Origin of the sequence: Mesorhizobium sp. B2-4-2 (genome assembly GCF_006442845.1) — a bacterium.
In the GTDB taxonomy this organism is placed as follows: Bacteria; Pseudomonadota; Alphaproteobacteria; order Rhizobiales; family Rhizobiaceae; genus Mesorhizobium.
The window spans coordinates 225,456-336,980 of sequence record NZ_VFVM01000006.1; the positions used below are offsets into that span (position 1 = coordinate 225,456).

105 protein-coding genes and 2 other RNA genes (2 of these 107 running past the window's edge) are annotated in these 111,525 nt (G+C 63.7%); 39 read left to right on the plus strand and 68 right to left on the minus strand.

Features of this window, described 5'->3' with window-relative positions:
- A protein-coding gene (locus tag FJ942_RS16125) for a DUF4424 domain-containing protein (RefSeq protein ID WP_140898194.1) crosses the window boundary here: on the minus strand, positions 1-204 show its beginning. 807 nt of this gene lie to the left of the window's left edge; only the first 204 of its 1,011 coding nucleotides appear in the window; it begins with the start codon at positions 202-204; its stop codon lies off the left edge, out of view.
- Positions 205-328: 124 nt separating this feature from the next.
- Here FJ942_RS16125 and cobF point away from each other — a divergent pair, with 124 nt between their 5' ends.
- Complete coding sequence (cobF, locus tag FJ942_RS16130) at positions 329-1,093, plus strand: precorrin-6A synthase (deacetylating) (protein WP_140495330.1); 765 nt, start codon at positions 329-331, stop codon at positions 1,091-1,093.
- Between the two features lie 103 nt (positions 1,094-1,196).
- Here the strand turns inward: cobF and FJ942_RS16135 are convergent, their stop codons facing one another.
- The 6 genes from FJ942_RS16135 to FJ942_RS16160 all read right to left on the minus strand — a co-directional run bounded on the left by FJ942_RS16135 (position 1,197) and on the right by FJ942_RS16160 (position 6,394).
- Positions 1,197-1,538, minus strand: a complete 342-nt coding sequence (locus FJ942_RS16135) for a winged helix-turn-helix domain-containing protein (RefSeq protein ID WP_140495328.1) — start codon at positions 1,536-1,538, stop codon at positions 1,197-1,199.
- 91 nt (positions 1,539-1,629) lie between these two features.
- On the minus strand, positions 1,630-2,742 hold the full coding sequence (gene modC, locus FJ942_RS16140; RefSeq protein ID WP_140898196.1) for a molybdenum ABC transporter ATP-binding protein: 1,113 nt from the start codon (positions 2,740-2,742) through the stop codon (positions 1,630-1,632).
- On the minus strand, positions 2,739-3,443 hold the full coding sequence (gene modB, locus FJ942_RS16145) for a molybdate ABC transporter permease subunit (protein ID WP_140495324.1): 705 nt from the start codon (positions 3,441-3,443) through the stop codon (positions 2,739-2,741). Before modB ends, modC begins: the two co-directional genes overlap by 4 nt.
- A 15-nt stretch (positions 3,444-3,458) precedes the next feature.
- Positions 3,459-4,253, minus strand: coding sequence for a molybdate ABC transporter substrate-binding protein (modA, locus tag FJ942_RS16150; RefSeq protein ID WP_140898197.1), 795 nt, complete (start codon positions 4,251-4,253; stop codon positions 3,459-3,461).
- A 731-nt stretch (positions 4,254-4,984) separates the two neighbouring features.
- Positions 4,985-5,779, minus strand: a complete 795-nt coding sequence (locus FJ942_RS16155; protein ID WP_140557590.1) for a thymidylate synthase — start codon at positions 5,777-5,779, stop codon at positions 4,985-4,987.
- Between the two features lie 303 nt (positions 5,780-6,082).
- The gene (locus FJ942_RS16160; RefSeq protein WP_140495320.1) at positions 6,083-6,394 is read right to left on the minus strand and encodes a DUF2853 family protein; all 312 of its coding nucleotides are present in this window, start codon (positions 6,392-6,394) and stop codon (positions 6,083-6,085) included.
- Between the two features lie 167 nt (positions 6,395-6,561).
- On the opposite strand from FJ942_RS16160, the gene ssrA reads away from it, so the two are divergent.
- Together ssrA and FJ942_RS16170 are read left to right on the plus strand one after the other, a co-directional pair.
- Positions 6,562-6,922: a transfer-messenger RNA gene (gene ssrA, locus FJ942_RS16165) on the plus strand.
- A 115-nt stretch (positions 6,923-7,037) separates the two neighbouring features.
- Positions 7,038-7,589, plus strand: a complete 552-nt coding sequence (locus FJ942_RS16170) for an AAA family ATPase (RefSeq protein ID WP_140516525.1) — start codon at positions 7,038-7,040, stop codon at positions 7,587-7,589.
- A gap of 64 nt (positions 7,590-7,653) precedes the next feature.
- Here the strand turns inward: FJ942_RS16170 and FJ942_RS16175 are convergent, their stop codons facing one another.
- Positions 7,654-8,859, minus strand: a complete 1,206-nt coding sequence (locus FJ942_RS16175) for a multidrug effflux MFS transporter (protein ID WP_140516527.1) — start codon at positions 8,857-8,859, stop codon at positions 7,654-7,656.
- Positions 8,860-9,045: 186 nt separating this feature from the next.
- Here FJ942_RS16175 and FJ942_RS16180 point away from each other — a divergent pair, with 186 nt between their 5' ends.
- The 4 genes from FJ942_RS16180 (at position 9,046) to FJ942_RS16195 (ending at position 10,856) form a co-directional block, all read left to right on the plus strand.
- Positions 9,046-9,735 carry a TetR/AcrR family transcriptional regulator gene (locus FJ942_RS16180; RefSeq protein WP_140495314.1) on the plus strand — a complete coding sequence of 230 codons (690 nt, stop codon included), beginning with the start codon at positions 9,046-9,048 and terminating at the stop codon, positions 9,733-9,735.
- A 142-nt stretch (positions 9,736-9,877) separates the two neighbouring features.
- Positions 9,878-10,411, plus strand: a complete 534-nt coding sequence (locus FJ942_RS16185; protein WP_140495312.1) for an SspB family protein — start codon at positions 9,878-9,880, stop codon at positions 10,409-10,411.
- An 18-nt stretch (positions 10,412-10,429) separates the two neighbouring features.
- Positions 10,430-10,627 carry a DUF4169 family protein gene (locus tag FJ942_RS16190; RefSeq protein ID WP_140675360.1) on the plus strand — a complete coding sequence of 66 codons (198 nt, stop codon included), beginning with the start codon at positions 10,430-10,432 and terminating at the stop codon, positions 10,625-10,627.
- 7 nt (positions 10,628-10,634) lie between these two features.
- Entirely contained in the window at positions 10,635-10,856 is a 222-nt protein-coding gene (locus FJ942_RS16195) for a ribbon-helix-helix domain-containing protein (protein ID WP_140516531.1), read from the plus strand.
- Between the two features lie 12 nt (positions 10,857-10,868).
- On the opposite strand, the gene FJ942_RS16200 is transcribed toward FJ942_RS16195, so the two are convergent.
- Complete coding sequence (locus FJ942_RS16200; RefSeq protein WP_140898199.1) at positions 10,869-12,662, minus strand: chloride channel protein; 1,794 nt, start codon at positions 12,660-12,662, stop codon at positions 10,869-10,871.
- A 148-nt stretch (positions 12,663-12,810) separates the two neighbouring features.
- On the opposite strand from FJ942_RS16200, the gene FJ942_RS16205 reads away from it, so the two are divergent.
- The 4 genes from FJ942_RS16205 to FJ942_RS16220 all read left to right on the plus strand — a co-directional run bounded on the left by FJ942_RS16205 (position 12,811) and on the right by FJ942_RS16220 (position 15,034).
- Complete coding sequence (locus FJ942_RS16205; RefSeq protein ID WP_140495304.1) at positions 12,811-13,257, plus strand: MarR family winged helix-turn-helix transcriptional regulator; 447 nt, start codon at positions 12,811-12,813, stop codon at positions 13,255-13,257.
- A gap of 38 nt (positions 13,258-13,295) precedes the next feature.
- Positions 13,296-13,541, plus strand: a complete 246-nt coding sequence (locus tag FJ942_RS16210; protein WP_140495302.1) for a DUF982 domain-containing protein — start codon at positions 13,296-13,298, stop codon at positions 13,539-13,541.
- A 266-nt stretch (positions 13,542-13,807) separates the two neighbouring features.
- Positions 13,808-14,113 carry a hypothetical protein gene (locus tag FJ942_RS16215; RefSeq protein WP_140898201.1) on the plus strand — a complete coding sequence of 102 codons (306 nt, stop codon included), beginning with the start codon at positions 13,808-13,810 and terminating at the stop codon, positions 14,111-14,113.
- Between the two features lie 33 nt (positions 14,114-14,146).
- Entirely contained in the window at positions 14,147-15,034 is an 888-nt protein-coding gene (locus FJ942_RS16220) for a sigma-70 family RNA polymerase sigma factor (RefSeq protein ID WP_140656816.1), read from the plus strand.
- A 38-nt stretch (positions 15,035-15,072) separates the two neighbouring features.
- Here FJ942_RS16220 and FJ942_RS16225 read toward each other — a convergent pair whose 3' ends face one another.
- Positions 15,073-18,945, minus strand: coding sequence for an AsmA family protein (locus FJ942_RS16225; protein ID WP_140898203.1), 3,873 nt, complete (start codon positions 18,943-18,945; stop codon positions 15,073-15,075).
- 224 nt (positions 18,946-19,169) lie between these two features.
- On the opposite strand from FJ942_RS16225, the gene FJ942_RS16230 reads away from it, so the two are divergent.
- Positions 19,170-20,153: a Dyp-type peroxidase gene (locus FJ942_RS16230; RefSeq protein WP_140516541.1), complete on the plus strand. Its 984-nt coding sequence runs from the start codon at positions 19,170-19,172 to the stop codon at positions 20,151-20,153.
- Positions 20,154-20,265: 112 nt separating this feature from the next.
- Here FJ942_RS16230 and FJ942_RS16235 read toward each other — a convergent pair whose 3' ends face one another.
- Both FJ942_RS16235 and FJ942_RS16240 read right to left on the minus strand, forming a co-directional pair.
- On the minus strand, positions 20,266-20,787 hold the full coding sequence (locus FJ942_RS16235; RefSeq protein WP_140898205.1) for a hypothetical protein: 522 nt from the start codon (positions 20,785-20,787) through the stop codon (positions 20,266-20,268).
- Positions 20,788-20,888: 101 nt separating this feature from the next.
- Positions 20,889-22,304, minus strand: a complete 1,416-nt coding sequence (locus FJ942_RS16240) for an FAD-linked oxidase C-terminal domain-containing protein (protein ID WP_140898207.1) — start codon at positions 22,302-22,304, stop codon at positions 20,889-20,891.
- Positions 22,305-22,520: 216 nt separating this feature from the next.
- Between FJ942_RS16240 and FJ942_RS16245 the strand changes: the two genes are divergently transcribed.
- Together FJ942_RS16245 and FJ942_RS16250 are read left to right on the plus strand one after the other, a co-directional pair.
- Positions 22,521-23,006 carry a thioesterase family protein gene (locus tag FJ942_RS16245; protein WP_140495288.1) on the plus strand — a complete coding sequence of 162 codons (486 nt, stop codon included), beginning with the start codon at positions 22,521-22,523 and terminating at the stop codon, positions 23,004-23,006.
- 147 nt (positions 23,007-23,153) lie between these two features.
- On the plus strand, positions 23,154-23,351 hold the full coding sequence (locus FJ942_RS16250) for a hypothetical protein (protein WP_140495286.1): 198 nt from the start codon (positions 23,154-23,156) through the stop codon (positions 23,349-23,351).
- A gap of 41 nt (positions 23,352-23,392) precedes the next feature.
- Here the strand turns inward: FJ942_RS16250 and FJ942_RS16255 are convergent, their stop codons facing one another.
- Positions 23,393-23,872 carry an Lrp/AsnC family transcriptional regulator gene (locus FJ942_RS16255; protein ID WP_140898209.1) on the minus strand — a complete coding sequence of 160 codons (480 nt, stop codon included), beginning with the start codon at positions 23,870-23,872 and terminating at the stop codon, positions 23,393-23,395.
- 89 nt (positions 23,873-23,961) lie between these two features.
- Here FJ942_RS16255 and FJ942_RS16260 point away from each other — a divergent pair, with 89 nt between their 5' ends.
- A complete protein-coding gene (locus FJ942_RS16260) occupies positions 23,962-24,861 on the plus strand; it encodes an EamA family transporter (RefSeq protein ID WP_140898211.1) in 900 nt (299 codons plus the stop codon).
- Between the two features lie 8 nt (positions 24,862-24,869).
- On the opposite strand, the gene FJ942_RS16265 is transcribed toward FJ942_RS16260, so the two are convergent.
- Positions 24,870-25,766 carry a dienelactone hydrolase family protein gene (locus tag FJ942_RS16265; RefSeq protein ID WP_140898213.1) on the minus strand — a complete coding sequence of 299 codons (897 nt, stop codon included), beginning with the start codon at positions 25,764-25,766 and terminating at the stop codon, positions 24,870-24,872.
- Positions 25,767-25,999: 233 nt separating this feature from the next.
- On the opposite strand from FJ942_RS16265, the gene FJ942_RS28550 reads away from it, so the two are divergent.
- On the plus strand, positions 26,000-26,149 hold the full coding sequence (locus FJ942_RS28550; protein WP_181167328.1) for a hypothetical protein: 150 nt from the start codon (positions 26,000-26,002) through the stop codon (positions 26,147-26,149).
- 9 nt (positions 26,150-26,158) lie between these two features.
- Positions 26,159-26,593, plus strand: a complete 435-nt coding sequence (locus FJ942_RS16270) for a hypothetical protein (protein WP_140495278.1) — start codon at positions 26,159-26,161, stop codon at positions 26,591-26,593.
- A 29-nt stretch (positions 26,594-26,622) separates the two neighbouring features.
- Here FJ942_RS16270 and FJ942_RS16275 read toward each other — a convergent pair whose 3' ends face one another.
- Entirely contained in the window at positions 26,623-28,938 is a 2,316-nt protein-coding gene (locus FJ942_RS16275) for a glucose/quinate/shikimate family membrane-bound PQQ-dependent dehydrogenase (RefSeq protein ID WP_140898215.1), read from the minus strand.
- A 182-nt stretch (positions 28,939-29,120) separates the two neighbouring features.
- Here FJ942_RS16275 and FJ942_RS16280 point away from each other — a divergent pair, with 182 nt between their 5' ends.
- Positions 29,121-31,817, plus strand: coding sequence for a UvrD-helicase domain-containing protein (locus FJ942_RS16280; RefSeq protein ID WP_140898217.1), 2,697 nt, complete (start codon positions 29,121-29,123; stop codon positions 31,815-31,817).
- A gap of 186 nt (positions 31,818-32,003) precedes the next feature.
- On the opposite strand, the gene FJ942_RS16285 is transcribed toward FJ942_RS16280, so the two are convergent.
- The 3 genes from FJ942_RS16285 to FJ942_RS16295 all read right to left on the minus strand — a co-directional run bounded on the left by FJ942_RS16285 (position 32,004) and on the right by FJ942_RS16295 (position 36,419).
- Complete coding sequence (locus FJ942_RS16285; RefSeq protein WP_140567336.1) at positions 32,004-32,318, minus strand: hypothetical protein; 315 nt, start codon at positions 32,316-32,318, stop codon at positions 32,004-32,006.
- A gap of 123 nt (positions 32,319-32,441) precedes the next feature.
- Positions 32,442-33,995, minus strand: a complete 1,554-nt coding sequence (locus FJ942_RS16290) for a trimethylamine methyltransferase family protein (protein ID WP_140898219.1) — start codon at positions 33,993-33,995, stop codon at positions 32,442-32,444.
- 12 nt (positions 33,996-34,007) lie between these two features.
- A complete protein-coding gene (locus FJ942_RS16295; protein ID WP_140898221.1) occupies positions 34,008-36,419 on the minus strand; it encodes an FAD-dependent oxidoreductase in 2,412 nt (803 codons plus the stop codon).
- A 307-nt stretch (positions 36,420-36,726) separates the two neighbouring features.
- On the opposite strand from FJ942_RS16295, the gene FJ942_RS16300 reads away from it, so the two are divergent.
- Both FJ942_RS16300 and FJ942_RS16305 read left to right on the plus strand, forming a co-directional pair.
- Positions 36,727-38,217: an esterase-like activity of phytase family protein gene (locus FJ942_RS16300; protein WP_140898223.1), complete on the plus strand. Its 1,491-nt coding sequence runs from the start codon at positions 36,727-36,729 to the stop codon at positions 38,215-38,217.
- Positions 38,218-38,384: 167 nt separating this feature from the next.
- Entirely contained in the window at positions 38,385-39,857 is a 1,473-nt protein-coding gene (locus FJ942_RS16305) for an MATE family efflux transporter (protein ID WP_140579999.1), read from the plus strand.
- 12 nt (positions 39,858-39,869) lie between these two features.
- Here FJ942_RS16305 and FJ942_RS16310 read toward each other — a convergent pair whose 3' ends face one another.
- Both FJ942_RS16310 and FJ942_RS16315 read right to left on the minus strand, forming a co-directional pair.
- A complete protein-coding gene (locus tag FJ942_RS16310; protein ID WP_140898225.1) occupies positions 39,870-41,078 on the minus strand; it encodes an MFS transporter in 1,209 nt (402 codons plus the stop codon).
- 197 nt (positions 41,079-41,275) lie between these two features.
- On the minus strand, positions 41,276-41,680 hold the full coding sequence (locus FJ942_RS16315) for an SH3 domain-containing protein (protein WP_140557552.1): 405 nt from the start codon (positions 41,678-41,680) through the stop codon (positions 41,276-41,278).
- Between the two features lie 237 nt (positions 41,681-41,917).
- Between FJ942_RS16315 and FJ942_RS16320 the strand changes: the two genes are divergently transcribed.
- The gene (locus tag FJ942_RS16320; protein WP_140495258.1) at positions 41,918-42,493 is read left to right on the plus strand and encodes a TMEM175 family protein; all 576 of its coding nucleotides are present in this window, start codon (positions 41,918-41,920) and stop codon (positions 42,491-42,493) included.
- A 4-nt stretch (positions 42,494-42,497) separates the two neighbouring features.
- Here FJ942_RS16320 and FJ942_RS16325 read toward each other — a convergent pair whose 3' ends face one another.
- A complete protein-coding gene (locus tag FJ942_RS16325; protein WP_140557550.1) occupies positions 42,498-42,779 on the minus strand; it encodes a hypothetical protein in 282 nt (93 codons plus the stop codon).
- A 159-nt stretch (positions 42,780-42,938) separates the two neighbouring features.
- Here FJ942_RS16325 and FJ942_RS16330 point away from each other — a divergent pair, with 159 nt between their 5' ends.
- Entirely contained in the window at positions 42,939-43,805 is an 867-nt protein-coding gene (locus tag FJ942_RS16330; protein ID WP_140557548.1) for an SDR family NAD(P)-dependent oxidoreductase, read from the plus strand.
- Between the two features lie 79 nt (positions 43,806-43,884).
- On the opposite strand, the gene FJ942_RS16335 is transcribed toward FJ942_RS16330, so the two are convergent.
- From FJ942_RS16335 to FJ942_RS16345, 3 genes are all read right to left on the minus strand, one after another.
- Entirely contained in the window at positions 43,885-44,325 is a 441-nt protein-coding gene (locus FJ942_RS16335) for a low affinity iron permease family protein (RefSeq protein WP_181165307.1), read from the minus strand.
- Between the two features lie 333 nt (positions 44,326-44,658).
- Positions 44,659-45,300, minus strand: a complete 642-nt coding sequence (locus FJ942_RS16340; protein WP_140557546.1) for a DapH/DapD/GlmU-related protein — start codon at positions 45,298-45,300, stop codon at positions 44,659-44,661.
- A gap of 85 nt (positions 45,301-45,385) precedes the next feature.
- Positions 45,386-45,889, minus strand: coding sequence for a CreA family protein (locus FJ942_RS16345; protein WP_181169921.1), 504 nt, complete (start codon positions 45,887-45,889; stop codon positions 45,386-45,388).
- Between the two features lie 220 nt (positions 45,890-46,109).
- Between FJ942_RS16345 and FJ942_RS16350 the strand changes: the two genes are divergently transcribed.
- From FJ942_RS16350 to FJ942_RS16360, 3 genes are all read left to right on the plus strand, one after another.
- Complete coding sequence (locus FJ942_RS16350; RefSeq protein ID WP_140495247.1) at positions 46,110-46,688, plus strand: SCO family protein; 579 nt, start codon at positions 46,110-46,112, stop codon at positions 46,686-46,688.
- A gap of 9 nt (positions 46,689-46,697) precedes the next feature.
- A complete protein-coding gene (locus FJ942_RS16355; RefSeq protein WP_140521202.1) occupies positions 46,698-47,570 on the plus strand; it encodes a 50S ribosomal protein L11 methyltransferase in 873 nt (290 codons plus the stop codon).
- A gap of 86 nt (positions 47,571-47,656) precedes the next feature.
- The gene (locus tag FJ942_RS16360) at positions 47,657-49,501 is read left to right on the plus strand and encodes an aminopeptidase P family protein (protein ID WP_140898227.1); all 1,845 of its coding nucleotides are present in this window, start codon (positions 47,657-47,659) and stop codon (positions 49,499-49,501) included.
- Between the two features lie 46 nt (positions 49,502-49,547).
- On the opposite strand, the gene FJ942_RS16365 is transcribed toward FJ942_RS16360, so the two are convergent.
- From FJ942_RS16365 to mraZ, 23 genes are all read right to left on the minus strand, one after another.
- Positions 49,548-49,844, minus strand: coding sequence for an AzlD family protein (locus tag FJ942_RS16365; RefSeq protein ID WP_140495242.1), 297 nt, complete (start codon positions 49,842-49,844; stop codon positions 49,548-49,550).
- Entirely contained in the window at positions 49,841-50,569 is a 729-nt protein-coding gene (locus FJ942_RS16370; RefSeq protein ID WP_140495239.1) for an AzlC family ABC transporter permease, read from the minus strand. Before FJ942_RS16370 ends, FJ942_RS16365 begins: the two co-directional genes overlap by 4 nt.
- A gap of 104 nt (positions 50,570-50,673) precedes the next feature.
- Entirely contained in the window at positions 50,674-51,366 is a 693-nt protein-coding gene (locus tag FJ942_RS16375; protein ID WP_140898271.1) for a TIGR02453 family protein, read from the minus strand.
- Positions 51,366-53,570: an NAD-dependent DNA ligase LigA gene (ligA, locus tag FJ942_RS16380; protein ID WP_140630921.1), complete on the minus strand. Its 2,205-nt coding sequence runs from the start codon at positions 53,568-53,570 to the stop codon at positions 51,366-51,368. Before ligA ends, FJ942_RS16375 begins: the two co-directional genes overlap by 1 nt.
- A gap of 211 nt (positions 53,571-53,781) precedes the next feature.
- Positions 53,782-55,455 carry a DNA repair protein RecN gene (recN, locus tag FJ942_RS16385; protein WP_140898229.1) on the minus strand — a complete coding sequence of 558 codons (1,674 nt, stop codon included), beginning with the start codon at positions 55,453-55,455 and terminating at the stop codon, positions 53,782-53,784.
- A gap of 13 nt (positions 55,456-55,468) precedes the next feature.
- A complete protein-coding gene (locus tag FJ942_RS16390; RefSeq protein WP_140495233.1) occupies positions 55,469-56,338 on the minus strand; it encodes an outer membrane protein assembly factor BamD in 870 nt (289 codons plus the stop codon).
- A gap of 262 nt (positions 56,339-56,600) precedes the next feature.
- A complete protein-coding gene (lpxC, locus tag FJ942_RS16395; RefSeq protein WP_140495231.1) occupies positions 56,601-57,551 on the minus strand; it encodes a UDP-3-O-acyl-N-acetylglucosamine deacetylase in 951 nt (316 codons plus the stop codon).
- Between the two features lie 282 nt (positions 57,552-57,833).
- On the minus strand, positions 57,834-59,516 hold the full coding sequence (gene ftsZ, locus FJ942_RS16400) for a cell division protein FtsZ (RefSeq protein WP_140495229.1): 1,683 nt from the start codon (positions 59,514-59,516) through the stop codon (positions 57,834-57,836).
- 66 nt (positions 59,517-59,582) lie between these two features.
- A complete protein-coding gene (ftsA, locus tag FJ942_RS16405) occupies positions 59,583-60,890 on the minus strand; it encodes a cell division protein FtsA (protein WP_140516589.1) in 1,308 nt (435 codons plus the stop codon).
- Positions 60,887-61,828, minus strand: coding sequence for a cell division protein FtsQ/DivIB (locus FJ942_RS16410; protein WP_140685485.1), 942 nt, complete (start codon positions 61,826-61,828; stop codon positions 60,887-60,889). Before FJ942_RS16410 ends, ftsA begins: the two co-directional genes overlap by 4 nt.
- Entirely contained in the window at positions 61,816-62,742 is a 927-nt protein-coding gene (locus FJ942_RS16415; protein ID WP_140495223.1) for a D-alanine--D-alanine ligase, read from the minus strand. Before FJ942_RS16415 ends, FJ942_RS16410 begins: the two co-directional genes overlap by 13 nt.
- A 301-nt stretch (positions 62,743-63,043) precedes the next feature.
- Entirely contained in the window at positions 63,044-64,009 is a 966-nt protein-coding gene (gene murB / locus FJ942_RS16420; RefSeq protein WP_140495221.1) for a UDP-N-acetylmuramate dehydrogenase, read from the minus strand.
- A complete protein-coding gene (gene murC / locus FJ942_RS16425) occupies positions 64,006-65,406 on the minus strand; it encodes a UDP-N-acetylmuramate--L-alanine ligase (RefSeq protein ID WP_140495219.1) in 1,401 nt (466 codons plus the stop codon). Before murC ends, murB begins: the two co-directional genes overlap by 4 nt.
- The gene (murG, locus tag FJ942_RS16430; RefSeq protein WP_140898231.1) at positions 65,403-66,530 is read right to left on the minus strand and encodes an undecaprenyldiphospho-muramoylpentapeptide beta-N-acetylglucosaminyltransferase; all 1,128 of its coding nucleotides are present in this window, start codon (positions 66,528-66,530) and stop codon (positions 65,403-65,405) included. Before murG ends, murC begins: the two co-directional genes overlap by 4 nt.
- 1 nt (position 66,531) lies before the next feature.
- Complete coding sequence (gene ftsW, locus FJ942_RS16435; protein WP_140516599.1) at positions 66,532-67,683, minus strand: putative lipid II flippase FtsW; 1,152 nt, start codon at positions 67,681-67,683, stop codon at positions 66,532-66,534.
- On the minus strand, positions 67,683-69,083 hold the full coding sequence (murD, locus tag FJ942_RS16440) for a UDP-N-acetylmuramoyl-L-alanine--D-glutamate ligase (protein WP_140898233.1): 1,401 nt from the start codon (positions 69,081-69,083) through the stop codon (positions 67,683-67,685). The genes ftsW and murD overlap by 1 nt, the downstream gene beginning before the upstream one ends.
- A 9-nt stretch (positions 69,084-69,092) precedes the next feature.
- Positions 69,093-70,175, minus strand: a complete 1,083-nt coding sequence (gene mraY / locus FJ942_RS16445) for a phospho-N-acetylmuramoyl-pentapeptide-transferase (protein WP_140495211.1) — start codon at positions 70,173-70,175, stop codon at positions 69,093-69,095.
- Between the two features lie 24 nt (positions 70,176-70,199).
- Complete coding sequence (locus FJ942_RS16450; protein WP_140898235.1) at positions 70,200-71,681, minus strand: UDP-N-acetylmuramoylalanyl-D-glutamyl-2,6-diaminopimelate--D-alanyl-D-alanine ligase; 1,482 nt, start codon at positions 71,679-71,681, stop codon at positions 70,200-70,202.
- Positions 71,678-73,132 carry a UDP-N-acetylmuramoyl-L-alanyl-D-glutamate--2,6-diaminopimelate ligase gene (locus tag FJ942_RS16455; RefSeq protein ID WP_140898237.1) on the minus strand — a complete coding sequence of 485 codons (1,455 nt, stop codon included), beginning with the start codon at positions 73,130-73,132 and terminating at the stop codon, positions 71,678-71,680. Before FJ942_RS16455 ends, FJ942_RS16450 begins: the two co-directional genes overlap by 4 nt.
- 54 nt (positions 73,133-73,186) lie before the next feature.
- Complete coding sequence (locus tag FJ942_RS16460; RefSeq protein ID WP_140495205.1) at positions 73,187-74,896, minus strand: penicillin-binding protein 2; 1,710 nt, start codon at positions 74,894-74,896, stop codon at positions 73,187-73,189.
- On the minus strand, positions 74,893-75,288 hold the full coding sequence (locus tag FJ942_RS16465) for a hypothetical protein (protein WP_140495202.1): 396 nt from the start codon (positions 75,286-75,288) through the stop codon (positions 74,893-74,895). Before FJ942_RS16465 ends, FJ942_RS16460 begins: the two co-directional genes overlap by 4 nt.
- Positions 75,289-75,292: 4 nt before the next feature.
- The gene (rsmH, locus tag FJ942_RS16470) at positions 75,293-76,339 is read right to left on the minus strand and encodes a 16S rRNA (cytosine(1402)-N(4))-methyltransferase RsmH (RefSeq protein ID WP_140898239.1); all 1,047 of its coding nucleotides are present in this window, start codon (positions 76,337-76,339) and stop codon (positions 75,293-75,295) included.
- Positions 76,336-76,794, minus strand: a complete 459-nt coding sequence (gene mraZ / locus FJ942_RS16475; RefSeq protein ID WP_140495198.1) for a division/cell wall cluster transcriptional repressor MraZ — start codon at positions 76,792-76,794, stop codon at positions 76,336-76,338. The genes rsmH and mraZ overlap by 4 nt, the downstream gene beginning before the upstream one ends.
- 408 nt (positions 76,795-77,202) lie before the next feature.
- On the opposite strand from mraZ, the gene FJ942_RS16480 reads away from it, so the two are divergent.
- Complete coding sequence (locus FJ942_RS16480; RefSeq protein ID WP_140623125.1) at positions 77,203-78,318, plus strand: cystathionine gamma-lyase; 1,116 nt, start codon at positions 77,203-77,205, stop codon at positions 78,316-78,318.
- Positions 78,319-78,326: 8 nt separating this feature from the next.
- Here the strand turns inward: FJ942_RS16480 and FJ942_RS16485 are convergent, their stop codons facing one another.
- The 7 genes from FJ942_RS16485 to FJ942_RS16515 all read right to left on the minus strand — a co-directional run bounded on the left by FJ942_RS16485 (position 78,327) and on the right by FJ942_RS16515 (position 82,316).
- Positions 78,327-78,629, minus strand: a complete 303-nt coding sequence (locus FJ942_RS16485; protein WP_140675397.1) for a type II toxin-antitoxin system RelE/ParE family toxin — start codon at positions 78,627-78,629, stop codon at positions 78,327-78,329.
- Positions 78,626-78,901 (minus strand): type II toxin-antitoxin system ParD family antitoxin, encoded by a 276-nt coding sequence (locus FJ942_RS16490; RefSeq protein WP_140516612.1) that lies wholly within the window; start codon positions 78,899-78,901, stop codon positions 78,626-78,628. The genes FJ942_RS16485 and FJ942_RS16490 overlap by 4 nt, the downstream gene beginning before the upstream one ends.
- 178 nt (positions 78,902-79,079) lie before the next feature.
- An RNA gene (gene rnpB, locus FJ942_RS16495) (RNase P RNA component class A) lies at positions 79,080-79,489 on the minus strand.
- Positions 79,490-79,554: 65 nt separating this feature from the next.
- On the minus strand, positions 79,555-80,271 hold the full coding sequence (locus FJ942_RS16500) for a transglycosylase SLT domain-containing protein (protein ID WP_140898241.1): 717 nt from the start codon (positions 80,269-80,271) through the stop codon (positions 79,555-79,557).
- 211 nt (positions 80,272-80,482) lie between these two features.
- Positions 80,483-81,238, minus strand: coding sequence for an N-acetylmuramoyl-L-alanine amidase (locus FJ942_RS16505; protein ID WP_140672400.1), 756 nt, complete (start codon positions 81,236-81,238; stop codon positions 80,483-80,485).
- On the minus strand, positions 81,235-81,954 hold the full coding sequence (locus FJ942_RS16510; protein ID WP_140648697.1) for a DnaJ family molecular chaperone: 720 nt from the start codon (positions 81,952-81,954) through the stop codon (positions 81,235-81,237). Before FJ942_RS16510 ends, FJ942_RS16505 begins: the two co-directional genes overlap by 4 nt.
- A 152-nt stretch (positions 81,955-82,106) precedes the next feature.
- The gene (locus FJ942_RS16515; RefSeq protein WP_140495184.1) at positions 82,107-82,316 is read right to left on the minus strand and encodes a hypothetical protein; all 210 of its coding nucleotides are present in this window, start codon (positions 82,314-82,316) and stop codon (positions 82,107-82,109) included.
- 235 nt (positions 82,317-82,551) lie between these two features.
- On the opposite strand from FJ942_RS16515, the gene FJ942_RS16520 reads away from it, so the two are divergent.
- Positions 82,552-83,799: a DUF3419 family protein gene (locus tag FJ942_RS16520; protein WP_224518994.1), complete on the plus strand. Its 1,248-nt coding sequence runs from the start codon at positions 82,552-82,554 to the stop codon at positions 83,797-83,799.
- Entirely contained in the window at positions 83,796-84,461 is a 666-nt protein-coding gene (locus tag FJ942_RS16525) for a class I SAM-dependent methyltransferase (RefSeq protein ID WP_140557525.1), read from the plus strand. Before FJ942_RS16520 ends, FJ942_RS16525 begins: the two co-directional genes overlap by 4 nt.
- 4 nt (positions 84,462-84,465) lie before the next feature.
- Here FJ942_RS16525 and FJ942_RS16530 read toward each other — a convergent pair whose 3' ends face one another.
- Positions 84,466-85,845 (minus strand): serine hydrolase, encoded by a 1,380-nt coding sequence (locus FJ942_RS16530; RefSeq protein ID WP_140898243.1) that lies wholly within the window; start codon positions 85,843-85,845, stop codon positions 84,466-84,468.
- Between the two features lie 316 nt (positions 85,846-86,161).
- Here FJ942_RS16530 and FJ942_RS16535 point away from each other — a divergent pair, with 316 nt between their 5' ends.
- Both FJ942_RS16535 and FJ942_RS16540 read left to right on the plus strand, forming a co-directional pair.
- A complete protein-coding gene (locus FJ942_RS16535) occupies positions 86,162-86,956 on the plus strand; it encodes a GH25 family lysozyme (protein ID WP_140516622.1) in 795 nt (264 codons plus the stop codon).
- Positions 86,957-87,141: 185 nt separating this feature from the next.
- Entirely contained in the window at positions 87,142-88,320 is a 1,179-nt protein-coding gene (locus FJ942_RS16540; RefSeq protein WP_140516624.1) for a lytic murein transglycosylase, read from the plus strand.
- A gap of 81 nt (positions 88,321-88,401) precedes the next feature.
- Here the strand turns inward: FJ942_RS16540 and FJ942_RS16545 are convergent, their stop codons facing one another.
- Positions 88,402-89,622, minus strand: coding sequence for an alanine racemase (locus FJ942_RS16545; RefSeq protein WP_140516626.1), 1,221 nt, complete (start codon positions 89,620-89,622; stop codon positions 88,402-88,404).
- Positions 89,623-89,830: 208 nt separating this feature from the next.
- Here FJ942_RS16545 and FJ942_RS16550 point away from each other — a divergent pair, with 208 nt between their 5' ends.
- Positions 89,831-90,760 carry a DMT family transporter gene (locus tag FJ942_RS16550; RefSeq protein ID WP_140898245.1) on the plus strand — a complete coding sequence of 310 codons (930 nt, stop codon included), beginning with the start codon at positions 89,831-89,833 and terminating at the stop codon, positions 90,758-90,760.
- A 372-nt stretch (positions 90,761-91,132) separates the two neighbouring features.
- On the opposite strand, the gene metF is transcribed toward FJ942_RS16550, so the two are convergent.
- Both metF and FJ942_RS16560 read right to left on the minus strand, forming a co-directional pair.
- Positions 91,133-92,050: a methylenetetrahydrofolate reductase [NAD(P)H] gene (metF, locus tag FJ942_RS16555; RefSeq protein WP_140495168.1), complete on the minus strand. Its 918-nt coding sequence runs from the start codon at positions 92,048-92,050 to the stop codon at positions 91,133-91,135.
- A complete protein-coding gene (locus tag FJ942_RS16560) occupies positions 92,050-93,072 on the minus strand; it encodes a metalloregulator ArsR/SmtB family transcription factor (RefSeq protein ID WP_140898247.1) in 1,023 nt (340 codons plus the stop codon). Before FJ942_RS16560 ends, metF begins: the two co-directional genes overlap by 1 nt.
- A gap of 179 nt (positions 93,073-93,251) precedes the next feature.
- On the opposite strand from FJ942_RS16560, the gene tsaA reads away from it, so the two are divergent.
- The 4 genes from tsaA to FJ942_RS16580 all read left to right on the plus strand — a co-directional run bounded on the left by tsaA (position 93,252) and on the right by FJ942_RS16580 (position 96,150).
- Positions 93,252-93,773, plus strand: a complete 522-nt coding sequence (tsaA, locus tag FJ942_RS16565) for a tRNA (N6-threonylcarbamoyladenosine(37)-N6)-methyltransferase TrmO (protein ID WP_140516630.1) — start codon at positions 93,252-93,254, stop codon at positions 93,771-93,773.
- Complete coding sequence (locus FJ942_RS16570) at positions 93,773-94,087, plus strand: DUF2293 domain-containing protein (RefSeq protein WP_140495859.1); 315 nt, start codon at positions 93,773-93,775, stop codon at positions 94,085-94,087. Before tsaA ends, FJ942_RS16570 begins: the two co-directional genes overlap by 1 nt.
- 131 nt (positions 94,088-94,218) lie before the next feature.
- A complete protein-coding gene (locus tag FJ942_RS16575; protein ID WP_140559513.1) occupies positions 94,219-95,175 on the plus strand; it encodes an aminotransferase class IV in 957 nt (318 codons plus the stop codon).
- 135 nt (positions 95,176-95,310) lie between these two features.
- A complete protein-coding gene (locus FJ942_RS16580) occupies positions 95,311-96,150 on the plus strand; it encodes an SDR family oxidoreductase (RefSeq protein WP_140623116.1) in 840 nt (279 codons plus the stop codon).
- 48 nt (positions 96,151-96,198) lie between these two features.
- On the opposite strand, the gene FJ942_RS16585 is transcribed toward FJ942_RS16580, so the two are convergent.
- The gene (locus FJ942_RS16585; protein WP_140623114.1) at positions 96,199-96,825 is read right to left on the minus strand and encodes an MOSC domain-containing protein; all 627 of its coding nucleotides are present in this window, start codon (positions 96,823-96,825) and stop codon (positions 96,199-96,201) included.
- A gap of 180 nt (positions 96,826-97,005) precedes the next feature.
- Here FJ942_RS16585 and FJ942_RS16590 point away from each other — a divergent pair, with 180 nt between their 5' ends.
- Positions 97,006-97,572: an isoprenylcysteine carboxylmethyltransferase family protein gene (locus FJ942_RS16590; protein WP_140521226.1), complete on the plus strand. Its 567-nt coding sequence runs from the start codon at positions 97,006-97,008 to the stop codon at positions 97,570-97,572.
- Between the two features lie 15 nt (positions 97,573-97,587).
- Here the strand turns inward: FJ942_RS16590 and FJ942_RS16595 are convergent, their stop codons facing one another.
- From FJ942_RS16595 to FJ942_RS16610, 4 genes are all read right to left on the minus strand, one after another.
- Entirely contained in the window at positions 97,588-98,709 is a 1,122-nt protein-coding gene (locus FJ942_RS16595; protein WP_140521227.1) for a beta-ketoacyl-ACP synthase III, read from the minus strand.
- 221 nt (positions 98,710-98,930) lie between these two features.
- Positions 98,931-99,746 (minus strand): trans-aconitate 2-methyltransferase, encoded by an 816-nt coding sequence (tam, locus tag FJ942_RS16600; protein WP_140898249.1) that lies wholly within the window; start codon positions 99,744-99,746, stop codon positions 98,931-98,933.
- A gap of 82 nt (positions 99,747-99,828) precedes the next feature.
- Positions 99,829-101,478 carry an energy-dependent translational throttle protein EttA gene (ettA, locus tag FJ942_RS16605; protein WP_140495150.1) on the minus strand — a complete coding sequence of 550 codons (1,650 nt, stop codon included), beginning with the start codon at positions 101,476-101,478 and terminating at the stop codon, positions 99,829-99,831.
- Between the two features lie 173 nt (positions 101,479-101,651).
- Positions 101,652-102,659: a ribonuclease gene (locus FJ942_RS16610; protein ID WP_140557505.1), complete on the minus strand. Its 1,008-nt coding sequence runs from the start codon at positions 102,657-102,659 to the stop codon at positions 101,652-101,654.
- 187 nt (positions 102,660-102,846) lie between these two features.
- Between FJ942_RS16610 and FJ942_RS16615 the strand changes: the two genes are divergently transcribed.
- The 3 genes from FJ942_RS16615 (at position 102,847) to FJ942_RS16625 (ending at position 106,678) form a co-directional block, all read left to right on the plus strand.
- A complete protein-coding gene (locus FJ942_RS16615) occupies positions 102,847-103,779 on the plus strand; it encodes an alpha/beta hydrolase (protein ID WP_140559507.1) in 933 nt (310 codons plus the stop codon).
- An 80-nt stretch (positions 103,780-103,859) separates the two neighbouring features.
- Complete coding sequence (locus FJ942_RS16620; protein ID WP_140557502.1) at positions 103,860-105,032, plus strand: CaiB/BaiF CoA-transferase family protein; 1,173 nt, start codon at positions 103,860-103,862, stop codon at positions 105,030-105,032.
- A complete protein-coding gene (locus tag FJ942_RS16625; RefSeq protein ID WP_140557500.1) occupies positions 105,029-106,678 on the plus strand; it encodes a thiamine pyrophosphate-binding protein in 1,650 nt (549 codons plus the stop codon). Before FJ942_RS16620 ends, FJ942_RS16625 begins: the two co-directional genes overlap by 4 nt.
- Before the next feature lie 87 nt (positions 106,679-106,765).
- Here FJ942_RS16625 and FJ942_RS16630 read toward each other — a convergent pair whose 3' ends face one another.
- The 5 genes from FJ942_RS16630 to FJ942_RS16655 all read right to left on the minus strand — a co-directional run.
- A complete protein-coding gene (locus FJ942_RS16630) occupies positions 106,766-107,215 on the minus strand; it encodes a CHRD domain-containing protein (RefSeq protein WP_140557483.1) in 450 nt (149 codons plus the stop codon).
- Positions 107,216-107,399: 184 nt separating this feature from the next.
- Complete coding sequence (locus tag FJ942_RS16635; RefSeq protein ID WP_140495139.1) at positions 107,400-108,371, minus strand: ABC transporter substrate-binding protein; 972 nt, start codon at positions 108,369-108,371, stop codon at positions 107,400-107,402.
- A gap of 37 nt (positions 108,372-108,408) precedes the next feature.
- Entirely contained in the window at positions 108,409-109,563 is a 1,155-nt protein-coding gene (locus FJ942_RS16640) for an ABC transporter permease (RefSeq protein ID WP_140580026.1), read from the minus strand.
- Positions 109,560-110,438, minus strand: coding sequence for an ABC transporter permease (locus FJ942_RS16645; RefSeq protein ID WP_140495135.1), 879 nt, complete (start codon positions 110,436-110,438; stop codon positions 109,560-109,562). Before FJ942_RS16645 ends, FJ942_RS16640 begins: the two co-directional genes overlap by 4 nt.
- A 367-nt stretch (positions 110,439-110,805) precedes the next feature.
- Positions 110,806-111,525, minus strand: the 3' portion of a protein-coding gene (locus FJ942_RS16655; protein WP_140495131.1) for an ABC transporter ATP-binding protein. Its footprint extends 72 nt past the window's final position; only the last 720 of its 792 coding nucleotides appear in the window; its start codon lies beyond the right edge, outside the window; the stop codon is at positions 110,806-110,808.

The following is a 111,525-nucleotide window of genomic DNA, read 5'->3' on the forward strand; positions in this document are numbered from 1 at the left end:
GTCGACGTCCTTATCGGTGTTGTTGTGGAACACGTAATCCACGGTCACCTTTTCCGGCGAGATGAAGAGGTCCTCGCTCTGCATCGCCACGGCATCGCTGCGCGACAGCACCAGGCCGCCGGTGCCGAGTTCGGCAACGGAATCATTGGCGAACGCGGGTGCGGCCGACAAGGCCAGCACCGCCGTCAGAACATATCGCAACATGAAAGCCCCTCGGCGAGAATGTCGCGACGACCCTAGCGGTTTCAACGTGGCGTTTCAAAGCCCTTCCGCATCCGCGCCACGCCAGTCTGGACTAAAGGGTTGCGATCGGGCAGGAGTTCGCTTCATGCGCAAGCTTCTCGTCATCGGCATCGGCGCCGGCAATCCCGACCATATGACCGTGCAGGCCATAGACGGCCTCAATCGGGCCGACGTGCTGTTCATCCCCGACAAGGGTGCGAAGAAGAACGATCTTGCCGAACTGCGCCGTCACATCTGCGACCGCTTCGTCACCAACCCGAATTCACGCCGCGTGGAATTCGACGTGCCCGTGCGGGCCGAACCGGCGCCTTCCTATCGCTCGACTGTCGATGACTGGCACGAGGCAATCGCCGCCATCTATGAAGACCTGATCCGCGAAGAGATCGCCGAGGATGGTTGCGGCGCCTTCCTGATCTGGGGCGACCCCTCGCTCTACGACAGCGCGCTGCGCATCCTGGAGCGCGTACGCCTCAGGGGCAACGTCGCCTTCGAACTGGAGGTTATTCCCGGCATCACCGCCATCCAGGCGCTCGCCGCCAGCCACGCGACAGCGCTGAACCGCATCGGCGATTCCATCCTGATCACCACCGGCCGCCGGTTGACGGAAGAAGGTATGCCGCAAAATGCCGGCAGCGCCGTCGTCATGCTTGACGGCAAATGCGCCTTCAACACGCTCGCCGACCAGGATCTTTTCATCCAATGGGGCGCCTATCTCGGCACGCCGGACGAAATCATCGTCTCCGGCCGCCTCCGCGACGTCGGCGCCGAAATCGAGAAAATCCGCGAGCAGGCCCGCGGGGAAAAGGGCTGGATCATGGATACGTACGTGCTGAGGAAGGTAGGGGAGTAGGGCAGTAAGGCAGTAAGTGAACGAGACATCGGGAGCCGGAACACAAGAAAGCACACGAAAAATTCGACGCGCCCGAGTTGGTCTGCCCTACTGCCCTACTGCCCTACCCCTCCTCAATCTCCGCCTGCAACGCCTCCATATGCGTCGCGGCCGCCGAAGCCGCCGCGCGTTCGATGGCGCGGAAACGGCTGACTACGGCCAGGCCCACCGCCGTCAGTTGCGCGCCGCCGCCCTTGCGGCCGCCGGTCTGCGCGGCCACCAGCGGCTTGCCGAACACCCGGTTCATGTCCTCGACCAAGTCCCACGCATGCTTGTAGGACATCTCCATGCCGCGCGCGGCGGCCGAGATCGAACCGAAGGCGGCGATCTGCTCCAGCAATTCGATCTTGCCCGGCCCGATGCGCCCGTCGGGGTCGAGGTTTATCCGCAAGCTCAGCGACGGCATTGTCTTCCTCCGCGATCACGCCGCCATGTTAGAGCGTCCCTGGCGGCCTCGCTATTCCAAATCGATATAGCGCAGAGACCCGCTCGTCGTCTCAGCCGTCCGCCTCCGCGGGCAGCCCGCCCCCGGTGTTTGCCTGGTCGAAACTCACCGTCTTGATCACGGCGAAGACCTGTCCGCCGAGCCGCAGCTTCAGAACCTGCCGCGACTGTTCGGTGACCCGTGCCAGCACGGTCGCGCCGTTGCAGTCGATACCGATCTCGACCGTCGGCCCCTCGCCCGGCCTGATCGCGACGATCGTGCCGGCCAGGATGTTGAGCGCGCTGAGACCCGACGGCCGTTCGGTGGCGATCATGACGTCGCGCGCGCGGACGCGGATACGCACCGGCGCGCCCACCATCGCCGCCAGCTTGGGCACGCGTATCTCGCCGGCGTTCGAGCCAAGCACCGTCATGCCGAAAACCTCGTCATGCTGCAGTACGCTGGTGTCCAGCACCGCGCCGCCCTCGCCGCGCTCCTCCGCCGGCAGAAGGTCCGGCCTTTGCATGACAGCCGTGGTCGGGCCGCTGGCGGCAAGCTTGCCTCGCGCCAGCATCACCACGTCGCTCGCCAGCCGCGCCACCTCGGCGATCGAATGGCTGACATAGACGATCGGGATCTTGGTCTCGTCGCGCAGGCGCTCGACATAGGGCAGGATTTCGGCCTTGCGCGCCTCGTCGAGCGAGGCCAGCGGCTCGTCCATCAGCAACAGCCGGGGGCTGGCGAGCAGCGCCCGGCCGATCGCGACGCGCTGCCTCTCGCCGCCCGAGAGCTTTGCCGGCCGCCGCGCCAGCAGCGGCTCGATGCCGAGCAATTCGACGACGGCGTCGATCTCGGCATAACGCTCCGCCGCCGGCGTGAACCAGCGGCCATAGCGCAAATTGCTCGCCACGCTCATATGCGGAAACAGACGCGCGTCCTGGAACACCATGCCGATCCGGCGCCTGTGCTTCGGCACGAAAATGCCCTTGGCCGTGTCGACCAGCACACGGCCATCGACCTCGATGCGTCCCTGGTCGGGCCGGATCAGCCCGGCAATCATATTGATCAGCGTCGTCTTGCCCGAGCCGGAGGGCCCGAACAGCGCCGTCAGCCGCCCGGCGCTCTCGAAGCGGATGTCGAGGGGGAAGTCGCCGAGCCGATGGCGGATGTCGACAAGGACGCTCATTCGATGTCCATCCGCCGGCCGACGCGCCGCGCCAACACTTCCGAGGCCACCAGGGCGGCCATCGAGATGACGATCGAGATCAGCGTCAGCCGAAGCGCTCCGGCATCGCCGCCCGGCACCTGGGTGAACGTGTAGATCGCCGACGGCAGCGTCTGCGTCTCGTTGGGGATGTTGGAGACGAAGGTGATCGTCGCTCCGAACTCGCCCATCGCCTTGGCGAAGGAGAGGATGGCGCCGGCGATCAGCCCAGGCAGGATCAGCGGCAAGGTGATGGTGCCGAACACCCATGGCGGGCTGGCGCCGAGCGTTCCGGCCGCCGCCTCCATCTTGCGGTCGACGGCCTCGATCGACAATCGGATCGCCCGCACCATCAGCGGAAAACCCATGACGCCGCAGGCAAGAGCCGCACCCGTCCAGCGAAAGGAAAAGACGATGCCGAAATGCTCGGCCAGGAATGCGCCGGCCGGCCCGCGCTTGCCGAAGGTCAGAAGCAGGAGATAGCCGGTCACCACGGGCGGCAGGATCAGCGGCAGATGCACCAGCCCGTTGAGCAGCGTCTTGCCCCAGAATCGGCCGCGCGCCAGGAGCAGCGCTATCGCTATGCCCGGCGGCAGGCTGGCGATCATCGCCACTGTCGCCACCTTGATGGACAGCCGGACCGCATTCCATTCGTCGGGAGTGAGGTCCAGCAGCCAGTTCATGCGCAGGTGGCTCTCCTAGTTGACGGGCGCAAGGACCGTGAAACCCTGCTCCTTGAATAGATCCGATGCCTTTGCCGTCCGCAGGCACTTCAGGAAGGCAGGCGTGTCCTTGTCCTTCGAATCAGCCGTCTGGGCAACCGGATAGATGATCGGCGGATGTGAATCCTCGGGGAAAACACCAACCACCTTGACGCCCTTTTCGGCATGCGCGTCCGTGGCATAGACGATGCCGAGAGCCGCTTCGCCCATCGAGACCAGCTTGAGTGCCGCACGCACATTCTCGGCCTGCGCCACCTTGCCCTCGACCGAGGACCAGACGCCGAGCGATTCAAGCGCGGCCTTGCCGTATTTGCCAGCCGGCACAGCCTTGAGGTCGCCCATGGCGAGCTTGCCGTCGCCGACCAGCTTGGCCAGATCAAAACCCTTTTCGATCTTGGCTTCAACGCCCGAATCCTTCGGCGCCACCAGCACGATCTGGTTGCCGAGCAGCTTCACTTCGGTATCGGGCTTGGTCAGCTTCCTGTCGGAAAGATACTTCATCCAGTCGAGATCGGCCGAGATGAAGACGTCCGCCGGCGCGCCGCTTTCGATCTGCTTGGCGAGCGCCGAACTCGCCGCGTAGGAGATGGTCGCCGCTTCGCCGACATCAGCCGCGCAGGCCTTGTTGACCGCGTCGAGCGCGTCCTTGAGGCTGGCGGCCGCAAACACCACGACCTCGTCTTGCGCGCGCGCCGCCGGCACTGCTGCCGTCCACGCCGCCGCGAAGCCACCAATGGCGACCGCCGCCACTGCAAAACCGTTGCGCGTCATGAAGCTCTCCCTGAGTTGGCATCCGGCCTGCTCGAAGCCTGCCATCCGATATATCCGGATGAATATAACAAGGAAAGATTTTTTGCCCAGCGTCGCCATTGAATGCGCGGCGTCATCGCGACCTGCGATAGACCAGCACGGATACAGCGAAAGGCAGACGAAGACGTCACAAGAAAATCGGCGCCCGTTGCCCTCGACGGAACCAAGGCTGAAATCTTCTAAAGCGCGTCGTTCCCCCAAAACTGCGGTCACTTTTGGGCGACATAGCTGTCGCCGCCGTGATCTGTTGGGAGAGGCGAGACAATGTCTAAATGCAGATAAGTGTGTGTCGAAACGAGCCTTCCGGCGTCTTCACCATCCGCACTTTGCAGACATACCGCGTCTCGCTTGATATGGCGCTTGCGGGAAGGTCATTCCCCTCTGCGTCAGCGGGCTTGCAAGTCGCGCGGGGACAGTTTGGCAGCTTCGCAGCTGGATCGTCGCAGAACGGCTTCATGCTGTTGTTGATGCATTCACACCCGCACTCGGCAAATGCGTGGGCATTGAAAGCGAAGACAAAGACGAGCGCAAATACCGCTGCTGACAGTCGCATGGACGCCTCCCCCGGAAATCTCCTGGCCTGAGGGTAAGGTCGACCGATCTTGTCGAAAAGATATCAAAACGACGTACCGGCGAGGCACCACCATCGCCACGGCCTCGAGACATCAGGTCGGCAACGTTGCGCCGGCGGTTCAGACCGCGATCGGCGCCTTGATCGTCGCGTCGGCGACATAGTTTTCCAGCCGGAAATCCTCGAAGCGGAAGGCGAAGAGATCCTTCACTTCAGGGTTGATCCACATGGTCGGCAGCGTTCTTGGCGTGCGCCGCAGCTGCTCGCGCGCCTGCTCGAAATGGTTCGAATAAAGATGCGCGTCGCCGAGCGTATGGACGAAATCACCGGGCTTCAGGCCGGTCACCTGCGCCACCATCAGCGTCAGCAGGGCGTAGGAGGCGATGTTGAACGGCACGCCGAGGAAGATGTCGCCGGAACGCTGGTAAAGCTGGCAGGAAAGCCGGCCTTCCGAGACGTAGAACTGGAACAGGCAATGGCATGGTGGCAACGCCATCGCCTCCACCTCGGCCGGATTCCAGGCCGAAACGATCAGCCGCCGCGATTGAGGATTGCGGCGTATCTCTTTCACAAGATTGGTTATCTGATCGATCGACCCGCCATGGCCGTCCGGCCAGGAACGCCACTGCTTGCCATAGACGGGGCCAAGGTCGCCATTCTCGTCAGCCCATTCGTCCCAGATGGAAACGCCATGGTCGGTCAGATATTTGATATTGGTTTCGCCGGCCAGGAACCACAAAAGCTCATGAATGATCGATTTCAGGTGCAGCTTCTTGGTGGTGGTGACGGGAAAGCCGCGCGCCAGATCGAAGCGCATCTGGTAGCCGAACACGGAGCGCGTGCCCGTGCCCGTGCGGTCGCCGCGGTCGGCGCCATGATCCAGCACGTGCTGCAGAAGGTCGAGATACTGGCGCATCGGTTCGGCTCGATTCGATTGTGCGAGCATTATAGCTGCTAGACAGGCGGCCGAACACATCAAAACGGCGCAGGCGACGCTTGCCTCATCACCGTTTCGGCGTCTGCGCCGACATCCAAGCAAACTGGCCGCAGCCTCGGTGTCCGTCTTGCAACCCCGGCAATTGGCGAAACCATCGGTGACAGCATTCCTCTCCCCGTCTCTATACGGGGAGAAGATGGCGGCAGCCAGATGAGGGGCAGCACAAGCCGTGCCCGTTACAAACCAGCGGCGCGCTTCAGCAGCCGCGCGAGCACGGAATTCTCAGAGCGAACCGAGCTTTCCCAGGTCCTTGGCAACGAGGTAGTAAAAAGTCACTCGATTCTTGGTGTTGTCTGCGGCCATCGCCTTGCAGGTCTTCTCGATCGCAGCATCTGCCTTCGCCGCATCGGCGACGCCGAGCTTCTTGCCGACCCAGTTTTCCCGGACGCGCTCGAGTTCTTTGGGATCGGTGCAGGACACCAGCGAGGAGTCGCGGTTCCTGAGCGCGATGCCCAGATGCTTGACGATCTTCTCAACAATTTCCGCACTCGCCGCGGCGTCGTATTTCTTCACGTCTGCAAGATAGTCGGCCATCAAAATTCCCCTCGTCGGCGCCACGGATCCGGTCGATGAGGGCTGTGGCGCGCTCCGCAACTCGTGCGCTCGGTCGGTAACTCCTCACCGCGGCAAAGCTTCGGTTGAGACCGTTCCCAAGTCAACCCTGCCGCGTCGCATTTTGACACAGGGACAAAGCACATTGCGGTCTTTCATTTCTGGCGATGGACCCCTATATTCGCTTCGTCGGCTTGACCGACTATGGCGATAAACTGGCGATGAAATAAGCCGTTCGGACCCGGGGGCGGTACCCGGCGCCTCCACCAAAAACCGCTCTGGAAGACGGAGCGGCTTTTGCTGGGGGCGAAATAGGATCGACGAAGGTGTAAAGATCGTACTTTTGCCCGGCATTGTACCACCGTCATCGGGCTAAACTTATAGTTGCCAACGACAACTATGCGGAAGCACGTCTCGCTGCTTAATGCAGTGCGATAGCTTCAAATCAAGCCCTAGGGGTTCGCACTTCTAGGCGGGGTTCGGAGGTACCTGGCAACAGAAACCTCCACTTCTCCCCTTTTTCATCGGCATCACGCGCAACGGCACGCTCGCGCCGGCCAGACTTCGTTCGGCCCATGGGAGGCGACGCAGTGGAGCCGCGTGCCTCCTTCGACATGGGTAAAAAATGCAAAACAATTCCGACCGATTCTTCGTGCTGACCGGCGGTCCGGGCTCCGGCAAGACCACACTGATCGAAGCCTTGCGCCGTGCAGGGTTCGCCACCTCGGTCGAGGCCGGACGCGGCATCATTCGCGACCAGTCCGCCATTGGCGGCTCCGCTTTGCCTTGGAGCGATCGCGCATTGTTTGCCGAATTGATGCTGTCCTGGGAGATGCGCTCGTACCAAGCCGCGATCGAACAGGAAGGACCGGTCTTCCTCGATCGTGGCGTGCCCGACACGCTGGGCTATCTCCGCCTCAGCGGTCTGCCGGTGCCCGATCACGTCGGCATCGCAGCGAAGCGTTGCCGCTACAACCCTCGTGTCTTCGTTGCCCCGCCTTGGCCCGAAATCTTCACGCAGGATGAAGAACGCAAGCAAACGCTCGACGAAGCCGAGCGTACCTGTCACGCGCTGGTCGGCGTCTATGCCGAACTCGGTTATGAACTGGTACGGCTGCCCCTGGCGCCTGTCGAGACACGGCTGCGCTTCATGCTGGACGAAACGGGATTGGCATGAAAAAGGCCGGGATCGCCCCGGCCTCTTTCAATTTCCCGGCCTCTTTCAATTTATTGGCGATTGCCTACTCCGCCGGCGCTTCGACGGCCTCGCGCGAACGGCCGAGCGTGATCTTGGCCAGGGTGAAGGAGATCACCGCGCAGAGCGTGATGCCGGCGACCATCGGCAACGGCGTGCCGTCGAAAAAGATGCCCGCGACACCCATGGCGAGCGCACCGATGGCGAAGTGCAGCGTGCCCATCAGCGCCGAAGCCGTGCCCGCGATCTCGCCATGCTCCTCCATGGCCAATACCGAGGTGGTCGGAATGACCAGGCCGAGAAAGCCATAGCCGACGAACAGCAGCGCCGCCATCACATCCAGCCGGTCCACACCGGAAGCCATGACAGCGAACAGTGCCACCATCGTCGTGGCGTAGCCGGTCACCGCCACCCACACCACCCGCTTGAGCCCGAAACGCTCGGAAAGCAGGCCGGTGAGCTGCGACATGCCGATGAAGGCGACGGCATTGATCGAGAAGAACACGCTATAGACCGAAGGCGACAGGCCGTAATGGTCGATCAGGATGAAGGACGAGCTCGACAGATAGACGAAGAAGCTCGCAATGCCGAAGCCCGCGATCGCCACCAGGCCGAGGAAATTGCGGTCCCCCATCAGGAAACGGTAGCCTGAAAGGGCGGTGCCAAAGGAAGAACCGGCGCGTTCTTCAGCCGGCCGCGTCTCCTTGAGCGAGGTCGCGAGCAGGATGGTTGCTAGCACCGCTGCGGCCGTGACGGTCCAGAACACGGCGCGCCAGCCGAAACTCTCGATGATCTGGCTGCCGGTCAGCGGCGCCAGGATCGGCGATACCGAGAACACCAGCATCAGCAACGACATCAGCTTGGCGGCTTCGTTGCCAGTGTGCAGGTCGCGCACGATCGCGCGCGGAATGGCCATGCCGGCGCTGGCGCCAAGGCCCTGCAGGAAACGGAAGGCGATCAGCCATTCGATGGTCGGCGCCAATGCCGAACCGACGCCGCCGACCATGAACAGCGCAAGACCGCCATAGAGCGGCAGCTTGCGTCCGACCATATCGGAGATCGGCCCGACGACGATCTGGCCGAAGCCCATCGACAGGAAGAAGATCAAAAGGCTCATCTGCACGGCTGCGGTGCCGGCGTTGAGATCCGCGCCGATCGAGGGCAATGCGGGCAGATACATATCGATGGCGAAGGGCCCGATGGCGGACAACAGGCCGAGCACGACCGCGATGCGGAGGAATTTGGGACTCATGATGTTGGCTTCTTTCGAATCTGGTTGCCGCCGCAAGGCGACGTCTGACCCCAGGACGTTCGATCCCGTGGGATTCCGACTCTCCGAGAGCGAATTGTTCGCCTGTCCAGAGGTGAACCTCTTATAGCGTGTCCACAAATTTAGACAGTCTTGTCTAAATCGTCAATCACCTCTATATAGATTTTCATGAGACCGGGTGTTTCTCCTGACAGTTTCCCGCCACGCAGCCACGAGGCCAAGCGCATCTCGGTGGTCGACGCAGCCGCTTCCGTGTTCTGCCGCGAGGGCTTTGCCGGCGCCAATATCGACCTGATCGCCGCCGAGGCGGGTGTCTCGCGCCAGACCGTCTACAACCACCATGGCGACAAGGAAAAGCTCTTCATCGCCGTAGTCCGCGATCTCACCGAGCGCTGCAATGCCGGCATCTTCGCCACCATCGCCACGTTCCCGGACCAGCCGAGGGATCTGGAAGCGGATCTGATCGGCTTTGCCGTGCGCCTGAACCAGAACTGCATCTGCAACCGCGACGGAAAATTCCTGCGCAAGCTGATCCAGACCGAAGGCGAGCGCTACCCCGAACTGTTCGCCGAATGGCGCGAACAGGGTCCTGGCAGGACATGGCCGGCAATCGCCGCCCGCTTCGCCCGCCTTGCCTATGGCGGTTACCTCGCGATCGACGACCCCGACGTCGCGGCGCGGCAGTTCCTCGGCCTCGTCAATGCTGAATTGCAGACGACCTTCATGCTCGGCGGCACCCCGGCCGAGGACGAGGTCGTGCAATCGGCGACAAATGGCGTGCGCACCTTCCTGCGCGCTTTCGGCAAGCGCCCCTCCCCGACCAGCGTCAAGAAACACGCCGCGCTTGCCAACGCGTGACATTTGCGGGTGACGCAAGCCGGCCGCGATCAAATCTCGGCAATCGTCCTCGCTTCCTCGCGGCGGCGGTCTATATGCGGTTTACGCCGCGCTCAAGCTTGATTACAGCTATGCGGACGATTCAACGGAACCCGACCGCCACATGGCCGACGACCACATCCGCTATGACATTCTGGCCCAGGAGGCGTTGCGCGGCGTCATGCGCAAGGTCCTGGCCGAGGTCGCGCGCACCGGCCTCCCCGGCAACCATCATTTCTTCATCACCTTCCTGACCGGCGCGCCGGGCGTGCGCGTGTCTTCGCGGCTGCGCGAGCGCTATCCGGAGCAGATGACCATCGTCATCCAGTTCCAGTATTGGGACCTGAAGGTCACCGAGACCGGTTTCGAGGTCGGGCTCTCCTTCTCGGACGTGCCGGAAAAACTCGAAATCCCGTTCTCGGCGGTGCGCGGCTTCTACGATCCGTCGGTTAACTTCGAACTCGAATTCGACGTCAAGACCGAAGGCCAGTCAGATGACGAGCCAGCTTCCCAGCCGGCGTCCGAACCGCTCGCCATCGTCTCCGAGAAAAAACCGAAGGCTGAGAAGAAGGCCGCCGAACCCGAGAAGAAGGCGGCCGATGCCGATGCCGCCAAGGGCGCCGAAGTCGTCTCGCTCGACGCCTTCCGCAAGAAATAAGCCTTCGGGTCGCGCGTCATGGCCGACATCGTCAATCTGCGCCAGGCTCGCAAGCAGAAGGCAAGGCTGGAGAAGGAACGCACGGCCAGCCAGAACCGCGCCCTGTACGGCCGCTCCGGGGCAGAGAAGGAACGCGACCGCCTGGTTGCCGAGAAGGCCGAGGCTTTCGTCGCAGGCCATCGGCGTCAACCGCCGCACGATCCGGACCCCAAATGAGCTTCAGGTGAGCCCGGTCGAAAAACGCTCGGTGACGATCCGTGGCCACCGCACCAGCTATTCGCTCGAAAAGCCGTTTTTTGACGACCTTGTCGCCATCGCCGTCGCGCGCAATCTGCCCCTTGCCGCGCTGGTCGCGGAAGTCGACGAAAACCGGCCGCGCGACACCAATCTGTCCTCGGCGCTCCGGATCCATGTACTGGCCTGGGCGAAGCGCGGCCGCGCCTGATGCCGGACGCCGTCAGGCAGCGCCCTCCTGTTCCCCGCGGCGGGTGCCGAACCCCAGCAGGGCCGTGCGATCGCGCTCTTCCGCCTGTTTCCTGGATCTGACGCGCATCAGGTCCTTCCAGCCGACGTAACCGACCAGCGTTCCATCGTCGCGTGCCACGACCGGCAGATGCGACACGTTGGCCATCAGGAGCTTGTCCGACAGGCCTTCCAGATATTCATCGGGATAGGCAAGCGTCACCTTGCTGCCGGCCAGTAATTCGCCGAGCGTCGTCGTCCGGTGCTTGCCGGCACGCCGCCAGCGCAGGATCGCCGGTGGATCGATGAGTCCGAGCACCTGCCTGTTGCCGTCAATGACCGGGAAGCTCGGATGACGCGTCTCCGGCGCGGTCAGGAATGCCGCTGCACCATGCAGCGTCATCGTCGCCGGCACGCTCTGGACCTGCGTGGTCATCACTTCATGCACCCTGGTCAGCGCGAACGGATCGACCCGGTATTCGCGCACCAGATGATGCCCTCGCCTGGCGATCTTCTCGGTCAGGATGGAACGTTTCATCAAAAGCACCGTCACCGCATGGGCGGCGGCGCAGGCCGCGATCAGCGGCACCAGCACATGCGTGTTGCCGGTCAATTCGACCGCGAAGAAGGTCGCCGTCAGCGGCGCGCGCATCGTGCCACCCATGGTCGCCGCCATCGCCAGCAGCGCCCAGAAGCCGGGATCGGCCGCCGGCAGGAAGCCGGCGAGCACCGCGCCCATCGCGCCGCCCATGATCAGCAGTGGCGCCAGCACGCCGCCCGACGTTCCCGAGCCCAACGCCACGGACCAGATGACGGCTTTCACCACCAACAACAGGAGTGCTGCCGTCGCGATCGTACGGCCGTCCAGCATGCTGGATATGTTGTCGTAGCCTACGCCGAGCGCCTGCGGCTCGATCAGGCCGCCAATGCCGACGACGAGACCGCCGAGCATCGGCCACCACATCCAGTGGATCGGCAGCTTCTGGAAACCGTCCTCGCAGGCATAGACCATCTGCGTCAGCAAGGCAGACAGGAGGCCGGCGGCAACGCCGATCAGGACCCAGCCGCCAAGGCCGGCAAAGGAAATCGCCATGCCGCCCTGAAACGGAAAGATCGGTCCCGGCATGTGTAGCATGGTGCGCTCGACCTCCGCCACGATGGCAGCCACCGCCACCGGAATGAAGCTGCGCGGCGTCCATTCGAACAGAAGCAGCTCCACCGCCAGCATGATGGCGGCGATCGGCGTTCCGAACACGGTGGTCATGCCCGCGGCAGCGCCCGCCACCAGCAGCGTCTTGCGCTCATTGTCGCTGACCGGCAGCATCTGCGCGATCAGCGAGCCGATGGCGCCGCCGGTCATGATGATCGGGCCCTCGGCGCCGAACGGGCCACCGGAGCCGATCGAGATCGCCGACGACAGCGGCTTCAGCACCGCGACCTTGGCGTCCAGCCGCGAGCGCCCGAGCAGGATCGCTTCGATCGCTTCTGGAATGCCGTGGCCACGGATCTTCTCGCTGCCGTAGCGCGCCATCAGGCCGATGATGAGTGCGCCGATCACCGGCACGGCGACGGCGGCATAGCCAAGCGGCGTGTCCTCCAGTTTCAGATCGGCGAGCGTGAATTGACCGAAATAGGCGACGTTGGTGGCGAGCCGGATCAATTTCAGCAGGATGATGCCGGCAAACAGCCCGGCCGTCGCCACCACCACCGCGATGCCCGCGATCAGCAACACCCTGGCGTCGGTGGTGAAATCGCGCAGATGTCCGGGACTGCCCTGTTCGGTCTTCATTGCCTGCCTGCTTTCCGTGGCGTGTCGCTGTTGGAGGATCGGCAAACCGTCAAAACGGCTTTGCCGGCGGCTATGTATCGTAATACGATATAAATATTCAAGCGGGCCTGGCCCGAAATCGTTTGAGCTTTGGCCGGAATGACAACACATGTCTGATATGTCGCATCCGAAAGAACCCCGCCCCGCCATCAGCCAGGCCGACTACCAGCGGCTGTCGGAGTTCCGCTATCTGATCCGCCGCTTCCTGGAATTCAGCCAGCTACAGGCCGAAGACGCCGGTCTGACGCCGCGCCAACATCAGGCACTGCTCGCCATAAAGGGTTTTCCCGGCGGAGGCCCGGTAGCTATCGGCGACCTCGCCGAACGCTTGCGCATCCGCCATCATAGCGCCGTCGAACTGGTCAACCGCCTGTGCGAGGCCGGGCTGATCGTCAGAGATCAGGACAAGGAGGACCAGCGCAAGGTGCTGCTGCAACTGACCGAGCGGGCCGATGCCTGCCTCGCCGACTTGTCGGCCGTGCATCTCGACGAGCTTTCGCGCATCGAACCCATGCTGAGGAGCGTGCTCGCCCGAAAGGACCGCGACACGCTCTAGAGACAAGTTTCGCAACCTAGCTGAATGGAGGCTATGCCATGTACAACATCTGGTTTTCCAAGGCAGTCCCGGTTTCCACAGGCGTTACTGGCGACGTTCGAAATCTGTCCAATGCCGAACAAGCTCTCGACCTTCTTACCAATCACTGGCGCGATGCGGGAAGCATCAAGCATAAGGCTGCGCTGCGGGCGTGCCGGCAGGCCATGAACGGCGGCGTATCGGCCGATACCGCCAGGGATGCTTTTGTCGAAGCCGCGAGGGAAGCGCGCATTCTGGTCGAATAACTGCCGCGCATGGCCTGGGCGTTGTTGGCCCAACCACAGGCCCGACATAGCGTCGTCGATCAACGGCGAGCGCATGATAAGATCGCGACAGCCGTCAGCAACGCGCCGTCGTCCATTCAACTTTGCGAAGCCCGGCTACCATCGGGAAGATGGGACATAAGGGGCCGCATAAAAAAATTCCGGAAACCCTGAATCCTTTGGCTCCGCCGCTTCGTCTCGGACATGAGCGACCTGCAAGGTGCAGGGCCGGCAAAGGAACAGACAAGATGAAACACCGTTTGATACGTTACAGGACCAAACCGGAGCTGGTCGACGAGAACGAGCGGCTGGTCAAGGCCGTGTTCCAGGAATTGCGGGATAAATCGCCCGAAGGGTTTCGCTACATGACATGGCGGTCCGGCGACGGTACCTTCTTCCATCTGGTCGAGGCGGCAACCGAGGAGCAGGCCGGCACCCTTCCGGGGCTAGCGGCATTCGCGACTTTTCAGAACGGCATCAGGGATCGCTGCATCGAGCCTCCGCATCGCGAGGCGATGACGGTAGTAGGCAGTTACCGGATGCTGGACCAGTAGGCGCGATCAAGCGATGTAGAGAACGACGGGCGTATGAACATCCTCATTCCTGGCGAGCACCGCGCGCTCATCGAACGCCTGTTTGGGGAGTTGCGCCCAAAGCTGCACCGCTATTGCGCGCGCATGACGGGTTCCGTCTTTGACGGCGAGGACGTGTTGCAGGAAGCGCTGGCCAAGGCGTTCGAGGCTTTGCCGAACGCCGGCCAGATCGCAAATCCGGAGGGCTGGCTGTTCCGCATCGCGCACAACACGGCACTCGATTTTCTGCGCCGGCGAGCCCGCGAAAAGGCCTTTTCCGATGAGGATCCGGACATGATCGTCGACCCGGCCAACGCCACCTTCGACCGTCAGGCCGCTGCCGCCGGCCTGCACACCTTCATGCGCCTGCCCGTCGCGCAGCGCAGCAGCGTCATCATGATGGACGTTCTGGGTTATTCGCTGCAAGAGATCAGCGCCGCGCTGGACACCAGCGTCCCGGCCGTCAAGGCGGCGCTGCATCGTGGCCGCGGCCGCCTGCGCCAGCTCGCCGCCGAGCCCGAGGATCGGCCGGTTCCCAGGCTGGGCGTCTCCGAACGCCTGTTGCTCGAAGCCTATATCGATCGCTTCAACGCCCGTGATTTCGACGCCGTGCGCGACATGCTCGCCGATGAAGTTCGCCTGGAGCTGGTGGCCAGGACGCGGTTTACCGGACCCAAGGAAGTGGCTACCTATTTCCACAACTATTCCCGCCTCCGCGATTGGCGTTTCGTGCCGGGATTCGTCGAGGACAGGCCGGTGGTCCTCGTTCACGACGGCAACGACCCGGCTGCGCGACCAGCCTATTTCATCCTGCTGGTCTGGCAGGAGGGCAAGCTTGCCGCCATCCGCGATTTTCGTCACGCCCGCTACGTCGCCGACAGCGCCGAACTGCTCGTTCTTTGAACGATCGAGGGAAATCCCCTGCCTACTGCCCTACTGCCCTACTGCAAAGACTTCAGCAAATTGTCGATCGTAGACGGATTGAACTGCGGTTTGGCCGGAGGCGGATTGTCGTTGGCCACTGGCGGCGGCGCCCGTTCCGGATTCGGCGCCTGCTCGGCGCCCTTGCGCTCTGCTTCCAGCCTTGCCTTCTCCTGCGAGGCGGTCCGCATCGCCTCCTCGGCCTTTGCCTTGGCATCCGCCTCGGCTTTGGCCTTTGCCTCGGCATCCGCTTTGGCCCTGGCCTCTGCTTCGGCCCGCGCCTGAGCTTCCGCCTCGGCTTTCGCCTTGGCGTCGGCCTCGGCCTTCAGCCGCGCCGCCTCCTCCTGCTGTCGCAGCTCCTCGGCCGCCTTGTCGCGCTGGTCCTGCAACGCAGCGTAATAGCGCACCTCGCGCCGCAGCCGCTGCTTCTCCAGCAACGCGGCCTGCATCGCCTCGACCCGCTGCTGCTCCTTCTCGAGCGCGCGCTGGGTCAGGAACTGCGCCAGCGGTTCGCTGTCGAACTGCCGTTTGACGGCGCCGAACGGCCCCTCGACGCTGAAATTCATCGCCGGTTCGGAACCGACGAGCGCTTCGTCGCCGGGCCGGTAGGTGACCGCGCCCTTGGCGGAGACCGTATCGGCATTGAGGTCCGCCGTGATGTCGGCGGACAAGGTCGCCGAAGGATTTTCGAGGCTGATCGGCGGCGCTCGCAGCGTGCCACCTGCAATGGTGAAGGCGATGTCGGTATCCTTTGCCGCGAAACTGCCATCTGCCGCGATAGCGGGCGCGAAGCCGGCGGTCTTGGCTGCATCGATATCGCGGCCGATCGCGTCCGCCTTGGCGAGGAAGGTGCTGAACGCATTGGGATTGACGCCGGCGACCGTGACGCCCTTCAGCGCCGCCGTGCCCGAACCCGACAGAGCGGCGATCATCGCGTCGACCGATTTGCCGCTTGTCGAAAACGCCGCGGAGACATCCCCCTTGCCGCCGATGCCGGCATCCGGCAGCACGGCTGGCAGATCGGCGTCCGCGAGCTTCATCTGGCCGGTGAAAAGCCCAGTGCCGTCATTGTTTTTCAATTCGAACAGGCCGGTCAGCGCACCGCCAAGGAATTTCGCCTTGAGATCGGACACGCGGATGCCTTCCTGGTCGAGCTTCAGCGACAAGGCCGCGTCATAGGCGGTCGCGAATGGCCCTGCGGCAAGGGAAGCCGTGGTCAAGTCGAGATCGGCCGTGAATGGAAGGCTGGATTTCTGGCTGAACGGGGCCGACGGCCACACACCGCCTTTATTGTCTCCGCTCTTGTCCGTGAACGCGGAATCGCCGAACAGCGCCACCGCCATCGGGTCGAGATCAAGTTCGTCGAGCGCCAGCGAGCCGGCCAGATGCGGCACGCCATCCTTGCCGTCAATCCCCTCCTTGACGTCGATGTTCACGTCACCCGACACCGCAGCTTCGTTGATGGCGGCGTTGAGGCCGGAGAGCACCAGTAGGCCGTTGCCGTAATCGGCCTGCGCGGTGAGCGACGTCGACGTGCCTGTCCCCATGCCCGGCAGGCCTATGCCCGATGTCATCAGCCAGGGCTCGATGTCGGCCGCATCGAGGCTGACCTTGCCCTTCGCGACCGGACCTTGGGGCGTGTCGGCTACGGTGCCGTCGAAACCGGCGTTGAAGTCGTTGCCGGCAAGGCTGAAGCTCGTCGCAAGGCCGCCGCCCAGCGTGCCCTTGGCCTGGATGTCGGTGCTTGCCTCGCCGAGCATGCCGAGCGGCAGCGCCGGCAAGCCGTAAAGTGCCAGCAGCGCTGTGGCGTCGGGGTTCCTGGCATTGAAGGTCAGCGCCACAGGCGCTTCAAGAAGCTTGTCGACCGCTCCCTTCCCCGACAGCGAGGCGGAAAAGGACGATCCGCCGGCCTTGCCTTGCCCGCTCACAGCAAGCCCCGTTGTGCCGTCGCCATTGTCGGCGGCACTCACCACAAGATCGACGCGTGAATCCTGGAACAGGTCGGGATAGGCTGCGGCGCGGCTAGCCAGTCCCTTGAGCACGGCGTTGTCGGCATAGTGCTGCGCCGCCACGTCTAGCAGCGGCTTCAGGTCGACGGCGACCACGGAGGCGTCAAGCTTGCCGGTCGGGCTCGCCGGAAAATCCTTGATCCGGCCTGTGGCGCTGATCGACGCGCCGGCCAGCCCGCCCACCGACAGTCGGTCGATCTCAAGCAGCCCGTCGCGCAGCCTGAGCGCGGTGTCGACCGTGTCGGCGGACAAGCCTCCGGCACTGACCGGTCCCGCCTTGATCTGGAAATCGAGGTCGCGGTCGGCAAATCGGTTGGCGCCCTTGTCACTGATGAAGATCGAAGCGAAGGCCGCCAGCCCGTCGACATCGAGATCGCCGCCTTCCAGCCGCATCAGCACCGAGGGCCTGGCGTCGTCGGGCTGGCTGGAATCGATGCGGCCGGAAAACATCGCCTTGCCCAGGACCAGTTCGAGATCGCTGAAGGCCTGGCGCTTTTCGGAGAGATCGACTTTAGCCCGGAAGCCGGCGGCGGGCAGACGCCGGATCGCCTCGTCGACGTCCTTGGACAACCAGGCAGCGAAGCCGGAAGGCTGCGCCACGGCCAGCAGCAGCGAACCGGTGAAGCCGAAATGGTTCTCGACGCTGAGCAGGCCGTCGGCCTCCAGCGTGGCGCGGCCGGGCAGTGTCGCGGCGAGCGATTTCACCGACCAGCCGCCATCGACCGGCTCGGCGGAAAGATGAACGTCGCGAACCGTGGTGTCACCGGCCACCACGGCCGGCAACCTGACCTCGACCGTTCCGGGAATGGTCGGCTTAGGCAGGTCGAGCAAGGCCTGTTCCAGTCCGGCAATGCGCTGATCCAGTGTCAGGCCGGCGCCTGCCGCCGCACCCACGGCCTCGTCGAACTGCACCTGCGCGCCATTGGCCTCGATGGCGAAGCTCGGCTTCTGGCCGAGATCGATCGAGGCCTTGCCGTCGGCGGTATAGGGATTGTCGAGGGGTCCGGTCTCGAAGCGGAATTCATCGATGCCGAGCTTCTGGTGATCGAGCGCGAACTTGCCGTTAACCCGAAAGCCGGGATCGGACTTGCCGGTGCCGACCTTCACCGTCTCGCCATCGGTGCCCCGCAACTGGGCTGAGTTCTTATCGGCGCCGGAAATCTTGAACTGTCCGGAGTAGATGGCGGCGCCGTTGACGATGCCGGCATTGCCGTCGGTTTCGATGACCAGCGGATAGGCGTCGGGATCGGCCTTGAGCCGAAACCGCATCTGGCCGTTGGCTTCGGCCTTGCCGGTCGTGGCGGCAACCGTCGTGCGCAGGCCGTCGAACCTCAACGTGCCATCCATGCGCCACGGGCCCGCCAGCGATTTGGCCGAAATGGTCGAATTGATCTCGGACATGGTGTGGCTGCGTCCGCCGGCGGCATGACGCAACTCGATCTGCCCTTCCGTCACCGTCAGCTTCTCGATCGAGATCTGGTTGAGGTTGAAGGGCGAGGACGGCCGCATCGCCCAGTCGACGGTACCATTGGCGGCGATGTCGATCGTCGCTTTCGGCCGCACCAGCCGCATGTCGAAAATCAGCACCTCGCCACGCAGGAACGGCGCCAGTTCCGCATCCATCGAAAACGTCTCGACGGTCATCGCCGGCTGGCCGGCGGGGCCGCCGGCAACGGCGACATTGGAGAAGGTTACCGACGGAAACGGCAACAAGCGCGCCGTGGCGTCGCCCTGCACGGTCACCTTGCGGCCGAGAATGGCGCTCGCTTCGCGCTCGAACTGCGCCCGATAGCCGGACCAGTCGACAAAATACGGCCCCACCAGCGCCGCGCACAGCACCAGCACGAACAGGCCACCAAAGATCACGAACAGGCGTGCGAGCATCAGTTCCGAACGGTTTGGTTGAAATCAGCCGCACTCTACCTGCATCCGCGTGTCGATAAAGAGGCAATTCGATCGTCGTCGGCGACAACCATGGACGGCGTTCGATGTTGCGCGGTCGCTCTTGATCGCGATACCTTGCTTTGGGCGTCCTCGCCCTGTTCCGGTCGCGGCGTTTTCCGATCCGGGATCGTCTGAAACAATCCTGGAAAAGCGGAGAATTGGGGATGTCGGGGAAGAACTGGGACCGTGTACCGATCGATGCGCAGAGCGTCGATGCGCCGCTTTCGCAATCAGCGATTTTCCTTGTCGTCACCATAGCCGATGAACAGGCGGTTCTCGGAAAGGTTTGTTCCGTACTCGGCGACCTTGACGACCTGGTCAAGACTGTCGGGTTCCGCGACCTCGGCGGCCGCCTGTCCTGCATCGCCGGCATCGGCCACGATCTATGGAACCGGCTCAACCCCGGCCGGCGGCCGGCGGAGTTGAAGCGGTTCGCGCCGATCAAGGGTGCGGTTCACGCCGCGCCCACGACGCCGGGCGACCTTCTCTTCCATATCCGCTCCGAGCGGCCCGACATGTGCTTCGAGTTCGAGCGTATCCTGCTGGACAGGCTTGGTCCCGGCGTGACCGTCGTCGACGAAGTCTCGGGCTTCCGTTATTTCGATGCCCGCGACCTGCTCGGTTTCGTCGACGGCACAGCCAACCCCACCGGCCTCGATCTGCCCGCCTCGGCGCTCGTTGGCGACGAAGATCCCGATTTTGCCGGCGGCAGCTATGTCGTCGTTCAAAAATACCTGCACGATCTCCAGGCGTGGGCGCGAATCCCCACGCCCGTGCAGGAGGCGATCATCGGCCGAACCAAGATCGACAACATCGAAATCGATGATGACGAAGCGCCGCGCAAATCGCACAAGTCGCTCGCCACCATCGAGGATGCCGACGGCACCGAACATGACATATTGCGCGACAACATGCCGTTCGGCCGGCCGGGGCAACGGGAATTCGGCACCTACTTCATCGGCTATTCGAGATATCTCTGGGTGATCGAGAAGATGCTGCAGCGCATGTATGTCGGCGATCCGCCCGGCGCCTACGACCGGCTGCTTGATTTCTCCACCCCTCACACCGGCACGACATTCTTCGCACCGACACGGCCGATGCTGCAGGTGCTTGCCGAAGCAGCGCCAGAGAAGTTGGCCACTCGGTAAACGACGCACACAGCAAAGCGGCCTACCGACCACGTGCCGGCGGAGAAGCGTTTGTCGTGCTTCGGCGTGCTGCGGAGATCAGCACGCGATCATCGGCGTCATCAGTGCGAATTCAACGTGCGTCGCGCTTTGCCTGCGCCACCTTGGCCGCTTTGCGTTGTCGGCCGAGCTCGGCCGGCCGAACCAGATTCGGCGTCCTCTGGTTTGCCACGGCCCGCATGCCCTTGTGCGCGGTGCGCGCGTTGAACGCTGGACCATCCGTCGGCGCTTTCTGCTTCAGGGCCAGCGTCTTGCGCGCGCTGTCGACCAATGAGACGCGCGCCGTCAACTGGCGGCGCCGTTCGGCCTCGCCATTCAACCGCCGCATGGCCATCGCCAGCACCGCAAGCTTCAACTGAGAGCCGCCATCGGCCTTTGAAGCGACAGCCCCTTTCGGTGTGCCCTTGCCCCGGATTTCGCGCCGGCGTCGACGCGCCTCGGTCTGCGCCTTGTCGCGCCGCTCCCGCAGGCGTTTGACGAGGCCGGACAGATCGGCGTCGGAAAGGTCCTGGACCGCCGGATGGTGCGATTTCTCCACCAGTTCGTGTTCGTCGGCACTCAGCGCGCGCGCTTCTTCCTTGCGTGAAATCGCCATGACACCACTCCTCCGCTTGGGTTGCCCGTCTCTTCTGGGCCTTCAGCACATGGAGTCTCGTCCCGATTGGAGGTGGGGTCAAGACGAGCCTATGACGGCGCCTATTTGGCAGCCGGCAGGATCTTGCCCGGGTTCATGATATCGAGCGGATCGAGCGCCCGCTTGATCGTGCGCATGATGTCGACGCCGTGGCCGAGCTCATGGCGCAGGAAGCCGATCTTGCCCTGGCCGATGCCGTGCTCGCCCGTGCAGGTGCCCTCCATGGCGATGGCCCGCATGTTGAGCCGCGCCACGAATTTCTCCGACAGCGCGATTTCCTTCGGGTCGTTCACGTCCATCAGCACCAGGACGTGGAAATTGCCGTCGCCGGCATGGCCGACGATCGGCGCGACAAGCCCCATTTCGGCGATGTCGGCCTCGGTTTCGGTGACGCATTCGGCAAAACGCGAGATTGGAACGCAGACGTCGGTCGACAGGCCCTTGGCGCCTGGCCGCAGCGTCAGCGACGACCAATAGGCGTCATGTCTGGCCTTCCAAAGTTTGGTGCGCTCCTCGGCGACACTGGTCCACAGGAACGGTCCGCCGCCATTCTCCTCGGCGATCATGCCGAAGGTCTCGGCCTGCTCGCCAACGCCGGCATCACTGCCATGGAATTCGACGAACAGGCACGGGCTTTCGGGATAGTCGAGCTTGGAATATGTCTTCATCGCCCGCATCTGCAGCGCGTTGACCAGTTCGATGCGCGCCACCGGAATGCCCATCTGGATCGTCGCGATGACGGCGTTGCAAGCCGCTTCGACGCTCGGAAACGGGCAGACACCACCGGAAATCGCCTGCGGAATCCCTTGCAGCCTCAAGGTCAGCGAGGTGATGATGCCGAGCGTGCCTTCCGAGCCGACCAGCAGCCGTGTCAGATCGTAGCCGGCCGAGCTCTTTTTTGCCCGCTTGCCGGTGGTCACCGCCTCGCCATCGGCCATGACGGCCGTCAGCGACAGCACGTTCTCGCGCATCGTGCCGTAGCGCACCGCGTTAGTGCCTGAGGCCCGTGTCGCCGCCATGCCGCCCAGCGAGGCATTGGCGCCGGGATCGATTGGAAAAAACAGGCCGGTGTCGCGCAGATGCCGGTTGAGATCCTCGCGAGTCACCCCGGGCTCGACCGTGCAGTCGAGATCCTGCGGATTGACCGATAGTATCCGGTTCATCCGGGAAGTGTCGACCGAGATGCCGCCGCCCGGCGCATTGGTGTGGCCTTCGAGCGAGGAGCCGACGCCGAAGGCGATCACCGGCACGCGGTGCGCGGCGCAGGCGCGCACGATCTCCTGTACCTCGGCGGTCGTTTCGGGGAAGACGACGCCGTCCGGCGCCTGCGTCGGGATGTAGGTTGTCGTATGCGCATGCTGGGAGCGAACCGCCTGGCCGGTCTGAAAGCGCTCGCCAAACCGCTGCTTGAGGATGCCGAGCACGGCGGCGATGCCTTCTTCGTTGCGCTCGACCGGATTGAGGTCGCTCAGGGCCATGAATTCCTCCGCGAATGGACCAGTGTGTCCATGCTTGTCATGCATTTATGGATGATGCCTAACGCAATTCCAGGAAAAGTGTGAAGCGGTTTTCCCGGGAAAGCGCCTAGCGCTTTCCCTGGGGAATTGTATCAAAGAGGCGGTCCGACGTTTCCGTGAAACGATGAACCGCTCTTACAACCACGCTCTGTCCAGCACCAGAACAAGGAAGTTGCCATGCCGATCCCCGCCCCTTTTGTTTCTCAGCCAATGGCTATCGAGAAGGACTGGATCGATTATAACGGCCATCTCAACATGGCCTACTACAACGTCCTGTTCGACCGCTGTTCGGATGAAGCCTTTGAGGCGATGGGCATGGGGCTGGACTATGTCAAGAACCGCCGCCTCACCATCTACACCGCCGAAGTCCATGTCTGCTACGTGCAGGAACTGCATCTCGACCACAAGGTCACAGTTTCCTTCCAACTCATCGACCATGACGAGAAGCGGCTGCGGTTCTACCAGGAAATCCGCCATGCCGACGGCTGGCTCGCCGCGACGTCCGAGCAGCTTGCACTGCATGTCGACATGTCCGGCCCCAAGGTAGCCCCCTTTCCCGCCGACGTGCTGGCCAAGATCGAAGCGATGCGCGCCGCTCACGCAGCCTTGCCGATGCCCGAGCGCGCCGGCCGCTCGATCGGCATCAAACGCAAGACGGCTTGAACCAGCTCGGGGCCCGCGTTAACCTTACCGAGGTTTTAACGGGAACAAGCCGATTGGACCGTTGCGCGACTCAGCGGGCCGTTCGAAAACGATCCGCATCGAAGTAGCGACACGGGCGGCGGGGCATAGCCGATTCGGGGGACGTGCATGAAAACCGATATCAAAGTCGAGGTGGACAGGCTCGCCGCCGATCCGCGCATTACCGACTATGATTTCTGGCGCTCGCTGAAGAACGTGAACAACGAGATCTTCCACATCGCCAACAACAATGAGCCGATCCCCTTCGACATGATCCGCTGGCGCGTCATCCTTAAGCAGGCCCGCATGAAGCGCGGCCACGCCTGACGCTGCGGGTAGAGCGGCCACTCCGTTGACGACATTTGACCTCAACCCTGCCGCCTGATCGCCGCCAGCGGCGAGCGCGCCGCCACCGGCGATGACTGGATGATCGCCGTGTTGGTCATCGCGTAGGGAATGATACGGTCGATCACCCTTTCGAGTTCGGCCACCGAGCCGACATGCGCCAGCGCGATGAAACAGTCCTCGCCGGTTACCCGGTCGCATTGCGTGATCTCGGGTAGGTCGCGGATGATATCGGCCACGACGGCGAGCTGCCCCGGCACCGGCCTGATGCGCAGCCATGCCGACAGGTTCAGGCCAAGCGCCGCCGGATTGATCCGCACGCAATAGGCTTCGATGACGCCGCTCTCCTGAAGCTGCTTGATGCGCTCGGACACGCTCGGCGCCGACAGGCCGACGGCGCGCGCCAGCTCGGCCGTGCTGGCGCGCGCATCTTTTTCCAGCAGGCAAAGTATCTTCAGATCGACCGCGTCGAGGTCGAGATTTTCGTTTCGAAGGCGCTTCATCAAAAACTCCTTGCATCCGGAAAGCGATCGAGGTCCCTGAACGACCACTGCCCATATCAGACGGAAAAAATACCTGCGATACTGATCCGATGAACGATCGGACGCAAGTCCAAACCACGCCCGCAGGTGCGGCCTTCACCAGCCTGGCGACATCGCTGCCGCCGCATGTGTGGTTCTGCGTCAGCGCCGTGTTCCACTATCTCGGCCCTGCCGTCGCCGTGCTTTTGTTTGCGCAGATCGGCGTGCTGGGCATGGCCTGGCTGCGCATCGCCACCGCCGCGTTGATTTTCGCGCCGCTGACGCGTCCGTGGCGAACCTTCGCCCAGGCCGATTGGTCGACACGGCTGCTGCTGCTCGCCTTCGGCGCCTGTCTGGCAGTGATGAACTGCTCCTTCTATCTGGCGCTCGACCGCCTGCCGATTTCGCTGGTGGCCGCGATCGAATTCGTCGGCACCATCGGCGTCGCGCTGGTCGGTCTCCGAAGCGCGCGCAATCTCACTGCCCTTGCCGTCGCCGTTGCCGGCACCTTGCTGCTGGTCGACGTCAAATGGTCCAGCGATCCCATCGGCCTGTTCTGGGCCTTCCTCAACGGCGCGCTCTTTGTGGGCTACATCGTGCTCGGCCACCGCGTCGCCGCTTTAGGCGCCGGCGGCGGTATTGCCGGGCTCGGCGCCGCCATGGCCATGGCCTTCCTGGTCGTGCTGCCGATCGGCTTCACCGACGCGTTGCCCGCCTTTTTCTCCGCGCCGCTGCTGATGGCGGCCGTCGGCGTCGGCATCTGCTCCTCGGTCATCCCCTATATCTGCGACCAGCTCGCCATGGCGCGGCTGCCGCGGTCGAGCTTCGCACTGATGCTGTCGCTACTGCCGATCACCGCGACGCTGATCGGCATCCTCGTGCTGCGCCAGATCCCCGGCATCAGCGACTGCATCGGTATTGCGCTGGTGGTGGCCGGCGTCGCCTTGCACAGGCCGGCGAGCACGCAGTAGATCCTGTGCTAAGCCAGTTTCTCCTTCAGGAAGGCGACGGTCCGGCCCCAGGCGAGATCAGCCGCCTTCTTGTCATAGCGCGCTGCCGAAGTGTCATTGTTGAAGGCGTGATTGGCGCCTTCATAGACATAGACCGTGTATTCGACATGCGCGGCATCGAGTTCCTTCTTGAAGGCGTCGATGCCGGCATTGGTGCGTTTGTCCAATCCGGCATAGTGCAGCAGCAGCGCCGCCTTTATCTTGGAAACGTCCGCGGCCTTCGGCTGCATGCCGTAATAGGCGACACTTGCCGCCAGATCAGGCGCGTTCACGGCGAGCATGTTGGCCGTGCCGCCGCCCCAGCAGAAACCGACGACACCGACCTTGCCGTTGCCGTCCTTGTCGGCCTTGAGGAAAGCCACCGTCGCGACGCCATTGGCGACGGTCTGCGCCGGATCCAGCTTGGTGAACATGTCGCGCGCCTTGTCCTCGTCGGCGGGCGTCTCGCCGAGTGGCGACAGGAAATCCGGAGCGAGCGCCACGAACCCCTCCAGCGCCACGCGCCGGGCGACGTCGCGTATATGCGGGTTGAGTCCCCTGTTCTCGTGGATGACGATGACGGTGCCGAGCTTGCCCGTCTGATCCGCCGGCTTGACCAGATAGCCCTTCATCTCGCCGCCGGCGCCGGGATAGGTGATGTCCTGGCCTTTCACGCGGGGATCGTTCTCGGCGACGATGGCCGCCTGGGCGGAATTCGCCGCCAGCATCGGTGCGATCGCCGCGGCCGCCGCCCCTGACCCGGCAAGCCGGGTCAGTTGCTCCATGAAGCGGCGGCGATCGAGTGTCAGATGCGTGTATTCGTCATAGGCGTCGATCATCGCCTGGGTGATCCCAAGCTTTGCTGGTCTGGCGGCTGCTTTGGTCATGGCGCATTCCTCGGCTTCAGGTTTCAACACCGGAGCTACATAGGGGCGCGGCTGGCCCGGTCCAGCCTGGATGAGCGCAGCGGCAAGCATCGGCCGCAGCCAGTGAAGCCGGCAACGCCGGCGCCCGCCCCATCACTTTTTGGTCATCGCCGATAAATCCTGGCGGCACTGCCACAATGGTAAGGGAAGCTGCGTGCTACCGATGCCCGTCCCGACCAGAAGGACACCCGCCGATGATCATGCCTATCCTCACCAGCGCGTTCGTCCTTGCCCTGGCTGCCGCTCAGGCATTACGCTTCCGGCTTGTGGACGCAGGCAGGCGGTCGATGATCGAGCTTCGCATCGGCCGGGACCGCCGCCCGGACCCGAAATCCCAAATTTGAGGTGAGACCATGAACGTCCAGGATATCGTCAACACCGTCTCGCAAAAGGCAGGCCTCGACCAGGCAACGACCGAGAAAGTCGTCGGCACCATCTTCTCGGTGCTGGAGCACGAGGCGGAAGGCACCAACGTTTCGGGTTTCTTCGCCAAGATTCCCGGCGCCGACGATCTCGCCCGCCAATACGACGTCATGGCCGCCGGCGCGGCCGGCGGTGGTGGCCTGCTGTCGTCGCTGCAAGGCGCGCTGGGCGGTGTTCTCGGCGAAAAGGCCGGCGCACTGATCAACGGCGTCGCCGCGCTCAAGGCTTCCGGCCTCGACATGGCGCAGATCAGGCAGGCCGGGGCCACGCTGATCCAACAGGCCGAAGCCGCCGCCGGGCCTGATCTCACCAATGAAGTGCTCGGCTCGGTACCCAGCCTGAAGAGCCATCTCGGAATCAGTTAGGGCGCGATCCTGCGAGACCGCACCCGTTCCTACTTCGGCAGCGCATACGCCATCACGTAATCGCCGGGCTTGGTGCCGACCGAGCCATGGCCGCCGGCGACGATGACCACGAACTGGCGCCCGTCAGCCACCGTATAGGTCATCGGCGTCGATTGCCCGCCGGCTGGCAGGCGCGCCTGCCAGAGCTGCCTGCCTGAGGTCAGGTCGTAGGCGCGCAGGTAGTCGTCGACCGCGGCGCCGAGGAAAGCCACCCCGCCGGCGGTGATCATCGGCCCGCCAATGCCGGGCACGCCGACCTTCAGCGGCAAAGGCAGCGGCGTCATGTCGTAGACCGTGCCGTTCCTGTGTTTGTAGACGATCTGTCCGGTCCTGAGGTCGGCTCCGGCGACATAGCCCCATGGCGGCGCCTGGCACGGAATGCCGAGCGGCGACAGGAACGGTCCCATCACCACCGCATAGGGAGCACCGTCATTGCGGTTCAGCCCCTGCTCGCTGCCCTTGGTGTCGCCTGGCGGCGGCACGTCCGCACGGGGCACAAGCCTGGAGGTGAAGGCGAGATAGGTCGGCATGCCGAACAGCACCTGCCGGACCGGATCGACCGCCACGCCGCCCCAGTTGAAGACGCCGAAATTGCCGGGATAGACCAGCGTGCCCTGCAGCGATGGCGGCGTGTAGCGGCCCTCATAGCGCAGCCTGTGCAACGCGATCCGGCACGCCAGTTGGTCGAACATGGTGATGCCCCACATGTCGGCATCGGTCAGCGGCGGCGGATTGAAGGAAAGGTCCGACACGGGCTGCGTGGGCGATGTGTGGTCGCCTTCGATGGCACCGCCGGGCGCCGGCACTTCCTTGACCGCGATGACCGGCTCGCCGGTGCGCCGGTCGAGCACATAGAGGTCGCCCTGCTTGGTCGGCCCGACCAGCGCCGGAACGATCGTGCCGTCGGCCTTGGTGATGTCGACAAGGCTCGGCTGCGCCGGCACGTCCATGTCCCACAGGTCATGATGCACGGTCTGGCGCACCCATTTCAATTGCCCCGTATTGAGGTCGAGCGCGGTGATCGAGGAGGAGAATTTCTCGACATTGGCGCTGCGGCCGGCGCCGAGCTGGTCCGGCGTCTGGTTGCCGAGCGGTATGTAGAGGAGGCCGAGCTTCTCGTCGGCACTCGGCGTCGACCACATGTTGGGCGAATTGGCGGTATAGGTCTGGCCCGCCGCCAGCGGCGTGGTCTGGTCGGGATTGCCGGAATCCCAGTTCCAGATCAGCGCGCCGGTGGAGGCGTCGAAGGCGCGGATGACGCCGGACGGCTCCTGCGTCGAATAATTGTCGTTGACCGCGCCGCCGACGATGATCTTGCCGCCCGATATCAGCGGCGCCGAGGTCGAGTAGTAATAGCCGGACTTGGGATAAGGCATGCCGGTCAGAAGGTTCAGCGTGCCGCCTTCGGCAAACGATGGGCAGACCTGGCCGTTGGCGGCGTCGAGCGCGATCAGCCGCGCGTCCGAAGTCGGCAGGTAGACGCGCGCGGCGCAAGGCTGCCCGGCACCGATCTTGGCATCGGCGTAATAGGACACGCCGCGGCAGGTCTGGTGCTGGCGGTCCTTGTCGAGCTTGACCTGGGGGTCGTAGCGCCACTTCTCCTTGCCTGTGGCAGCGTCGATGGCGATGGCGAAATTATGCGGCGTGCAGATGTAGAGCGTATCGGCGATCTTCAGCGGCGTCACCTGATAGGTGGTCTCGCCGACATCGTCGGGACCTTTCACGTCGCCGGTGCGATAGGTCCAGGCCGGCTGCAGGTTGGCGACGTTCTCCGGCGTGATCTGGTCGAGCGGCGAATAGCGCTGGCCATAGGGCGTCCGGCCGTAGAAGTGCCATTCGCCGGCAGGTATGTCGCCGCCGAGATCGGCCGCCGGGGTCACCTTGTCGGTGTCGAAATTGCCGGCAATATCCTTGGGATCGGTCGTCATTGAATAGCCGGCGACCGCCAGCGACGCCAACACGGCGAGAATGAGCGGCGCGCGGCCATCGGGACCAACAAGGCCCCGCCTCGCCCACGGCGTCAGCAGCCACAGCGCGACGAGCACGATGATGCCGCCGCGCGGCCCGAGTTCCCACCAGTCGAAGCCGATTTCCCAGACCGCCCAGGCAAGCGTGCCCAGCACGATCGCGGCATAGAGCCAGAGCGCGGTCGATCTGCGCCGGTAGAGCAGCCATGCGGTGATGAGGAAGGCGACGCCTGATATGATGTAGTACCAGCTGCCTCCCAGTGAAGCCAACCAGATGCCGCCGGCGCCAAGCGCGAGGCCGATGAGGAAGAGGATGAGGGAGGTGATGGTGACAGCCAAGATGATACTCCTTCGACTGTTGCGCGCCTCGAGGCGGCGGTGGGCAACAGGATCCCCTCCCTGCCCTTTGCGCAGCTTTCCCTCACCCGCCCTGCCTGTCAAGCAGGCCGGAAACAATCAGGAATGGAACAAAACGTAGACAGTTCTGGTCTTTCTCCGCCGAATCACTACATTCGGGGGCGATGTCCGGCTTTTCCGAAGACATGCCCTTTTTCGATGAACCCGATGCGCGGCCCACCGCCCCGTCGGGCATCGCCGCGCGCGCCATGGCTGCCCGCAGCGGCCACAACAACGCGCCCGACTATCTCAAGGGGTTGAACCCCGAGCAGCGGCTGGCGGTGGAAACCACCGAAGGTCCCGTTCTGGTGCTGGCCGGCGCCGGCACCGGCAAGACGCGCGTCTTGACCACCCGCATCGCCCACATCCTGGCGACCGGAAAAGCCTTTCCCTCGCAGATCCTGGCCGTGACCTTCACCAACAAGGCCGCGCGCGAGATGAAGCAGCGCATAGGCATCCTGATCGGCGAAGGCAATGTCGAGGGCATGCCCTGGCTCGGCACCTTCCACTCGATCGGCGTCAAGCTCTTGCGCAGGCACGCCGAGCTTGCCGGGCTGAAATCCGACTTCACCATCCTCGACACCGACGACGTCGTGCGGCTGATCAAGCAATTGATCCAGGCCGAGGGCCTTGACGACAAGCGCTGGCCGGCCAAGCAGTTCGCGCAGATGATCGACGGCTGGAAGAACAAGGGGCAAGGCCCGGCCGATATCGCCGAGGGCGATGCGCGCAGTTTCGCCAACGGCAAGGGCCGCGAGCTCTACAAGGCCTACCAGGAGCGCCTGCAGACGCTGAACGCCTGCGATTTCGGCGATCTGCTCTGCCACCCGATCCGCATCTTCCGCGCCAATCCGGACGTGCTGAAGGAGTATCACAAGCGGTTCAGATACATCCTGGTCGACGAGTACCAGGACACCAACACCGCGCAATACATGTGGCTGCGGCTCCTGGCACAGCGGCCAAATAGCGGGCGTAGCGCGACGTCTACGGATTTGCATTCGGCCGAAGGCCGCAAGCCCGACCGGGCGTCCGAGCCTTTGCGAGGCCCCTCCCGCGACGCCGAAGGCGCGCAGAAAAGAGGGGTCGGGCCCGCGCCGGCAGGCGCGGAACAGCCCGTGAGCGAAAACAAAGTAAACATCTGCTGCGTCGGCGACGACGACCAGTCGATCTATGGCTGGCGCGGCGCGGAGGTCGACAACATCCTGCGCTTCGACAAGGATTTTCCCGGCGCCACCATCATCCGGCTGGAGCGCAATTATCGTTCCACCGCGCATATCCTCGGCGCCGCTTCGCACCTCATCGCCCACAATGAAGGCCGCTTCGGCAAGACGCTGTTCACCGATCGCGACGATCCCGAGGACGGCAAGGTCAACGTCCACGCCGCCTGGGATTCCGAGGAGGAAGCGCGCGCTGTCGGCGAGACCATCGAGGCTTATCAGCGCCAGAAGCACAATCTCAACGACATAGCGATCCTGGTGCGGGCGTCCTTCCAGATGCGCGAGTTCGAGGACCGCTTCGTCACGCTCGGTCTGAACTACCGCGTCATCGGCGGCCCGCGCTTCTATGAGCGCATGGAGATCCGCGACGCGCTTGCCTTCTTCCGCGTCGTCGCGCAAGGCGCCGACGATCTCGCCTTCGAGCGCATCGTCAATGTGCCCAAGCGCGGCCTCGGCGAAACCACCATCCGTCAGATCCACGACACGGCCCGCGCGCTGCGTGTACCGATGCTGGAAGCCGCTGCCAAGCTCGCCGAGAGCGATGAATTGAAGCCCAAGCCGCGCGCCGCATTGCGCGAGGTCGCCGCCAATTTCGAACGCTGGCAGAAGGCGCTGGAAACCACGCCGCATACTGAGCTCGCCGAGACCATCCTGGAAGAGAGCGGCTACACCGACATGTGGAAGAACGACCGTTCGGTCGAGGCGCCTGGCCGGCTGGAAAACCTCAAGGAGCTGATCCGCTCCATGGAGGAGTACGAATCGCTGCGCTCCTTCCTCGAACATGTCGCTTTGGTCATGGATGCCGAACAGAACGCCGAACTCGACGCCGTTAACATCATGACGCTGCATTCGGCCAAAGGCCTCGAGTTCGAGACCGTTTTTCTCCCGGGTTGGGAGGAAGGCCTGTTCCCGCACCAGCGCGCGCTGGACGAAGGCGGCCGTTCCGGCCTGGAGGAAGAGCGCCGGCTGGCCTATGTCGGCGTGACCCGCGCCAAGAAGAACCTGCACATCTGGTTCGTCTCCAACCGCCGCATCCACGGCCTGTGGCAATCGACGATTCCCTCCCGCTTCCTCGACGAACTGCCTGAAACCCATGTCGAAGTCGCCGAAAGCGGCAACTCCTATGGCGGCTACGGCAATTCCTATGGCGGCGGCTCGTTCGCTTCCGGCCGAGGCGGCCAGGGGGCAGGAAGACAGAACCCCTATGGCGCCTCGCGGTTCGACAATGTCGGCGCCGAAAAATCCGGCGCCTTCTCCAACAGCTACGCCACGCCGGGCTGGCAGCGGGCGCAGCAGAACCGCACCGAGGCGACCGATCGCAACTGGGGCTCGCGCTCCGGCCACCAGGTCGAGCGCATCGGCTATGGCGAGACCGACAGCGGCTACGGCGCCGGCCGCACCTCGATCAAGGGCCGCACCATCGACGGCGAACTGGTCGCCAAATCCGTCGCCGACACACCGTCTCCGTTCAACGTCGGCGACCGCGTCTTCCACCAGAAATTCGGCAACGGCAACATCGCGGCCATCGAGGGCAACAAGCTGACCATCGACTTCGACAAAGCCGGCCAGAAACGCGTGCTGGACGGATTTGTCGCGGCGGTGTGAGAAAAATGGACACTGGCTCGGGTAAGGAGCTGGCCGAAAAATCCTGAGGTTTTCTTGTGAAAATCGAAGTAGATTTTGATGCTAATTATATTTGCGATTTCACAGCTAAAATTGATTGGAATCAATTCCAATAGCGTGGACGTCCGGAGTGAAAGGAACTTTCGGTAACCACCCGGGCCGGACCGCTCAATCCACCTTCTTCTCGCCCGCCTCGCCAGCCTTGACGATATCGCCGGTGGTGAACAGGATTTCCTTCAGTTCCGCGCGCCAGTCCTGCTTCCGACGCAGCAGGAATTCGAGGTCCATGCCGAAATGCTTGAACTCCTCGCCTTGCGCGTTCTTCATGATGGCGCGGGCCTGCGGGTCCTTCTCCACCGACATGCGCTGTTCATACCAGGAGATCGCTTCCGCTTCCTCGATCAGCGAGGTGATCATGCGGGCGAAGGTTCGCACCTCCTGCGACAATTCTTCGGGCGGTTCGTGGTACTGGTCGAAACCCATGTGGTCGTCCTCCCTCAATGGCTCGCAATGCGAGCAGGCACCGGCCGTGCCATGAATGCATGAGAGGTGCAGCAGGTTCCGGATCGCACCCACAATTCAGGACGATGAGAGGAATAAGCTATCTCACGAGACCGGCGCCGCCCCGCCCTGTTCGGTGCGGCGCGCGATGAACTCATCGAGCACAGCCGACGTGGCAATGGCCGTCGCCGGCGGCTCGAAATCGGCGAGGATGCGCTTCCAGATACCGGTGGCGCGTTCGGTTGCGGTCTTGGAACCGGCCTGCGTCCAGCTGCCGAAATTCGACCAGTCGGCCACCAGCGGCTCGTAGAAAGCGGTGCGGTAGCGCGCCATGGTGTGACCTGCCGAGAAGAAATGGCCGCCGGGCTGCACTTCGGCGATCGCCTCGAAGCCGATGGCATCGTCGTCGCCGGGCGTGGCGGCGCACAGTTCAGCCACCGTCTGCAACGCCTCGATGTCGGTGACCAGCTTTTCGAAGGAAACGCTCAGCCCCCCCTCCAGCCAGCCGGCGGCATGGATGCACACGGTGGCGCCTGCCAGCACCGAGCCCCACAGCGCAAACTGCGTCTCATGCGCCGCCTGCGCATCGGAGATGTTGGCCGCGCTGCCGCCGCCCGAACGCCACGGCAGGCCGGTGAAGCGCGCCAGTTGGCCGGCTCCGAGCGTCGCCTTGATATGCTCCGGCGTGCCGAAGGCCGGCGCGCCCGATTTCATGTCGACATTGGAGGAGAAGGAGCCGTAGACGACAGGAGCGCCCGGCCGCACGATCTGCGCCAGCGTCAACCCGGCCAGCGCCTCGGCATGCTGCAGCGTCAGCGCGCCGGCCACCGTGATCGGGGCCATCGCACCCGCCAGGCAGAAGGGCGTGATGATCAGGACCTGGCCCGCCCTGGCGAAGTCGATGATGCCTTGCGCCATCGGGATGTCGAGCTGGCGCGGCGAATTGGTGTTGATGACGGTGTAGCAATGGGCGCCCGAGCGGAACTCGTCCTCGGACAGCCCGCGCGCCAACCTGATCATGTCGAAACTATCGTCGACCTGCGGGGTGCCGCGCGCGAAGATGAAGGGAAGCTTGTCCGACAGGGTCAGTTGCGCCCGGTTGACGGCGTAGTGGCGAAAACGGTTGTCGATGTCCTGCGGCTCGACGCAAGGTCCCAGCATGTGCAGCACGTCGAAATGCTGCACCAGCTTGATGAACTCCTCGAAGGCCGCCAGTGTGCCTGGTCGGCGGCCGCGTTCGAGGTCAGTGACGTTCGGCGCGCCGCACCCTGCCAGGAAGGTCATCGACCCGAGTTCCAGCGTCAGATCGCGGGAGCGGTCACCGGCATGGGTCTGGATCGATTTTGGCGCCGAGGCCAGTGCGGCCGCCACCATGTCGCGGCCGATCCGCACCATGTCGGTTTCGGGGTCGATCAGGGCGCCGGCGCGAGCGAGCAGGTCGCGCGCCTGCGGCAGCAGAACCTTGATGCCCAGCTCTTCCAGCACGCGCAGTGCCGTGTCGTGGATCGAGGCGACGTGGTCGTCCGAAAAGATTGGCTGCGGCAGGAATGGGTTCTTCAGAGAGCGGTAATTGGGCCGGCGGCTGCTCTCGCTGCCGGCCTCGCCGATGCGTCCTCGCCGGCGCTCGCGCCTGCCTTCGCGTGCCGCGTCATCGATCATCCGGAAACCTCCTCATTGCCGCATCGCCTTGCCCAAGGGATCGTAGGGCGAAGCCGGAATGACACGCGCCGGCCGCTCGGTGCCGACAATGTGCACGCAAAGCGCCGTTCCTTCCTCGGCAAAATCGTCATCCACCAACGCCAGCGCGACGCTCTTGCCGATCGTGTAGCCAAAGCCGCCAGAGGTGACGAAGCCGACGCGCCGCGCGCCGTGCCAGACCGGCTCGAAGCCGCTGGCGTCCGCGTCGACGGCATCGACTTCCAGCGTCACGATGCGTCGTCCAACACTCGGCTTGCGCTCCTTCAGCGCCGCCTCGCGGCCAACGAAATCGCCTTTGTCAAAAGCGATGAAGCGGTCGAGCCCTGTCTGGCCGGGCGTGTAGCCTTGCGTGAATTCGCGCGACCAGATGCCGAAGCTCTTTTCCAGCCGAAGCGCGTTGAGTGCGTAATAGCCAATCTCGGCGAGGCCGAGATCCTCGCCGGCGGCAAGCAGCGTTTCGCGCAATGTGGCGTGCATGCTGGCCGGGCAGTTGATCTCGAAGCCGAGCTCGCCGGCGATCGAAAGGCGAGCCATCCGCGCCCCCACCATGCCGATGTCGAACTCGCCGCATGCCATGAATGGCAAGGCTTTGGCGGAGATGTCCTGGTGCGTCGTGCGCTCGACGATCTTTCTGGCATTGGGGCCAGTGACCAGGAAGCCGGACATCGCACCTGAAATATCGGTGACGCAAACGCCTTCAGCCATATGCGCTTCGAACCAGCGCATGTGAAATTCGCGCAGATAGTAGGAGCCCATCAGCCAGTAGTCGCCATTGCCCCAGTTGAAGACGGTGAGATCGCCCTTCAGCCGCCCGTCCGGCCCGAGCATCGGCGCCAGCCTCGCCTGTCCCGCCTTCGGCAGCCTGCAGGCCAGCAGCCTGTCGAGCCAGGCCTCCGCGCCCGGTCCCGTGATCGCGTAGCGCGCATAGGCCGAGATATCGATGAGGCCGGCGGCGCGCCGGACTTGCAGCGCCTCGTCACCGACGATGTCGAAGGCGTTGGAGCGCCTGAGCGTCGTCTCCTCGCGGAATCCCATCGGCGCGAAATAGGCGGGGATTTCCAGCCCCCAGGAAGCCGTCCATTCGCAGCCCGCCGCACTCATGCCGTCATAGGCGCCGGGGCGTTTCAGCGGCCGGCCCGCAGGCAGCCGTTCGTTGGGAAAGGTCATGACGAAACGACGAGAATAAAACTGTCGCGTCGTCTGCCTGAGATATTCCCGGTTTGCGGCGAAGGCGCCGTAGCGGGCGATGTCCATGCCGAAAATGTCGGCCTGCGGCTCGCCGTAAATCATCCACTCGGCCAGCGACTTGCCGACGCCGCCGCCCTGGCTGAAGCCGGCCATGACGCCGCAGGCGACCCAGTAATTCTTCAGGCCGCGGACCGGCCCGACGATCGGATTGCCGTCCGGGGTGAAGGTGAAGGCGCCGTTGACCCATTTGCGGATGCCTGCCGTCGCCAGGCAAGGGAAGCGCTCATGCGCCTTGGCAAGTTCCGGGCCGATGCGGTCGATGTCTTCGGGGATGAGCTCGATGCCGTAATCCCACGGCGCGCCGTCCATGTTCCAGTGCTTCGGGTTCTGCTCGTAGACGCCGAGCAGCACGCCCTTGCGCTCCTGCCGCAGATAGGAAAAGCCGTCGAGATCGACGGCCAGGCCGATCTCCTTGTCGAGGGCAGCGACTTCCGGAATGTCCTCGGTGACGAAATAATGGTGCTCCATCGGCGTCACCGGCAGTTCAACCCCGGCCATGCGGCCGAGTTGCTTGGCCCACAACCCGCCGGCATTCACGACATGCTCGGCGGTGATGGTGCGTTGCTCTGTGACGACATCCCAATGGCCGTCGGCGCGCGCCTTCAGCTCGACCACGCGGTTGCGCAGGATCACGTCGGCGCCGCGCTTCTTGGCGGCACCGACATACGCATGCGTCGTGCCGTAAGGGTCGAGATGGCCCTCGTTGGAATCGTATAGGCCGCCAAGCACGCCGGTGACGTCGACGATCGGGCAGATCGCCATGATCTCGTCAGGCGTCACCAGCCGGGCGGTCTCGATGCCGACCGACTGGAATACCGCCCAGGCCGATTTCAGCCACTCCCAGCGCGCCGGATCGCTGGCGATGTTGACGCCGCCGGTCATGTGCAGGCCGACGTCCTGGCCGGATTCGGCCTCGATCTCGCGGTAAAGGTTGATGGTATAATCCTGCAGCGCGGCGACATTGGGATCGGCGTTGAGCGCGTGGAACCCTGCCGCCGCATGCCAGGTGGAGCCCGCCGTCAATTCGGCGCGCTCGATCAGCGCCACATCCGACCAGCCGAACCGCGCCAGGTGATAGAGCACCGAAGCGCCCACCACTCCTCCCCCGATGACGACTGCGCGGTAGTGAGACTTCAAGGCTTCCCTCCCCGGACTGTCCGAAACCGGAACCATATACGTACTGTACATGAGTGTCTAGTACTACGAACAGCTCCTGGAAGCTGTCGAACCTGTGTCGGAACGATCGATTTTTTGGGCGGCCGCACTTCCCCAGCAGCGTCGCGGCGGGCCGACGCGAATGCGTCACCAACTGTCATGCAAGCATCATGTTCGCGCCTTAGACCGCTTGGCGAGGGCACAGCCGCCCTCCAGGGCGGCAGCCTCGCCGCCCCTAGGCAACCTCAGAATTCCGCCGTCCCGGCGCTTTGTCATCAAGGGGATATCCATGACGCATCTACGCTCATTCTCGTTGCGGCTGCTGGTCGCCGCGCTGGCGGCCTCGGCCGTTTCGCTGCCCGCCTTCGCCGACAGCTCGGCCAGCGTCGGCGGCGCCAGTTTCGTCAACAAGGGGCTGGTGGGGGTTGGCCGCATCCCGGCCGGCCAGCGCGACAGGTTCGGCGAGACCTTCGGCTCCGGCTCCGGCATGTCGATCGACACCGCGGGCTGGACGCATGATGCCGGCACCTACAGAGGCTCGCTGTGGCTGCTGCCCGACCGCGGTTATAACGTCGTCGGTACCACCGACTACCGGCCGCGCCTCAACACGATCAACATCGAGTTCGCCCCGGTGGCGCCAGGTGCCGCGCCCGCGGCCGGCCAGGAGCAGACCGGCGTCAAGGCGACGCTCGCCGACACCATGCTCCTGACCGACGACAAGGGCGCCGACGCCAGCGGTCTCGACCCGCTGAACGGCGTGCGTCCCGCCGCCGGCGACATGCCTGTCCTGCCGCAGGCCGACAATGGCAAGCTCGCGCTCGACAACGAGGCGATCGTGCGGCTGCCCGACGGCACCATGCTCGTCTCCGACGAATACGGTCCCGACATCTACCGCTTCTCCGCCGACGGCCGTCTGATGTCGGCGACCCAGCCTCCGGCCGCGCTCGTGCCGATGCGCCACGGCACGGCCAATTTTGCTTCCGACAATCCGGGCCCAGGTGCTGCCGAACCCGACCCAAAGGATCCCGAAACCGGCCGCCAGAACAATCAGGGCCTCGAAGGCATGGCAATGACGCCGGACGGCAAGTTCGTGATCGCGGTCTTGCAGTCGGCGACCCGGCAGGACGGCGGCGATTCGGCCTCGACGCGCCAGAACACCAGGGCGCTGGTCTATGACGCCTCCGATCTTGCCCATCTCAAGCTGGCACATGAATATGTCGTGCCGCTGCCGGTGTTCAAGGACGCCAAGGGCAAGACCAAGGTGGCTGCGCAAAGCGAGATCGTGGCGCTGTCGGACACGGCTTTCCTGATGCTGGCGCGCGACAGCGGCAATGGCCAGGGCCTGAAGGGCGAAGAGTCGCTGTATCGCAAGATCGACATTGTCGACCTTTCCGGCGCGACCGACATCGCCGGCGGTCCCTTCGATGCCGCCGACAAGCCGGTGGCGCCCAAGGGCGTGCTCGATCCGTCGGTGACGCCGGCAAGGCTGACGCCGTTCATCGACATCAACGACAAGGCCGAGCTTGCCCGCTTCGGCCTGCACAATGGCGCGCCCAATGACAAGGACAACCTCTCGGAAAAGTGGGAAGCGATGTCGCTGGCGAGCGTGCTCGATCCGAAGCTGCCCGACGACTATTTCCTGTTCGTCGCCAACGACAACGATTTCCTCGCCCAGGACGGTTTCCAGGTCGGCGCGCCCTACAAGGCCGAGGACGGCGCCGATGTCGACACCATGTTCCTTGTCTATCAGGTCACGCTTCCCGGCCTCGCCAGGAAGTAAGCATCTTGCAGCAGGCGCCGCCTGGCGCCTCCTGCCCGACAAGCTTGATCGGATGCACGACGGCGTGCCTTGCCCGCCGTCGCTCCTTTCGCAAGGGTGCATCCCGGTCGGGCCTGCGGTATCCTGCGTGCCGGACTCAAAAGAACCAGCTTTGCCGGATGCCCGCCATGGATGAAAAGATGCCCGCGCGCCGGCGCACCGGTGACCTGACCAGCGGCCCCATTCCGCGCACGCTCCTGCTGTTCGCCCTGCCGGTGCTCGGCTCCAACGTGCTGCAATCGCTCAACGGCTCGGTCAACGCTGTCTGGGTCGGCCGCTTCCTCGGCGAATCCGCGCTTACCGCCACCTCGAATGCCAATCTGGTGCTGTTCCTCATCCTCGGCACGGTATTCGGCATCGGCATGGCGGCCACCATACTGGTGGCGCAATCGGTCGGCGCCCGCGATCTCCCCGAGGCACGCCGCATCGTCGGCACCAGCGCCACCTTCTTTTTCTTCGTCTCGGTGCTGTTCGCCGTCTGCGGCTGGATCTGGGTCGACACCATTCTGGGCGCGCTCGGCACACCGCCCGACGCCTTGCCGCTGGCGCGCTCCTATTTGCGCATCATCTTCGTCGCCGTGCCGATGATGAACCTTCTGTCCTTTGTCATGACGGTGCTGCGCGGCGCCGGCGATTCGCGCACGCCGTTCTTTTTCATGGCGCTCGCCGTCGTGCTCGACATCATCTTGAACCCACTGCTCATCCGCGGCATCGGGCCGTTCCCCGAGCTCGGCATCGCCGGCTCGGCGACCTCGACGCTTGTCGGCCAGACAGTGAGCGTCATTGCCATCCTGATCGTGCTCTATGTCCGCAAGCATCCGCTGCGTCTGGCCGGCGCCAATCTGGCGCTGCTGCGGCCGGACCCCGCCTTGCTGCGCGTCGTCGTCTTCAAGGGCGTTCCGATGGGTTTGCAGATGATCGTGATTTCGGCCGCGGCCCTGACGGTGATGGGCATCGTCAATTCCTACGGTTCGCAGGTGGCCGCCGCCTACGGCATCGCCGCGCAGTTATGGACCTACATCCAGATGCCCGCGCTCGCCATCGGCGCGGCCGTGTCCTCGATGGCGGCGCAGAACGTCGGCGCCGGCCGCTGGGACCGCATCAGCCGCATCGCAGCGTCAGGCGTCGGCTTCAACCTGGTGCTGACCGGTGCTCTCGTGGCACTTCTATGGGTCTTCGATCGCTCGATCCTCAGCCTGTTCCTGAGCCGCGACAGCGCGGCGATAGACATCGCCGCTCACATCAACAACGTCGCGTCCTGGTCGTTCATCCTGTTCGGCGTCACCATCGTGCTGTTCGCCACCGTGCGCGCCACGGGCGCCGTGATGCCGCCGCTGGTCATCCTGGTGATCTCGGTACTGGTCGTGCGCACCGGCTTTGCCTATTTCATGCGGGATGTGATCGGCGAGGAGGCGCTGTGGTGGAGTTTCCCCGCCGGCTCGATCACCTCCCTGCTGCTGGCCGCGGCCTACTACCGTCTCGGCGGCTGGCGCACCCTGCACATGATCGAGAACCGGCCGGCCGCCGGCGAGCCGCCCGACACCGGGCTCGGCGTGCCGCGCCAGCGCGCGCATTTTTCCCCAGAGACGCCGAACGGCTGAAGCTGGCCGCTCTCAAGGCCTGTTTTTCAACCCAAAGCCCAGCGCGACCAGCGCAAACACGATGATCATGCCGGCGAACGCCAGGCTGGCCGCGATGGGGCTGGCATAGGTCGAGATGATGCCAATACCGATGACGGGCAAGGCATTGCCGATAAAGCAGCAGATGAAGAAGCTGGATACCACTTCGGCGCGGCGATCCTCCGGTGCGATCTCGTTCACCACCTGCAGGCTGCCACGATAGCCGAGTGCGGCCGTCACGCCGCAGCAGGCGGTGGCGGCGATCATCAGCGCCATCGACGCCAGCATCTGCGCCGCCACCACCATGAGGATGCTGGGAATCATCAACGCCAGCGCGGTCAGCATGGCCTTGCCGCTCTGCATTTGCTTCAGCGCTACGATGCTGAGCGCGGTGACGATCGCCAATTCGAAGAACAGCGCACCGGCGACAGCATGGTTCGTCTCATGCAGTTGCTGCGCCAGGATGCTTGGCGCCACCGCGGCATAGAAGCCGACCAGCGCCATGGCGCCGAAACCGGTCACCGCCGGCGCGACGAAGCGCGCGCGGATTTCATCCGGCACGGCAAAGTGCGGCCGCATGGAAATCTGCCCGGGGCCGCCAGGCTCCGCCACCGTTTCGCGTGTACGCCAGACCAGGATGGAGACGAATACAAGCGCCGCCAGATAGACGATGAAGACCAGGCGCAAGGGCCACGGTTCATACTGCGCCAACAGTCCCGAAACGAGTGCGCCGAAACCGAGGCCCAGGAAATTGGTGCTGGTGGCAATGACGCTGGCGCGCGCCTTGTCAGCGCCGGGGAGAAGCTCGGCGATCCATGCCGTTCCGGTCCCCGCGCCGACACCGATGCCAAGCCCGCTCAGGACGCGCGCCACATCGAGCAGAACGACATTGTTGGCGAACAGAAAGACAAGCGCGCTGGCGACGGCGACGATCATGGCCGCGAGAGCGGCAGGCCGGCGCCCAACGACATCCGACGCGCCGCCCAACATCAGCAGGGCGCCGAGATTGCCGACGACATAGACCGCGTAGACCAGCGTCAGCGTGATCTGTGAAAAGCCGAATTGCTGCTTGTAGATGATGTACAGCGGCGTCAGCACCGTGCTGCCGGCAAACAGAACGGCGATCATTGTGGCAACCACCGGAATTGCGAGAGCCTCGCCGCCTGCTTCGTTGCGCGTATGCGCCAAGTCACGAATGGCCATGGCCAAACCTCTTCATCAGTTTCAGGGATCGCGACCTTAACGCGCCCTTACTCCCGACGTTCCGGCCGGCCGGCGGGCTCCTGACAGCATGACGGACGTTGTCTGGACCGGGAAACCCGTTGGCTGAACAGGCTCGTGTCGGAGCCGATGGTTCCGATCCGTCACGACATCCTGTCGTGTGACCCCGCTAAAATCCGCTATTTGCAGGAGAAACCCGGTGCGATCTTGCACTTCCCGGGACGCGGTTTGTGCGGCGGGCGATGGTGCGGAGGACGGTGCGGCCGATGCTGCCAGTGCGGCGGACGATGCGGCGGGCGCACGATGATCACTGGCGGGCGAACGACATGGGCCCGCGAGAGATAGCCGGAACTGGCCCAGCCGCTGAGGCCGCCGCCATGGATTCTGCACCAACCCGGCTGGCAGCCGGTGACGTTCACCCTGTAGCCGACTGGCAGCGTCCCCACCTTGGCATATCCCGCCCCGGGCCCGGAGCGCACGTTGAGGTTGGTGGTGGTGTGGGCGCTGTAGGCGAACGCGGCGGCCGACGTGCCGAGGATGGCGGCCAGAATGGTCGCGAGGCAGAGCAGAAATCGAAATCTCATCAGTCACTCCATTCGATCGCTCGGCCTTATGTGATTCAGCCGAGGCTGTCTTCGATGGAGGACTGTGGCAAGAAAAGTCAACAATTTGCCACAGCAAACCATTGCCGCGAGCCGGCCTGGCGGGAGAGTTTCCCCTGATATAGTTGAGAAATTCCCCGGATGGCGTTTATCGGCCTGACAACATCAGCTAACGATTTACCATCTTCAACGATCGACACCGGACATAGGGCGCAAATCATGGGCAAAGGCAGGGTCGAGGCATTCACCGACGGCGTCGTGGCCATCATCATCACCATCATGGTGCTTGAACTGAAGGTGCCGCACGGCGAGGATCTCTCGGCCTTGCTGCCGCTATGGCCGATCTTCTTCAGCTACGTGCTGTCCTTCATCAACGTCGGCCTTTACTGGAACAATTTGCACAATATGTTCCACACCGTGCAGCGGGTCGACGGCCGCGTGTTGTGGGCGAACCTCAATCTCCTGTTCTGGCTGTCGCTGATGCCGGTGACGACGGCCTTCATGGGCGAAAACCATTTCGCGCCGGTGCCGGTCGCCGTCTACGGCGCCGATCTTGCGCTGTGCGCCATCGCCTACTTCATTCTCGTCGTGACGCTTCACCGATTGCACGGCAACGATACGGCCTTTGCCAGGGCGATCGGCAACGACCGCAAGGGCAAGATCTCGCTTGTCGCCTATCTCTGCGCCATCCCGCTGACCTTCATCAGCCAGTGGATCGGCGTCGCGATCTATGTACTGGTTGCCCTGGTCTGGCTTGTGCCGGACCGGCGTTTCGCACGCGTGATCGAAAAATAGGGATCTATTCGCGCATCGCTTTCAGCTTCTCGGCCACCGACGCGGCAAGATCGGCGTAGCGCTCTTCCAGCCGTTCCGCCGCCTTGATGACCGCAAAGTCATGGCCGAACTTTTCCAGCGCCATGCGCAGCTTCTCGACGAAATCCGCCTGTTTTTCCAAGGCGGAAAACAGCGTCTTCACCTGTGCTTCGTTGATCTCGGGGTTTGCCAGCATCTGCGGCACTTCGCGGTTCATCTGATCGCCGATGGTGGTCTGCTGCTTCAGGATTTCGATCCAGTCCGTCAATCGGGAAATCTCCTTTTTGCGAGGCACCATGCGCAGTCTCGGCTGGACCGGTCAACCCGGCCCATGCCGGCTGCTGAAGCGCAGCCAGGCGCGTGGAGGCTTGCGCCAGCCCGCTCCGGCGCTAAGTTCGGCGCCATCGCAAGAAGGAATCCGCCGCCCATGCTGACCGACGCAGAACTCCAGACCGCTTTGCCCGCGCTTGGTTCGGGCAATGCCGCAGTCATTACCGGCGCTGCCAGCGGCATTGGTCTTGCCGCCGCGAAGCGGCTGGCTCTCATGGGCATGAAGATCGTGCTTGCCGATGTCGCCGGCCCGCGTCTTGAGGATGCGGCCCGTATTGTGTCCGCGATCGCCGGCGACGATGCCGTGCTGGCCGTCGCCGCCGATGTTTCGAAGGCACAAGACGTGGATCGTCTCGCCGAAAGAGCCTTTGGCGCCTTCGGCAATGTGTCGCTGCTGATGAACAATGCTGGTGTCGGCAACAACCCGGGTAAGCCGTGGGAGAACCGCGACGCTTGGAAGCAGCTGCTGGACATCAATTTCTGGGGTGTCGTGCATGGCGTCGAAGCCTTCGTGCCCCGCATGCTGGCGGCCCGCCAGCCGGGCCTGATCGTCAACACCGGCTCCAAGCAAGGCATCACCACGCCGCCTGGAAACCTTGCCTACAACGTCTCCAAGGCCGGCGTGAAGACCTTTACCGAGGGACTGGCGCATGCCCTGCGCAACGAACCGGGTGCCCATCTGTCGGCGCATCTGCTGATCCCGGGCTTCACCTATACCGGCCTGACCGAGGGTGCGACCGAGAAGCCGGCCGACGCCTGGACCGGCGAACAGGTCATTGATTTCATGCTGGAATCCCTGACAAAGCGCGACTTCTACATCCTGTGCCCTGACAACGAGGTGACGCGTCCGCTGGATGAGAAACGCATGGCCTGGGCGATCGGCGACATCATCGAAAACCGCCCTGCTCTGTCGCGCTGGCACCCCGACCACAAGGATGCCTTCGCGGCATTCATGAAGCAATGAGCATGTCCGAAAAATGAGAGCCGGTGTTCGGATCGGGTCGCATTCGAGCAACGACGGAACCCTTGGGGGTTAACCGGTTTCAGCCGGTGCTTCGAGCCACCTGCTTTTTCGGTTTGCTCTTTGACGCCACGGCTTTCTTGGCAGCTACGGCCGCGATTTTCTCGTCATGCCGCTTCGCTGCCCGCTCGCATTTGGCACGGATCTCCTGGACCTCGGCTTCGGTCAGATGCTCGATACCGATGAAGGTGTTCTTGGCTTCGCTGACCCGGATCAACTCGTCCAGTTTGGCCTGGATTGCCGCGCCGTCTCGATTCTGGGTGTTTTGGATGAGAAACACCATCAGGAAGGTGATGATCGTCGTCCCGGTGTTGATCACCAGTTGCCAAGTGTCCGAGAAGGCGAAGAGTGGGCCGCTTACTGCCCAGATGATGACGATCAGGCAGCAGAGTGCGAATGTCGGCGACAGCCCCGCAAGGTGGGCTACCCGGTTGGCGATTTTGGTGAAGAGCTTCTCGATCATGGGGTCCCTCAAACAGCGCCGCGCCGTGCGGTACGCCGGAAGGAACAACCGGCGGCCATATCGGGTTCCCATCGGAAAGAAATACAACCGCCGCAATCGAATGCACGCATCAAGGGAATCGGAAGGACAACACACTTTATCGGTTTGGTGTCACAGTAACGGTGCAGGCAAAACAGGCCTGTTCCTTCCGCTTCACAGCGGTTTACCTCCAGCCCCTTCCGTTGCGCCACCCCCGCATGACGGAAGGGGTTCAGTCCGGAGCGCTCGCACAGTGGTTCCCTGAAGCGCGCCTTTGGCGCAAATGCGCGTGCTCTTCAGCCGCGCCGGCGTCACTCACGCGGCGTGATTTTCCCAGCGGTCCAGGAAGGTCTCGATGGTCATGGCCTGCATGTCGGGAACGGCGCTGGCGAGCTTTTCGACCGGCCAGTCCCACCAGGCGAGAGCCTCGATCCGCGCCGCGACATCGGCTGCGAAGCGCGGCCGAAGCGGCTTGGCCGGCACCCCGGCGACGATCGCATAAGGCGGCACGTCATGCGTGACGACGGCATTGGCGCCGACGACGGCGCCATTGCCGATGGTGAGGCCGGGCATGATCACGGCCCCGTGGCCGATCCACACGTCATGGCCGATGCTCACCGCCTTCGCCTGGCGTCGTTCGCGGAAGACGGCATCGACGCCCAGCCAGCGGAAATATTCGTTGGGCCGGTAGCTGACCTTGTGCTGGGTCAGCCGCTCGATCGGATGATCCAGTGCATTGATGCGGCTGTTGGCGGCAATCGAGCAGAATTTGCCGATGCTCGTGTAGATCGCCTCGGCGTGCCGCTCGAAGTAGGAAAAATCGCCGACGCTCACTTCGCGCAGTACCACCCGCTCGCCGATCGAGGCGTAGCGGCCCAGCTTGCATGCTTTCAGCTCCGCCGTCGGATGGATACGCGGCTCGGGATCTTTCAGCACGAGATTTTCGGAACGGTCCATACGGGCGGCTTTACGTCAGGGCAATAGCTCCCGCAAGCCGGGAGCAATTGTCGGTCGGGTCAATTGCACGGAAAAACGGATCCATCTATTTCGGTTTGCCCTTGGTCCACACCACGTTCTGGCCGTAGAGCGGCACGGTGGTGACCGACATTTTGGCCGAGCCGTTCTGCACCTGGCGCGAATGCGAGAGGTAGATCAGCGTCTCGTTGGCCTTGTCGTAGATGCGGTTCACCACCTGCTTCTTCCAGATCAGGCTGATGCCTTGCTTGAACACCTCCTCGCCGCCTTCGCTCATGTCGATGTCGCCGATGGTGATCGGACCGGTCTGGCGGCACGAAATCGAGGAATCGGAAGGATCCTCGAACCAGTTGCCCTTGTGCAGGCGGTCGATGATGCCGCGGTCGAAATAGGACACGTGGCAGGTGACGCCGTCCACCTTCGGATCCTTGATCGCTTCGACGATGATGTCGTTGCCGAGCCAGTCGACGCCGACCTTGCCGACTTCATCGGCGACTGCAGCACCGGCGCCAAGGACAAGGCACGCGGTCAGAGCGCCGCCGATCAGATTTCGCCCAATCAGTCGTTGCAAGATAGCCTCCGAGGTTCAAGTTTGCCGGTCTCAGGTGGGGCGAAGGACATTGCATTGCAAGCCGCCGGTCCCGATGAAAACGCCGGGATAGGTCACGGCCGGTTGCGTCAACGCGGCACCTTTGCGTGTACCCGGTCGAACCGCTAAGACTGTTCGCCGAACCAAGGGCTGCCTGGCCATGGCCGGCATGCCGATGAAATTACAAGACGGAATCCTACTGATGATGCGCTCAATACTGGTCGGCATTCTCGTCCTGATGGCGGCCGGCATAGGCTGGCTGACCTTCGACTGGTATCGCGGCCACTATGGCGGCGAGCCTTTCGGTGCCGCCTTTACGCTGGTCGACCAGAAAGGCGCGCCGATCACCGAAGCCGCCTTCCGGGGCCACCCCAGCGTGGTCTTCTTCGGCTTCACCCACTGCCCAGAGGTCTGCCCGACCACGCTGTTCGAACTGTCCGGCTGGCTGAAGACGCTTGGTGACGATGGCAAGAACCTGCATGCCTATTTCGTCTCAGTCGATCCGGAGCGCGACACCCCCGCGGTCATGAACGCCTATGTCAGCAATTTCTCTGACCGCATCACCGGCATATCGGGCGACCCGGACAAAGTCCACGCCATGGCGAAGTCCTTCGGCATCTACTGGAAGAAGGTCGACACCGGCGACGGCGACTACACGATGGACCATACCGCCTCGGTGCTGCTGCTCAACGGCAAGGGCGATTTCGCCGGCACGATCGCCTATGGCGAAAGCGCCGACACCGCGGTGGAAAAGCTCAAACGCCTCGCGGCCAAGGGCTGATGCGAATCCATGACCCAGACGCGGCTCCATTTCACCGCCGGCAAGATCGAATCCACCAGAATTTTCGCCGCCCTCGATGCCGCCTTTGAGGACGAAGGCTTGCCGATAGCCGTGCTGGAGGTCGATGAGGACGCGGACATTCATGAAGTCTCTCTCTATGCCGACGGCGATGTGGATGCGGTCGAGGCGCGGGTGAAGGACATTCTGGCAGGGCTAGCCCTGTCCAGGCCGGTCGAGCGCGAGACCTTGCCCGATATCGACTGGGTGGCGCGCTCGCTGGAAGGGCTGAAACCGGTGCGTGCCGGCCGTTTCTTCGTGCATGGCGCGCATGATCGCCGCAAACGCCACAGTGGCGAGCTTGCCATCGAGATCGAAGCGGGGCTGGCCTTCGGCACCGGCCACCACGGCACCACCGCCGGATGCCTGGAAATGCTGGAAAAGGTGACGCGGCGCGAGCGGCCGCGCAACGCGCTCGACCTCGGCACCGGCAGCGCGGTGCTGGCCATCGCTGTGGCCAAGCTCTTCCATATTCCCGTGCTGGCGACCGACATCGATCCGGTGGCGGTAAGCGTTGCCGCCGCCAATGCGCGGCTCAACCACGTAAAGGCGCTGGTGGAGACGGTGACCGCGCCCGGATTCCACCATCCGATCTTTGCCAGGCGTGCGCCTTTCGACCTGATCGTCGCCAACATATTGGCGCGGCCGCTGATGCGGCTTGCGCCGGAAATGGCGCGACACATCAGCCTCGGCGGCTCGCTGGTGCTGTCAGGCATCCTCGACCGGCAGCGCGACGCGGTGATCTCCGCCTATGTCGGCCAGAGCTTTCGCCATGTCAGAACGCTGCACCGCGAAGGCTGGGTGACGATCCATCTCAAACGGTGACGCAGCCCCGTCTGGCCCTGCTGAAATCGATTCCGGTTTCCAGCTCCATGCGCTACGGTCGGGCACTATCCGAGGGAGACGCCACCATGTTCCAGGCCTTTGATTCCGCTGGCAATCCGGCCGTCGGCAGACCGCGCGTGGCGCTGCTGCGCCAATGGCTGGCGGAAAACGGCCTGGATGGATTTGTCGTTCCCCGCGCCGACGAGCATCAGGGCGAATATGTCGCCGACCGCTCGGCGCGGCTAAAATGGCTGACCGGCTTCAGCGGCTCCGCCGGCGTTGCCATCATCCTGCGCGACCGCGCCTTCATCTTCGTCGACGGACGCTACACGCTGCAGGTGCGCGGCGAGGTTGATCTCGGTATCTTCTCGATCGAGAGCCTGGTCGACAATCCGCCTGCAAATTGGCTCAAGGATAACCTCGGCAAGGGCGCGCGGCTCGGCTTCGACCCCTGGCTGCACACGATCGGCGAGGTCAAGGCGCTGCGGGCCTCGGCCGAAAAGACCGGCGCCGTGCTGGTGCCGCTCGAGGCGAACCCGATCGACATAATCTGGAAGGATCAGCCGGATGCACCGGTCGCTCCTGTCGAACTCCATCCCATCGGTTTTGCCGGCGAGCTCGCCAAGGACAAGCTGGCGCGGCTGGCGGCGGCGATCGGCCAGGAGGGCGCCACCCATGCGGTGCTGACGGATCCCTCCTCGATTGCCTGGGCCTTCAACATCCGTGGCGGCGACGTACCGCACACGCCGCTGGCGCTCGGCTTTGCTGTCCTCGCTGCCGACGGACGGCACCGGCTATTCATGGACAGCCGAAAATTCTCGCGCCAGGTTGCGGCGTATCTCACCCAGCTTGCCGAGCCCCATGAGCCCGGTGAATTCGAGGCAGCGGTCGTGGCGCTGGCCAAGAGCGGCGCGAAAATCGCGCTAGACCCCGTTTTGGCCGCCGACAGGCTGCGCATGCTGGTCGAGGACAATGGCGGCGAGGTGATTGCCGCTCCCGACCCGGCCCGCATCCCGCGCGCCACCAAGAACCAGGCCGAGATCAACGGCTCGCGCGCCGCGCATCGGCGCGATGGCGCGGCGGTGGCGAAGCTTTTGTGCTGGCTCGACCGCCAGAAGCCCGGCTCGCTCGACGAGATCGCGGTCGTCACCCGGCTGGAAGAGACGCGCCGGCAGACCGGCGAGGAAACGCAAATGCCGCTGCGCGACGTCTCCTTCGACACCATTTCGGGCGCCGGCCCGAATGGCGCCATCATGCACTACCGCGTCTCACGCGCCACCAGCCGCAAGCTCCAGGCCGGCGAGCTGTTCCTGCTCGATTCCGGCGCCCAATATCAGGACGGCACCACCGACATCACCCGCACCGTGCCGATCGGCCAGCCGACCGAGGAAATGCGCGAACGCTTCACGCTCGTGCTGAAAGGCATGATCGGCATTTCCACGCTGCGTTTCCCCGCCGGCACGCGCGGCTCGGAAATCGACGCCGTCGCCCGCATGGCGCTGTGGAAGCACGGCTGCGACTTCGCCCACGGCACCGGCCATGGCGTCGGCTCTTATCTGGCGGTGCACGAAGGCCCGCAACGCATCGCCCGCACGGGCACCGAAAAGCTGCTCGAAGGCATGATGCTGTCCAACGAGCCGGGCTATTACAAGGAAGGTTCTTACGGCATCCGCATCGAGAACCTCATCCTGGTGACGCCGGCCGAGCAGATCGACGGCGGCGACATCGCCATGCACGGTTTCGAGACGCTGACCCTGGCGCCGATCGACGTCAGGCTGGTGCGCTCGGATTTGTTGACCCGCGACGAGCTGCATTGGCTCGACACCTACCACGCCCGCGTGCTGGCCGAGATCGGGCCGATGCTCGACGGCGAGACGCTGGCCTGGCTGGAAAAGGCAACGGCGCCGTTACCGCATGGCGCTAAGATTTGAGTACGTCTAAGGCGGCGCCAGCGTTCGAACGATCGCGCCCGGAACTCTACCCCACGAACTGCCGCGCCAGGATCAGCATCGCCGCACCAGCCAAAAACATCGCCATCAGCCCGCCGCGCAGCGAAACCACAGCGGTGACAACCAACGCCGCCCATTCCGCCGGTCCGGCATTCAACAGTTCCGGCGCCACCAATGTCGTCAGCACCGCCGCCGGCACCGCGTTGAGGCCGGCCTCGACGCGCGGATGGATATTGTCGAAGCGCGAGATGACCAGATGTCCGCCGATGCGCGTAAGATAAGTGGCGATCGCGCCGGCGATGATGATCCAGAACGTCGTGCTCATGGCCGTGCCTTCACGCCTGAGTGGTGGGGCGGCAGGATGACGGCCAGCAGCATGCCGGCGATGGCGCCGATCGAGACGTGCCAGGGCGAACCTACCGTCTTGTAGGCGACGATCGAGGCGCAAGCACTGGCGACGACCACCGGCAGCCACAACGGCCGCTTGCGGAAGCCCATCACCAGGCCAAGGAAATAGATCGGCAGCAGGAAATCGATGCCCAGCGCATGCGTGTCGGGGATGAGCTTGCCGAACACCGCGCCGAGCGCGCTTTCGATCACCCAGAATACATAGACCGGCAGGCCGAGCCCGAGATACCAGGCGAAGCCGACCGTCTCGCCGGATTGCGCCCTCGCCTCGGCGACGGCGAATTGCGGATCGGTGAGGATGAAGAAGCCGAGCGCTTGGCTGACCACAGGCCAGTGCGCTATGCGCCGGCCGATACCGGCCGAATAGAGCACGTGGCGAAAATTGACGGCGAAGATTGACAGCACGATCAGCCACGGCGCGACATGCTGGCCGAACAGCTCGATGCCGACCATCTGGCTGGCGCCGCCGAAAATCATCGCACTCATCAGGAAGGCTTCGAACACCGAGAAGCCATTGTCGACGGCCAGCGCCCCGAACAGCACCCCGAACGGCGCCGACGCCACAACGACCGGCATGGAAAGCCGCACGCCTTGCCAGAAATCGCTCTTTGCGCCGTTCTCGGAAATTGCATCCGACACCATGGATAACTCCCAGGAGAATGGCCTGATCTAGGTAGCGTGGCCCGCCTTGTCACACGAATTCGGTTGAGCCCAACAATCAGCGGAAATGATTGCCAGGACCAATCCTAGCCCTGCGCCACCTTGCCCTCGATCGCCCTCCCCCAATCGAGCAGCGGCTTGGCGCGCATGGTGAAATCGACCAGCTCGTCGACCAGCGCCGCCGTGTGGATCCCCGCCGGATCGATGACATGCTGGACGTAGAAATGACGGTTGCGGATGGCCTCGGCCAGATCGGAATCACCGACATGCTCGAAGCCCCGCGGCGTGCGCTTCATGCGGCCCTCCGTCTCGAACTCAAGACCATTCTTCTTCAAGGCGGCCACCAGGGCGCGGAACCTGTCGGGCCTTGCCGCGATGGCCTTGCGCATGGCGAGCAACAGTTCCGGGGCGGGCTGCCACCAGGCAATGTCGGCGAAGCAGCGTTCCAGCCCGACGTGGACATAGAACACGCCCTGCTCCATCTTGGTGCCGTCGGGCGACAGGATCGCCGACAGATGCCGGTTGTAAGGCCGCTTGTCCTTGGCGAAGCGCACGTCCCGGTTGATCCGGAACAGTGATTTCTTGCGGTCGCCCTTGAGGCCGAGCCCGGCCTCGCCGAAACGGCGTGTGAGCGTCTCCACCAGATCGCCCAGCGGATCGCGCAATTCCTGTTCGAACAGGTCGCGATTCTCTACGAACCACTCGCGACTCTGGTGGAAATCAAGTGCCTTCAGGAACGGAATAGCCTTCCGGCCGAACCCCTTGAATTCGCCTGACATCATGCCTTGCCGATCCGCTGCAGCCACGCGTCCTCGTCTATGACCTCGATGCCGAGTTCACTGGCAAGCTTGAGTTTCGAGCCGGCGCCGGGCCCCGCCACCACCAGATCGGTCTTGGCCGAAACCGAGCCCGCCACCTTCGCGCCCAGCCGTTCGGCCATCGCCTTGGCTTCGGAGCGCGTCATCTTTTCCAGCGAGCCCGTGAACACGATGGTCTTGCCGGCGACCACGCTGTCGGCCGAGACGGTGACGACATACGGCTTCGGCCTGACCTGCTTAAGCAGCGCCTCAAGCACGTCGTCATTGCGCTCATTGCCGAAGAAATCGGCCAGCGCGTTGATCACCGTGTCGCCGATGCCGTTGATCGACGGGAAGACACTATGCGGATCGTCAGCCGCCGCGGTCTCCTTGCCGACGCGGATCAGTTCCTCGATTGTCGAAAACGTCCGGGCAAGCACGGCCGCCGTCGTTTCGCCGATATGGCGGATCCCAAGCGCAAAGATGAAGCGGTCGAGCTCGGGTTCGCGGCGCGAATCGATCGCCGCAAAGAGCTTGTCCAACCCTTCATAGTTGCGGTCCTCGACGCTGCGCACGTTCTTGCGCGTCTTGCCCGACGCCGCCTCGCGCTGCCTCGCCTGCTCCTCGCGCCGCTCGGCCAGCGCCTTGGTGACGGCGGGACGCCGATCCCTGAGCGTGAAGATGTCGGCGGCCGTCTTGACCAGGCCCGCATTGAAGAACAGGTCGATGTTTTCCGCGCCTAGTCCCTCGATATCCATGGCCCCGCGCGACACGAAGTGGCGCAGCCCTTCCACGGCTTGCGCGGGGCAGATCAGTTCGCCCGTGCAACGCCTGCGGGAATCCTCCTTGCCGGTCTTCTCGTTGATTTCGCGCGTCGCCGGCGAGCCGCAGATCGGGCAAGTATGTGGGAATTCGTAAGGCACGGCATCCGGCGGACGCTTGTCGACGACGACACTGACGATCTGCGGGATGACGTCCCCTGCCCGCTGGATCACCACGGTGTCGCCGATGCGCACGTCGATGCCGTCGCGGATCGGCTGGCCGTTGCTGTCGAAACCCTTGATATAGTCTTCGTTGTGCAGCGTGACGTTCTCGACCACGACGCCCCCGACTGTCACGGGCGCAAGCCTCGCCACCGGCGCCAGCGTGCCGGTGCGCCCGACCTGGATATCGATCTTCTGCACGGTCGTCATCGCCTGTTCGGCCGGAAATTTGTGCGCGATGGCCCAGCGCGGTTCGCCGGTGACGAAGCCCCACCGGCGCTGCAACTCCAGTTGGTCGACCTTGTAGACGACGCCGTCGATGTCGTAGCCCAAGGAAGAACGCTGTTCCTCGATGCGGTGATAATGCGCGATCAGCTCGCCGACCGACCTCGCCCGCACCATCAGCGGGCTGACTTTGAAGCCCCATTCCGCGAATTTCTGCACCGAATCGTATTGTGTCGGAGCGGGGTCGGCTGTCGTGTAGCCCCAGGCATAGGCAAAGAATTTGAGGTTCCGGCTGGCGGTGACCGATGGATCCTTCTGGCGCAGCGACCCAGCCGCCGTATTGCGCGGATTGACATAGTCCTGGCCGCCGGCGGCCGCTGAGCGCTGCTTCAGCGCCTCGAATTCGGCATAGGTCATGTAGACCTCGCCGCGTATCTCGATGATTTCGGGCCAGCCCGAGCCTTTCAGCCTGCCGGGAATATCGGCGATGGTCCTCAGATTGGCGGTGATGTCTTCGCCGACAGCGCCATCCCCGCGCGTTGCGCCCTGCACGAACACGCCGTTCTCGTAACGCAGCGACGCCGACAGGCCGTCGATCTTCGGTTCGGCCGTGAAGGCGATGTCGAGATCCTTGTCGCGGTCGAAGAAGCGCCGGCCGCGTTCGATGAAATCGGCGACGTCCTCGTCGGTATAGGCCTTGGCGAGGCTGAGCATGGGCACGGCATGGCGCACCTTGGCAAAGCCTTCCGCCGGCGCGGCACCGACCCTGCGCGATGGCGAATCCTCGCGCACCAGGGCGGGAAAGCGCTGCTCGATGGCGAAGTTGCGCCGGGTCAGCGCATCATAGGCGGCGTCGGTGATAACAGGCGCGTCCTCGGTATGGTAGCGGCGGTCGTGCTCCGCGATCTCCTGCGCCAGGCGCTTCAGCTCCGCTTCGGCTTCGCTCTCACTGAGTGAATCGACTGGTCTTTCAGACATCGCACGGCTTCCCTGACCAATGCACGCCGCCCAAAATACGGTGCGATTTTGGGGCAACGACATGCGCAAAACAATAACCAAGGCGCGGCGCACTTTGGTTGGGCGCCACTATAAATCAGGATTTGGCAGGAGGGAGCCGGCCTGCGAAAAAATCATTCCTGAACAGCAGGATGCAGCCATATCCTGACTCGCCTTCACGGGAAACGAGCTTTCAGGCAGCCGCCGTATTCTCCCGCAGCAATCTCTCGGCGGCCGCGCGCGCTTCGTCGGTGATGGTGGCGCCGGCCAGCATGCGCGCGATCTCTTCCTGGCGCGCCGCCCGGTCCATTTCGGCGATGCCGGTCGCGACCTTGTCGGTGCTGCCGGACTTGGAGATCAGGAAGTGCGTCGCCGCGCGGGCCGCCACCTGCGGCGCATGGGTGACCGAGAGCACCTGCACGCGCCTGGACAATCTTGCCAGCCGCTGGCCGATGGCATCCGCGACGGCGCCGCCTACCCCTGTGTCGATTTCATCGAAGACCAGCGTTGGCGCCGAGCCCCGGTCGGCCAGCGCCACCTTCAGCGCCAGCAGGAAGCGCGAAAGCTCGCCGCCGGAAGCAACTTTCATCATCGGCCCGGGTCGCGTGCCGGGATTGGTGCGCACCCAGAACTCGATCTGGTCGATGCCCTCTTCCATGCGGCTCTCGGCCTCGCTCTTCATCTCGACGATGAAGGCGGCGCGTTCGAGCTTCAGCGCCGGCAGTTCGGCCATCACGGCCTTGGTCAGGCCGACCGCCGCGGCATGGCGAAGCGAGGACAACCGCGCGGCGGCGATGTCATAGGCTTCGCGCGCTGCGGCCGCCTGCTTTTCCAGCCCATGAAGGCGCTCCTCGCCGGCATTGAGATCGGCAAGATCGGCAACCATCGTGTCGCGCAATTGCGCCAAATCATCGACGGCAACGCTGTGCTTGCGCGATGCCGCGCGCAGCGAAAACAATCGCTCTTCCGCCTTTTCCAGCCGCTGTGGATCATATTCGGTGGCGCGCAAAGCCGCCTCGACACCCGACTGCGCCGCGTCGAGCGACAGCATCGCCTCATCCAGCGACTTGACCACTTCGTCGAGCAGCCCGGGGGCCTCGCCGGCCTTGCGCTGCAACCGCCTGAGCAGGCTGGCCAGTTGCGGCAAGGGCGAGGATGGACCCGAAAGCACGTCCTGCGCGTCGTGGATTTCGGAGGCGATCTTCTCGGCCCGCATCATGTGGGCGCGCAAGTCGGCAAGCTCAGTCTCCTCACCCGGCTGCGGATCGAGCTTGGTCAGCTCCGTGACCGCTGCGCGCAGGTAGTCCGCTTCGCGCGCCGCCGCCGCCACCTTGGCACGATGGCGCGAGAGCTCCTGCTCGCAGGCGCGCCAGTGCCGCCAGGCCTCGGCCGCCGACCGGACGGCGCCGAGATGGCCGCCGAAGGCGTCGAGCACGTCGCGATGCGCGCCGGGATCGACAAGGGCGCGTTCGTCATGCTGGCCGTGGATCTCGACCAGCGCGCGGCCGACGTCGCGCATCAGCGTCACGCTGGACGGCTGATCGTTGACGAAGACGCGGGTGCGGCCGTCCACAGTCTGCAAGCGGCGCAGGATGATGTCGCCGTCGTCCTCGATGGCATTCTCGGCAAGCAACGCGCGCACCGGATGGTTGCGCGGCACGTCGAACACGGCAATCACCTGGCCCTGTGCCGCGCCGTGGCGCACCAGGGAAGCGTCACCGCGAGCCCCAAGCGCCAAGGACAGAGCGTCGAGCAGGATGGATTTTCCGGCGCCGGTCTCGCCCGTCAGCACCGAGAGACCGGGCTGGAAGTCGATATCCAGCTTCTCGATCAGGACGATATCGCGGATCGACAGCCTGGAAAGCATCGTTACGCCTGCATCAGGCGCCGGTGATCAGTTTCCCGGCCTTGGATATCCACGAGCCGGCATTCTCGCGCGGCGCAAGCCCGTTGCTCTGCAGGAGCTTGTAGGAATCCTTGTACCATGGGCTGTCGGGATAATTGGTGCCGAGAACGGCGGCAGCGGTCTGCGCCTCCGAAGTCAGGCCCATCGCATAATAGCTCTCGGTCAGGCGCGCCAGCGCCTCCTCGACATGCCGGGTGTTGGAATAATTCTCGACCACATTGCGAAAGCGCTTGACCGCGGCGATGTATTCGCGGCGTTCGAGATAATAGCGGCCGATCTGCATCTCCTTGCCGGCGAGTTGGTCGTTGGCGAAGCGGATCTTTTCCTTGGCGTCATCGACATATTCTGAATTAGGCCAGCGCGTCACGAGATCCTGCATGGTCTGCACGGTCTGGCGCGCTTCCTTCTGATCCTGCGTCACGTCCTTGATCTGGCGGTAGTAGCTAAGGCCGATGATGTACTGCGCATAAGCCGCGTCATCCGTTGACGGATACAGCGTCAGATAACGCTTGGCCGACGAGATCGCTTCGTCGTAGCTGCCCTTGCGATAGTCGGCGAACGCGCCCATCACCATCGATTTGCGGGCCCACTCCGAATAAGGATGCTGGCGGTCGACCGCGTCGAACTTCTTGCTCGCCTCGTCGAGGCGTCCGGCATTCAGATTGGCGAGCCCTTGGTTGTAGAGAACGTCGGCCGGCTCGGTCTGATCGACATAGGTCGACAGGTCGATATCTTTTTCCGACGACATGCAAGCAGACAGGAAGAGCGATGGAACAACCACCGAAAGCGCCAGGAAAACGGACCGCTGCGGCGCTTTCAATTGACCGACTCGCTTGAAGAACATGATTGGATTGCGCCCTTTCGGCGTTATTTCAGTGCCTGTTGCATATCGTTTCCCCAAAACTGGTCCCCACTTCCAGGCGACATGCACTATCGACGGCAGCAGCCATAAACCATAACCGCCTTGCCCGGCAACGCTATGTCTAGGCAATCGAACATTTTTGTGGCGGCCGGGCCGCGCCGGAGCATCCCTGCGATTTCGCCGGCAAATGATGCATTCATGCAACACCAGCGAGCTGCGATGGTGTCCGGAAAGTGGCGGCGACTCAGATCATCCAGGGCGCATAGAGAGGCGCGTTGACGGCGCTCATCTCGGCCGCACGGCCGCGCTCGCGGCGGGTCGTTTCGACGATCTCGAACGCGGTACGGTCCGACAGCACGCGCCGCAAGGCGGCCGCATTCAGCCTATGGCCGCCACGATAGGAGCGGAAGCAGCCGATGAAGCGGGCCCCGGCCAGTGCCAGATCGCCCATGGCGTCCAGCGTCTTATGGCGTACGAACTCGTTGGGGTAGCGCAAGCCGCCCATGTTGATGACGCGGTTGTCGTCACCGATGACCAGCGAATTCTCAAGCGAGGATCCCAGCGCATAGCCGGCGGCCCACAGCCGCTCGACGTCCTTCATGAAGCCGAAGGTGCGGGCGCGCGCGATGTCGCGGCGGAAAATGTCCGCATTGATGTCGGACGCGAACAGCTGCCGGCCGATCGCCGGGCTTTCGAAATCGATCTCGACCTCGAAGCGAGTGCCGTCATAGGGCCTGAACTCAGCCCAGGAGGCGCCGTTCTCGATGCGGACCGGCTTGACGATCCGGATGTAGCGCCGCTTGACCGACAGCGTTTCGATGCCGGCCTGGTCTATGGCCTCGACGAACGCCATGGCGCTGCCGTCGAGGATAGGGACCTCATGGCCGTCGATCTCGATGATGACATTGTCGATGCCGAGCCCGAACAGCGCCGCCATGATGTGCTCGACCGTGGCGATGTGCTCGCCAGAGGGATCACCGAGCATGGTGCACAGGTCGGTTGCGCCGATCTCGGAAAACAGGGCGCGGAACTCGCGACCTTGCCCGTTCTCACTAAAAAGCTGGAAAACGATGCCGGTGTCGGCATCCGCCGGGAGAAAGCTGATGGAAACTTCCTTGCCGCTGTGAACGCCGGTGCCCGTAAGCGACGCGCGCGTCTTCACTGTCGTCTGATAGTCGTGCAAGACAATCCCCATAAGCCCGAAATGCCTAGGTCCGCTTCTCCAGCCCGAGGGCGCGGCTCTCTTGTAAAAATCGGCAGGCCAGGTCACTTCCCCCGAAATCCCGGCAAACCGACGACGGTAGGCAATGAAGATAATGTCCCGTCAGGGATAGTCCAAATCACGGTTTCTTACTCTTTGTAACCGCAACCGACATATGGATAGCCTCTTAAGTGCTTGAATTTGCATTATTTTAAACGTTAACAGGCAAGCAATTCCTTGCTTGCCTGTTAACAATTGTTACAGCCCGTTAACCGCTCAGTTGGCCTGGCGACGCAGGAACGCCGGAATTTCCAGCTGGTCGTCCTCCTGAGTCGCCCTGGCCTGCGGCGTCAGGCGGCCTTGGTCGTCGAGCTGGCCGCGACGAGGCGCGTAGAGCTGCGCGTCCTGGCTTGCCAGACGGCGCACTTCCGGTGCGGCCTGACGCAGCTTGGGCTCGCGCGGCTGCGCCGGCTGCAGGCGTGCAGGCTCTTCCTCGCGGCGCGTCAGGCCGTTGGTCAGACGCTTCAAGAGCCCCATCGGTCCGCTGTTCTCATGGTCGGCCGGGCGGCTCTTGGCGTCGACCTCGGCCTTCACGACAGGCGGAAAGTCCTCGACGCGCGGCATGCGCTGGGGAGCCATCGCGACCGGCTGCTGGACTTCGCGCAGGATCTCGCGCGGCTGAGGCGCCGGCTGCATCTGCTGGACCACGGGCTGCACCATCGGTTGCGGCTGCGCCGGCGGAGCCTGGAAGATCTTGCTCTGCGGACGGAAATCATCCGCATGGGCAATTGGCGCCGGACGGGCTTGTGCCATCGCCGCGGCGTTTGCTTCGGCCAGTTGGATCGCTTCCGCGACCGGATCGGCGGCGCGCGGCTCGAACGCAGCCTGCTGGACCGGCGCGGGGCGGCTTTCCGCCGCGGCAACGGCCGGGCGGGCGGCCGGCTTCTGCGGCGCGGTGCGGATCGAGATCGGCGCGGCGGCGATTTCGGCCGCCGACTTGTCGATGCCGGTGGCCACAACCGAGACGCGGATGACGCCTTCGAGCTCCTCGTCGAAAGTGGCGCCCAGGATGATGTTGGCGTCCTGGTCGACCTCCTCGCGGATGCGGGTCGCCGCTTCGTCGACTTCGAACAGCGTCAGGTCGCGGCCGCCGGTGATCGAGATCAGCAGGCCCTTGGCGCCCTTCATCGAGGTCTCGTCGAGCAGCGGGTTGGCGATCGCGGCTTCCGCGGCCGCCATCGCGCGGCCCTCGCCCGATGCCTCGCCGGTGCCCATCATCGCCTTACCCATCTCGCGCATCACCGAACGAACGTCGGCGAAGTCGAGATTGATCAGGCCTTCCTTGACCATCAGGTCGGTGATGCAGGCTACACCCGAATAGAGAACCTGGTCAGCCATGGCGAACGCGTCGGCGAAGGTGGTCTTGTCATTGGCCAGCCGGAACAGGTTCTGGTTAGGGATGACGATCAGCGTGTCGACGCATTTCTGCAGCTCCTCGATGCCGAAATCCGCCGTCTTCATGCGGCGCTGGCCTTCGAAATGGAACGGCTTGGTGACGACGCCGACAGTGAGGATGCCCTTCTCGCGGGCGGCGCGCGCCACGACCGGCGCCGCTCCCGTGCCCGTGCCGCCGCCCATGCCCGCGGTGACGAAGCACATATGGGTGTTGGACAGGTGATCGATGATCTCGTCGATGCATTCTTCCGCTGCCGCGCGGCCCACTTCAGGCTGGGATCCGGCGCCCAGCCCCTCGGTGACATGCGCGCCGAGCTGGATCAGCCGGTCGGCTTTCGACATGGTCAGCGCCTGCGCGTCGGTGTTGGCGACAACGAACTCGACGCCGCGCAGACCGGCGGTGATCATGTTGTTGACGGCGTTGCCGCCGCCGCCGCCGACGCCGAACACGGTGATGCGTGGCTTAAGCTCGGTGATGTCCGGCTTTTGCAGATTGATGGTCATTGTCTCCGTCCTTTGCCTTTCCTGCCGCTTCGCCGCCGCGGCCACTTATGGGGCTGTCCCCGTCAATTAGAAACTGTCTCTCAACCACTGACTCATGCGATGCAGTTTTCCGCCCGTTCCGGTCATCCTGAGACCGGAAATTCCTTTCGCCGGATGGCTCTCGAAGCTCGCCATCTGCGGATAGATCAACAAGCCGACGGCCGCCGAGAAGGCCGGCCCCTTCGCCGCTTCGGGCAGGCCCGCCACGCCGAGCGGGCGGCCGATGCGCACATTGCGCCCCAGGATGCGGCGCGCCGCTTCCGGCAGGCCGGCAAGCTGGCTGGCGCCGCCGGTCAGCACCACGCGCTTGCCCACCGCATTGCCGTAGCCGGACTTGTTCAGCCGGTCGCGCAAAAGCTCGAGCGTCTCGTCGATGCGGGCACGCACGATGCGCGTCATGACGGAGCGCGGAATCTGGAGCGGCACTTCGCCCTCGTCGCCGATCGGCTGGATCGAGACCAGGTCGCGGTCATCGGCGCTGCCGGGCAACGCCGAACCGTGCATCACCTTCAGCCGTTCGGCGGCATCGAGCGAGGTGGACAGTCCCTTGGCCATGTCCAGCGTGACGTGGTTGCCGCCGATGGCGATGGCGTCGCCATGGACGAACTTGCCTTCCGAAAACACCGAGATCGTCGTCGTGCCGCCGCCCATATCGATGCAGGCGGCGCCCAGTTCCAGCTCGTCGTCGACCAATGCCGCCAGCCCGCTGGCATAGGGCGTCGCCACCATGCGCTCGACCGAAAGATGCGAGCGGTTGATGGAGAGCTCCAGGTTGCGCATCGGAGCGGCGTCGCCGGTCAGCACATGCATGTCGACGCCAAGCGTGTCGCCGACCATGCCGCGCGGATCGCGCACGCCGCGCTCAGCGTCGAGCGAGAAGCCGACGGGGAGCGAATGGACCACCTCGCGCTCGGTCTTCAGCGCCTGCTTGGCGCCGGCACCGAGCACCCGCTTGATGTCGGCCTCGTCGGCCTCATGGCCGCCGAGATTGATGGTTGCCGAGAAGGCTTCGCTCTTCAGCCGGCCGGCGGTCATGTTCACGATCAGCGAATCGACCGTCAGCCCGGCCATGCGCTCGGCGGCGTCGACGGAGAGACGAATGGCATGTTCGGCACGATCGAGATCGATGACGACGCCCGATTTGACGCCCTGCGACTTCTGATGGCCGATGCCGATCACCTGGATGCGGTGCGAGCGTCCGCGCAGCAGCTTGCCGTCATCGCACGGCTTCAGCTTCGCCACCATGCAGCAGACCTTGCTCGAACCGACATCCAGCACCGTCAAGGTGCCGGAGCGGCGCGACGAGGCATCGCCTGAACCGCCAAGCCAGCTCATATCTTCGTCTCCGGCTTGCGCTTCAGCGTTTTCGGCTTCTCGTTGAGCGCGGCTTCGCGCTGAGTCGCCGCCTCCGGCGTCAGCTGCACGACCAGCCGGTCCGACAGCCGCATATCGACGGCCGCGATATCGCGCGACAACAGCCCCTTGTCATGGTCCATGCCGACGAGTTCGGCGAGTGCCTGATCCTCGCCATCCTCGGGGAGCTTGACGGTGATGCCATTGTCCAGCTTCAGGTCCCAGCGCCGATCGCCGACACGGACATAGCCCCTGATGCGGGTCGCGAGATCCGGGTATTTTTCGATCTTCGCCAGGAATTCCGGCGCCTTGGCCGGCGCGCCGGCTCCGATCAGCAATGGCAGCAGCACCTGCTTGCCACCCGAGAACGGCGCGATAACGGCACCGTCTTTTTCGATGACGGAGAGATCACTGCCCTGCTGCCAAAGCGCGAACGCCTGGCGCTCCTCGACGCGCACCTCCAACGTGTGCGGATAGACCTTGCGCACCGCGGCGACCTCGATCCAGGGCAAGGTGGCGATGCGTTCCCGCGCCGCCTCGGCATCGAAGCCGATCAGCGACGTCCAGCCATCGAGCTCGAGCCTGTCGAGAATATCGATCTCGGACGTCTGGCGATTGCCGACCACCTTGACCTGGTCGACGGCAAAGCCGGTCCGGGCAGTGATGCTCTGGACGATGCCGTCGGCATGACCGCCGAGATAGGCGCCATAGGCGCCGCTCGAAGCAATGAGCACTGCCGACATGATCGCGGCGGAGAAGCGCGGCGCCTGGAATTCGCCCTCGCCCAGACGCGCCAGGATACGCACCGGGCGGCGAAGCACGCGCGGCAGCACGAAATGGTCGAACGACAATGGCAGGCTGAACAGCGCCGGCCCGGCCGCGCCCTTCCCCTTGCCCTGCCCCCACTTCAACGCAGACACGAAGCGTCCTCCACCATCCAACTCAACAGATCGCCGAACGAATGCCCTGCCTGGGCGGCGATTTCAGGCACCAGAGACGTCGGCGTCATGCCCGGCTGAGTATTGACCTCGAGCCATACAACCTCGCCATTTTCGGAGTGACGATCGTCATAACGGAAGTCCGACCGGGAAACGCCCCGACAGCCGACAGCTTGGTGAGCCTTGAGCGCCAGTGTCTGTATTTTTTGGTAAATATTCGGTGAAACTTTTGCGGGGCATTCGTGTTTTGATCCGCCCGCGACATATTTTGAATCGTAATCATAGAACGAATGGCCCGTCGGGATGATTTCGCAGACGCCAAGCGCCACGTCGCCCATGACGGCACAGGTCAGCTCGCGCCCATGGATGTAGCGCTCGACCATGACGGTATCGCCATATTTCCACTCGGACGAGCCGATGACCTGCGGCGGATGCGACTGCCCCTCATGCACGATCACGACGCCGAAGCTCGACCCCTCATTGACCGGCTTCACCACATAAGGCGGCTTCATCGGATGGTTGTTCTGAATGGCGAAGCGATTGGCGACCTTCGATTCGGCGACGGGGACACCGGCCAATTTCACGACTTTCTTCGACTGCTCCTTGTTCATCGCAAGCGCCGAGGCGAGCACGCCGGAATGGGTGTAGGGAATGCCGAGATATTCGAGAATGCCCTGAATGGTGCCGTCCTCGCCAAAAGGACCATGCAGCGCATTGAAGGCGACATCGGGCCTGAGATCGGCAAGCACGGAGCCGACGTCGCGCCCGACATCGACGCGCGTGACTTGATAGCCTTCCGTCTCAAGCACATCGGCACAGGCCTTCCCCGAAGACAGGGACACGGGCCGCTCGGACGAGAAACCACCCAGCAGGACGGCCACATGCTTGTTTTTCATTCCCCGTCATCCCCTCTCACGGCGGATCAAAAACCAAGATTTCCGCAACATTGAGTCCGAGTCTCCCGGCAGGTTGCCCCCCAGACGGAAAACGCGGGAAACGCGTCGAACGACTCAAATCAGGAAACGCTTTGGAGCAGAGAATCAGAGAGTTGATTCACTGGCAAGTGCTTATGATTCCGGGAGATTCACTTTCTGAGAAAATGGATGCGAAAACCGCGCTGTTGAGTCTTTGGAGCAACGGTCGCGCGGTCGTTCCGGACCGGTTGAAGTTCATGCGTCACATGAACTTCAACCGCGGCTAGAGCAGCTGTCCAAGAAACTCCTGCACGGCGTGTCCGGGGCGGAAGTCCCCGATGCGCTTGATCTCCCAGTGCAGCCGGATGCCGGAATGTTCGAGCACCCGCGTGCGCACCGTTTCGCCGAGATATTCGAGTTCGTAGCCGGTCGCTGTCCCGGTGTTGATCATGAAATTGCAGTGCATGGGCGACATCTGCGCGCCGCCGATCAGCAGGCCGCGGCACCCGGCCTTGTCGATCTCTTTCCAGGCTGAGGTGCCTTCAGGATTCTTGAAGGTCGAGCCACCGGTCTTCTCGCGGATCGGCTGCACCGTCTCGCGATGGTTCTGCACCGCGTCCATCGCCGCCTTGATCACTGCCTTGTCCTCAGCAAAGCCCTCGAAAATCGCCGAGGTGAAGATCAGCCCGGACGGTGCCGACGAGTGCCGGTAGGCATAGCCCATATCGGCATTGCTCAGCGTCTGGACGTTGCCTTTGCGGTCGAGCGCACGCACCTCGACGACGCGCTCGCGCGTCTCGACGCCATTGGCGCCGGCGTTCATCCTCAGCGCCCCGCCGATGGCGCCCGGTATGCCGTGGTAGAAATGGAAGCCGCCGATGCCGGCTTCCAGCGCCACCGCGGCGATGCGCTTGTCGGGCGTGGCCGCGCCAGCCTTGATCGATGTCGGCGAAACAATTTCGGTTTCACCGAACCCCTTGGCCGACAGCCTTATGACGAAACCCGGAATACCCCCATCGCGCACAAGCAAGTTCGAGCCGACGCCGACTATGGTCAGCGGTATCTCTTCGGGAACCGCTTTCAGGAAAGCAGCGAGATCCGCCTCGTCCGCTGGCTGAAAGAGCGCCTCGGCCAGTCCTCCGGCGCGGAACCAGGTGATCTTGTCCATCTCGGCATTCGGCGTGATGCGGCCGCGCAGGCCGGCAAGCCGGCCGCCAAGTCTGTCGATCAGCGCCTGGCCCTGCATCATGAGACGGCCAGCTCCTTGGGCAGCGCATAGGCCCATTGCGTGATGTTGCCGGCGCCGAGGAAGACGACGAAGTCGCCGGGCCTGGCCAGATCACGGACAACAGGCGCTATTGCTTCCGGACCCTCGATGTAGCGCGCGTCGCGATGGCCCCCGGCGCGGATGCGCGACACCAGCGCATCCGAGGTCACGCCTTCGATCGGCTCCTCGCCGGCGGCGTAGACCGGCGCCACCATCACCGTGTCGGCGTCGTTGAAGCAGGCGGAGAACTCATTGAACAGATCATGCAGCCGGGTAAAACGGTGCGGCTGGGCAATGGCGATGACGCGGCCCTTGGTGGCGCTGCGCGCGGCTTTCAGCACCGCAGCGATCTCGACCGGATGGTGGCCGTAATCGTCGAACACTTCGACGCCATTCCAGGAGCCGGTTTGGGTGAAGCGACGCTTGACGCCGGCGAAGGACGACAGGCCTTTCTTGATCGCCTCGGCCGACAGACCGAGCTCATGCGCCACCGCGATCGCCGCCGTCGCATTGGAAACGTTGTGGCGGCCGGGCATCGGCAGGCGCAGATCCGATATCGTCGTCTGGCCGCGTCCCTTGCGGTCGCGGATCACCACGTCGAATTCCGAGGTCGCGCCGGCCATGCGATGGTTGGTGAAGCGCACGTCGGCCTGCGCGTTCTCGCCATAGGTGATGACGCGGCGATCCTCGATTCGGCCGACCAGCGCCTGCACCTCCGGGTGGTCGGTGCACATGACGCCGAAGCCGTAGAACGGCACGTTCTCGACGAACTGGCGGAAGGCTTCGCGCACCTTCTCGAAACTGCCGTAGTGATCGAGATGTTCGGGATCGATATTGGTGACGACGGCGATATCGGCCGGCAGCTTGAGGAAGGTCCCGTCGCTCTCGTCGGCTTCGACCACCATCCACTCGCCGTCCCCCATGCGCGCATTGGTGCCATAGGCGTTGATGATGCCGCCATTGATGACGGTCGGGTCGAGCCCGCCGGCTTCGAGCAGCGTCGCTACCATCGAGGTCGTCGTCGTCTTGCCGTGCGTGCCGCCGATCGCCACTGCCTGGCGGAAGCGCATCAGTTCGGCCAGCATTTCGGCGCGGCGCACGATCGGCAGCAATTTCTCCCGTGCCGCCTTCAGTTCGGGGTTGGATTTCTTGATAGCCGTCGAGACAACCACCACTTCGGCATCGCCGAGGTTTTCTTCCCTGTGGCCGACAAAGCATTCGATCCCCTTGTCGCGCAGCCGCTGCACATTGGCGCTGTCGGCCTGGTCGGATCCCTGCACCTTGTAGCCGAGATTGTGCAGCACTTCGGCGATGCCACTCATGCCGATGCCGCCAATGCCGATGAAATGCACGAGGCCTATGGTCTGCGGCATCTTCATGCGTGCGTTCCCTTCTTAAAATCCGAAACGGTTTTGCGGGACGCAATAGCCTCTGTGAGATCGGCGAGCAACCGTGCGGCGTCCGGTTTGCCGACCGACTTCGCCGCCGCAGCCATTGCCGTGAGCCGTTCGGGCTCGGCCATCAGGGCGCCGATCAGCGCCGCGATGCGCTCGGGCGAAAGTGAGGATTGCGGTTCCACTTCGCCACCGCCGGCGGCCGCAAGAGCGGCTGCGTTCGCGGCCTGGTCGTGATCGAGCGCATAGGGATAGGGCACCAGCAGCGCCGGCCGCCCGATGACCGCGATTTCCGAGACGGTCGACGCGCCGGAGCGCGACATCACCAACTGTGCGGCCGCTATACGCGCCGCCATGTCGCTGAAGAAGGGCGAGACCTCGACACCGACGCCAAGCGCTGCATAGGCCGCCTTCACCCGCCCGACATCATCGGCCCGAGCCTGCTGCGTGATCACCAGCCGCTTGCGGAGTGCGTCGGGGAGCAAGGCGACGGCCGCCGGCACCGCATCGGAGAAGAACTGCGCGCCCTGGCTGCCGCCGAACACCAGCAGGCGGAAGGGATCATCTCCGGCCGAGGCGACGTAGGCGGTCTTTGCGGCTTCGAGCACCTGTGGGCGAACCGGATTGCCTGTCGTCACCGTCTTGGCGCCGACGGCGCTTTCGTCTTGGGGCAGGAAGCCACCGGCAATCGCATCGACGCGGCTGGCCAGCGCCCGGTTGGCGCGTCCCATCACCGCGTTCTGCTCGTGGATCAGCGTCGGCACCTTGCGCCGCGTCGCGGCGTAGAGCGGCGGCAAGGTCGGATAGCCGCCAAAGCCGACCACGGTGTCGGGCTTGATCCTGCCGATGATGGCGGACGCCTGGCGCACGCCGCGCCAGATTTTCCAGAAAGCGCCAAGCAGGGCAACAGGATTTTTCGAGCCCAGCGTCGCGGACTGGATCGGGTGGATGGCGGCGGCCGGGAAGTGGCCGGCAAAGCGCTCAGCACGGTTGTCGGTCGCCAGATGCACCGTCCAGCCACGCGCGTTCAACTCATGCGCCAGCGCCTCGGCCGGAAACAGATGTCCGCCGGTTCCGCCCGCCGAGAGAAGGATAACGCCTCTGGCCATGTCACTCCGCCGGCATGGCGCGCTGTGGCAAGGCAAAGCCCACCTGCTTGCGCTTTTCCGGTCGCTTGCGCGTCAGCGCCAGCACCATTCCCATCGAGATGGCGATGGCAATCTGCGAAGAGCCGCCATAGGAGATGAACGGCAGCGTCATGCCCTTGGCCGGCACCAGCTGCAGGTTGACGCACATGTTGATGACTGCCTGCAGGCCGAACACGGTGACGAGGCCGCCGACCGCATAGCGGGTGAAATCGTCATGCTCCTTCAGCGCCGTGTTGAGGCCGCGCAGCACGATGAAGGCGAAGATGGACATGATGAAGAAACACATGATCAATCCGAATTCCTCGCCCGCGACCGAAAAGACGAAATCGGCATGGCTGTCGGGGATGACCCGCTTGACGGTGCCCTCGCCCGGCCCGACGCCGAACCAGCCGCCATTGATCAATGCGTCGCGGCCCATATCGACCTGGAACGTGTCGCCTTCGCCAGTGAGGAACTTGTCGATACGCAGGGCGACGTGCGGAAATACCGTATAGGCGGCAAAGACGCCGCCGACGCCGGCCGCTCCGAGCACGACGATCCACAGCCATGGCAGCCCCGCCATGAAGAACATGATGCCCCAGGTGCCGGTCGTCAGCATGGTCTGGCCGAGGTCCGGCTGCGCCACCAGCAGCGATACGACCAGTACCAAGAGCAACATGGCGAAGAGATTGCCCGGAATGTCGGGCTGGCGCTTGTGTTCGGCGAACAGCCAGGCGCACATGATGACAAAGGCGGGTTTCAAAAACTCCGAGGGCTGGATCGACAGGCCGGCAAGCGACACCCAGCGCCGCGCGCCTTTCACCTCGACGCCGATGTAGAGCACCGCCACCATCAGCACCAGCATCAGGCACAGCATGATCAGCGCCATGCGCCGGATTTCTCTGGAATCGAGGAAGGACACCGCCAGCATCACGCCGAGCGCCGGCACGGTGAAGATGATCTGCCTGGTCGCGAAATGGAAACTGTCGAGGCCGATGCGTTCGGCGACCGCGGGACTTGCGGCGAAGGACAAAACTATGCCCAGCCCCATCAGCGACAGGAACGCCGCCAGGAACCAGCGATCGATGGTCCACCACCAGGTCGCAACCGGGCTTTTGTCGAGACGGCTCTGCATTATCGTGCCCCTCCGATGGGTTTGACGCCCTCGATAGCATTCGCAGCTTGCCTGAAGGCTTCGCCGCGGACCTCGAAATTCTTGAACTGGTCGAAACTGGCGCAGGCCGGCGACAACAGCACCACCGCCTCGCCGCCATCGTCCCTGGCCGCATCATGCGCCGCATGCTCGACCGCCGCTGCAAGCGTGCCCGATATCTCATACGGCACCGCCTCGCCCAGCGTCGCCGAAAAGGCCGGCGCTGCCTCGCCGATCAGATAGGCCTTGGCGATACGCGGGAAGAAGCCGCGCAGCGGCTCGATGCCGCCTTCCTTGGGCAGGCCGCCGGCGATCCAGTAGATGCGTGAAAAGCTCGACAGCGCGGGTGCCGCCGCATCGGCGTTGGTCGCCTTGGAATCGTTGACGAACAGCACGTGGTCCTTGCGGCCGACCTGCTCCATGCGATGCGCCAGGCCCGGAAAGCTTTCCAGTCCGGACTGGATCTCGCCGAGGTCGAGCCCGACCTTGAGGCAGGCGGCCACCGCGGCAAGCGCGTTTTGCGCATTGTGCTGCCCGCGCAGCGAGCCGATGCCTTCGAGGAAGGCGACCCGGCTGTAGCGGCCATGCACCGCTTCCATCAAATTGGTGCCATCGGCGAAATAGCCGTCGGTCAGCGGCAGCCGCTTCGAAATGCGGATGACGTGCCGCCCCGCCCGCTCCAGCCGTTCGGCAATCTGCGCACACCAGGAATCGTCGATGCCGACGATCGCGGTCTCGCTGCCGGCAACCAGCCGCTCCTTGATCGAAGCGTAATGCTGCATGGTGCCGTGACGGTCGAGGTGATCCGGCGTCAAATTGAGCAGGACGCCGGCCGTCGGATTGATCGATGGTGCGAGGTCGATCTGGTAGGACGAGCATTCGACGACATAGTGCCGGTCGGGTTGCGGCGGATCGAGTGTCATCACGGCGCGGCCGATATTGCCGCCCATCTGCGTATCGCGGCCGGAAGCCTTCAATATATGCGCCGTCAGCGCCGTGGTCGTCGACTTGCCGTTGGTGCCGGTGATGGCGATGAATGGGGCGGCTGGCGCGCCGAGCGTCCGCTCGCGGCAGAAAAGCTCGACGTCGCCGATGATCTCGACACCCGAACCGCGCGCCAGTTCCACCGTCCAGTGCGGCTTGGGATGCGTCAGCGGCACGCCGGGCGACAGCACGAAAGCTGAGAAACCGGCCCAGTTGGCGCCACGCAGGTCGGCGGTTGCAATACCCGCTTCGGCCGCCTTGGCGACACTGTCGGGATTGTCGTCCCAGGCCAGAACCTCAGCCCCGCCCTCGATCAGCGCGTGCGCGGTCGCGATCCCCGAGCCGCCGAGCCCGAAGAGCGAAACACGCTTGCCTGCGAAGGATGCGGCGGAAATCACGGGGCGCGCCTATCTGAGCTTGAGGGTGGAAAGGCCGACCAGCGCCAGGATGACGGCGATGATCCAGAAGCGGATCACCACCTGGCTTTCGGTCCAGCCGAGCTTTTCGAAGTGGTGATGGATCGGCGCCATTAGGAACACACGCTTGCCGGTCATCTTGAAGTAGCCGACCTGGATGATGACGGACAGGATCTCGACCACGAACAGCCCGCCGACGATGACCAGCACGATCTCGTGCTTGGTGGCGACCGCGACGGTGCCGATCAGCCCGCCCATGGCCAGCGAGCCGGTGTCGCCCATGAAGATCGCCGCCGGCGGCGCGTTGAACCAGAGGAAGCCGAGGCCGGCGCCGATGACAGCACCAAGCACAACAGCCAGTTCGCCGGTGCCGGGCACGAAATGGATCTGCAGATATTCGGCGAACACCGCATTGCCGGAGAGATAGGCGATGACGCCGAAGGACGCCGCCGCGATCATGATCGGCACGATCGCCAGGCCATCCAGACCGTCGGTGAGATTCACCGCATTGCCCGCTCCCACGATGACGAAGCAGGAGAACGGAACGAAGAACCAGCCGAGATTGATCAGGAATTCCTTGGCGAAGGGGAATGTCAGCGACGAGGAGAACGGCGCCTGGCCGTTATGCATGATCGCCCAGGCGGCAATGCCGGCGATGACGAATTCGAGTGCCAGCCGTGCTTTGCCGGAAAAGCCGAGATGCGACTGTTTCGTCACCTTCAGATAGTCGTCGTAGAAGCCGATCGAGCCGAAGCCCAGCGTCACCAGCAACACCACCCAGACATAGATGCTCGACAGGTTCGCCCATAGCAACGATGAGCCGATGATGCCGGACAGGATCATCAGGCCGCCCATGGTCGGCGTGCCGGCCTTCTTGAAATGGGTCTGCGGCCCGTCGGCGCGGATCGGCTGACCCTTGCCCTGGCGCAACCTGAGCGAATTGATGATGGTCGGCCCGAAGATGAAGACGATCAGCGCCGAGGTGATCAGCGCCCCGCCGGTACGGAAGGTGATGTAGCGGAAGACATTGAAGACCGAGATCTTGTCCGCGAAATCGACGAGCAGTGTGAACATGCGCTTTTCGTCCCCGACTTGACCCTAGGTCTGTTTGCCGATTGTCGTTTCAGCCGGGAACTTGCCCAGCAACGCATCGACCAGCTTTGCAAAGCCGATGCCCTTTGACGATTTGATCATCACCACGTCGCCTGGCCTCAGTGCGGCAAGCAGCACCGGCTTCAATTCCTCGACGCCGGCGCGGTATTCCGTCCTGATCTCGTCCGGCAGCGCCTCCGCCAGCGCCCGCATTTCCGGACCGCCGAGAAAGACGGTCTGCGTGCCGGTGCCGACGATGAGACCGGCAAGTGCCGCATGCAGCTTGGCCGAATGCTCGCCGAGTTCCAGCATATCGCCGAGCACGGCGATGCGCCGGCCTTCGCCTGTCACCGGCGTCGCGTTGAGCAGCGCCATGGCGGCCGCCATCGAGGCGGGGTTGGCGTTGTAGCTTTCGTCGATCAGCGTGATCGGTCCACCGGGGTGGCTTGAAGTCGGGCCACCGGGATGGCTCGAAGTCGAGCCACCGGGATGACGCAGCACATAGCGTTTGCCGCGGCCGCGCTCGGCCGAGAGATCGGCCAGCGCTAGGGCAACCTTGTCGAGATCGGCACCGACCAGACGGGCCGCGCCGAGGACCGCCAGAATGTTCTGCACCATGTGGCGGCCGGGCGCGCCGATGCGAGCCGTCACCTCGTGACCGCCGATCCTGGCGGCAATGTCGGAATGATCGGCATGGACTTCGCATTTGACCAGTCTGAAGGTTGAGCGCGCGTTCTCGCCGAACCCATAGACATGCTCGACGCCGGCGGCGTGCGCCATCTTGTCGAGAAGCTTGAAACGCGCGTCGTCGCGGTTGAGGATCGCCGCGCCGCCAGGTTCCAGCCCTTCGAAAATCTCGGCCTTCGCCTTGGCGATCTCGTCCAGATTTCGGAAGAAGCCGAGATGCGCGGCCGCGATCATGGTGACGATGGCGACATGCGGCCTTACCATCTTGACCAGCGGCCTGATCTCGTCGGGATGGTTCATGCCGATCTCGAACACGGCATAGTCGCAATCGGCCGGCATGCGCGCCAAGGTGAGCGGCACGCCCCAATGGTTGTTGAACGACTGCGCCGAGGCATGCACCTTGCCGACCGCCGACAGCACGTGGCGCAGCGCTTCCTTGGTGGTCGTCTTGCCCGCCGAACCGGTCACCGCGATGATCTTGGCCTGGGAACGGTCCCGCGATGCGACACCGAGCTTTTCCAGTGCCACCAGCACGTCCTCGACGACGATCATCGGCGCCGTCAGCCGGCCAAGCGACGGCAGCTTGCCTTCGGCCACGACCAGCACCCCGGCTCCGGCCTTGATGGCGGCGGTCGCGAAATCATGGCCGTCCATCGCCTCGCCCTTGATGGCGAAGAAAGCGTCGCCCGGCTGAAGGCTGCGGCTGTCGATCGAAATGCCCGATATGCCGTCCGGCATCGGCCCGATCGGTCGCCCGTCCATGGCGGCGACCAGCGTCTCGGATGTCCACAGCAAATTCATGCGGCACGCTCCAGCAGCGCGGCACGGACTTCTTCGTGGTCGGAGAAATGCAGGGTCTCGGTGCCGATCGTCTGGCCTTCCTCATGACCCTTGCCGGCCACGATCAGCGTGTCCCCGGCATGCAACATGGCGACGGCCTCGTGGATCGCCGCGCGCCGGTCACCGATCTCGATCGCGCCGGGAGCGGCGACAAGGATCGCGGCCCGGATCGTCTCCGGCACTTCCGAGCGCGGATTATCGTCGGTGACGATGACGACGTCGGCGAGCCGCGTCGCGATCTCGCCCATGATCGGCCGCTTGCCGCGATCGCGGTCGCCGCCGCAGCCGAACACGACGATGACCCGGCCGGTGGTGAACGGGCGCACCGAGGCAAGCACGTTTTCCAGCGCGTCCGGCTTATGCGCATAATCGACATAGACCGGCGCGCCGTTTGCAGTCGTCCCGACAAGGTCGAGTCGGCCGGGTGCGCCCTTGAGTTTTTCCAACGCCTTCAAGGCCTTGGCGACTGGCGTTCCCGTGGAGATGGCAAGCCCGGCCGAAACCAGCGCGTTGGCTATCTGGAAATCGCCGGCCAGCGGCAGGTCGATCTCGTAGAGCATCCCGTCGGCCTCGACCTCGGCACGCTGGCGGTGGCGCTCATGCTCGACCCGCTTCAGCGTCAGGAAATCGCCGTGGCGGCCGACCGTCAGCACGTCGAGCCTTGCGGCCTTCGCCGCCTGGATGGTTGGCGCCGACCACGGATCGTCGGCGAAGATCACGGCCGGCGCGCCCTTCGGCAGCAGCGCATCAAACAGACGCAGCTTGGCCCGATGATAGTCCTCGACCGTCGGATGGTAGTCCATGTGGTCGCGGCCGAGATTGGTGAAGCCGCCGGCGGCCAGCCTGACGCCGTCGAGACGGCGCTGGTCGAGACCATGGCTGGAGGCCTCCATGGAGGCATGGGTGACGCCGGCGTCCGCCAGTTCAAGCAACAGCTGATGCAAGGCGACGGGATCTGGCGTCGTCAGCGAGCCATAATCGTTGCGGCCCGGCGCCACCACGCCGGTGGTGCCGATCGAGGCCGCGGCAAAGCCGGCCTGCTCCCAGATCTGCCTGACGAAAGCGGCGACCGAGGTCTTGCCGCTGGTGCCGGTGACGGCCACCATCGTCTGCGGCTGTTTGCCGAAATAACGGGCCGCGCTCAGGGCCAGCGCCAGGCGCGGGTCATCGACGGCCAACACTGGAACCGGCAGTCCCCCAAGGGCGCTGTCCTTGCCCGCGACGATGGCGGCAGCCCCTCGTGCGGCGGCGTCCGCGGCATAGGCGGCGCCATCCGCCTTGCTTCCAGCGAGCGCGAAAAAGACGACGCCGGGTTTTACCTGGCGGGAATCCGAAGAGATGCCGGTAACCTCCAGATCGGCGGAAGCTGTTCCTTCGACTGGCAGGATACCGGTTAGATTTTTGAGCTTCATCGAGTTCCGTTCACCGCAACAAAATAGCGCGCAGTTGCCGGCGCGCCCTAAGAATCATTGATAGGAAACCAGCGTTGCACCATTTTCATGGCTGAAATCTGGCTTCACGCCAAGCATGGCCGCGGAACGCCTGATGATATTGCCGGCCATGACCCCGGCATTCGCGGCCGCGACATCCGTCATGCCCGGCTTTTCCGGGTGCGGAGCATCGGCAATCGTAAACACGAGATATTGCGGATCGTCCATCGGGAATGCGGCGACGAACGTATTGAAATTCAACTCCTTCGAGTAGCGGCCATTGATGACCTTCTCGGCTGTTCCGGTCTTGCCGCCAACGCGGTAGCCGGGGACCCTGGCATTTCTGGCCGAGCCCTTCTCGGCGTTGAGCATGTAGAGATAACGCATGCCCTCGACCGTTTTGTCGGCTACCACTTTCTTGGCCGCCGCCATCGCGTCCTGCTGGCTGCGGACCAGGAATGTCGGCTCCATCAGATATCCGCCATTGATCAGCGCCGCGCAGCCGACAGCCGCCTGCAACGGCGTCGTCGACACGCCATGACCGAAGGCGATGGTGAACGAGTTGACCTGTTTCCAGACCTTCGGCTCAGTCGGACGGGCAACTTCCGGCAGTTCGGTCTGCATCTTGTCCAAGATGCCAAGACGATGCAGGAATTCGCGGTGCGCCTCGATGCCGACCAGTTCGGCCTCCCTGGCCGATCCGATGTTGGATGAATAGAGGAACACCTCCGGCAACGACAGCACGCGGTTCTTGCCGTGGAAATCGTGAATGGCCTGATGGCCGACCCGGATTGGATGCGAAGCGTCGAAGCGGCTCGCCATCGTCGCCTTGCCGGAATCGAGCGCCATGGCCGATGTGAAGCTCTTGAAGGTCGAGCCCATCTCATAGAGCCCCGCCGACATCCGGTTCAGCCGGTCCTTGTCTTGTGCATTGTAGGGATTGTTCGGATCAAAATCCGGCACCGAGGCCATGGCCACCACTTCGCCGGTCTTGACGTTGAGCACGACGGCGCCCGCGCCCATGGCGCGATAGCGCTCCAGGCCGGCGGCAATCTCGTCGCGCACCACATGCTGGACGCGCAGATCGATCGAGAGCTTCACCGGCTTGAGATCCTTCGCCACCGCCAGGCCCGACGCCTGCAGATCGCTCAGGCCCTGCTCGTCGATATATTTCTCCATGCCGGAGATGCCTTGATTGTCGATATTGGTCAGGCCGACAATGTAGGACGAGGTTTCACCACTGGGGTAGAAACGGCGCTTCTCGGTGCGGAAGCCGAAACCGGGAATGCCGAGCTGCATGATGTCGGCCTGCTGCTTGGGCGTCAGCTGCCGCTGCAGCCAGACGAAGCCGGCGCCGCTCTTCAGCTTATGGTAGGTCTGCTCGTAATCGATCTCCGGCAGCACCGTCGACAGCTTTTCGATCGCCTCGTCGGCGTCGACGATGCGGCGCGGCTCTGCAAACAGCGATGCCGTCTTGATGTCCGTCGCCAGCACCTCGCCGTTGCGGTCGACAATGTCGGGTCGCGAGGCCGTCACCCGGCTCTGCGGGCCGCCCGACATGTCGGGGGTCTGGAAGCCGAGATAGACAAGCCGCCCGGAAATGATCGAGAAGATACCGAAGAACACCGCCATCGTCATGACGATGCGCGCCTTGCCCTTGCCTCCGGTCGCCTTGCGGGCGCCATCGACCACGATTGAACCGTCTTCGCTGGCCCTGGGGCGACGTTTCAGCAGTTTGCCGATCATTGGGCGATGCCTCCGGTCACGATGGGATCCTTGCCGTCCGAGGGTGTGTTGCCGGAATTGTCTGCCATGCCGCCTTGGCGCCCGTTCAGGATGTCCTGGATGTCGAGGGTTTTGGCTGGCAGGTCGCCGAGGCCGACGATCTGGTGCGCGCTGACCGGCTCCAGTTCAAGCTGCGACTTGTAGAGCTCGGCGAGCTTCTGTAGCCGCGATGGCTGGGTGAGCAGGCTCCAGTCGGCCTTGAGCAGGTCGATCGTGTCCTCCTCGTAGCGTATCTCAGCATGGATCTTCTGCACTGCAGCCAATTGGTCCTCGGCCTCGCGCTTGGTTTTGTAGGTCAGGGCCGCCGCCGAGACCATGACGGCGATGAGGACGATGTCGCTGGAACGAAACACGTGCTTACCTCTCCCCCGGCCGCTCGATGCCGGGAAGTTTTGGGCCGGGAAGTTTTGGGCCGGGAAGTTTTGGAAGGCCGAAAATCGAAAAATCGCCGGCACGCGCCGGCGCATCGGTGCGGATGGCGGCGCGCAGCCTTGCCGAGCGGGCGCGCGGGTTGGCCGCAGTCTCGGCCTCACCCGGCGTCACGCCGCCGCCGGACTTGCTGAAGGTGGCACTGCGTGCCCGTGCCTCCGGCATGTGGCGCGAGCCGCTCGCGGCGTCGGAGCGATCGGCAATGAAGCGCTTGACGATGCGGTCCTCCAGCGAATGGAATGTCACCACGGCAAGTCGTCCGCCCGGCTTCAGCGCCCGCTCGGCGGCGAACAGCGCCTTGGCCAACTCACCGAGCTCGTCATTGACGAAGATGCGCAGCGCCTGAAAGACGCGGGTGGCGGGATGGATCTTGTCCTTCGGCGCCCGGCCGATATGCGTCTCGATGGCGTCGGCAAGCTCCAGCGTGCGCTCGAACGGACGCTTTTCGCGACGCGCTTCGATCATGCGCGCGATGCGCCCGGCGTGGCGCTCCTCCCCGAGGAAGCCGAAGATGCGGGCAAGATCGCCCGGCTTGAAGTTGTTGACGACATCTGCGGCGCTGAGGCCCGCCTGCGCCATGCGCATGTCGAGAGGCCCATCGACGCGGAACGAAAACCCGCGCTCCGCCTGGTCGAGCTGCATCGAGGAAACGCCGATGTCGAGCACGACGCCGTCGGCACTTTCGACATGCTGGTCCAGCATCGAGAATGGCGCCTGCACCAATCGCAGGCGGCCGCCTGATTGGGCTTCGAGATTGCGACCAGCCGCTATGGCATCCGGATCGCGATCAATGGCAACCACGGACGCGCCGGCCGCCAGGATGGCCTTGGTGTAGCCGCCGGCGCCGAACGTGCCGTCGACGATGACGTCCCCTTCCGCTGGCGAGAGCGCCTGCAACACTTCGGCAAGGAGGACCGGAATGTGGCGGGCCGGTCCGCCAACGGCGTTGATATCATCGCCGTGGCCCACCGTCATTCCGGTCGCTCCCCAGGCTTCGTCCCCTGCCGAAGCTGCAAAAGCCGGGCCCGCGCCTGCGCTCCGTAGGCCGCAAGCCGTCCCGGCTCCCAGATCTGAAAGAAATTGCCGCGCCCGACAAAGGCTACTTCCGCCGAAAGGCCGGCATGTTCGCGGATGAAGTCGCTGATCGTGATGCGACCATCCTGGTCCAGCTTCAGGAATGTTCCGTCGCCATGGCAGAAGAACGACATGTCGTCCGCCGTCTGCTGGAACGGATCCTCGAGCGCGATGCGCTGCTCGTAGCGGTCGAGCAGGTCGGGCCCGCCGACATCCATGGCCGGCAGATCCAGGCAACGCAGCGCGTATAGATCCGAATAGCCGCGTTTCTGAACGACGGCGCGAAAATGCGCAGGAACGGACACCCGCCCCTTCGCATCGATCCTGCTCACCGTGTTCGACAGAAACCGGTCCATCACACGTCACGGCCGCTTGCGCCGCCGCACCCCTCTTCGTCGTGTTGCACGCGCCACCGCTACGCGTTCCCTGCCCTGAACCCGCCTCCGTGACAGGGGCGAAAACCGGCAAACGCGCAGCCGCCGCGGCTGCCCGATTGGCGTACGCTTCACTCTGACGCGGAACGAAGGCTTTGGTATCGATATGGGATATCATGGGGTGTTATGGGCGTCAACGGGAACAGGCTTCACAACATGCAGTCGCGACCGATGGAAGCGGCTTTGAAAACACGTCTCGTCTTTATGGATCATTAAGCCTAACGAAGCGTTTAGAGCCGCTTGGCCCAACCGGACGCGCCTTGTCGCGAGCTGTTGCCGGGCATAGCGTCTCACCACACGTCCAGGGTCACCAAGAGGGTTGGAATGTCGATGTCTGAAACAGCACGGTCGCGCGCCGCGGCTCTTGCCCACCTCCGTCGCAACGCACTTGCCGTCGGCGATTCCATCCCCCTGCCACTCACCATGGCTGCCATCTTTCACGCGCCTGGCGACGCCACCGGTTTCAACCAGTATGGCCGTTTCAGCAATCCGACCTGGGATGCGGTAGAACATATGCTGGCGCATCTGGAAGACGCGCCCTGCGTCGCCTTTCCTTCCGGAATGGCGGCGATTTCGGCGGCATTTTTCGCTGTCCTCAAGACCGGCGACCGCATTCTTCTGCCTTCGGATGGCTATCACACGACAAGGGCACTGGCCGAACGCTTCTTGAAACCACTCGGCATCGCCTACGATGTGAGGCCAACCTCGACCTTCCTCGATGGCGGTTTCGAAGGCTATCGTCTCGCTTTCGTAGAGACGCCCGCTAATCCGGGGCTGGACATATGCGATATCGCGGCGGTGGCCGCGGCCGCACACAAAGCGGGCGCACTGCTTGTCGTTGATAATACGACCATGACGCCTTTCGGCCAGCGCCCGCTCGACCATGGCGCGGATATTGTCATCGCCGCGGACACTAAGGCGCCCAACGGCCACTCCGACGTGCTGTTCGGCCATGTCGCGAGCCGCAACGCCGACATCATCGCCGCGGTGACGGATTGGCGCGAAACGTCCGGCGGCATTCCAGGGCCGTTCGAAGCGTGGCTTGTGCATCGTGGCCTCGAAACGCTCGACGTGCGCTTCGACCGCATGTGCTCCTCGGCGGAAGTGATCGCGCGGCGCCTGCAAGGTCACCCGGCGATCACGGGCCTGCGCTATCCCGGCCTGGAAGGCGATCCTTCGCACAATCTTGCCCGTGCCCAGATGGAACGCTTCGGCTTCCTTGTTTCCTTCGAACTCGCTTCGGAGCAGAAGGCCGAGGATTTCATCAACAACTGCGAATTGATGCAGGCCGCGACATCCTTCGGCGGCGTCCACACCTCCGCCGAGCGGCGTTCGAAACGAGGCGATGCGGTATCGCCCGGCTTCGTTCGCCTTTCTGTAGGCTGTGAGCCGGTGGAAGAGCTCTGGAAGGCGATAGAGGCGTCGCTGGACAGGATCGCCGGCTGACCGGACGATTACGAACCGAGGTCATTGGCTTCGACATTGCGATGGCCGTGCAGCACGCGAAGGATTTCGATCACATCGTCCCTAACTCGATACAGAGTGAGATAATTGCCGACCATTAGATGGCGAACACCCGGTGCGATATCGTCTCGTGGCGCGCCTGAGAAAGGATAGGTAGCCACTTGCTGCCACCGTGCCTCGATGCGGTCGAGCAGCCGGTCGGCTGCAGCCTCGTTGTCGCGCGCAATATGCAGCCAAATCGTGATCAGATCGTCTTCAGCGCGCGCGTTCCGGACGATAGAGAGCAAATTCATGCGGCGCCGTCAGATCGCAAGCGTCTCCGCGCTTCGGCCTTAATTTCCTCCATCGATTCAAATCGTCCCGGCCCGCTGTCGATCCCTTCCTGAACTAGCCTCCGCAACTCCTCGACCGTATAGCCGAAGAGGTCGCGCCGATCCTTCCATTGCCGGAGTGCATCGCGGATTACCTCGCTAGCCGAAGCGTATTCACCAGCGGCGACCACATCGTCGACCGCCGCCGCCAGTTCCGGCGAGAGGGTGATGCTGCGTTTATCGACCTGTCCCATGACCGCTCCTCGTCCACTTGCTGAAGCATGGTACGATTTAATCGTACCGAATTCAAGAAAGTCCCCTGCGGCCGTGGATGCAGATTGGCAGGCGACAAAAAAGCCGTTGAATCAACAGGCGCGCCCCAGGGCGCAACCTGCTGATCGCAAAGGCCTCTTTTCGATATCGCGGAGAAAAACTGCCAGCTGGCCTGTAAGCCGGGTTCTGTATGGCCCTCGCCCCTTGCGGCGCGAGAACGTGGCGGCCATTCATCTTGGGCGCATATTGCCATGCGCCTCACGCAACCTACCCGGACGGTGAGCCGGAAACAGCCCTCGAGGGTTTCCCCTCGCACCGCCCCTATTCGGTCTTGCTCCCGGTGGGGTTTACCGTGCCGCTCCTGTTGCCAGTCGCGCGGTGGGCTCTTACTCCACCCTTTCACCCTTGCCCCGACCCGGCAAAGCCAAGTCGTGGCGGTTTGCTTTCTGTGGCACTTTCCCTGGGGTCGCCCCCGCCGGCCATTAGCCGGCACCGTGTCTCCATGGAGCCCGGACTTTCCTCACCCGCGGCCTTTCGGCTTTTGCTGGTGCGGCCGCCCGGCCAGCTGGCCAGGCGTATAAAGGGGTTCACGCCACAAAACGCAACCAAAAAAGCCGGTTACGACCGGTTCTTGTCACGCCGGCGACCCGACAGCCGCCAGTTGCACCTTGACCTTGCTGCAATAGGCGGCCGAGACCGGGTTCATTCGGGTGGCGCCGTGGCCGGCATTGTATTTCAGGATCGTGCCGCACGTCGTGCCGCCGCCGAGATCCCGCGCCATGGCAAGATACTTCATGCCGTATTTGATGTTGGTGTCCGGATTGAAGAGCCCATTGGCCGAGCCGCTATAGCCCATCATCCGCGCCGTCGCCGGCTTGATCTGCATCAAGCCGATTTCGCCGGCGCCGCCGACGAGGTTCGGCCGATAGTTGCTCTCGATCTTGATCACGGCGTGAGCGAGCGACGCCGGCACGCCATAGCTTGCGGCGTAACGCGCCACGATGGCCGAATACTGATCGCCACTGGCCACCGCTGCCGTCGAGGCCACTGCGTCCTTGATCCCGATCGATGCCGTCGTCGTTTTATCAACGGCCTTGCGGCCTCGCCTGGTCTTCTGTTTTGTGCTCGGCTTCTTGGCCTTGGTCCAGCTCGCCTTCTCCACTTTCGCGGAAGACCGCTTCGCCGCCCTCACATCCTTGCTGCTTTTGGCCGAAATGGCCTTGCCCTTGGCGGTCGCTGCGACGAGCCCCTGATCGGCCCGTGGGCTCAGCGGCGCGGCGCTCGCCGCCCCGAAGGCAAAAGTCATTACGCCGGCAGCAAGAGCTGCCGTTACAACGGTCAATTTCTGCATGTGATCCTGTTCTGTCTGAACGCGCGAAGATTTCCGCGCGGCATTGCTTGATTAATGTCGGATCATCCGGGGGGTTAGACATCCGACAAGCTGTACGGATCGCCCTTTGAAGCCCGAATTGCGCGCAATGAAGGCGGGGCAAGTCACTTTAAGTGACAGTTTGTAACTTAATGTCGGAAAAGCATTACTTGGACGGCATCCTGACCCAGGGTCAAGTTGGGTGGGAAGCGAGCAGCCGTTGAAGCGTGCGCATCGTCGATCCGTCCGCCACTCCATCGATCCGGCGTGGCCGGAAATGACGCTGGAAAGCCTCGACCACGACCCGCGTCTGCTGGTCGAAAACACCCGTTATTTCGACTCCATAGCCGTAGAGCGCCAGCATCGATTGCAGCGCCTCGACATCGGCGCCAGCGTCGCCGGTCTTCAGCACGGCGCCGCGCCTGATCGGTGCCGCCGCCACCAAGTGGCCGACGCCGGCCTCGAACAGGGCCCGCCAGGGAAACTTCTCGCCCGGATCGATCTTGCGCCCCGGCGCCACGTCGGAGTGCGCCAGCACCCGCTGGGGGGCAATCGCATGCCGGTTGGCAATTCCGGCACACAAGCCGATCACCGCATCGATCTGTCGCTTGGGAAAACCGGGATAACCCAATGAATGCCCCGGGTTGACGATCTCGATGCCGACGGAACAGGAGTTGATGTCGGTGCGTCCGAACCACGAACTCTTCCCAGCATGCCAGGCGCGGTCGCTTTCCCGGACCATCTGCACGATATGGCCGTTCTCATGCACCAGATAGTGCGAGGAGACTTCGCTGGCCGGGTCGCACAGCCACGCCTCGGCCCCGGCGCCTGTCGGCATGCCGGTATAGTGCAGCACGATCATCTCGGGCTTCAGCGTCTCGCGCCGTGGCCCGAAATTCGGCGATACCCTGACCTCGGCGCTCGGCTCGTCGGGCAGGAAGCCGCTCATGCGTGCCGCAGGCCCCGCTCGATCATCTCGTAGGCGGTGTTGATCGCCGCGAGCCTCGTCGTCGCGATCTTGATGAATTCCTGCGGCAGGCCGCGCGCGATCAGCCGGTCGGGATGATTGTCGGAAACCAGCTTGCGGTAACGTTTCCTGACCTCCTCGAAAGGCTTGCCGCGCTCGATGCCGAGCACGACATAGGGGTCGGCCGCACCAAGGTTGACGTGCCTGGAGAGGATCGCCTCGTAATGCACCTCGTCTATGCGGAAGATTTCGGCGATGCGGTGCAGGAACTGGCCTTCACGCTCATGGATCAGTCCGTCGGCCTTGGCGATATGGAACAGGCCGTCGAGTATATCCTCCAGCATCATGCAGTTCGAATGGCCGGAGCCACAAAGCTGCGCCATGCGCTCGGCATAGGTCTCGAAGCCGGCAACGTCACGTTTGGCCAGATCATAGAGCCGCGCCACGTTGCGCGTCTCCTTTGGCGGCACCTCGAATATTTCCTGGAAGGCGCGTATCTCATCCTGGGTGACGACCCCGTCGGCCTTGGCCATCTTGGCCGAGAGCGCAATCATCGCCACCGAGAATGCGACGCGACGACGCAAATCCGCATCGCCGGAAAAAACGGTGCGCACGGCTTCGACCACGTCGGCAACGCCCGACGAGGCTGAAGACGAAATCCGCGTGATGAAGTCGCCGAGGCGGTCCCAAATCGACATGGCCGCTTCTTAGAGCCAACCGGTCCCCGCTATCAAGCCAATAACGGCCTGCATCATACCTCCGGCGGCAATCGATCTCGTATCGGAACCGCTACCCGCCTGGCGAAAGGCCGACAAGACGTCGGCCCTCACCAGAACACAGGTACTATGGACTACTGCGCGGGCGCAGGAGCGGGCGTTGCCGGAGCCGGCTCGGCAGGCTTGGTCGAATTATCCGCGGGCGCCGCAGGTTTCATTGGCTGCTCGGCCGGCGGATTGGTGCTCTGGGTGGTGGTGTTATCCGTCCCCGTGCCGCTGTCGCTGCATGCAGCGACGCCGAGCAGCGCAAGCGCGGACACCGACGCAAGAATGAGTTTTTTCATGATATCTCTCCTTCAACACACGCTCACGTTGCAGTGAACGGTCGAGAAGGAAATGCATCACTCAGCCATGGGTTTCGTAACGATGCGTTTCCGCATGTAACATCGCTCGCATCCTCCCCTTGCGCCTCCCCGGGGGTGAAACAGCTTTGCGCTCCCCTGTGCGGATCGCTGTCATCCACCTGTCATAGCCGGGCGTTACCCGCTTGCGGCAAAGCAAATGGGGAATCACCTTGCCATGACGGACGTTTCCGCAGATCTGATCTTTCGCCGTGGCAAGGAAGTTGGAAAAGCCGTCTACCAGAACCGCCCCCTGTCGAAGGCAGGAATTTCCGAACGGCTGTTCGCCTTCCTGTTTTCGGGCCTGGTCTATCCGCAGATCTGGGAAGATCCCGATGTCGACATGGACGCAATGCAGCTTGGCGAAGGCCACCGCGTCGTCACCATTGCCTCCGGCGGTTGCAATATCCTGGCCTATCTCACCCGGTCGCCGGCCAGGATCGACGCCGTCGATCTCAATGCCGCTCACATAGCCCTGAACCGCATGAAGCTGGAGGCGGTGCGCCACCTGCCTTCGCAGGGCGACCTGTTTCGCTTCTTCGGTGCCGCCGGCAACGACCACAATTCTCAGGCTTACGACCGCTTCATCGCGCCGCATCTCGATCCGGTCAGCCGCCACTATTGGGAGCGCCGCAACTGGCGCGGCATCAGGCGCATCGCCGTCTTCGACCGCAATTTCTACCAGACCGGCCTGCTTGGCCTGTTCATCGCCATGGGCCACCGCACGGCTAAATTCTTCGGCGTCGACCCCGCCGGCATCATGCAGGCCAGGAACATTGGTGAGCAGCGCCGCTTCTTCCACCAGGAGCTGGCCCCGGTGTTCGAAAAGCCGCTTTTGAAATGGGCGACCTCGCGCAAGGCCTCGCTGTTCGGCCTCGGCATCCCGCCGGCGCAATATGATTCTCTCATCACGTCCGGCGACGGCACCATGGCCAGTGTGCTGAAAGCCCGGCTGGAAAAGCTCGCCTGCGATTTTCCATTGAAAAACAACTATTTCGCTTGGCAAGCCTTTGCCAGGCGCTACCCCCAACCCGGCGAAGCCGCCCTGCCCGCCTATCTTGAAAGGCAGAACTATGAGGCCATTCGCGGCAATGTAGACCGCGTCGCCATTCATCATGCCAATCTGATCGAATTCCTGGCAGGCAAGGACGCGGGTTCCGTCGACCGTTTCATCCTGCTCGACGCGCAGGACTGGATGACCGACGACCAGCTCAATGCGCTGTGGTCGGAAATCACCCGCACCGCCTCCGCCGGCGCGCGTGTCATCTTCCGCACTGCGGCCGAGCCAAGTCTGCTGCCGGGCCGCGTCTCCGCTTCCCTGCTCGACCAGTGGAGCTACGAGAGCGATGCCTCGCGCGAATTCTCCACCCGCGACCGCTCGGCAATCTATGGCGGCTTTCATCTGTACGTGAAGCGCGCCTCATGAGCACTACCGAGCTGCCGGCCAATCACGCCGAACTGATGGACGGTGTCTACCGCTGGCAGCGTCACATCTACGACCTGACCCGCAAATATTATCTGCTCGGCCGCGACCGGCTGATATCAGGGCTGGACGTTCCGCCGGGCGGCACGGTGCTGGAGCTCGGCTGCGGCACCGGGCGAAACATCATCCTCGCCGCCCGCAGCTTTCCCGGCGCGCGCTTCTATGGCCTCGACATTTCGGCAGAGATGCTGGAGACCGCGGGCACCGCGATTGCCCGCGAAGGCCTGTCCGATCGCGTCATGCTGGCAAGGGGCGACGCCACGGAGTTCGACGTAAAGGCGCTGTTCGGCCGCGACAGCTTCGACCGTGTCTTCGTCTCCTATTCATTGTCGATGATCCCAGGCTGGGAAAAGACGGTCTCCGCCGCGCTGGCAACGCTCGCTCCGGGCGGTTCCCTGCACATCGTCGACTTCGGCCAGCAGGAAGGCCTGCCGGACTGGTTTCGGACCCTGCTTCGCGGCTGGCTCAGAAAATTCCACGTCACGCCCCGTGAAATGTTGCGCGAGGTGCTGGAATCGGAATCGCGAAAAATCGGCGCAACCTTCCGTTTCCGCACACTTTATCGCGGCTACGCCTGGCTGGCGGTGGTCCGGCCGAGCAGCTGATTGGCTAGGGCAGCGCCTTCACCAATGCCCCGACCATGGTCTGCGGCCTGTAGCCCAGCTTGGCCGGCGTCAGGCCGAGCCGCACCACCACTAATTGCTCGGATGGAATGATGGCGACGGTCTGCCCATCATGCCCCTCCATCCAATAGGTGTCCTTGGGCAGGCCCGCCGCCACGCCGGCACCGGGGTTTTCCTCGTCGCCCGGCGCCTCGATCCACAATTGCCCCTTGCTGTAGACTTTCGAGGCCGACGCAGGTTCGCGCATCCAGTCGACGAAACCGGCCGGCAGTATCTGGTTGCCGTTCCAGACCCCGCCCTGCAGCAGGAACTGGCCGAAGCGGGCCCAGTCATGGGCGGTGGCGTAGAGATAGGATGAGCCGACGAACGTGCCCTGTTCGTCGGTCTCGAGCACGGCGCTGTGCATGCCCAGCGGCTCGAACAGCGCGGTGCGCGGCCACGTCAACGCCTTGGCCTTGTCGCCGACCGCATCCTGCCAGAGCCGCGACAGCATCACCGCCGTTCCGCTCGAATAGGAGAACACCTTGCCCACCTCGCCCGTGAGCGGCTTGGCTTCGGCAAAGCCCGCCATGTCGGGTTCGAGATAGAGCATGCGCGTCACGTCGGCGACGTCGCCATAGTCTTCGTTGAATTCCAGCCCGCTCGACATCGCCATCATGTCGGCAAGGCTGATCGCGGCGCGGCCATCGGCCTTCCACGGCGCGAAAAGGCCCTGGTTGGTCATCGCCATCTTGCCGTTCTTGACCAGCGTGCCGACCATGGCGGCATTGACCGTCTTGGTCATTGACCAGCCGAGCAACGGCGTCCGGGCGGAAAAGCCCTCGCCATAGCGTTCCGCCACGACGCGGCCGTTCTTGACCACCACCACGGCGCGCATGCCGGCGCCGGTCATGGCGGCATCGTCGACGATCTTCACCACCTCCGGGTTCTGCGAGGCTTCGACCCGCTCGCCTTCCGGCCACAGCGCGTCCTGTCTTGTCGCCGAGGGTTCGACATGGATCGCCGTGCGCCGCGCCTTGCCGACATCGCCATCCGGGACCGAGGCGCAGCCCAGCCCGTCGCGGAAAACCGCGATGCTCTTGCCGAGGAAGCCAAGCAGGCCGGCGGAGACTGTGCCCCGGTTCTTGTCGACCGAGACCCGCATCAGCTTGAGCAAGGGATGACCGGGCGCCTGCACATCGACGGCAAGCACCTCGTTGGCATCGCGCCCGGCGACGAAAACGTTCGAGCAGACGATCTTTGCCGAATAGCCCGAGCCGACCCGGATCAGTTCGGGCGGCGCGAAATAAAGCCACCCAAACAGCGCCACGACCGCCAGCACCACCAGGCCGAGCAGCCGTTTGACGATCTTGGCAATGATCCGCATCTTTCCCGCCCCCGAATCCAGGCTCGATCCATGTCATCGATTTGCCGCCATTGCTTCCGCAAAATCATGGGCCTTGTCGAGCGTCGTCAACCAGATATCAACCATGATCGGCGATCACAGGTGCATGTCGCCCAACAGCGCGCCGCGTTTTTGGGATCACGGCAGGAAACAAAATCAAAGCGCGCCGAAAAAATTCGCGTTTTGGCGATATACCGGGCGATGCTGTGGGGCGATCGTCCGGCGGGGGCCAGACCAAGCGCCGGCCATCAGTGCACAGACCCATCAGCGACCGGCTGCAACCGGCTCGGGAGTTGCGATGCGCCGTCTTGCGGCCCTTTTCATGCTGACGCTGCTCGGCGCATGCTCGACCGTGGAGGATCTGTCGCCACTGTCGCCATCCAGCACCCCTTCGGTTGCGGTGCGCGCGCCCCGCTTCGCCGATTCCAAGCCGCATGAATGGGACAGCGGCGCGCCCTGGAATTACGCAGTTCACGGCACCGACGTCTCAAAATACCAGACCTCGGTCGACTGGCCGACCGCCAAGGCCAGCGGTATTTCCTTCGCTTTCATCAAGGCGACGGAGGGCGGCGACCGTTTCGATGATTATTTCAACGAGCATTGGGCGCGCACCAAAGCCGCCGGCGTTCCTCGTGCCGCCTATCATTTCTTCTATTTCTGCACTCCGGCGGCGGTACAGGCGCGCTGGTTCATCCGCAACGTCCCCGTCGACCGTTCGGCCATGCCGCCGGTGCTGGACATGGAATGGAACCCGAAATCGCCGACCTGCAGGCTGCGCCCCGACCCGGCCACCGTGCGCGCGGAGATGACCACCTTCCTCGAAATCGTCGAGCGGCATTACGGCAAGAAGCCGATCATCTACACGTCGGTAGACTTCTTTGAAGACAACGAGCTGTCGACCTTCCGCGGTTATCCCTACTGGCTACGCTCCGTCGCCGGCCACCCGCGTCAGAAATATGGCAGCCACCCCTTCACCTTCTGGCAGTATACGGGAACCGGCATCGTTCCCGGCATGATCGGCAAGTCCGATATAAACGTCTTCAACGGCAGCCAAGCCGCCTGGGACAAATGGTTGAGGCAGAACACCCGTTGACACCGTGTCAACGGGTGCCAAGCCGCCCGGAGGAAGGGTTGCTGCAGAACACCCGTTGACACCGGGCCTGCCGCCTGCTTTCGACACGGCCGGCGGCCAAGAGTGCAGCCGCCGGTGTTCCGGGGCGACGCGCATCCAGATGGACAGCCAGGCCGCCCGGAATCCTGAATGTCGAAAGGAAGTTTATGCGACTGCGTCCCCAAGCCCTCGCGGTGCTGTTCCTGTGCGCCACGGCCTTGCCGGCAATGGCGCAGGAATGTGGCGGCGACTTCGAAACCTGGAAGCAGGGCGTGGCTGCGGAAGCCAAGGCGGCGGGTGTCGGCCCTGTCGGCCTCGAAGCGCTCGAGGATGCCAGCTTCGACGAGAGGGCCCTGGCGCGCGACCGTGCGCAGGGCGTCTTCACCCAGACCTTCATCGAATTCTCCAACCGGATGATCTCGGCCTACCGGCTGAAGCAGGGCGCGGCGAACATGAAGAAATATGCCGATATCTTCGCCCGCGCCGACCAGCAGTTCGGCGTCCAGGCGCCGGTCATCACCGCCTTCTGGGCGCTGGAGACCGATTTCGGCGCCGTGCAGGGCGATTTCCATACGCTCAGCGCGCTGGTGACGCTTTCCCATGACTGCCGCCGCCCGCAGCTGTTCCGGCAGCAGTTGGTGCCACTGCTGGAATTGATCGACCATGGCGTGCTGCCGGCCGACGTCAACGGCGCCTGGGCTGGAGAGATCGGCCAGACGCAGATCCTGCCTTCGGATTATCTTGCGCGTGGCGTCGACGGCGACGGCGACGGCAAGATCGACCTGCGGGGCAGCGTGCCGGACGTGATCATGACGACGGCCAACAAGGTGCTGTCGCGCGGCTGGAAACGCGACGAGCCCTGGATCCAGGAAGTGCGCGTGCCCGACGAGATGCCATGGGAACAGACCGGGCGCACAAACAAATTGCCGCTGACACAGTGGACGCAGTGGGGTGTTACCAATCCCGACGGCTCGCCGCTGGTCGACAAGGGCCTGAAGGCCGGGCTGGCGCTGCCCATGGGCCGCAAGGGGCCGGCCTTCCTCACTTACGAAAATTTCGACGTCTATCTCGAATGGAACCAGTCCTTCACCTACGCGCTGACCGCGGCCAATCTTGCCGCGCGGCTTGCCGGCGCGCCACCGATCGACCCGCGCAATCCTGAACCAGGCCTCAACAACGAGCAGATGAAGGCTTTGCAGACCAAACTGGAGGCCAAGGGCTATGATGTTGGCACGGTCGACGGGATCCTGGGCACCAACACCCGCGAAGCGATCCGCAAGGAGCAGACGCGGTTGGGATTGCCCGTGGACGGCTGGCCGACGCCGGAGCTTTTAGCGAAGCTGTGAGTAGTAAGTAGTAGGTAGTAAGTAGTAAGTAGTGACGGAGGCCATTTCCCTACTCCCTACTCCCTACTCCCTACTCCCTACTTAATCCGCCATCGTCTCCAGACTCGCCAATCCCACCGGCGCGTCGCCTTCGTCGAAGGACGTCGCCACCTCGACGAAAGTGTCGGGATAGAAGCCGTTGAAACGGGTTCTCAGCGACAGCGAATAGGCGCCGATATGGCCGATCTCGATCCAGTCGCCGGTGTCGACGGTTTCCGGCAGCCAGAACGGCCGCGACAATATGTCGACGGAATCGCAGGTCGCGCCGCAGACCTTGAACGGCACGATGGTTTTCTCGTCGCCATTGCGCGTGCGGATCGCCGGATCGGGAATGAAGCGCGCCGGCAGCGTGATCTTGCCGGTCCATGAATCCGACAGCGACGCCCAGATGCCGTCATTGATGTAGAGCCGCTTGCCCTTGCGCAAAAGCACCCGCACGATCAGCGACAGGCAGCGCGCCACGATCACCCGGCCGGGCTCGGCCACCAGCGGCATCTGGTCGAACTGGTATTCCTTGAGGTCTCCAGAAAGCCGCGACATGATCTGGCCGAGCGACGGCATCGCGACTTGCTTGCGGTTGGGATCATGCCCGTATTCGGCCGGAAAACCGCCGCCGACATCGAGACCGGCCAGGTCGAAGGTCAGCCGGTTGCGCACCCAATCGGCGGAAGCCAATGCCCTTTCGTAGGTGTCGGGGTCCTCGATCTGGCTGCCGACATGGAAGCACAGGCCGACCTTGTAGCCGGTACGGTTCAGCCGCTCGGCGAGCTCGACCGCATAGGCCGGCCCGGCGCCGAACTTCTTCGACAGCTCGTAAGCCGCATGGCCCTTGGTCTGCACTCGAACGAACACGCTGATGGCGCCCGGGTCAATGTCGAGTGCCCTGACCACCCGCGTCAGTTTGGTGATCTCGTCTTCGTGGTCGAGCGCAATGACGCGGATGCCGTATTTCTCCAGCGCCAGCTTGATGTCCGACTGCGCCTTGACGGGATGCATGTAGAGCATCTCGGCATCGGCCGAGACCGCGCGCACGGCGGCGAACTCGCCGGGCGAGGCCACGTCGAAGGCGGAGACGCCGGCCTCGACCAGCGTCTTCAGCACGATCTGCTCGCCATTGGTCTTGACCGCATAGGCCGTCTTGCCGGGGAACATGCCCATGAACTGCAAGGCATCGGCCTTCAGCACCTGCGGGCGGAAGCAGTAGACCGGATCGTCCGGGCGAAGCGCCAGTGCCGCCTCGCGGGCATTCTCGAATCGCTGCATGGACGAATCCTTGACCTAGCCTGCGCACAATTAATCCAAGGTAGCGGCCAATGAAAACAATTCTGTGTCTCTTGCGCCTGGCGGCAGGGCGCTAGGCTTTGTCGGGGGAGACAGGCCATCGGGCAGGTTTCGGGTGGTTCTTGCCTGCGAACCCGATATGGCTTCTGTCTGGCTGCCTGCATTCGGCCGTCCGGGGAGGACGCATCACATGGCAATAGCCGCGACATCAGCACCGCGCGGACCGATGGCGCTCAAGGAGTGGGCGCAGCTTCTGCTGCTCGGCGCGATCTGGGGCGGCTCCTTTTTCTTCGCCCGCATTGCCGTGGCGGAGCTTCACCCGCTGGTGCTGGTATTGTTTCGCGTCGCCATCGCGGCACTCGCTTTACAGCTCTATCTCTTCCTGCGCGGCCCATCCTCCCGCCTTGCCCTTCCTCATGCAGGACTGTTCTTCCTACTGGCCTTCACCAACAACGTCGTGCCTTTTTCGCTGATCTTCGCCGGCCAGACCGAGCTTGGCGCCGGCGTCGCCTCGGTGCTCAATGCGACCACGCCGTTCTGGACGCTGATCCTCGCCACCGCCCTGACATCGGACGAGAAGCTCTCCTGGAACAAGCTGGCCGGCATTGCGCTTGGCGTCGCCGGCACGGCTGTGATGATCGGCCCCGGCCTGGTTGCCGGCCTCGGCGGCCCGGTCTGGGCCAAATTCGCGCTGATCGGAGCATCGTTGTCCTACGGCGTCGCACTGATGGTCGCCCGTCGCTTCAAGGGCGTGCCCTCGCCGGTCATTGCCACCGGGCAGCTGACCGCCTCGACCATCATCATGATCCCGGTCGTGCTGCTTGCGCACGGTCCCGCCGGCCTATTCTCGGCCTCCCCGCCCGTCTGGGCGGCGGTGCTGGCGCTGGCGCTGCTGTCCACCGCCTTCGCCTATATCCTCTATTTCAACCTCGTCGCCTCGGCCGGCGCCACCAACGCCTCCCTGGTGACGCTGATCGTGCCGGTCAGTGCCATGCTGCTCGGTTTCCTGTTCCTCGGCGAGCGGCTGGAATTGTTCGAAATCGGCGGCATGATGCTGATCGGTCTCGGCCTGGTGATCATAGACGGGCGCCTGTTCATCCGCAGGGTAGCGCTGCCATGACATGCCAACGACACGAAGCCGCCATAATTTATTCACAGGTTCGTATCTGGTTTTTGCCTAGAAGTTTCAACGCCTAACGGCGAAAATGAGGTCGCAAACTCCACAATCGCGTCGCAATGCAGCACATTTTCCGCTTGCCTGTGGCACAAATGACCCTAGACTCCGGGCATAGCTCTTTAAGAGGAGGCTATGTCATGGGACTTACGAGGCCAATCAACGCATTGATGATCTGTGCTGCGTTTGCATTCATCGGCGCCCTCATTATAGGCGTTCTTCCCTGAACCCGCCAAAAACGGGGAAGACCAGCACCCAATAATCAACCAGTTTGAAAGGCCGGGTTTTTACCCGGCCTTTCTGCATCTCAAGCTCGGTTCAGGCGGCTGCGGAGCCAGCCACTTCCGCCTCATGCGAGCGGATGCCGATCATGTGGCAGACGGCAAAGACGAGGTCGGCCCGGTTCATCGTATAGAAGTGGAAATCGCCCACGCCCCGCTCGACCAGGTCCAGCACCTGCTCGGCCGCCACCGCCGACGCGACTAACGCATGCGTCTGCGGATCATTCTGCAGGCCGTCGAAACGTTCGGCCAGCCATGCCGGCACCAGCGCGCCGCAACGTGCCGAGAAATTGGCGACCTGGGTGAAATTGTGCACCGGCAGGATGCCCGGCACGATCGGAATGTAGATGCCGGCTCGACGCGCGCGCTCGACATAGCGCTCGTAGAGATCGTTGTCGAAGAAGAACTGGGTGATCGCCCGCGTCGCGCCATTATCGACCTTGCGCTTCAGCATGTCGATGTCGGTGGCGAAGTCGGGGCTTTCCGGATGCTTTTCCGGATAGGCCGAGACCGAGATGTCGAAATCGCCGGCGCTCTTCAGCGCGCCGACCAGCTCGGCGCCATTGGCATAGCCGTCCGGGTGCGGACGATAGGCGGTGCCGACGCCCGCGGCCGGATCACCGCGCAGGGCGACGAACCGCTTCACACCCATGTCGGCGAATTCCTGGATAACCGCATCGACCTGAGGGCGCGGGGCGTCGACGCAGGTCATGTGCGCTGCCGGCGTCAGGCTGGTCTCCTTCAGGATGCGGCCTACGGTGCGTGCCGTGCGCTCCCGAGTCGAACCGCCGGCGCCATAGGTCACCGAGACGAATTTCGGCTTTAGCGGTTCCAGTCGGGTGACCGTGTCCCACAGCCTCGCTTCCATCTCGTCCGACTTTGGCGGGAAGAATTCGAAGGAAACCCTGACCTTGTCGCCAATGTCGGGGCGGCGGGAAAAGCGGAACTGGTTCATCAGGCGATTTCCCCTATCGAACTCACTTTGGTATGCTGGCTGTCATTGGCAGGATCGGCGATCAGCAGGCGCCGGTCGCGGCCAAGCCAGAGCTTGACCGTGAGCCTGGCCTCGGTGCCGCCGCGCGGCTCGAACTCCTGGGCATCTTCGAGATCAAGGCCCGCTTCGGAGAACCACTCGCCGATCTGCCGGTCGGAAAAGCCGAGGCGCATATGCGCGTGCTCGTCGCGCAGGAATTCCAGGGTATGCGGCGCGAAATCGACGATCACCAGCCGTCCGGAAGGGCGCAGCAGCCGCGCAGCCTCGTGAACGGCGCGGGCGGGATCATCGAGATAGTGCAGCACCTGATGGATGGTGACGAGATCGAAGGCGTCGCGCTCGACCGGCGGCGAGAAGATGTCGCCCTGCCGCACCTGAGCATTGGAGACGCCGGCCTTGTCGAGGTTGGCGCGCGCGACGGTCAGCATCTCGCGCGACATGTCGATGCCGATGCCGCGCCGGTAGAGCGGCGAGAATATCTCCAAGAGGCGTCCGGTGCCGGTGCCGAGATCGAGCATCGACTGGAACGGCCGCTTGCCGACGAGCTTCATGAGGGCTGCCTCGACCGCACGGTCAGGCACGTGCAGGGAGCGGATATGGTCCCAGCTTGCCGCGTTCTGCGAAAAATACTCCGCCGCGCGGTCCTGCCGCTTGCGCTTGACCGAGGCCAGCCGCTCGAGATCGCGCTCGACCTGCGGATCGGCGCCGCGAATGCCGGCGACCAGCCGCAGCACGAAGTCGCGCGCGGAATCCGTATCCGACAGCCGGAAGAAAGCCCACGACCCCTCCTGGTAACGGCCGATCAGCCCGGCCTCCAGGAGCAGCTTCAGGTGCCGCGACACGCGCGGCTGCGACTGGCCGAGAATCTCGGTAAGATCGGACACGGTGAGATCACCGCGCGACAGCAGCGCCAGTATGCGCAAGCGGCTCGATTCGGCCGCCGCCTTCAATGTGTCCACCATGGTGTCGAGCGGGACATGCATCAGCGTATTCTCTTTGAAAAAGATATAAACATATGTTTATGTCGATTTTCACAGCCTTGCAAGCGCTATGTCGCTTCCGGACAAGAAAATGCCGCAGGCGTGATTTCTCGGTGCATGTCGCGCCTAAAAATGTGTAGCGGTTTCAGGGCAAGACATGCGTCAACAAAAAGATGGATAAAATGACCGGGCGGCGTGAGATGTTTGAGGTGCGGGAGGGTGAAAAAAGGCTCGAGATCGATCCGGCGCTGATGCCGGCGGATGGCGGCGTCGTCTTCATCGGCCGTATCGCCTCACCATGGACGACGCGCGAAACCTGCCCCAAGAACATGCGCGCGGCGCGCGAGACCGGGCAGCCGGCAGCACTGACGATCGACCCGCCCTACCGCGCCGGCCTGCAAGGGCTGGAGCGCACCAGCCATCTCGTCATCCTGTCGTGGCTCCACCACGCGCCGCGGACTCTGATCGTGCAGAAACCGCGCCATGCGGCTGAAGCAAAAGGCGTATTCGGCCTGCGCTCCCCTGCCCGACCGAACCCGATCGGCCTGCATGTGGCGAAACTGGTTGCGCTCGACCTCGCCACCGGGCGCATCGAGATCGACGCCATCGACGTGCTCGACGGCACCCCGGTGGTCGACATAAAACCCTATTTCGCATCGACCGATGCCTTTGCCGAGGCGACCATCGAAGGGCGCGACGAATGATGAAGGCGCCGACCGGCCGTCGGCGCGCCGTCGCCAAGGCGTTGACCGCGCTTCTGCCGCTGGCGCCCTATGCCGATATGGAGAAGATCCGAGCGGATGCCGGCTCCGTCCACATGAAGACCTTGCCGCCGACCATTGCCGTGTGGCTGGCGACGGTTGCCCATATCCGCCACGCCCATACCGACTACGAAAAGCTGCTCGCCGAAGGTTATGACCGCGACTCGGCGCGTTTCTTCGTCATCGAGCAGACCAATGTCGTACTTACCCGCTGGCGCGCCACCCGCCTGCTCGACGCCGACGACGAGGATGATTGAAGCTGTTGCCGGTCCGGCACGGCGCTCGGTAGCATGGCTGGCAGCTTTTCACTTCGAGGACGAACGACGCCGGATGACTGGCTCTATGCCCTCTGCCTGACACCGATAGCCTGTGATGCAAGGAGGTGCCGATGAGCCAGACCGCACAGGATACACGGCCGCTGCCTGTGGTGAGCGACCGCCACGTCGACCCGCATGCTTATCCCGACGGCATCGCCTTCCTCGACGGCCAGTACCTGCCGATGTCGCAGGCCAAGATCTCGGTGCTGGATTGGGGATTCCTGCATTCCGATGCCACTTACGACACGGTGCATGTCTGGAACGGCTGCTTCTTCCGGCTTGACCTGCATCTCGACCGCTTCTTCGGCGGACTGGAGAAATTGCGCATGACGATCCCGTTCGACCGCGATGGCGTGACGGAGATCCTGCACAATTGCGTGGCACTGTCGGGACACAGCGCCGCCTATGTCGAAATGCTGTGCACGCGCGGCGCTTCCCCTACTTTCAGCCGCGATCCGCGCCAGGCGATCAACCGCTTCATGGCGTTTGCCGTGCCGTTCGGCTCGGTCGCCAATCCCGAGCAGTTACAGCGCGGCCTCAATGTCGCCATCAGCGACAAGGTGCGCATTCCGCCGGCCTCGATCGACCCGGCGATCAAGAACTACCACTGGCTCGACCTGGTGCGCGGCCTTTACGATGCCTATGACCGCGGCGCCGAGACAGCGCTCATTCTCGACTTCAACGGCAATGTCGCCGAAGGTCCGGGCTTCAACGTCTTCTGTATCAAGGACAACAAGCTCTCGACGCCGGCGATCGGCGTGCTACCCGGCATAACCCGCCGCACTGTCTTCGATCTCTGTGCGCTGGAAGGCCTCTTCGCCACCCCGGCGGACGTCAGTGTCGCGGCATTGCGCGAGGCCGACGAGGTCTTCATCACCTCTACCGCCGGCGGCATCATGCCGGTCACGATGATCGACGGCAGCCCAGTCGCGGACGGCAGGCCCGGCGCGATTACCGGCCGACTGATGGCGCTCTATTGGGACAAGCATAAGGATCCGGCCTGGTCGAGCGCTGTACGCTACCCCTGACCGGTCGCCGCTCCCGTCCAAATAATTCCGCCACCGCCTCTGGAAAGTCGCGGGACGCACCGTATATGGCACAAAGCGGAGAGGCCTCCACTTATCTCTGAAAAAATTCCAGCTTGCACGGGCAAGGACTTCATCATGACAAACAAGGTTTGGTTCATCACCGGATCGTCGAAAGGTTTTGGCCGGGTCTGGGCCGAGGCCGCGCTCGCTCGCGGCGACCGCGTCGCGGCAACCGCCCGCGATGCCGGCACTCTCGCCGCTCTCGTCGAGAAATATGGCGACAACATCGCCGCGATAGAGCTCGACGTCACCGACAAGAAAGCCGTCGATGCCGCAATCACCGGGGCGCACAAGCGCTTTGGCCGGCTCGACGTCGTCGTCAACAATGCCGGCTATGGCCATTTCGGCGCCATCGAGGAGGTCAGCGAGCAGGAAGCCCGCGACCAGATCGAAACCAATGTGTTCGGCGCGCTGTGGGTCACCCAGGCCGCCTTGCCGATCATGCGGGCGCAGCGCTCCGGCCACATCATCCAGATCTCGTCGATCGGCGGCGTCAATGCCTTCGCCTCGCTTGGCCTCTACCACGCCTCGAAATGGGCGCTGGAAGCCTTCAGCCAGTCGCTGAGCCTCGAGGTCGCGGAGTTCGGCATCCATGTCACGCTGGTCGAGCCCGGCGGCTTCTCCACCGACTGGGCCGGTCCGTCGGCCAAGGTCTCCAAAGCGCTGGACGCCTATGCGCCCGTCCGCGCTGCCATGGCGGAGCGCCGCAGCCGCGCCGTGGCCGGCGATCCCGAGGCCACCGGACCGGCGATGCTGGCCATCGTCGACGCGGCCGAGCCGCCTCTCAGGGTATTCTTTGGCGACGGCGGGCTGCCGATGATCAAGCAGGAATACGCCAATCGCATCGCCACGTGGGAAAAGTGGGACCACGTCTCGGTCATGGCGCAAGGCGCCAACAAGAACCGCAACGCCTAGTCGGATCACTCAGCCCACGCCGTTTCGAGCGGCGGCGTGGCTGCCTCGTCAGGCGGGATAAATCCACTGCTCGGGCACCCGCACGGAGATTTCCTCGCCGGACCTGACGATTCCGGGCTTCTCGACCCAGGCGACAAGGCCCCGCAGCCGCTTGGCGACTTTCGGGAAGAGCAGCGCGGTGGCGTCGCGGTCCGTCGCCAGGACATGCTCGGCGATCGACTGTCCGGCGACGCGGCATGGTTTGTTCTGGGCATCGATCTTGATCGTCACGCCGCCCTGGAAGAACAGCAGCGAGCCGGATGGCAACATCGAAAGATGCGGCACCCCTTCGATCAGCAAATTGGCGCCGATCCACTCGGGCTTGATCTCCTCTAGGCCCATGCGTTCGGCGACCAGCGCGAGTTCGTCCGCCGCCACCAGCGACAACTGCCTCTCGTTGCGCATCTCGGTGCCGCGCGGATACCAGGGTTCGCGCCCGCCGGAGCGTCGCGCTATCCCGGCATGAAAATCGCCGGCTATGCCGTCGAAGCCCATCTGCAATTTCTCCACCGCCTTGGTTTCGAAATGGTCGAACGGAGCGGCATAGAGCGCCACCGCCCTTGCCGCCAGCTTGCGGCCCGGCACGATGTCGACCGTCAGGTCCGCCGGAAAAAGCTCGAAGTTGGTTTCCTGCATCAGTCTCGTCTAGAGGCCCTGCGCAATGCGGTCCAGTCGAAAGCGCTGATGATCCGATCACGCCGTTTGATGCCGATCACGACTTTCTTACCGGAAACGCCGTTGCCGTCCTCAGCGCGCCGCATTGCCGCCGCGCGGCCGGCATAGACGAGGGCGCCAGATCGGGAGGAGGTTCGGGTCATGCAGGTGGGACACGCCGTTGCCGCGCTCTGGTTGTTCTGGCTGGTATCGTGGATCCTTGCCGCTTCATGGGCGGATCCCGTGCGCAAGCGGGCGGATTTCAGGGCGGAGGCGCGATATCGGGTTATCTGGCTCGCCGGTACCGTCCTGCTGTTCGTTCCGGCGCACGGCTATGTGGGTCGGCTTCGGCTCTGGACGCCGACGCTCACCCAAGCCTGGATTTGCGTCGCCCTGATCGCCATCGGCATCGCCTTTGCATGGTGGGCCCGCCTGCATCTCGGCCGGCTGTGGTCCAGCACGGTAACGGCCAAGGCCGATCATCGCATCATCGACACCGGCCCTTACGCGCTTGTCCGTCATCCGATCTATACGGGCCTGCTGCTTTCGGTCCTCGCCACTATGGCCGTCAAGGGCACGGTATGGGGCGTCGCGGGCGCCGCCCTGCTGCTTGTCGGGATCGTCATCAAGGCGAGGCTGGAGGAAAGTTTCCTGCGCGGCGAGCTTGGGCCCGCCTATGACGACTACGCGCGCCGCGTGCCGATGCTCGTTCCCTTTTCGCCGGCCTGAAGCGGCAAGCGCGTCCTACAGCATCCGCAGCAGCGCGCCGCCGATCGAATACCCCGCGCCGAAAGCGCAGATCAGCCCGAAGTCGCCCGCCTTCATGTCGGCATGGTTCTCCGACAGCGCGACGATGGCGCCGGCGCCCGCCGTGTTGCCGAGACGCTCCAGCACCATGGGCGCGCGGTCATGATCGACCTCGTGGCCGAATGAGAGTTTCAGGATCATGGCGTTCATGCGCGCATTGGCCTGGTGCAGCCAGAAGCGTCGCACCGCCTGCGGCGTCAGGCCGTGCTCGGCCAGGAACTCCACGATGAATTTGTGCCCGGCGACGGTGACTTCCTTGAACACCTTGTTGCCGACCTGCTTGATCAGATTGCCCTCCAGATCGATCCTGTAGGGATCGTCCTGTGCGGTGCGGGTGTGGTAGCCGAGATTGGTGCGGATGTTGTTCGACATCTGCGTCCAGATGCGCGTGTCGAGCACTTCGAAACGTCCCGGCCGTTTCTCGCCGAGTGCCAGCCCTTCGACCACCATCGACACCGAGGCGTCGCCGAAGATGAAATGCGTCTGCCGGTCGCGGAAATTGAGATGGCCGGTGATGATCTCGGGCGTCGTCACCAGGATGCGCTTGTGGGCGCCCGCACGCACGAGATTGACCGCCATGTGAAGTGCCGCCGCGGCGGATGAGCAGCCGAGCCCCATGTCGAAGCCCGCCCCCTTGGTGCCCAGGGCCTGCTGCATCTCGATGGCGATCGCCGGATAGGGCCGCTGGTGGTGCGAGGCCGAGCAGATCACCAAATCGATATCGGACGGCTTCAGCCCGGCATGATCGAGGGCCTTGCGGGCCGAAGCTATGCCGAACTCGGCCTCCAGCGACAGCGCATCGTCCGGCCGCGCCGGAATGCGCGGTGCCATACGGGTCGGGTCGAGTATGCCTTCGCGCTCGATCACATGACGGCTGCGCACGCCCGAGGCGTGGACGATGAAGTCGCTGTCCGATTTCTGCAGCAGCGGCTGGTCCGTGCCCGACCGGCGCGCGTTTTCCGTGTCGACCCAGCTGTTGAAACTGGCGACCAGTTCCTCATTGCTGATCTCAGGCTCGGGGATTTCGACGCCGATACCGCTGATGATGACGCGATGCATGTCCAGTCCGTCCCATCCGCAGGCGTTCAGGGGCTTTGATGTGGGCGTAAGGGAGGCCCGGCGCAACCCTTGTCGCATTGAGCCGGTTTATGCCAGCTTAAACCGGTTCCCGCGTCCCCTCACCATGCGCACAGTTTGGTGTTAGTCTGTGAGTTGTTCCAGCATGCGCCGTCGTCGCGGCTGCACATGAACTGCCCCGGCTCCTCATCGACGTTGGTCGTTCAAGCCCGCTTGGCGACAATGAAAATGCGCGGGAAACGCAACAGCACCTTGCCATTTGCGGTCTTCTTATAGGCCTTGGCGATCTTGGCCGTGTAGCTTTCGAGGAACAGCATCTTCTCGTCCGCATCGAGCGGGTCGACAAAAGGCTTCAAGCCCGTCGACTTCACCCATTCCACGATCGCCCCGGCGTCGGCCAGCGGATGGTTATAGACCGTGTGCCAGATGTCGAGCCGGTCCGAGAGCGGCGACAACAGATCATAATAGAACGACACCGGCGGCAGCGGCGCGCGCGCCGCCCCTTTCAGCTTGGCTGCGAACGGCATTTCGGCGGCAGTCTCGCGCATCAGCCTGTGGGAATCCTCGCCCATATTGTCTGGCATCTGCACGGCGAGCGCGCCGCCGGGCGCAAGAAAACCCATCAGCCGCTGGAAGACATCAGGATGTTCCGGCAGCCACTGGAACACGGCATTGGCGAAGATCACATCGACCGGTTGAGCCGGCGCCCATGTCGAGGCATCGGCAAGGTCGAAGCTGACATTGGGCAGGCGTGCCCTAGCCTTCTCGATCATGTCGGGAGACGTGTCGAAGCCGCTCACCTGTGCATCCGGCCAGCGCGCGACCAGAAGCTCCGTCGAATTGCCCGGCCCGCAGCCTATGTCGACAACCCTGCGGGGGAAGTCGACCGGCACCTGCGCCACCAAGTAGCGCGCAGGACGCGTGCGCTCGTCCTCGAACTTCAAATATTGGGCGGCGGACCAATCGGGCTTTGCTGGGCTGTTCAACGGTAAGACCTCGCGGCGGTTGCCACCTTCCATGACCGGCGCGACAAGCCGGCTATCCCAATTGGATGACGATCCCGTCGTCGCCGACCCGGAACCGCCACTGCAATAACGGCCCTTACCGCGTCAGCCTCTTATGCGTCATGCGGTGCGGGGCCGCCGCCTCCGCGCCCAGGCGGCGAAGCTTGTCCTTCTCATACTCCTCGAAATTGCCTTCGAACCATTCGACATGCGCGTCGCCCTCGAAGGCGAGCATGTGGGTCGCCATGCGATCGAGGAACATGCGGTCGTGGCTGATGATGACAGCGCAGCCGGCATAGGCTTCCAGCGCGTCTTCGAGCGCGCTCAGCGTCTCGGTGTCGAGGTCGTTGGTCGGTTCGTCGAGCAAAAGCACATTGCCGCCGCCTTTGAGCATCTTGGCCAGATGTACGCGGTTGCGTTGGCCGCCCGAAAGGTTGCCGACCTTCTGCTGCTGATCGCCGCCACGGAAGTTGAAGGACGAGCAATAGGCGCGGCTGTTGACCTCGTGCTTGCCAAGCTTGATGACTTCGGCGCCACCGGAGATTTCTTCCCACACCGTCTTGTTCGGGTCCAGCGCGTCACGGCTCTGGTCGACATAGCCGAGCTTGACCGTCTCGCCGATGCGGATCGACCCCGCATCAGGCTTTTCCTGGCCAGTGAAGGTCTTGAACAGCGTCGTCTTGCCGGCGCCGTTCGGGCCGATGACGCCGACAATGCCGCCCGGCGGCAGCCTGAACGACAGGTCCTCGATCAAAAGCTCATCGCCGAAGCCCTTGGTGAGCCCTTCAACCTCGATGACGACATTGCCGAGGCGCTCGCCCGACGGAATGACGATCTGCGTGTCGGTCGGCTTGCGATTCTGCGACTGCTCGACCAGTTCCTCATAGGCCTTGATACGGGCCTTGGACTTGGTCTGGCGCGCCTTCGGCGAGGATTGGATCCACTCGCGCTCGCGCCAGATCGACTTCTGGCGGGCGTCGTCCTCGCGGCCTTCCTGGATCAGGCGTTTGGCCTTGGCGTCGAGATATTTGGTGTAGTTGCCCTCGTAAGGGATGCCACGGCCGCGATCGAGCTCGAGAATCCATCCCGTGACATTGTCGAGGAAGTAGCGGTCGTGGGTGATGATCAGCACCGAGCCCGGATAGTCGCGCAGGTGCTTTTCCAGCCACGCCGTGGTCTCGGCGTCGAGATGGTTGGTCGGCTCGTCGAGCAAAAGCAGGTCGGGCTGTTCCAGGAGCAGCCGGCACAGCGCCACGCGGCGGCGCTCGCCGCCCGACAGATTGGTCACCTCGGAATCGGCCGGCGGGCACTGCAGCGCGTCCATCGCCATCTCGACCTGCTGCTCGAGGTCCCAAAGGTTGAGCCGATCCATCTCGTCCTGGAGCTTGGCCGACTCGTCTGCCGTCTCGTCGGAATAGTTCATCATCAATTCGTTGTAGCGCTCGATGATGGCGGTCTTCCTGCCGACGCCGTCCATGACGTTTTCACGCACGGTCTTGCTGTTGTCGAGCTGCGGCTCCTGCGCCAGGTAGCCGACCGTGGCGCCTTCGGCCAGCCACGCCTCGCCCTGGAACTCCTTGTCGAGCCCGGCCATGATGCGCAGGATGGTCGACTTACCCGAACCGTTAGGACCGAGAATGCCGATCTTGGCGTCCGGGTAGAAGGACAGATGAACGTTATCGAGCACCTTCTTGGTGCCGTAGGCCTTTGACAGGCCTGACATGTGATAGATGAACTGGCGTGCCACGCGCGCTTTCCCTGAAAAACTGACTGATTTGTCGATCTGAATGGAGGTTGGCCGCTATGTAGGCGATGCGGAGCCGAACGGCAATCGCTTTCGCCGCATCGAACCGATCACAGGCCGCACAACAACGGGCGTTGGCGCCCCGGCCTGCCTGCCGGCTGGAATGAGCTCAGGACCTACTGGAACCCGATTGCGTCGACGGTTCCGGTCGGGCAACCGGCCTTGTTGGTCGGCACCGAGGCCAGCAGCAGGTCCTTGAGCGAGCTGTTTGGGCCGATCGGACCGGCAAGGCCAAGCGTCAACTCTCCGATCAGCCGCCGGCCGCTCGACGGATCGATGACACAGGAGACGCGCACGCGATCGCCGGCGCCGGCGCCAAAAGCCTGGTCGAAGGCGCCGCGGATCTGGTCCGCCGTCAGCTTGCCGCCGATGTTCTTGGCGAAGAGATCGCGCACCGCTGAGCCGTTCACCGCGCGCATCAGGCCGAGTGCGTCGGAAAAATACTCCTGCTGGTTCTTGCCGTAGCAGGTGCCGTGCTTGATCCATTCATGCCGCTCCAACTGCGAAGCGGTGCCCGGCATAACCTTGTCGAGTTCCGCGCGCGTGCCGGCGTCCAAATTGACAGGCGGAAGATCCTTCCAGTGCGCCGGACTGTCGTTGGCCTTGTCGCTGGCCGGTACCTGGCAATAGAAGTTCCCGTTCGGCTGCGGCCACAGGCCGTGCAAGGTGAAGTTGCTGGCATCGAATTCATTCGGGTTTTGTGCCTTGCATTCGCTCTTGCTGGACTTGGTCTCGCAAAAAGCCGGCTGCCAGCTCAGCGCGAAGACATATTCGGGTTTTCCCGACGCCGCCGGCTTGCCCTGCCCGCCGGGGGTCGCCGGCAGCGTTGCTGCGCTGCTGCCGGAGAGATGTCCGCAACTGACCTTCACCCAGCGCCGATCCGGATCTGCGCCCGGCACCAGAATGAGATAGTGCGTCGGCGCATCCTTGTTGCCCGCCAGCAGTTGATAGCTCTGTCCGGCATCAGTCGAGACATTGCCGGGATTCTTGCCGTTCTTGATGGCTTGCGTCGCCGGACAGGAGGCGTCGGCAACGAAGGTGCCACTCATCCTGACGTCGGCATGGGCCGCACCCGTTAACGATGCCGCCAACATGGCCAATCCGAAAACAACAGCAATGCGCATGGGGAATCCCTGGATGAAAAAGGTGGGCGACAGACTGAAGCTGTCTCCATGTCAGAATTGCGATATTCCACCGGCCAGATGCAAGAAACATCATCGCGAGAAATCCGGAATGGCGGATTGACGCTGAACCGGCCCCGGCGCAAACAAGGCCGGCGCCACCGAGGCGGGCCAGGGTGGAAATCACTGAATGTCATTCAGCCAGCAGCGCATGGTCCGTTCGCCGACCGGCGCCGACCTCAATCTTCTGGTCCGGCAGGCCGACGGCCATCCGCGCGCCGTCATCCAGATCAATCACGGTCTGGCAGAACATGCGGCGCGCTATGATCGTTTTGCCGATTTCCTGGGCGCGCGCGGCTTTAGCGTCTATGTTCACGATCATCGCGGCCATGGCGCAACGAAGGCGCCCGACGCACCGCTGGGCAGGTTCGCGCATGAGGACGGCCCCGCCAAGGTCATCGCCGATGTCGGCGCCATCCATGATCTCATCGCCAGGGAGCAGCCGGGCCTGCCCGTCATCCTGTTCGGCCATTCGATGGGCGCGTCCGTGGCGCTGAACTTTCTCCTGGCCCATTCGAACCGCGTTCACGCCGCCGCCATCTGGAATGGCAATTTTTCAGCTGGCCTGCTCGGGCAGGTGGCGCTCGGCATCCTTGCATGGGAAAGGATGCGGCTCGGCTCGGACGTCCCATCGCGCCTGCTGCCGAAGCTCACCTTCCAGGCCTGGGGCAAGGCGGTGCCCAACCACCGGACCTTGTTCGACTGGCTGTCACGCGACGGGGCCGAGGTCGACAAATACATCGCCGACCCGCTATGCGGCTGGGACGCCTCAGTGTCGATGTGGCGCGATGTCGTCCAGATGGCGCTCAATGGCGGCAGGGACGCAGCTTTTGCCGGCGTTCGGCGCGACCTGTCCGTCAGCGTCGTGGGGGGCGAAAAAGACCCTGCCTCGGATTATGGCAAAGGGATCATCCAGCTTGCCGGACGCATGCGCAAAATGGGCTTTTCGAATCTCGTTTCAAAGGTTTACAGCGAGACCCGCCACGAAAGCCTGAACGAGGTGAATCGCGACATCGTCATGGACGATTTCGCGGCATGGGCCGAGACGATCCTGACGCGATGAAGCGTTGGCCCATTGCAAGAGCCGTGACAGCGGCAATCTCTGTTGATAGAGGCTTTGGTTCCGACCAATTCTGGTGATTTATGGCTGAGCCCCCGCTGAAAGGCGTCCGCGTCGTCGAACTCGCCCGCATCCTTGCCGGGCCTTGGGCCGGGCAGTTGCTTGCTGATCTCGGCGCCGACGTCATCAAGGTCGAAAGCCCTGACGGCGGCGACGACACCCGCAAATGGGGCCCGCCCTTCGTAATGGGCAAGGATGGCGAGAACCTGTCGGCCGCCTATTACCATTCCTGCAATCGCGGCAAGCGCTCCATCGCCATCGATTTTTCGACACCGGAGGGCGCCGAAACCGTGCGCCGGCTGGTGGCAACGTCTGACGTGCTGATCGAAAACTTCAAGCTTGGCGGCTTGAAGAAATACGGGCTCGACCACGAGAGCCTGCACAAGATCAATCCGCGCCTCGTTTATTGCTCGATCACCGGCTTCGGCCAGGACGGTCCTTACGCGCCGCGCGCCGGCTACGATTTCATCATCCAGGGCATGGCCGGCATGATGTCGATCACCGGCGAGGCGGGACGCGAGCCGCAGAAGGCCGGCGTCGCCATCTCCGACATCTTCACTGGCCTCTATTCCGTCATCGCCATCCAGGCGGCCCTTCGCCACGCCGAAAAAACCGGCGAAGGCCAGCACATCGACATGGCATTGTTCGACACCCAGATCTCGGCGCTCGGCAATCAGAACCTCAACTATCTCGTCTCCGGCAAGTCGCCTGTGCAGATGGGCAACGCGCATATGAACATCGCGCCCTACGAGGTGCTGCCGGTCCGGGACGGTCACATCATCCTGGCGGTCGGCAATGACGGCCAGTTCGCCAGGTTCTGCGCGGTGGTCGGGCTGGACGAATTGCCCGGCAATCCCGATTTCGCCACCAATCCGGCCCGCGTCGCCAACCGGGCGGCGCTACGCGAGCGGATCGTCGAGGCGCTGAAGACCAAGGATCGCGACCCGCTGCTGGCCAAGCTGGAAGCGGCCAGCGTGCCGGCGAGCCCGATCAACACGATCGGACAGATGTTCGCCGACCCGCAGGCGATCGCGCGCGGCATGCGGCTCGATCTCGACGACGGCCATGGCAATCTTCTGCCCTCGGTTCGCGCACCGATGATCATGTCCCAAACACCGCTCGTCTATGAGCGCCCCTCGCCCCGCCTGGGCGAACATACTGACGAAATCCTTGCCGAACTGGAGAGAGCAAAATGAAAACCGGCGGACAATTGATCGTCGACGCGCTCGAGGCCAACGGCACCGACCGTATCTTCTGCGTGCCAGGCGAATCCTACCTCGCGGTGCTCGACGCGCTGCACGATTCGGCGATCCGCACCATCGTCTGCCGCCAGGAGGGTGGCGCCGCCATGATGGCCGACTGCCAAGGCCGCCTGACCGGCAAACCCGGTATCTGCTTCGTCACCCGCGGCCCCGGCGCCACCAATGCCTCCGCCGGCATCCATATCGCCATGCAGGATTCGGTTCCCGTGATCCTGTTCATCGGCCAGGTCGCCAGCCACGCCAAGCAGCGCGAGGCCTTCCAGGAAGTGGACTATGTCAGGTTCTTTGGCGACATCGCAAAATGGGTGGTAGAGATCGACGATGCGTCGCGTATTCCCGAATTCGTCACCCGCGCCTTTGCCGTGGCGACCTCCGGACGCCCAGGTCCCGTCGTCATCTCGCTGCCGGAAGACATGCTGACCAGTGTCGTCGATGCACCGGCCGCGATCGCCTACACCCCGGTCGAGACCAGCCCCGCCGAAGCCGAACTCGACCGGTTCGAGGCGCTGCTCAATGCCGCCAAACGACCGATCGCGATCCTGGGCGGCACACGTTGGGATTTCCAGGCTGTTCAGGAAATCACCCGCATCGCCGAGGCGTGGTCGCTACCGGTCGGCTGCTCCTTCCGCCGCCAGATGCTGTTCGATCATCTGCACCCGAACTATGCCGGCGATGTCGGCATCGGCATCAACCCGAAGCTGGCGACAGCAATCAAGCAGGCCGATCTGGTGCTGCTGATCGGCGGCCGCATGGGCGAGATGCCGTCCTCGGACTATACGCTGCTGAAGAGCCCCTACCCTGACCAGACGCTGGTCCATGTCCACCCCGATGCCGGCGAACTAGGCCGCGTCTACCGTCCAACGCTGGCGATAAATGCCTCGCCCGCCGCCTTCGTGCGCGCCTTCGCCAAACGGAAGGGACCGGCATCGCCGGGCTGGGCGGCGGAGACGGCAAAGCTCCATGCCGCTTATCTCGACTGGTCGACCCCACCGGAAAGCGGTCCGGGCGCCGTCCAGATGGGGCCGATCATGACCTATCTCGAAACGGTGCTGCCCGACGATGCCATCCTGACCAACGGCGCCGGCAACTACGCCACGTGGGTGCACCGCTTCCATCGCTTCCGCCGCTTTGCCACACAGGGCGCGCCGACCTCAGGCTCGATGGGTTACGGAACGCCGGCGGCGGTAGCGGCCAAGGCGCTTTATCCGGATCGCACCGTAGTCGCTTTCGCCGGCGACGGCTGCTTCCTGATGAACGGGCAGGAATTCGCCACCGCCGTACAATACGGGTTGCCGATCATCGTCATCGTCGTCAATAATGGCATCTACGGCACCATCCGCATGCACCAGGAGCGTGAATACCCCGGGCGGGTGGTGGCCACGGACCTCAAGAATCCGGACTTCGCCGCCCTGGCGCGTGCCTATGGTGGCCATGGCGAAACGGTGGAGAAAACCGCCGACTTCGCCCCTGCCTTCGAGCGTGCTCGCGCCAGCGGCAAGCCGGCAATCGTCGAAATCCGGCTCGATCCGGAGGCAATCACCCCGACCCGAACGATGACGCAGATAAGAGACAAGGCCTGAAAGTCGGTTTCCGGCAGGAGAAAGGGCGGCGCTGTCCCGCAAAGCTTTCGCAAGCAAATACGGGCGCGCGCCCCGAGCGACGTCGCGTTACATCGACGCCGCCGCCTTTTCGATCTGACCGCGGATCTCGCCGTCCTTGTTGGCCGCGGTGTGTATGTTGACGTAATATTTGCCGGCTTCCAGATCGGTCACCTGCGTATCGGTCAATGTCGCCGATCCCTTGATCGGGCTCTTGAGTTTTTTGAACGGGATTACGGGGTCCGCATTTTCCCCCTTCGCGGCCGGGCCATGAATATGTGCGGCCGTCGCCGGCCCGCTGAGGCCGGAGTATTTGACGTTCCAACTGAGTTTCTTCTTGGCGGTGTCAAAGGTGAATGTGGCGGTTCCCTTGCCCTTGGTGGTAACGGGTGGGCTCTGCTGGCTGCCATCGAGCGTCGCCTTGAACTTCATCATGTCGGCCAGGGCCGGCGACGCGAACAGGAAAGCGGTCGAAATGGCCAGCGCCGAAAGCGTCGGCAAGACGGTCTGTGTGCGCATGAAGAACCTCCGATTGGCTGTAGCATCCGCCGTGGCTCCCCGCACGCGCATGCCTCCGACGCAACGCTCGGGCGCCCCAATGTATCCAGGCACACGCTTTTGTGATTTGGCCGCATGAAAAAGGGGCGGTCGCCCGCCCCTCCAACATCGTCCATCAAGCCCCGTCACGAGGCCGCTTTGAGGCCTACTTGATCGCCTTGTCGGTGATCGCGGTGGTATAGGCGCCCTTCGGCTCCTTGGTGATGATCTTCTGGTCGAGCAACGCCTTGGCGGTACGCTCATAGGTCGCCGGGTCGAGCTTGCCGTCGGCATTGTCGATGAGCTTGGCGACTTCGCTCATCATACGCTTCTGGTGATTCTCGTCCTGGCCGCCACCATCCATGACGATCTCCGCCGCTTCGTCATTGTTGTCGACGGCGTATTTCCAACCCTTCATCGAGGCGCGCACGAAACGCACCATCTTGTCCTCGAAGGCCGGATCCTTGAGCTTGTCCTCCGAGGCATAAAGCCCGTCCTCGAGCAGGTCGTTGCCCATCGCCGAGTAGTTGAACACGGTGAGTTGCTCCGGCTTGTAGCCGGCGTCGATCAGCTGCCAATATTCATTGTAGGTCATGACCGAGATGCAATCCGCCTGCTTCTGAATCAGCGGCTGCACGTCAAAGCTCTGCTTGAGAACGGTGACGCCGTCCGGGCCGCCATCGGTCTTGAGGCCAAGCTTGTTCATCCAGGCGTAGAACGGATATTCGTTGCCGAAGAACCAGACGCCGAGCGTGTGGCCCTTGAAGTCGGCTTCGGTCTTGATCGGGCCGTCTTTCGGACAGACCAGTTCCATGCCGGCCTTCTTGAACGGCTGGGCGATGTTGACCAGCGGCACGCCCTTTTCGCGGGCTGCCAGCGCGCCGCCCATCCAGTCGACGATGACATCGGCGCCGCCGCCGGCGATCACCTGCTCGGGCGCAATGTCGGGACCGCCCGGCTTGATGTCGACGTCGAGACCCTCGGCCTCGTAGAAGCCCTTCGCCTTGGCGACGTAATAGCCGGCAAACTGGGCCTGCGTGACCCATTTCAGCTGCAACGTCACCTTGTCGGCGGCCATTGCCTGGAACGCGGCCAGCGACATCGCGCCGGCCAGTACAGGAACAATCAGTCTTTTCATTTTTTCCCTCTGGAGTTAGTGCCCAAACCCACCGCCCCTATCCACCACGGACAGAGGGATGCCAAAACGTGACGGCTCTTTCGACAAGAGCGACCACACCATAAAAGACCGAACCCGCAAGGGCTGCAACTGCGATTTCGGCCCAGACCATGTCGATGTTCATCCGTCCGACTTCGGTCGAGATGCGGAAGCCCATGCCGACGACGGGCGTGCCGAAGAACTCGGCGACGATGGCGCCGATCAGCGCCAGCGTCGAGTTGATCTTCAGCGCGTTGAAGATGAAGGGAGCGGCGGCCGGCAGCCTGAGCTTGATAAGCGTCGGCCAGTAGCCCGACGCATAGGTGCGCATCAGGTCGCGCTCCATATGGCCGGACGCGGCCAGACCGGCGACGGTGTTCACCAGCATCGGGAAGAAGGTCATGATGATGACGACAGCCGCCTTGGACTGCCAGTCGAAGCCGAACCACATCACCATGATCGGCGCCACGCCGATGATCGGCAGCGCCGAGACCATGTTGCCGATGGGCAGCAGGCCGCGCCGCAGGAACGGCACCCGGTCGGCGAGAATGGCCGTGACAAAGCCGGCGCCGCTGCCCACGATATAGCCGAAGATAACAGCCTTGAAGATGGTCTGCCGGACATCGGCGCCAAGGATCGGCAGCGAACTGGCGATGCGCGCGCCGATGGCGCTCGGCGGCGGCAACAGGATGAACGGGATGCCGGCGCCACGCGTCACCGCTTCCCAGATGATCAGGATCCAGGCGCCGAAGATGGCGGGGATGATCAGGCGCAGCGCCGTGCGCATCCAGCTTGCGGTGGGGTGCAGTCCCGATAGCACCGCGACGCAGCGCCAGCCAAGCAGCCAGGCGGCCGTGAGCAGCACGAAATACGGCGCCAGTGCCGTGCCTTCGAAACCAGCGATACCTGAGATCAGCAGCCAGGCGACGAGGTGGGCGCCGACGAACAGTACGACCGCTTCCACAAAGCGCGAAATCCTGATCATCGAGACCAGGGCCGTCAGCATGGCAAGGCCAAACATCAGGCCCTTCGTTCCGAGATAGGGATAGTTGGCGCTGGTTGTCGGGTCCGCTAGCGCCGCCGCTTCCGGCTTCGACATGGCGCCGAGTGCGACCGCCATCAGGCACAGCACGATGGCCAGCACAGCCTGCCAGGAAGGCTTCAGCCGGTTCATGCCGGCCTCCCGCCCATGGCGCGGTCGACGAGGCGCCCGGCAATGCCGACCACCATGACCAGCAGCGCGGCCACGATCGAGCCCGCGACAAGCGCCGACCAGATGTCGATGGACTGGCTGTAATAGGCGCCAGCGAGCAGCTTGGCGCCGATGCCGGCGACGGCGCCCGTCGGCAGTTCGCCGACAATGGCGCCGACCAGACTGGCCGCCACCGCCACCTTCATCGAGGTGAACAGGAACGGCACCGAGGCCGGCACGCGCAGCTTCCAGAAGGTCTGCGCACGGCTGGCATTGTAGGTGTGCATCAGGTCGAGATGCATGATCTCGGGCGAGCGCAGGCCTTTCACCATGCCAACCGTCACCGGGAAGAACGACAGATAGGTCGAAATCATCGCCTTCGGGATCAGGCCGGTGATGCCGATCGCCGCCAGCACCACGATGATCATCGGCGCCACCGCCAGGATCGGGATGGTCTGCGAGGCGATGATCCATGGCATCAGGCTGCGGTCGAGCGTCGCCACATGTACGATGCCTACCGCGATGATGATGCCGAGCGCCGTGCCGAAGGCAAAGCCCAGCAGCGTCGAGGACAGCGTCACCCAGGCATTGTAGACCAGGCTGCGGTTCGAAGTGACGTTGCGCAGGAACGTGTTCTCGAAAAAGTTCACCGCCACCTGGTGCGGCGCCGGCAGCGTCGGCTTCGGCTGCGAGAGCGTCTTGCCGATGAACTCGACGGTGCCGGGCGTTTCGTTGGCACGTTGGTCGAGATCGCGCTGGAACGGCGTGTTGAGTATGACGGCGAAGACGTACCAGAGTACGACCACGCCGGCGAGGATGGAGGTTACCGGGATGACCTTTGAGCGGAAGGTGTCCATCTAGCGCCGCCCTTCTCCTCTCCCCACCGGGGAGAGGGTGGCCGGAGCGAAGCGGAGGTCGGGGGCCCTTGCCTTCGTCATCCTAGGGCGAAGCAAGGAGCGAAGCGACGCGGCGCAGACCCTAGAATCCATGCCGTTACCTCTCCGCTCCGCGACCATTCGGAATATGGCTCCCTCCGCGCCGCTTAGCCTGCCGAATATTCTGGACTGTTTGCGCCTTTCGGCAGGCGTCACGGCATGGATCCCAGGGTCTACGTATGCCGCTTCGCGGCTACTCCGCCCTAGAATGACGAAGGCGTAGGTGGCCGCTCCTTCGTGAGGTGGAGGCGCCTTTCGGGGCGCTGCCGCGAGTCCATCCTGCCCCCGCTCAATCATCATAGCTGTGCCCTGCCCTTAAGCCGTCTCGCACCCGTGCGGCGATCGCCAGGAACTCCGGCGTCTCGCGGATGTCGAGTGGCCGCTCCTTCGGCAGCGTCGATTCGATGACGTCGCTGACGCGGCCCGGGCGCGGCGACATGACGACGATGCGCGTCGATAAATACACCGCCTCGGGAATGGAGTGCGTGACGAAGCAGATGGTCTTGTTGGTGCGCGCCCACAATTGCAGCAATTGCCCGTTGAGATGGTCGCGCACGATCTCGTCCAGCGCGCCGAACGGCTCGTCCATCAACAGAAGGTCGGCATCGAAGGCGAGCGCGCGAGCGATCGAGGCGCGCTGCTGCATGCCGCCGGAAAGCTGCCAAGGATACTTCTTCTCGAAGCCGGAAAGGTTGACGAGATCGAGCGTGCGCCTGATCCGCTCTCCCTGCTCCGCCCCGGACAGACCCATGATCTCCAGCGGCAGCGCGACGTTGCGCTCGATGGTGCGCCAGGGAAACAGGGCGGCGGCCTGGAAGACATAGCCGTAGGCGCGTTTCTCGCGCGCCTGTTCTGCTGTCATGCCGTTGACCGAAATGGTCCCCGAGGTCGGCTTCTCAAGATCGGCGATGACCCGCAGCAAGGTCGTCTTGCCGCAGCCCGACGGCCCGATGAAGGAAACGAACTCACCCTTGCCGATGGTCAGGTCGACATTGGACAGCGCCTGTAC

Excerpts from the sequence above, each read along its gene's own strand:
- cobF (WP_140495330.1), top strand. The coding sequence starts at position 329 with ATGCGCAAGCTTCTCGTCATCGGCATCGGCGCCGGCAATCCCGACCAT.
- FJ942_RS16135 (WP_140495328.1), bottom strand. The coding sequence starts at position 1,538 with ATGCCGTCGCTGAGCTTGCGGATAAACCTCGACCCCGACGGGCGCATC.
- modC (WP_140898196.1), bottom strand. The coding sequence starts at position 2,742 with ATGAGCGTCCTTGTCGACATCCGCCATCGGCTCGGCGACTTCCCCCTC.
- modB (WP_140495324.1), bottom strand. The coding sequence starts at position 3,443 with ATGAACTGGCTGCTGGACCTCACTCCCGACGAATGGAATGCGGTCCGG.
- modA (WP_140898197.1), bottom strand. The coding sequence starts at position 4,253 with ATGACGCGCAACGGTTTTGCAGTGGCGGCGGTCGCCATTGGTGGCTTC.
- FJ942_RS16155 (WP_140557590.1), bottom strand. The coding sequence starts at position 5,779 with ATGCGCCAGTATCTCGACCTTCTGCAGCACGTGCTGGATCATGGCGCC.
- FJ942_RS16160 (WP_140495320.1), bottom strand. The coding sequence starts at position 6,394 with ATGGCCGACTATCTTGCAGACGTGAAGAAATACGACGCCGCGGCGAGT.
- FJ942_RS16170 (WP_140516525.1), top strand. The coding sequence starts at position 7,038 with ATGCAAAACAATTCCGACCGATTCTTCGTGCTGACCGGCGGTCCGGGC.
- FJ942_RS16175 (WP_140516527.1), bottom strand. The coding sequence starts at position 8,859 with ATGAGTCCCAAATTCCTCCGCATCGCGGTCGTGCTCGGCCTGTTGTCC.
- FJ942_RS16180 (WP_140495314.1), top strand. The coding sequence starts at position 9,046 with ATGAGACCGGGTGTTTCTCCTGACAGTTTCCCGCCACGCAGCCACGAG.
- FJ942_RS16185 (WP_140495312.1), top strand. The coding sequence starts at position 9,878 with ATGGCCGACGACCACATCCGCTATGACATTCTGGCCCAGGAGGCGTTG.
- FJ942_RS16190 (WP_140675360.1), top strand. The coding sequence starts at position 10,430 with ATGGCCGACATCGTCAATCTGCGCCAGGCTCGCAAGCAGAAGGCAAGG.
- FJ942_RS16200 (WP_140898199.1), bottom strand. The coding sequence starts at position 12,662 with ATGAAGACCGAACAGGGCAGTCCCGGACATCTGCGCGATTTCACCACC.
- FJ942_RS16205 (WP_140495304.1), top strand. The coding sequence starts at position 12,811 with ATGTCTGATATGTCGCATCCGAAAGAACCCCGCCCCGCCATCAGCCAG.
- FJ942_RS16210 (WP_140495302.1), top strand. The coding sequence starts at position 13,296 with ATGTACAACATCTGGTTTTCCAAGGCAGTCCCGGTTTCCACAGGCGTT.
- FJ942_RS16215 (WP_140898201.1), top strand. The coding sequence starts at position 13,808 with ATGAAACACCGTTTGATACGTTACAGGACCAAACCGGAGCTGGTCGAC.
- FJ942_RS16220 (WP_140656816.1), top strand. The coding sequence starts at position 14,147 with ATGAACATCCTCATTCCTGGCGAGCACCGCGCGCTCATCGAACGCCTG.
- FJ942_RS16225 (WP_140898203.1), bottom strand. The coding sequence starts at position 18,945 with ATGCTCGCACGCCTGTTCGTGATCTTTGGTGGCCTGTTCGTGCTGGTG.
- FJ942_RS16230 (WP_140516541.1), top strand. The coding sequence starts at position 19,170 with ATGTCGGGGAAGAACTGGGACCGTGTACCGATCGATGCGCAGAGCGTC.
- FJ942_RS16235 (WP_140898205.1), bottom strand. The coding sequence starts at position 20,787 with ATGGCGATTTCACGCAAGGAAGAAGCGCGCGCGCTGAGTGCCGACGAA.
- FJ942_RS16240 (WP_140898207.1), bottom strand. The coding sequence starts at position 22,304 with ATGGCCCTGAGCGACCTCAATCCGGTCGAGCGCAACGAAGAAGGCATC.
- FJ942_RS16245 (WP_140495288.1), top strand. The coding sequence starts at position 22,521 with ATGCCGATCCCCGCCCCTTTTGTTTCTCAGCCAATGGCTATCGAGAAG.
- FJ942_RS16250 (WP_140495286.1), top strand. The coding sequence starts at position 23,154 with ATGAAAACCGATATCAAAGTCGAGGTGGACAGGCTCGCCGCCGATCCG.
- FJ942_RS16255 (WP_140898209.1), bottom strand. The coding sequence starts at position 23,872 with ATGAAGCGCCTTCGAAACGAAAATCTCGACCTCGACGCGGTCGATCTG.
- FJ942_RS16260 (WP_140898211.1), top strand. The coding sequence starts at position 23,962 with ATGAACGATCGGACGCAAGTCCAAACCACGCCCGCAGGTGCGGCCTTC.
- FJ942_RS16265 (WP_140898213.1), bottom strand. The coding sequence starts at position 25,766 with ATGACCAAAGCAGCCGCCAGACCAGCAAAGCTTGGGATCACCCAGGCG.
- FJ942_RS28550 (WP_181167328.1), top strand. The coding sequence starts at position 26,000 with ATGATCATGCCTATCCTCACCAGCGCGTTCGTCCTTGCCCTGGCTGCC.
- FJ942_RS16270 (WP_140495278.1), top strand. The coding sequence starts at position 26,159 with ATGAACGTCCAGGATATCGTCAACACCGTCTCGCAAAAGGCAGGCCTC.
- FJ942_RS16280 (WP_140898217.1), top strand. The coding sequence starts at position 29,121 with ATGTCCGGCTTTTCCGAAGACATGCCCTTTTTCGATGAACCCGATGCG.
- FJ942_RS16285 (WP_140567336.1), bottom strand. The coding sequence starts at position 32,318 with ATGGGTTTCGACCAGTACCACGAACCGCCCGAAGAATTGTCGCAGGAG.
- FJ942_RS16290 (WP_140898219.1), bottom strand. The coding sequence starts at position 33,995 with ATGATCGATGACGCGGCACGCGAAGGCAGGCGCGAGCGCCGGCGAGGA.
- FJ942_RS16300 (WP_140898223.1), top strand. The coding sequence starts at position 36,727 with ATGACGCATCTACGCTCATTCTCGTTGCGGCTGCTGGTCGCCGCGCTG.
- FJ942_RS16305 (WP_140579999.1), top strand. The coding sequence starts at position 38,385 with ATGGATGAAAAGATGCCCGCGCGCCGGCGCACCGGTGACCTGACCAGC.
- FJ942_RS16310 (WP_140898225.1), bottom strand. The coding sequence starts at position 41,078 with ATGGCCATTCGTGACTTGGCGCATACGCGCAACGAAGCAGGCGGCGAG.
- FJ942_RS16315 (WP_140557552.1), bottom strand. The coding sequence starts at position 41,680 with ATGAGATTTCGATTTCTGCTCTGCCTCGCGACCATTCTGGCCGCCATC.
- FJ942_RS16320 (WP_140495258.1), top strand. The coding sequence starts at position 41,918 with ATGGGCAAAGGCAGGGTCGAGGCATTCACCGACGGCGTCGTGGCCATC.
- FJ942_RS16330 (WP_140557548.1), top strand. The coding sequence starts at position 42,939 with ATGCTGACCGACGCAGAACTCCAGACCGCTTTGCCCGCGCTTGGTTCG.
- FJ942_RS16335 (WP_181165307.1), bottom strand. The coding sequence starts at position 44,325 with ATGATCGAGAAGCTCTTCACCAAAATCGCCAACCGGGTAGCCCACCTT.
- FJ942_RS16340 (WP_140557546.1), bottom strand. The coding sequence starts at position 45,300 with ATGGACCGTTCCGAAAATCTCGTGCTGAAAGATCCCGAGCCGCGTATC.
- FJ942_RS16350 (WP_140495247.1), top strand. The coding sequence starts at position 46,110 with ATGATGCGCTCAATACTGGTCGGCATTCTCGTCCTGATGGCGGCCGGC.
- FJ942_RS16355 (WP_140521202.1), top strand. The coding sequence starts at position 46,698 with ATGACCCAGACGCGGCTCCATTTCACCGCCGGCAAGATCGAATCCACC.
- FJ942_RS16360 (WP_140898227.1), top strand. The coding sequence starts at position 47,657 with ATGTTCCAGGCCTTTGATTCCGCTGGCAATCCGGCCGTCGGCAGACCG.
- FJ942_RS16365 (WP_140495242.1), bottom strand. The coding sequence starts at position 49,844 with ATGAGCACGACGTTCTGGATCATCATCGCCGGCGCGATCGCCACTTAT.
- FJ942_RS16370 (WP_140495239.1), bottom strand. The coding sequence starts at position 50,569 with ATGGTGTCGGATGCAATTTCCGAGAACGGCGCAAAGAGCGATTTCTGG.
- FJ942_RS16375 (WP_140898271.1), bottom strand. The coding sequence starts at position 51,366 with ATGTCAGGCGAATTCAAGGGGTTCGGCCGGAAGGCTATTCCGTTCCTG.
- ligA (WP_140630921.1), bottom strand. The coding sequence starts at position 53,570 with ATGTCTGAAAGACCAGTCGATTCACTCAGTGAGAGCGAAGCCGAAGCG.
- recN (WP_140898229.1), bottom strand. The coding sequence starts at position 55,455 with ATGCTTTCCAGGCTGTCGATCCGCGATATCGTCCTGATCGAGAAGCTG.
- FJ942_RS16390 (WP_140495233.1), bottom strand. The coding sequence starts at position 56,338 with ATGTTCTTCAAGCGAGTCGGTCAATTGAAAGCGCCGCAGCGGTCCGTT.
- lpxC (WP_140495231.1), bottom strand. The coding sequence starts at position 57,551 with ATGGGGATTGTCTTGCACGACTATCAGACGACAGTGAAGACGCGCGCG.
- ftsZ (WP_140495229.1), bottom strand. The coding sequence starts at position 59,516 with ATGACCATCAATCTGCAAAAGCCGGACATCACCGAGCTTAAGCCACGC.
- ftsA (WP_140516589.1), bottom strand. The coding sequence starts at position 60,890 with ATGAGCTGGCTTGGCGGTTCAGGCGATGCCTCGTCGCGCCGCTCCGGC.
- FJ942_RS16415 (WP_140495223.1), bottom strand. The coding sequence starts at position 62,742 with ATGAAAAACAAGCATGTGGCCGTCCTGCTGGGTGGTTTCTCGTCCGAG.
- murB (WP_140495221.1), bottom strand. The coding sequence starts at position 64,009 with ATGATGCAGGGCCAGGCGCTGATCGACAGACTTGGCGGCCGGCTTGCC.
- murC (WP_140495219.1), bottom strand. The coding sequence starts at position 65,406 with ATGAAGATGCCGCAGACCATAGGCCTCGTGCATTTCATCGGCATTGGC.
- murG (WP_140898231.1), bottom strand. The coding sequence starts at position 66,530 with ATGGCCAGAGGCGTTATCCTTCTCTCGGCGGGCGGAACCGGCGGACAT.
- ftsW (WP_140516599.1), bottom strand. The coding sequence starts at position 67,683 with ATGCAGAGCCGTCTCGACAAAAGCCCGGTTGCGACCTGGTGGTGGACC.
- mraY (WP_140495211.1), bottom strand. The coding sequence starts at position 70,175 with ATGTTCACACTGCTCGTCGATTTCGCGGACAAGATCTCGGTCTTCAAT.
- FJ942_RS16450 (WP_140898235.1), bottom strand. The coding sequence starts at position 71,681 with ATGAATTTGCTGTGGACATCCGAGACGCTGGTCGCCGCCATGGACGGG.
- FJ942_RS16455 (WP_140898237.1), bottom strand. The coding sequence starts at position 73,132 with ATGAAGCTCAAAAATCTAACCGGTATCCTGCCAGTCGAAGGAACAGCT.
- FJ942_RS16460 (WP_140495205.1), bottom strand. The coding sequence starts at position 74,896 with ATGATCGGCAAACTGCTGAAACGTCGCCCCAGGGCCAGCGAAGACGGT.
- rsmH (WP_140898239.1), bottom strand. The coding sequence starts at position 76,339 with ATGACGGTGGGCCACGGCGATGATATCAACGCCGTTGGCGGACCGGCC.
- mraZ (WP_140495198.1), bottom strand. The coding sequence starts at position 76,794 with ATGGACCGGTTTCTGTCGAACACGGTGAGCAGGATCGATGCGAAGGGG.
- FJ942_RS16480 (WP_140623125.1), top strand. The coding sequence starts at position 77,203 with ATGTCTGAAACAGCACGGTCGCGCGCCGCGGCTCTTGCCCACCTCCGT.
- FJ942_RS16485 (WP_140675397.1), bottom strand. The coding sequence starts at position 78,629 with ATGAATTTGCTCTCTATCGTCCGGAACGCGCGCGCTGAAGACGATCTG.
- FJ942_RS16490 (WP_140516612.1), bottom strand. The coding sequence starts at position 78,901 with ATGGGACAGGTCGATAAACGCAGCATCACCCTCTCGCCGGAACTGGCG.
- FJ942_RS16500 (WP_140898241.1), bottom strand. The coding sequence starts at position 80,271 with ATGCAGAAATTGACCGTTGTAACGGCAGCTCTTGCTGCCGGCGTAATG.
- FJ942_RS16505 (WP_140672400.1), bottom strand. The coding sequence starts at position 81,238 with ATGAGCGGCTTCCTGCCCGACGAGCCGAGCGCCGAGGTCAGGGTATCG.
- FJ942_RS16510 (WP_140648697.1), bottom strand. The coding sequence starts at position 81,954 with ATGTCGATTTGGGACCGCCTCGGCGACTTCATCACGCGGATTTCGTCT.
- FJ942_RS16515 (WP_140495184.1), bottom strand. The coding sequence starts at position 82,316 with ATGAAAAAACTCATTCTTGCGTCGGTGTCCGCGCTTGCGCTGCTCGGC.
- FJ942_RS16520 (WP_224518994.1), top strand. The coding sequence starts at position 82,552 with ATGACGGACGTTTCCGCAGATCTGATCTTTCGCCGTGGCAAGGAAGTT.
- FJ942_RS16525 (WP_140557525.1), top strand. The coding sequence starts at position 83,796 with ATGAGCACTACCGAGCTGCCGGCCAATCACGCCGAACTGATGGACGGT.
- FJ942_RS16530 (WP_140898243.1), bottom strand. The coding sequence starts at position 85,845 with ATGCGGATCATTGCCAAGATCGTCAAACGGCTGCTCGGCCTGGTGGTG.
- FJ942_RS16535 (WP_140516622.1), top strand. The coding sequence starts at position 86,162 with ATGCGCCGTCTTGCGGCCCTTTTCATGCTGACGCTGCTCGGCGCATGC.
- FJ942_RS16540 (WP_140516624.1), top strand. The coding sequence starts at position 87,142 with ATGCGACTGCGTCCCCAAGCCCTCGCGGTGCTGTTCCTGTGCGCCACG.
- FJ942_RS16545 (WP_140516626.1), bottom strand. The coding sequence starts at position 89,622 with ATGCAGCGATTCGAGAATGCCCGCGAGGCGGCACTGGCGCTTCGCCCG.
- FJ942_RS16550 (WP_140898245.1), top strand. The coding sequence starts at position 89,831 with ATGGCAATAGCCGCGACATCAGCACCGCGCGGACCGATGGCGCTCAAG.
- metF (WP_140495168.1), bottom strand. The coding sequence starts at position 92,050 with ATGAACCAGTTCCGCTTTTCCCGCCGCCCCGACATTGGCGACAAGGTC.
- FJ942_RS16560 (WP_140898247.1), bottom strand. The coding sequence starts at position 93,072 with ATGCATGTCCCGCTCGACACCATGGTGGACACATTGAAGGCGGCGGCC.
- tsaA (WP_140516630.1), top strand. The coding sequence starts at position 93,252 with ATGACCGGGCGGCGTGAGATGTTTGAGGTGCGGGAGGGTGAAAAAAGG.
- FJ942_RS16570 (WP_140495859.1), top strand. The coding sequence starts at position 93,773 with ATGAAGGCGCCGACCGGCCGTCGGCGCGCCGTCGCCAAGGCGTTGACC.
- FJ942_RS16575 (WP_140559513.1), top strand. The coding sequence starts at position 94,219 with ATGAGCCAGACCGCACAGGATACACGGCCGCTGCCTGTGGTGAGCGAC.
- FJ942_RS16580 (WP_140623116.1), top strand. The coding sequence starts at position 95,311 with ATGACAAACAAGGTTTGGTTCATCACCGGATCGTCGAAAGGTTTTGGC.
- FJ942_RS16585 (WP_140623114.1), bottom strand. The coding sequence starts at position 96,825 with ATGCAGGAAACCAACTTCGAGCTTTTTCCGGCGGACCTGACGGTCGAC.
- FJ942_RS16590 (WP_140521226.1), top strand. The coding sequence starts at position 97,006 with ATGCAGGTGGGACACGCCGTTGCCGCGCTCTGGTTGTTCTGGCTGGTA.
- FJ942_RS16595 (WP_140521227.1), bottom strand. The coding sequence starts at position 98,709 with ATGCATCGCGTCATCATCAGCGGTATCGGCGTCGAAATCCCCGAGCCT.
- tam (WP_140898249.1), bottom strand. The coding sequence starts at position 99,746 with ATGGAAGGTGGCAACCGCCGCGAGGTCTTACCGTTGAACAGCCCAGCA.
- FJ942_RS16610 (WP_140557505.1), bottom strand. The coding sequence starts at position 102,659 with ATGCGCATTGCTGTTGTTTTCGGATTGGCCATGTTGGCGGCATCGTTA.
- FJ942_RS16615 (WP_140559507.1), top strand. The coding sequence starts at position 102,847 with ATGTCATTCAGCCAGCAGCGCATGGTCCGTTCGCCGACCGGCGCCGAC.
- FJ942_RS16620 (WP_140557502.1), top strand. The coding sequence starts at position 103,860 with ATGGCTGAGCCCCCGCTGAAAGGCGTCCGCGTCGTCGAACTCGCCCGC.
- FJ942_RS16625 (WP_140557500.1), top strand. The coding sequence starts at position 105,029 with ATGAAAACCGGCGGACAATTGATCGTCGACGCGCTCGAGGCCAACGGC.
- FJ942_RS16630 (WP_140557483.1), bottom strand. The coding sequence starts at position 107,215 with ATGCGCACACAGACCGTCTTGCCGACGCTTTCGGCGCTGGCCATTTCG.
- FJ942_RS16635 (WP_140495139.1), bottom strand. The coding sequence starts at position 108,371 with ATGAAAAGACTGATTGTTCCTGTACTGGCCGGCGCGATGTCGCTGGCC.
- FJ942_RS16640 (WP_140580026.1), bottom strand. The coding sequence starts at position 109,563 with ATGAACCGGCTGAAGCCTTCCTGGCAGGCTGTGCTGGCCATCGTGCTG.
- FJ942_RS16645 (WP_140495135.1), bottom strand. The coding sequence starts at position 110,438 with ATGGACACCTTCCGCTCAAAGGTCATCCCGGTAACCTCCATCCTCGCC.